General features: G+C 71.8%; 103 protein-coding genes, 2 tRNA genes and 1 riboswitch (1 of these 106 running past the window's edge). Of the genes, 50 read left to right on the top strand and 55 right to left on the bottom strand.

What is annotated here, in order from left to right; genetic code table 11:
• Positions 1-103 precede the first annotated feature (103 nt).
• Positions 104-232: a hypothetical protein gene (locus ACZ53N_RS03925; protein ID WP_469139354.1), complete on the top strand. Its 129-nt coding sequence runs from the start codon at positions 104-106 to the stop codon at positions 230-232.
• Between the two features lie 91 nt (positions 233-323).
• On the opposite strand, the gene ACZ53N_RS03920 is transcribed toward ACZ53N_RS03925, so the two are convergent.
• On the bottom strand, positions 324-1,454 hold the full coding sequence (locus ACZ53N_RS03920; RefSeq protein ID WP_466899453.1) for a helix-turn-helix domain-containing protein: 1,131 nt from the start codon (positions 1,452-1,454) through the stop codon (positions 324-326).
• 892 nt (positions 1,455-2,346) lie between these two features.
• Positions 2,347-2,622, bottom strand: coding sequence for a GntR family transcriptional regulator (locus ACZ53N_RS03915; protein WP_365370699.1), 276 nt, complete (start codon positions 2,620-2,622; stop codon positions 2,347-2,349).
• A 565-nt stretch (positions 2,623-3,187) separates the two neighbouring features.
• Here ACZ53N_RS03915 and ACZ53N_RS03910 point away from each other — a divergent pair.
• On the top strand, positions 3,188-3,391 hold the full coding sequence (locus ACZ53N_RS03910) for a hypothetical protein (protein ID WP_469139353.1): 204 nt from the start codon (positions 3,188-3,190) through the stop codon (positions 3,389-3,391).
• Between the two features lie 135 nt (positions 3,392-3,526).
• Here the strand turns inward: ACZ53N_RS03910 and ACZ53N_RS03905 are convergent, their stop codons facing one another.
• Positions 3,527-5,122 (bottom strand): Na+/H+ antiporter, encoded by a 1,596-nt coding sequence (locus ACZ53N_RS03905; RefSeq protein WP_469139352.1) that lies wholly within the window; start codon positions 5,120-5,122, stop codon positions 3,527-3,529.
• A gap of 134 nt (positions 5,123-5,256) precedes the next feature.
• Here ACZ53N_RS03905 and ACZ53N_RS03900 point away from each other — a divergent pair, with 134 nt between their 5' ends.
• The 4 genes from ACZ53N_RS03900 to ACZ53N_RS03885 all read left to right on the top strand — a co-directional run bounded on the left by ACZ53N_RS03900 (position 5,257) and on the right by ACZ53N_RS03885 (position 7,733).
• A complete protein-coding gene (locus ACZ53N_RS03900; RefSeq protein WP_469139351.1) occupies positions 5,257-5,517 on the top strand; it encodes a UBP-type zinc finger domain-containing protein in 261 nt (86 codons plus the stop codon).
• A gap of 129 nt (positions 5,518-5,646) precedes the next feature.
• Positions 5,647-6,192 carry a GNAT family N-acetyltransferase gene (locus ACZ53N_RS03895; RefSeq protein WP_469139350.1) on the top strand — a complete coding sequence of 182 codons (546 nt, stop codon included), beginning with the start codon at positions 5,647-5,649 and terminating at the stop codon, positions 6,190-6,192.
• A gap of 199 nt (positions 6,193-6,391) precedes the next feature.
• The gene (locus ACZ53N_RS03890) at positions 6,392-6,805 is read left to right on the top strand and encodes an ATP-binding protein (protein WP_030366270.1); all 414 of its coding nucleotides are present in this window, start codon (positions 6,392-6,394) and stop codon (positions 6,803-6,805) included.
• Positions 6,806-6,821: 16 nt separating this feature from the next.
• On the top strand, positions 6,822-7,733 hold the full coding sequence (locus ACZ53N_RS03885; RefSeq protein WP_469139349.1) for an RNA polymerase sigma factor SigF: 912 nt from the start codon (positions 6,822-6,824) through the stop codon (positions 7,731-7,733).
• 96 nt (positions 7,734-7,829) lie between these two features.
• On the opposite strand, the gene ACZ53N_RS03880 is transcribed toward ACZ53N_RS03885, so the two are convergent.
• A complete protein-coding gene (locus tag ACZ53N_RS03880) occupies positions 7,830-8,339 on the bottom strand; it encodes a hypothetical protein (RefSeq protein ID WP_469139348.1) in 510 nt (169 codons plus the stop codon).
• 104 nt (positions 8,340-8,443) lie between these two features.
• Here ACZ53N_RS03880 and ACZ53N_RS03875 point away from each other — a divergent pair, with 104 nt between their 5' ends.
• Both ACZ53N_RS03875 and ACZ53N_RS03870 read left to right on the top strand, forming a co-directional pair.
• Complete coding sequence (locus ACZ53N_RS03875; RefSeq protein ID WP_130879855.1) at positions 8,444-9,412, top strand: diacylglycerol/lipid kinase family protein; 969 nt, start codon at positions 8,444-8,446, stop codon at positions 9,410-9,412.
• A gap of 322 nt (positions 9,413-9,734) precedes the next feature.
• Positions 9,735-9,992, top strand: a complete 258-nt coding sequence (locus ACZ53N_RS03870) for a WhiB family transcriptional regulator (protein ID WP_469139347.1) — start codon at positions 9,735-9,737, stop codon at positions 9,990-9,992.
• Positions 9,993-10,293: 301 nt separating this feature from the next.
• On the opposite strand, the gene ACZ53N_RS03865 is transcribed toward ACZ53N_RS03870, so the two are convergent.
• The gene (locus ACZ53N_RS03865) at positions 10,294-11,760 is read right to left on the bottom strand and encodes a sensor histidine kinase (RefSeq protein WP_469139346.1); all 1,467 of its coding nucleotides are present in this window, start codon (positions 11,758-11,760) and stop codon (positions 10,294-10,296) included.
• A 306-nt stretch (positions 11,761-12,066) separates the two neighbouring features.
• Entirely contained in the window at positions 12,067-12,870 is an 804-nt protein-coding gene (locus ACZ53N_RS03860) for an ArsR/SmtB family transcription factor (RefSeq protein WP_469139345.1), read from the bottom strand.
• Between the two features lie 64 nt (positions 12,871-12,934).
• On the opposite strand from ACZ53N_RS03860, the gene ACZ53N_RS03855 reads away from it, so the two are divergent.
• On the top strand, positions 12,935-14,575 hold the full coding sequence (locus ACZ53N_RS03855) for an MFS transporter (protein WP_469139344.1): 1,641 nt from the start codon (positions 12,935-12,937) through the stop codon (positions 14,573-14,575).
• Positions 14,576-14,841: 266 nt separating this feature from the next.
• Positions 14,842-15,627 carry a glucosamine-6-phosphate deaminase gene (gene nagB / locus ACZ53N_RS03850; protein ID WP_130879853.1) on the top strand — a complete coding sequence of 262 codons (786 nt, stop codon included), beginning with the start codon at positions 14,842-14,844 and terminating at the stop codon, positions 15,625-15,627.
• 84 nt (positions 15,628-15,711) lie between these two features.
• Here nagB and ACZ53N_RS03845 read toward each other — a convergent pair whose 3' ends face one another.
• From ACZ53N_RS03845 to ACZ53N_RS03825, 5 genes are all read right to left on the bottom strand, one after another.
• Positions 15,712-17,223, bottom strand: a complete 1,512-nt coding sequence (locus ACZ53N_RS03845) for a glycoside hydrolase family 3 protein (protein ID WP_469139343.1) — start codon at positions 17,221-17,223, stop codon at positions 15,712-15,714.
• A gap of 10 nt (positions 17,224-17,233) precedes the next feature.
• Positions 17,234-18,064: a carbohydrate ABC transporter permease gene (locus ACZ53N_RS03840; protein WP_469139342.1), complete on the bottom strand. Its 831-nt coding sequence runs from the start codon at positions 18,062-18,064 to the stop codon at positions 17,234-17,236.
• Positions 18,061-19,038, bottom strand: coding sequence for a carbohydrate ABC transporter permease (locus ACZ53N_RS03835; RefSeq protein ID WP_469139341.1), 978 nt, complete (start codon positions 19,036-19,038; stop codon positions 18,061-18,063). The genes ACZ53N_RS03840 and ACZ53N_RS03835 overlap by 4 nt, the downstream gene beginning before the upstream one ends.
• A 117-nt stretch (positions 19,039-19,155) precedes the next feature.
• Positions 19,156-20,427 carry an extracellular solute-binding protein gene (locus ACZ53N_RS03830; protein ID WP_469139340.1) on the bottom strand — a complete coding sequence of 424 codons (1,272 nt, stop codon included), beginning with the start codon at positions 20,425-20,427 and terminating at the stop codon, positions 19,156-19,158.
• 111 nt (positions 20,428-20,538) lie between these two features.
• Complete coding sequence (locus tag ACZ53N_RS03825; protein WP_209519050.1) at positions 20,539-20,739, bottom strand: hypothetical protein; 201 nt, start codon at positions 20,737-20,739, stop codon at positions 20,539-20,541.
• Between ACZ53N_RS03825 and ACZ53N_RS03820 the strand changes: the two genes are divergently transcribed.
• The 10 genes from ACZ53N_RS03820 to ACZ53N_RS03775 all read left to right on the top strand — a co-directional run bounded on the left by ACZ53N_RS03820 (position 20,669) and on the right by ACZ53N_RS03775 (position 32,243).
• Complete coding sequence (locus ACZ53N_RS03820) at positions 20,669-21,436, top strand: GntR family transcriptional regulator (RefSeq protein ID WP_469139385.1); 768 nt, start codon at positions 20,669-20,671, stop codon at positions 21,434-21,436. The genes ACZ53N_RS03825 and ACZ53N_RS03820 overlap by 71 nt on opposite strands.
• A gap of 501 nt (positions 21,437-21,937) precedes the next feature.
• A complete protein-coding gene (locus ACZ53N_RS03815) occupies positions 21,938-23,278 on the top strand; it encodes a nuclease/transposase family protein (protein WP_469139339.1) in 1,341 nt (446 codons plus the stop codon).
• Positions 23,279-23,593: 315 nt separating this feature from the next.
• Positions 23,594-24,802 carry a radical SAM protein gene (locus ACZ53N_RS03810; protein WP_469139338.1) on the top strand — a complete coding sequence of 403 codons (1,209 nt, stop codon included), beginning with the start codon at positions 23,594-23,596 and terminating at the stop codon, positions 24,800-24,802.
• Between the two features lie 96 nt (positions 24,803-24,898).
• The gene (locus tag ACZ53N_RS03805; protein WP_469139337.1) at positions 24,899-27,043 is read left to right on the top strand and encodes a DegT/DnrJ/EryC1/StrS family aminotransferase; all 2,145 of its coding nucleotides are present in this window, start codon (positions 24,899-24,901) and stop codon (positions 27,041-27,043) included.
• The gene (locus tag ACZ53N_RS03800; protein WP_469139336.1) at positions 27,040-28,239 is read left to right on the top strand and encodes a hypothetical protein; all 1,200 of its coding nucleotides are present in this window, start codon (positions 27,040-27,042) and stop codon (positions 28,237-28,239) included. The genes ACZ53N_RS03805 and ACZ53N_RS03800 overlap by 4 nt, the downstream gene beginning before the upstream one ends.
• A complete protein-coding gene (locus ACZ53N_RS03795; protein ID WP_469139335.1) occupies positions 28,236-29,330 on the top strand; it encodes an acyl-CoA synthetase family protein in 1,095 nt (364 codons plus the stop codon). The genes ACZ53N_RS03800 and ACZ53N_RS03795 overlap by 4 nt, the downstream gene beginning before the upstream one ends.
• Positions 29,331-29,347: 17 nt before the next feature.
• Entirely contained in the window at positions 29,348-30,205 is an 858-nt protein-coding gene (locus ACZ53N_RS03790; RefSeq protein WP_469139334.1) for a phytanoyl-CoA dioxygenase family protein, read from the top strand.
• Positions 30,206-30,282: 77 nt separating this feature from the next.
• Positions 30,283-30,738, top strand: a complete 456-nt coding sequence (locus ACZ53N_RS03785; RefSeq protein WP_469139333.1) for a hypothetical protein — start codon at positions 30,283-30,285, stop codon at positions 30,736-30,738.
• Positions 30,680-31,465, top strand: coding sequence for a glycosyltransferase family 2 protein (locus ACZ53N_RS03780; protein ID WP_469139332.1), 786 nt, complete (start codon positions 30,680-30,682; stop codon positions 31,463-31,465). Before ACZ53N_RS03785 ends, ACZ53N_RS03780 begins: the two co-directional genes overlap by 59 nt.
• A gap of 10 nt (positions 31,466-31,475) precedes the next feature.
• Positions 31,476-32,243 (top strand): nucleotidyltransferase family protein, encoded by a 768-nt coding sequence (locus tag ACZ53N_RS03775; RefSeq protein ID WP_469139331.1) that lies wholly within the window; start codon positions 31,476-31,478, stop codon positions 32,241-32,243.
• Here the strand turns inward: ACZ53N_RS03775 and ACZ53N_RS03770 are convergent.
• Positions 32,230-32,760 (bottom strand): GNAT family N-acetyltransferase, encoded by a 531-nt coding sequence (locus ACZ53N_RS03770; RefSeq protein WP_469139330.1) that lies wholly within the window; start codon positions 32,758-32,760, stop codon positions 32,230-32,232. The two genes, ACZ53N_RS03775 and ACZ53N_RS03770, sit on opposite strands and share 14 nt — an antisense overlap.
• A gap of 629 nt (positions 32,761-33,389) precedes the next feature.
• Here ACZ53N_RS03770 and ACZ53N_RS03765 point away from each other — a divergent pair.
• Positions 33,390-33,719, top strand: a complete 330-nt coding sequence (locus ACZ53N_RS03765) for a hypothetical protein (protein WP_469139329.1) — start codon at positions 33,390-33,392, stop codon at positions 33,717-33,719.
• Between the two features lie 60 nt (positions 33,720-33,779).
• On the opposite strand, the gene ACZ53N_RS03760 is transcribed toward ACZ53N_RS03765, so the two are convergent.
• On the bottom strand, positions 33,780-34,322 hold the full coding sequence (locus tag ACZ53N_RS03760) for a hypothetical protein (RefSeq protein ID WP_469139328.1): 543 nt from the start codon (positions 34,320-34,322) through the stop codon (positions 33,780-33,782).
• Positions 34,323-34,679: 357 nt separating this feature from the next.
• Here ACZ53N_RS03760 and ACZ53N_RS03755 point away from each other — a divergent pair, with 357 nt between their 5' ends.
• Positions 34,680-35,228 (top strand): GNAT family N-acetyltransferase, encoded by a 549-nt coding sequence (locus ACZ53N_RS03755; protein ID WP_469139327.1) that lies wholly within the window; start codon positions 34,680-34,682, stop codon positions 35,226-35,228.
• Positions 35,229-35,353: 125 nt separating this feature from the next.
• On the opposite strand, the gene ACZ53N_RS03750 is transcribed toward ACZ53N_RS03755, so the two are convergent.
• The 5 genes from ACZ53N_RS03750 to ACZ53N_RS03730 form a co-directional block, all read right to left on the bottom strand.
• Positions 35,354-35,761: a VOC family protein gene (locus ACZ53N_RS03750; RefSeq protein WP_469139326.1), complete on the bottom strand. Its 408-nt coding sequence runs from the start codon at positions 35,759-35,761 to the stop codon at positions 35,354-35,356.
• Positions 35,762-36,015: 254 nt separating this feature from the next.
• The gene (locus ACZ53N_RS03745; protein ID WP_469139325.1) at positions 36,016-36,750 is read right to left on the bottom strand and encodes a dienelactone hydrolase family protein; all 735 of its coding nucleotides are present in this window, start codon (positions 36,748-36,750) and stop codon (positions 36,016-36,018) included.
• Between the two features lie 165 nt (positions 36,751-36,915).
• The gene (locus tag ACZ53N_RS03740; protein WP_469139324.1) at positions 36,916-37,335 is read right to left on the bottom strand and encodes a hypothetical protein; all 420 of its coding nucleotides are present in this window, start codon (positions 37,333-37,335) and stop codon (positions 36,916-36,918) included.
• On the bottom strand, positions 37,332-37,583 hold the full coding sequence (locus tag ACZ53N_RS03735) for a hypothetical protein (RefSeq protein WP_469139323.1): 252 nt from the start codon (positions 37,581-37,583) through the stop codon (positions 37,332-37,334). The genes ACZ53N_RS03740 and ACZ53N_RS03735 overlap by 4 nt, the downstream gene beginning before the upstream one ends.
• A gap of 321 nt (positions 37,584-37,904) precedes the next feature.
• Positions 37,905-38,633, bottom strand: coding sequence for a GntR family transcriptional regulator (locus tag ACZ53N_RS03730; RefSeq protein WP_469139322.1), 729 nt, complete (start codon positions 38,631-38,633; stop codon positions 37,905-37,907).
• A 56-nt stretch (positions 38,634-38,689) separates the two neighbouring features.
• On the opposite strand from ACZ53N_RS03730, the gene ACZ53N_RS03725 reads away from it, so the two are divergent.
• The 4 genes from ACZ53N_RS03725 to ACZ53N_RS03710 all read left to right on the top strand — a co-directional run bounded on the left by ACZ53N_RS03725 (position 38,690) and on the right by ACZ53N_RS03710 (position 41,939).
• A complete protein-coding gene (locus tag ACZ53N_RS03725; RefSeq protein ID WP_469139321.1) occupies positions 38,690-39,505 on the top strand; it encodes a class I SAM-dependent methyltransferase in 816 nt (271 codons plus the stop codon).
• A 199-nt stretch (positions 39,506-39,704) separates the two neighbouring features.
• Complete coding sequence (locus ACZ53N_RS03720) at positions 39,705-40,037, top strand: hypothetical protein (RefSeq protein WP_469139320.1); 333 nt, start codon at positions 39,705-39,707, stop codon at positions 40,035-40,037.
• A 100-nt stretch (positions 40,038-40,137) separates the two neighbouring features.
• Positions 40,138-41,133 (top strand): ATP-binding cassette domain-containing protein, encoded by a 996-nt coding sequence (locus ACZ53N_RS03715; RefSeq protein WP_469139319.1) that lies wholly within the window; start codon positions 40,138-40,140, stop codon positions 41,131-41,133.
• Positions 41,130-41,939 (top strand): ABC transporter permease, encoded by an 810-nt coding sequence (locus tag ACZ53N_RS03710; protein WP_469139318.1) that lies wholly within the window; start codon positions 41,130-41,132, stop codon positions 41,937-41,939. Before ACZ53N_RS03715 ends, ACZ53N_RS03710 begins: the two co-directional genes overlap by 4 nt.
• Positions 41,940-42,020: 81 nt before the next feature.
• On the opposite strand, the gene ACZ53N_RS03705 is transcribed toward ACZ53N_RS03710, so the two are convergent.
• The 5 genes from ACZ53N_RS03705 to ACZ53N_RS03685 form a co-directional block, all read right to left on the bottom strand.
• Positions 42,021-42,659 (bottom strand): hypothetical protein, encoded by a 639-nt coding sequence (locus ACZ53N_RS03705; protein WP_469139317.1) that lies wholly within the window; start codon positions 42,657-42,659, stop codon positions 42,021-42,023.
• 859 nt (positions 42,660-43,518) lie between these two features.
• On the bottom strand, positions 43,519-44,079 hold the full coding sequence (locus ACZ53N_RS03700; protein ID WP_469139316.1) for a hypothetical protein: 561 nt from the start codon (positions 44,077-44,079) through the stop codon (positions 43,519-43,521).
• 152 nt (positions 44,080-44,231) lie between these two features.
• Positions 44,232-45,113 carry a Gfo/Idh/MocA family protein gene (locus tag ACZ53N_RS03695; protein ID WP_469139315.1) on the bottom strand — a complete coding sequence of 294 codons (882 nt, stop codon included), beginning with the start codon at positions 45,111-45,113 and terminating at the stop codon, positions 44,232-44,234.
• Positions 45,110-46,111 (bottom strand): zinc-dependent alcohol dehydrogenase, encoded by a 1,002-nt coding sequence (locus ACZ53N_RS03690; RefSeq protein WP_469139314.1) that lies wholly within the window; start codon positions 46,109-46,111, stop codon positions 45,110-45,112. The genes ACZ53N_RS03695 and ACZ53N_RS03690 overlap by 4 nt, the downstream gene beginning before the upstream one ends.
• On the bottom strand, positions 46,098-47,480 hold the full coding sequence (locus tag ACZ53N_RS03685; protein WP_469139313.1) for an MFS transporter: 1,383 nt from the start codon (positions 47,478-47,480) through the stop codon (positions 46,098-46,100). The genes ACZ53N_RS03690 and ACZ53N_RS03685 overlap by 14 nt, the downstream gene beginning before the upstream one ends.
• Before the next feature lie 238 nt (positions 47,481-47,718).
• Here ACZ53N_RS03685 and ACZ53N_RS03680 point away from each other — a divergent pair, with 238 nt between their 5' ends.
• From ACZ53N_RS03680 to ACZ53N_RS03660, 5 genes are all read left to right on the top strand, one after another.
• Positions 47,719-49,257 carry a glycoside hydrolase family 3 protein gene (locus ACZ53N_RS03680; protein ID WP_469139312.1) on the top strand — a complete coding sequence of 513 codons (1,539 nt, stop codon included), beginning with the start codon at positions 47,719-47,721 and terminating at the stop codon, positions 49,255-49,257.
• 378 nt (positions 49,258-49,635) lie between these two features.
• Positions 49,636-49,845, top strand: a complete 210-nt coding sequence (locus ACZ53N_RS03675; protein WP_469139384.1) for a DUF3311 domain-containing protein — start codon at positions 49,636-49,638, stop codon at positions 49,843-49,845.
• Positions 49,842-51,467 carry a monocarboxylate uptake permease MctP gene (mctP, locus tag ACZ53N_RS03670; RefSeq protein ID WP_469139311.1) on the top strand — a complete coding sequence of 542 codons (1,626 nt, stop codon included), beginning with the start codon at positions 49,842-49,844 and terminating at the stop codon, positions 51,465-51,467. Before ACZ53N_RS03675 ends, mctP begins: the two co-directional genes overlap by 4 nt.
• Positions 51,468-51,741: 274 nt before the next feature.
• A riboswitch (adenosylcobalamin-variant (AdoCbl-variant) riboswitch) is annotated at positions 51,742-51,839 on the top strand.
• A 171-nt stretch (positions 51,840-52,010) separates the two neighbouring features.
• The gene (locus ACZ53N_RS03665) at positions 52,011-54,392 is read left to right on the top strand and encodes a ribonucleoside-diphosphate reductase subunit alpha (protein ID WP_469139310.1); all 2,382 of its coding nucleotides are present in this window, start codon (positions 52,011-52,013) and stop codon (positions 54,390-54,392) included.
• Positions 54,383-55,405, top strand: a complete 1,023-nt coding sequence (locus ACZ53N_RS03660) for a ribonucleotide-diphosphate reductase subunit beta (protein ID WP_469139309.1) — start codon at positions 54,383-54,385, stop codon at positions 55,403-55,405. Before ACZ53N_RS03665 ends, ACZ53N_RS03660 begins: the two co-directional genes overlap by 10 nt.
• 90 nt (positions 55,406-55,495) lie before the next feature.
• Here ACZ53N_RS03660 and def read toward each other — a convergent pair whose 3' ends face one another.
• The 8 genes from def to ACZ53N_RS03620 all read right to left on the bottom strand — a co-directional run bounded on the left by def (position 55,496) and on the right by ACZ53N_RS03620 (position 63,788).
• Positions 55,496-56,125 (bottom strand): peptide deformylase, encoded by a 630-nt coding sequence (def, locus tag ACZ53N_RS03655; RefSeq protein WP_469139308.1) that lies wholly within the window; start codon positions 56,123-56,125, stop codon positions 55,496-55,498.
• A 105-nt stretch (positions 56,126-56,230) separates the two neighbouring features.
• The gene (locus tag ACZ53N_RS03650) at positions 56,231-57,217 is read right to left on the bottom strand and encodes a tetratricopeptide repeat protein (protein ID WP_184732785.1); all 987 of its coding nucleotides are present in this window, start codon (positions 57,215-57,217) and stop codon (positions 56,231-56,233) included.
• 249 nt (positions 57,218-57,466) lie between these two features.
• Positions 57,467-58,702 carry an HD-GYP domain-containing protein gene (locus ACZ53N_RS03645; protein WP_469139307.1) on the bottom strand — a complete coding sequence of 412 codons (1,236 nt, stop codon included), beginning with the start codon at positions 58,700-58,702 and terminating at the stop codon, positions 57,467-57,469.
• 521 nt (positions 58,703-59,223) lie between these two features.
• A complete protein-coding gene (locus ACZ53N_RS03640; RefSeq protein WP_469139306.1) occupies positions 59,224-60,546 on the bottom strand; it encodes an HD-GYP domain-containing protein in 1,323 nt (440 codons plus the stop codon).
• 274 nt (positions 60,547-60,820) lie between these two features.
• Entirely contained in the window at positions 60,821-61,153 is a 333-nt protein-coding gene (gene rsrA, locus ACZ53N_RS03635) for a mycothiol system anti-sigma-R factor (protein ID WP_469139305.1), read from the bottom strand.
• Positions 61,150-61,836, bottom strand: coding sequence for a sigma-70 family RNA polymerase sigma factor (locus ACZ53N_RS03630; protein ID WP_207303976.1), 687 nt, complete (start codon positions 61,834-61,836; stop codon positions 61,150-61,152). The genes rsrA and ACZ53N_RS03630 overlap by 4 nt, the downstream gene beginning before the upstream one ends.
• Positions 61,837-62,185: 349 nt before the next feature.
• The gene (locus tag ACZ53N_RS03625; RefSeq protein WP_469139304.1) at positions 62,186-62,824 is read right to left on the bottom strand and encodes an alpha/beta hydrolase family protein; all 639 of its coding nucleotides are present in this window, start codon (positions 62,822-62,824) and stop codon (positions 62,186-62,188) included.
• 139 nt (positions 62,825-62,963) lie between these two features.
• A complete protein-coding gene (locus ACZ53N_RS03620) occupies positions 62,964-63,788 on the bottom strand; it encodes an SOS response-associated peptidase (RefSeq protein ID WP_469139303.1) in 825 nt (274 codons plus the stop codon).
• A 41-nt stretch (positions 63,789-63,829) separates the two neighbouring features.
• On the opposite strand from ACZ53N_RS03620, the gene ACZ53N_RS03615 reads away from it, so the two are divergent.
• From ACZ53N_RS03615 to ACZ53N_RS03600, 4 genes are all read left to right on the top strand, one after another.
• Complete coding sequence (locus tag ACZ53N_RS03615; RefSeq protein WP_469139302.1) at positions 63,830-64,543, top strand: M50 family metallopeptidase; 714 nt, start codon at positions 63,830-63,832, stop codon at positions 64,541-64,543.
• A 26-nt stretch (positions 64,544-64,569) separates the two neighbouring features.
• Positions 64,570-65,925: a 3-phosphoshikimate 1-carboxyvinyltransferase gene (gene aroA / locus ACZ53N_RS03610; RefSeq protein ID WP_469139301.1), complete on the top strand. Its 1,356-nt coding sequence runs from the start codon at positions 64,570-64,572 to the stop codon at positions 65,923-65,925.
• Between the two features lie 17 nt (positions 65,926-65,942).
• Positions 65,943-66,947 carry a ribosome small subunit-dependent GTPase A gene (gene rsgA, locus ACZ53N_RS03605; RefSeq protein WP_130879805.1) on the top strand — a complete coding sequence of 335 codons (1,005 nt, stop codon included), beginning with the start codon at positions 65,943-65,945 and terminating at the stop codon, positions 66,945-66,947.
• 88 nt (positions 66,948-67,035) lie between these two features.
• The gene (locus ACZ53N_RS03600) at positions 67,036-67,359 is read left to right on the top strand and encodes a DMT family transporter (protein ID WP_184732802.1); all 324 of its coding nucleotides are present in this window, start codon (positions 67,036-67,038) and stop codon (positions 67,357-67,359) included.
• Between the two features lie 10 nt (positions 67,360-67,369).
• Here the strand turns inward: ACZ53N_RS03600 and ACZ53N_RS03595 are convergent, their stop codons facing one another.
• A complete protein-coding gene (locus tag ACZ53N_RS03595) occupies positions 67,370-67,984 on the bottom strand; it encodes a TetR/AcrR family transcriptional regulator (protein ID WP_469139300.1) in 615 nt (204 codons plus the stop codon).
• A 123-nt stretch (positions 67,985-68,107) separates the two neighbouring features.
• Between ACZ53N_RS03595 and hisN the strand changes: the two genes are divergently transcribed.
• Together hisN and ACZ53N_RS03585 are read left to right on the top strand one after the other, a co-directional pair.
• Positions 68,108-68,902 (top strand): histidinol-phosphatase, encoded by a 795-nt coding sequence (gene hisN, locus ACZ53N_RS03590; RefSeq protein ID WP_469139299.1) that lies wholly within the window; start codon positions 68,108-68,110, stop codon positions 68,900-68,902.
• 196 nt (positions 68,903-69,098) lie between these two features.
• The gene (locus tag ACZ53N_RS03585) at positions 69,099-69,509 is read left to right on the top strand and encodes a CBS domain-containing protein (RefSeq protein ID WP_469139383.1); all 411 of its coding nucleotides are present in this window, start codon (positions 69,099-69,101) and stop codon (positions 69,507-69,509) included.
• 105 nt (positions 69,510-69,614) lie between these two features.
• Here ACZ53N_RS03585 and ACZ53N_RS03580 read toward each other — a convergent pair whose 3' ends face one another.
• Positions 69,615-71,090, bottom strand: coding sequence for a catalase (locus ACZ53N_RS03580; protein WP_469139298.1), 1,476 nt, complete (start codon positions 71,088-71,090; stop codon positions 69,615-69,617).
• Positions 71,091-71,271: 181 nt separating this feature from the next.
• On the opposite strand from ACZ53N_RS03580, the gene ACZ53N_RS03575 reads away from it, so the two are divergent.
• Positions 71,272-71,688 (top strand): Fur family transcriptional regulator, encoded by a 417-nt coding sequence (locus tag ACZ53N_RS03575; RefSeq protein WP_469139297.1) that lies wholly within the window; start codon positions 71,272-71,274, stop codon positions 71,686-71,688.
• A 144-nt stretch (positions 71,689-71,832) separates the two neighbouring features.
• Here the strand turns inward: ACZ53N_RS03575 and ACZ53N_RS03570 are convergent.
• The 4 genes from ACZ53N_RS03570 to ACZ53N_RS03555 all read right to left on the bottom strand — a co-directional run bounded on the left by ACZ53N_RS03570 (position 71,833) and on the right by ACZ53N_RS03555 (position 77,258).
• Positions 71,833-71,906, bottom strand: a tRNA-Met gene (locus tag ACZ53N_RS03570).
• A 137-nt stretch (positions 71,907-72,043) separates the two neighbouring features.
• Positions 72,044-74,011, bottom strand: coding sequence for a tetratricopeptide repeat protein (locus tag ACZ53N_RS03565; protein WP_469139296.1), 1,968 nt, complete (start codon positions 74,009-74,011; stop codon positions 72,044-72,046).
• Between the two features lie 239 nt (positions 74,012-74,250).
• A tRNA-Met gene (locus ACZ53N_RS03560) sits at positions 74,251-74,324 on the bottom strand.
• Between the two features lie 51 nt (positions 74,325-74,375).
• A complete protein-coding gene (locus ACZ53N_RS03555; protein WP_469139382.1) occupies positions 74,376-77,258 on the bottom strand; it encodes a UPF0182 family membrane protein in 2,883 nt (960 codons plus the stop codon).
• 143 nt (positions 77,259-77,401) lie between these two features.
• Between ACZ53N_RS03555 and ACZ53N_RS03550 the strand changes: the two genes are divergently transcribed.
• A complete protein-coding gene (locus ACZ53N_RS03550; protein WP_130879797.1) occupies positions 77,402-77,980 on the top strand; it encodes a PPA1309 family protein in 579 nt (192 codons plus the stop codon).
• 103 nt (positions 77,981-78,083) lie between these two features.
• On the opposite strand, the gene ACZ53N_RS03545 is transcribed toward ACZ53N_RS03550, so the two are convergent.
• The 4 genes from ACZ53N_RS03545 to ACZ53N_RS03530 form a co-directional block, all read right to left on the bottom strand.
• The gene (locus tag ACZ53N_RS03545; RefSeq protein ID WP_469139295.1) at positions 78,084-79,190 is read right to left on the bottom strand and encodes a YlbL family protein; all 1,107 of its coding nucleotides are present in this window, start codon (positions 79,188-79,190) and stop codon (positions 78,084-78,086) included.
• 65 nt (positions 79,191-79,255) lie between these two features.
• On the bottom strand, positions 79,256-79,438 hold the full coding sequence (locus ACZ53N_RS03540) for a hypothetical protein (protein ID WP_469139294.1): 183 nt from the start codon (positions 79,436-79,438) through the stop codon (positions 79,256-79,258).
• 186 nt (positions 79,439-79,624) lie between these two features.
• Positions 79,625-80,095 carry a molybdenum cofactor biosynthesis protein MoaE gene (locus ACZ53N_RS03535; protein ID WP_469139293.1) on the bottom strand — a complete coding sequence of 157 codons (471 nt, stop codon included), beginning with the start codon at positions 80,093-80,095 and terminating at the stop codon, positions 79,625-79,627.
• 101 nt (positions 80,096-80,196) lie between these two features.
• On the bottom strand, positions 80,197-81,321 hold the full coding sequence (locus ACZ53N_RS03530; protein WP_469139292.1) for an SDR family oxidoreductase: 1,125 nt from the start codon (positions 81,319-81,321) through the stop codon (positions 80,197-80,199).
• 191 nt (positions 81,322-81,512) lie between these two features.
• Between ACZ53N_RS03530 and ACZ53N_RS03525 the strand changes: the two genes are divergently transcribed.
• The gene (locus ACZ53N_RS03525) at positions 81,513-82,982 is read left to right on the top strand and encodes a zinc-dependent metalloprotease (protein WP_469139291.1); all 1,470 of its coding nucleotides are present in this window, start codon (positions 81,513-81,515) and stop codon (positions 82,980-82,982) included.
• Positions 82,979-83,500 carry an NUDIX hydrolase gene (locus tag ACZ53N_RS03520; protein WP_469139290.1) on the top strand — a complete coding sequence of 174 codons (522 nt, stop codon included), beginning with the start codon at positions 82,979-82,981 and terminating at the stop codon, positions 83,498-83,500. Before ACZ53N_RS03525 ends, ACZ53N_RS03520 begins: the two co-directional genes overlap by 4 nt.
• Positions 83,501-83,571: 71 nt before the next feature.
• Here the strand turns inward: ACZ53N_RS03520 and ACZ53N_RS03515 are convergent, their stop codons facing one another.
• From ACZ53N_RS03515 to ACZ53N_RS03500, 4 genes are all read right to left on the bottom strand, one after another.
• Positions 83,572-84,333 (bottom strand): AIM24 family protein, encoded by a 762-nt coding sequence (locus ACZ53N_RS03515; RefSeq protein WP_469139289.1) that lies wholly within the window; start codon positions 84,331-84,333, stop codon positions 83,572-83,574.
• A 16-nt stretch (positions 84,334-84,349) separates the two neighbouring features.
• The gene (locus tag ACZ53N_RS03510) at positions 84,350-85,033 is read right to left on the bottom strand and encodes an AIM24 family protein (protein WP_469139381.1); all 684 of its coding nucleotides are present in this window, start codon (positions 85,031-85,033) and stop codon (positions 84,350-84,352) included.
• 17 nt (positions 85,034-85,050) lie between these two features.
• Positions 85,051-86,781 carry a TerD family protein gene (locus ACZ53N_RS03505; RefSeq protein ID WP_469139288.1) on the bottom strand — a complete coding sequence of 577 codons (1,731 nt, stop codon included), beginning with the start codon at positions 86,779-86,781 and terminating at the stop codon, positions 85,051-85,053.
• Between the two features lie 182 nt (positions 86,782-86,963).
• Positions 86,964-87,560, bottom strand: coding sequence for a M48 metallopeptidase family protein (locus ACZ53N_RS03500; protein WP_469139287.1), 597 nt, complete (start codon positions 87,558-87,560; stop codon positions 86,964-86,966).
• 301 nt (positions 87,561-87,861) lie between these two features.
• Here ACZ53N_RS03500 and ACZ53N_RS03495 point away from each other — a divergent pair, with 301 nt between their 5' ends.
• Together ACZ53N_RS03495 and ACZ53N_RS03490 are read left to right on the top strand one after the other, a co-directional pair.
• A complete protein-coding gene (locus ACZ53N_RS03495) occupies positions 87,862-89,034 on the top strand; it encodes a ThiF family adenylyltransferase (RefSeq protein ID WP_469139380.1) in 1,173 nt (390 codons plus the stop codon).
• A gap of 42 nt (positions 89,035-89,076) precedes the next feature.
• Positions 89,077-90,441: an ABC1 kinase family protein gene (locus ACZ53N_RS03490; protein ID WP_469139286.1), complete on the top strand. Its 1,365-nt coding sequence runs from the start codon at positions 89,077-89,079 to the stop codon at positions 90,439-90,441.
• Between the two features lie 22 nt (positions 90,442-90,463).
• Here ACZ53N_RS03490 and ACZ53N_RS03485 read toward each other — a convergent pair whose 3' ends face one another.
• From ACZ53N_RS03485 to ACZ53N_RS03465, 5 genes are all read right to left on the bottom strand, one after another.
• Positions 90,464-90,673, bottom strand: coding sequence for a hypothetical protein (locus tag ACZ53N_RS03485; protein WP_469139285.1), 210 nt, complete (start codon positions 90,671-90,673; stop codon positions 90,464-90,466).
• Between the two features lie 144 nt (positions 90,674-90,817).
• Positions 90,818-91,147 carry a hypothetical protein gene (locus ACZ53N_RS03480; protein WP_469139284.1) on the bottom strand — a complete coding sequence of 110 codons (330 nt, stop codon included), beginning with the start codon at positions 91,145-91,147 and terminating at the stop codon, positions 90,818-90,820.
• Entirely contained in the window at positions 91,144-91,506 is a 363-nt protein-coding gene (locus tag ACZ53N_RS03475) for a WhiB family transcriptional regulator (RefSeq protein ID WP_130879785.1), read from the bottom strand. The genes ACZ53N_RS03480 and ACZ53N_RS03475 overlap by 4 nt, the downstream gene beginning before the upstream one ends.
• A 128-nt stretch (positions 91,507-91,634) precedes the next feature.
• Positions 91,635-91,925 (bottom strand): hypothetical protein, encoded by a 291-nt coding sequence (locus ACZ53N_RS03470; protein WP_469139283.1) that lies wholly within the window; start codon positions 91,923-91,925, stop codon positions 91,635-91,637.
• Between the two features lie 144 nt (positions 91,926-92,069).
• The gene (locus tag ACZ53N_RS03465) at positions 92,070-94,286 is read right to left on the bottom strand and encodes an ATP-dependent DNA helicase UvrD2 (RefSeq protein WP_469139282.1); all 2,217 of its coding nucleotides are present in this window, start codon (positions 94,284-94,286) and stop codon (positions 92,070-92,072) included.
• Between the two features lie 147 nt (positions 94,287-94,433).
• On the opposite strand from ACZ53N_RS03465, the gene ACZ53N_RS03460 reads away from it, so the two are divergent.
• Positions 94,434-94,691 carry a glutaredoxin domain-containing protein gene (locus ACZ53N_RS03460; RefSeq protein ID WP_469139281.1) on the top strand — a complete coding sequence of 86 codons (258 nt, stop codon included), beginning with the start codon at positions 94,434-94,436 and terminating at the stop codon, positions 94,689-94,691.
• 9 nt (positions 94,692-94,700) lie between these two features.
• On the opposite strand, the gene nudC is transcribed toward ACZ53N_RS03460, so the two are convergent.
• The 5 genes from nudC to ACZ53N_RS03435 all read right to left on the bottom strand — a co-directional run bounded on the left by nudC (position 94,701) and on the right by ACZ53N_RS03435 (position 104,755).
• Positions 94,701-95,642: an NAD(+) diphosphatase gene (gene nudC / locus ACZ53N_RS03455; protein WP_469139280.1), complete on the bottom strand. Its 942-nt coding sequence runs from the start codon at positions 95,640-95,642 to the stop codon at positions 94,701-94,703.
• A 62-nt stretch (positions 95,643-95,704) separates the two neighbouring features.
• Positions 95,705-97,105 carry a dipeptidase gene (locus ACZ53N_RS03450; protein ID WP_469139279.1) on the bottom strand — a complete coding sequence of 467 codons (1,401 nt, stop codon included), beginning with the start codon at positions 97,103-97,105 and terminating at the stop codon, positions 95,705-95,707.
• Positions 97,106-97,151: 46 nt separating this feature from the next.
• A complete protein-coding gene (locus ACZ53N_RS03445) occupies positions 97,152-100,742 on the bottom strand; it encodes an ATP-dependent helicase (RefSeq protein ID WP_469139278.1) in 3,591 nt (1,196 codons plus the stop codon).
• 84 nt (positions 100,743-100,826) lie between these two features.
• A complete protein-coding gene (locus tag ACZ53N_RS03440; protein WP_469139277.1) occupies positions 100,827-104,120 on the bottom strand; it encodes an ATP-dependent helicase in 3,294 nt (1,097 codons plus the stop codon).
• Between the two features lie 239 nt (positions 104,121-104,359).
• Positions 104,360-104,755: an MGMT family protein gene (locus ACZ53N_RS03435; protein WP_469139276.1), complete on the bottom strand. Its 396-nt coding sequence runs from the start codon at positions 104,753-104,755 to the stop codon at positions 104,360-104,362.
• A 187-nt stretch (positions 104,756-104,942) separates the two neighbouring features.
• Here ACZ53N_RS03435 and ACZ53N_RS03430 point away from each other — a divergent pair, with 187 nt between their 5' ends.
• The 6 genes from ACZ53N_RS03430 to ACZ53N_RS03405 all read left to right on the top strand — a co-directional run.
• On the top strand, positions 104,943-107,729 hold the full coding sequence (locus ACZ53N_RS03430; protein WP_469139275.1) for a lysylphosphatidylglycerol synthase transmembrane domain-containing protein: 2,787 nt from the start codon (positions 104,943-104,945) through the stop codon (positions 107,727-107,729).
• Between the two features lie 627 nt (positions 107,730-108,356).
• Positions 108,357-108,758, top strand: a complete 402-nt coding sequence (locus tag ACZ53N_RS03425; protein ID WP_469139274.1) for a TOBE domain-containing protein — start codon at positions 108,357-108,359, stop codon at positions 108,756-108,758.
• A 43-nt stretch (positions 108,759-108,801) separates the two neighbouring features.
• Entirely contained in the window at positions 108,802-109,566 is a 765-nt protein-coding gene (gene modA / locus ACZ53N_RS03420; protein ID WP_469139273.1) for a molybdate ABC transporter substrate-binding protein, read from the top strand.
• Entirely contained in the window at positions 109,563-111,494 is a 1,932-nt protein-coding gene (locus ACZ53N_RS03415; RefSeq protein WP_469139272.1) for an ABC transporter permease, read from the top strand. Before modA ends, ACZ53N_RS03415 begins: the two co-directional genes overlap by 4 nt.
• Before the next feature lie 234 nt (positions 111,495-111,728).
• The gene (locus ACZ53N_RS03410) at positions 111,729-113,243 is read left to right on the top strand and encodes an alpha/beta hydrolase (protein WP_469139271.1); all 1,515 of its coding nucleotides are present in this window, start codon (positions 111,729-111,731) and stop codon (positions 113,241-113,243) included.
• A 121-nt stretch (positions 113,244-113,364) separates the two neighbouring features.
• Positions 113,365-113,636, top strand: the 5' end (the start) of a protein-coding gene (locus ACZ53N_RS03405; RefSeq protein WP_469139270.1) for a hypothetical protein. Its footprint extends 826 nt past the window's final position; 272 of the gene's 1,098 nt are visible here — the first part of the coding sequence; the start codon lies at positions 113,365-113,367; its stop codon lies off the right edge, out of view.

The raw sequence follows: 113,636 nt of genomic DNA, 5'->3' as shown, positions 1-113,636 counted from the left end.
TGAATCCACCACCCTGTGCGTACCGCATACCTGTCGACGTACCGCAAGGATCAAGACCTGTCAGCACCTATGACAACACGAGTTCAGCCTCAGTAATGGCGGTGTGCAGGCGACTGATCTCGGCGAGGCACACGACAAGCCGGTCCATCGAACGCGTATCGACTTCTATTGCGGCCTCGCGCTGTTCGGCGGTAAGGCCGCTGCCAGGCTGACGAATGTGCTGAACGGCTGATCAGCCCACAGAGCCCCGTGCTCGTCTCCCTTTGCTGGGTGGCGGGTGCGGGGGATTTCGCGTTTCACCACGCGGAGCTGAACGCATCCGGTTACACGGAGTCTCCGCGTTTCCGCGATGGCTCTTCCACTTCTGCCATCAAGAGCCGCAGGGTGAGCGAGTGCTTCTCTGGGGGCAAGGCTTCCAGAGCCGCGCGTGCGTAGTCCGTGCCGCCTTGCTTGTCGCCGGATCGGGCAAGCATGAGTCCCCGGTGCATTTCGAGGTGCGTTGCGAACCTGGGCAACGAGTCCGGGAGTTCCCGTCGTGCAGCCTCTTGCGCATCCACTGCCGTCGTCTCGTCGCCGAGCCGTGCCGCCAACAGCGAGATGAACACGTTCATGCGCCACCACGGCACCGCGTAGTCCGAAGTCTGCTCATAGGATCCGGCCTTGTCGAACACCCGGCGCCCTTCGTTCATAAGTCGTCGCGCTGTATCGAAGTCACCTCGAATCGCTGCCGCGTGAGCTTTGCCCATGATGGCGTTCAACAGCCCCAGTGACGGCCTTCCGCTGATGGCCATTGCCTGATCGGCGAACACGTCGGCAACGCCGAGTGAGGCACCCTCATAGCCGAGCGCGATGGCTGCGCGCCCCCGAACCCATACACGGGCCTGATCATCCCCGGACTGGTCGGCAGCCTCAGCGGCGAGTCGGTACCAGTTCACCGCCTTGGAGCCGTCGGAGCCGGGAAACGTCTTCGCGTACAAGGTCATGAGGCGGGAAGCGACGGACCACAGCCGGGGGTTCTCTAACTGTTGCTGCACCACGATCAGTTCACCGGACACCCGGCGCTGAATGTCGGCAGCCCCCAGGCTCATGTACTCCGTGCCGTAGGTGGCCAGCTTCCCCTCCCAATCGTCCGCAGACGGCCCGCCCCGTAGCCGGGCGGCGAACCCGACACTGAGCAGGTCTGAGGCCACGACCGGCGCTATGGCGGTGGCTGCTACATCGGACAGGAACGTACGACGCTTCACTTCACCCTCAAGAACCGCTAGGGGCACGTCCAGGACGGCCGACAGACACCGTAGGTAGAAGGCCCCCGGTTCCACCTTGGAACGTTCCCAGCGGCTGACGTACTCCCGGTTGAGCCCCGTACCGAAAGCCTCGTTGATCTCGTCCGCCAGGCGCCCTTGCGACCACCCTCGCGCATGTCGCAGGTCCCTGATCAATACCCCGATGGCCATGGGCCCATCTTGCCCCTAGCTCTGCCCAGGGACGGGGCTAGTTCCGGTGTTCGAGCGCTACTTGCCCCTAGGCATGCCACTACGCCGCTGCCATTCCCGGCGGGACTATCACCGGGTCCCGGAGTCGGCGGAGAGAGCGGGCCATGGCGAGTGAGCGCACAACGACAGCCCCCGAAACAGCCGACGACGTTGCAGACCTGGCGGCGGCATTAGAGGAAGCCGGAGGCTTCTGGCGACTCGCTCCGGACTGGGTACCGCGCTCGGGTTACGTGAAGGCGACCCCGCAGCTTCTGCGGGCTGTCGAAGCCGGGCTGAGGCGGCTGATCGCGTGACCCGCAGCGAAGCCCGCCGCTTCCTCGCCCGTCTTTCCGAAGCGCGTGCGGTCGGCGGCGTACTCCTGGGACAAAGCGCGAACGTCGCTCCGGGCGATGCCCTGAAGTGGCCAAAGTGCCAGTGTGGCGCCCCGTGCTGCCCTGACTATGAGCCGCCCGTCGAAGGACTGAGCACCAAGGTTGCGGAAGCCAACAAGCAGAGCCGTAGAGGCGGGCTGTGATCCCTCGAACGGCGACGAATCCCACCCAGAAGCGTGAGCCCTCGCAAACCCCGGAGGCGCCCGCAGCATTGCCGCCCGTGAAGGTCCTGGAGTACTGCGGCGAGTGCACCGGACACCGCAAAGTCTGGTGCGACGACTGCTTGGGCTACGACGGTTGCCAGACGTGCTGCTTCACACGACGGGTCCCGTGCCCCCAATGCGCGGGTGGGTAGGCGGCGCTCACCCGCCTCTACTGCCCTGCCTAGTAGGCCGATCGGCTTCGGCGGAGCAGACGAGCGCTACCAAGCTGGTTCCGTGACGGCGAAGGGCAGCGGCCCCAGCGAATGGGCGAAGTCGTTGCTACTCCTTGCTCTGCCCATCGCCGGCAGACTCGTTCCGGTCGCATACGTACGTCCCGCGGTTCGGCACGGTGTAGACGAGCCCGTTCTCACGCAGCACAGCAAGCGCTGATCGCACTGTGTTGCGCGCGACCCCGTACCGCTCCACCAGCTCTTTCTCGGACGGGACCGGGCGACCAGGAGAGAGTTCGCCCCGCTCGATCTCTCCCGTCAGGTCGGCAGCGATCTGCCGAAAGGGCGGCTCGGGTGCCCGGTGATCAATTTCGCGCGCTGCCATGGGGTGCAGCGTAGACAACAGGCCACCCATCGGTCATACCTAGACAGGGTTGAGCATGCATAGACGGACCTATACCGGTTGCCCTACCGTCGGGCATGAAAACGCCCCGGCAACCGCTTAGGACCGGTTGTCGGGGCTCCGCCGCACAGCTATCTAGGAGCTGCACGAACATGCGCGACCCTATCGCCCGGTTCTTAACCTGGGTGCTCGCCCTCCTCTTCCCCGCACCCGTTGACGGACGGCACAGTGCAAACAGGACGCCCACTCGGGCAGGCCGGTGCATCCCCGCACCCACCTGCCCCACCCGACCCGCGCAGAAGATCTGCGGGGCAGCCTTCCCTGTCCCGGTGCACGTGCTCGCCAGGACGCTCCCCATCCCCGAAAGCACCCGCCCACTCGTCCCCCTCTACATGCAGCAATGGGTAGAGCAGCAGGAGAAAGAGCGGCAAGAGTTCGAGCGGCTGCAACAGCGCGAGCGGGGGCATGCAGCGGCAGCGGCGAGCGCGGGTTGCGACTATCCGTACACGTACCCCGGAGCACACGAGTGCCGCGCGGCGGTGTCCGCATGAGCATCGACGGCCTCACCAGTCCCGTCCCGGCCGCCCTGGCCGTCACCTGCTGCGAGTGCGGCAACGTCACCAGTGCCCCTGTGGAAGTCCGCTACATAGAGCGCCTGAGCGGCCCCGGGTTCCCCCTCTATGCCTGCCCCGGATGTGCGCCGAGTCTCGTCCCCGGCCCGCATCACAACGACGCTATCTGCGAGCGCTGACGCGTCAGCACCCTGCCCCGTCCGGTCAGGTGCCGGGCGGGGCATCTTCGTTAGAACTCCCCGTTACGAGCATCGGGAAGGGGCGGGTAGGGGAAAGGTCCCGCCCACCGCACCGCACCGCACCGCAGCCGCACGTCACCCCTCCCGATAAGCCGCGGCCTCCTCCAGGTCCAGCCGACGCAAAAGCGTGCGCAGCATCTCGTCATCAATACGCCGCGCATCCCGCAACGCCACGAACACCTCCCGCTCCGCGTCGATCATCTCCCGCGCCAGCCGCCGATACGTGTCGTCCGCCGACTCCCCCGTCACCTCGTCGACCGCGCCGAGCCGTTCCCACACCGCGTTCCGGCGCCGCTCCAGGACCGCGCGAAGGCGGTCGACGAGCGGAGACGGCAGCGCGTTGCCGCCCTCGGCGAGGAGTTCGTCGAGGCGGCGCTCGGCGGCCTGGGACGCCTCGCTCTGGGCCTGGGCCTCCGCGAGCGTCTCGGCGCTCGTGTCGCGGGCGGGCAGCCGCAGACGGCGGATGAGCGGGGGCAGGGTGAGGCCCTGGACGACGAGGGTGCCGATGACGGTGGTGAAGGTGAGAAAAAGGACGAGGTTGCGCGCCGGGAAGGGTTCTCCGCTGTGCGTGGTCACCGGGACGGAGAAGGCGATGGCGAGGGAGACGACGCCGCGCATCCCGGCCCAGCCGACGACGAGCGCGCCCTGCCACGTCGTGTCGGTCTCCCGCGCGCGGATCCGGGTGGACAGCGCGCGCGGGAGGAAGGTGGCGGGGTAGACCCATACGAAGCGGGCGGCCACGACGGTGGCGAAGACGACGGAGGCGTACCAGACGGCGGCCTCCCGGAAGCTGTACTCCCCGAGCCCGCGCAGCACGACGGGCAGTTGCAGCCCGATCAGCGCGAACACCGCGGACTCCAGCACGAAGGCCACCATCCGCCATACCGCGGCCTCCTGGAGCCGGGTGGCGAAGTCGACCTGCCAGGAGTGGTGCCCTAGATAGAGGGCGACGACCACGACGGCGAGGACCCCGGACGCCTCGACCTCCTCGGCGGCGGCGTAGGCGGCGAAGGGGATGAGCAGCGACAGGGTGTTCTGCAGCAGCGGCTCGCGCAGCCGTTTGCGCAGCCAGTGCAGCGGCACCATGAGGACCAGGCCGACGCCGATCCCGCCGACCGAGGCGACGGCGAACTCGCGGATGCCCTCGCCCCAGGTCGTGCCCACGCCGACGGCGGCGGCGAGCGCCACCTTGTAGGCGGTGATCGCGGTGGCGTCGTTCACCAGGGACTCGCCCTGGAGGATCGTGGTGATCCGCGAGGGCAGTCCGAGACGGCGGGCGATGGCGGTGGCGGCGACCGCGTCGGGCGGGGCGACGATCGCGCCGAGTACGAGGGCCGCGGGCAGCGGCAGGCCGGGGACCACCAGATACGCCACATAGCCGACGACGAGGGTCGCGAAGAGGACATAGCCGACGGAGAGCAGGGCGACGGGCCGCAGATTGGCGCGGAGGTCGAGGTAGGAGCTCTCGAGTGCGGCGGTGTGCAGCAGGGGCGGCAGCAGCAACGGCAGCACGATCTCCGGGTCGAGGGTGTAGTCCGGCACGCCCGGGACGTACGAGGCGACGAGCCCGGCGGCGACCAGCAGCAGGGGGGCGGGCACCGGCGTGCGGCGGGCCGCGCCGGCGATGGCGGCCCCACCCGCGACCAGCATCAGCAGTGGCATTACGTCCATCGGTCCCCGCCCGTCTCCATACGTGCCTCCCGCGCCGTCCGTCGCGTCGCCACCATCTGTCACCGTCCGTCAACGGCAGCCGAGGGCCGACGGCCGTTCGATGATCGTCGGTAGGGCGATCTAACCTGGCAATCATGAGCGAGTGCCCGCACGTTCCCGAGCTGCCGCGCCCCGAGCCGGCGCCGCTGCACGCCACCTGCCCGGAGTGCGAGGCCGCGGGCAGCCACCCCGTGCAGCTGCGACTGTGCCTGGAGTGCGGGCACGTGGGCTGCTGCGACTCCTCGCCGTACCAACACGCCACCGGGCACTTCACGGAGACCGGGCACGCGGTGATGCGCAGCTTCGAGCCCGGGCAGAGCTGGCGCTGGTGCTACGTGGACCTGCGGATCGTCTGACGGCGGCCGTCAGTTGCCCCCGCCGCCCCGCCCGCCGCACTTGCTCCCGTCATGACGCGCGCGGTCCCCGCACCGGCTCCGCGCCCCCGTTCCGGGGAGGCTGTCGGTCCGGCCCGCTAGCATGCATCCATGATCCGACCCGCGACGCCCGCCGACGTTCCCCTCATCCATGCGATGATCCGCGAACTCGCCGAGTACGAACGGGCGCTGGAGGACGCGAAGGCGACCGAGCAGCAATTGCGCGAAGCCCTGTTCGGGGCGGACGCCGCCGTCTTCGCCCTGATAGCGGAGAGTGACGAATCCTCGGCCGACGGCACGATCGCCGCCGGGGAGCCGGTCGGCTTCGCCCTCTGGTTCCGTAACTTCTCCACCTGGACGGGTACGCACGGTATCTATCTGGAAGACCTCTACGTCCGCCCGCAGGCGCGCGGCGGCGGGCACGGCAAGGCGCTCCTCGCGGCCCTCGCCCGGATCTGCGTGGACCGCGGCTACCAGCGTTTTGAATGGTCAGTGCTGGACTGGAACGAACCCTCGATCGCCTTCTACAAGTCGCTCGGCGCGGAGCCGATGAACGAGTGGACGGTGCAACGCATGTCCGGAGAACCGCTCCGCACCCTTGCGGGGTTCGCGCAGAGTGACGAAAATCCCAACAAGGCGACTTCTCTTTCGATTTGAGACCGCACGCCCCTACCCACTGTCCGTACTCATGGGTTTACCATGAGTGACAGTCGTGGGGCTGCGGCACGGAACCTCGGATCGCGATAGCGTCGCATCCGAACCATGTGCCGCGCCGGCCCGCCCCGCCCCTCGCCCGAGAGGCGCGCGACCGGCGCTCGTAACAGCTCAAGAAGCTTGTGCCACCTTGGAGGTGAGGGTGTCCCCAATCGCAGGCGAGCCCGGGACCCAGGACTTCGTGGAAGTCCGGCTGCCCGCTGCGGGTGCCTACCTGTCGGTGCTGCGGACGGCGACAGCCGGCCTCGCAGCCCGCTTGGACTTCACCCTCGACGAGATCGAGGATTTGCGCATCGCGGTCGATGAGGCGTGCGCGATCCTTCTGCAACAGGCCGTTCCCGGTTCTGTTCTCAGCTGCGTCTTCCGCCTGGTGGGCGACGCGCTCCGGGTGACCGTCTCGGCACCCACCACCGACGGCCGCGCGCCCGAGCGCGACACCTTCGCCTGGACGGTGCTCTCCGCGCTGGCCGGCGAGGTCGACTCGACCGTCGCCGACGACCGTACGGTCAGCATCAGCCTGCACAAGAAGCGCGGCGCCGGCCCCGGACAGCCGTGACGGAAGAGGGGGCTCCGTGAGTACTGCATCGTCGCGGGGAGTGCGCACCCCGGCCATCCCGCAGCAACCCGCCCGGCCGCATCCCTCGGATGTGGAGCCGGAGCGGGCGAGTGACCCACCAGAGCGGGCGGACCACATGGACCAGCATCAGCAGTGGCACCAGCACCCCCATGCGCAGGATCGCAGCGGTGCCCGTGCCCTGTTCATCGAGCTGCGGGCGCTCCCGGACGGCTCGCCCGAGCGGGCCGAGCTACGCAATCACCTCGTGCGGATGCATCTGCCGCTGGTGGAGCACCTGGCGCGGCGGTTCCGCAATCGCGGTGAGCCGCTCGACGACCTGACCCAGGTCGCCACGATCGGTCTGATCAAGTCGGTGGACCGGTTCGACCCGGACCGTGGGGTGGAGTTCTCGACCTACGCGACCCCCACGGTCGTCGGTGAGATCAAGCGGCACTTCCGGGACAAGGGCTGGGCGGTGCGGGTGCCGCGCCGGCTCCAGGAGCTGCGGCTGGCCCTGACCACCGCCACGGCCGAGCTGTCCCAGCGGCACGGTCGCGCGCCCACGGTCCATGAGCTGGCCGAGCACCTCGGGATCTCCGAGGAGGAGGTGCTGGAGGGGCTGGAGTCGGCGAACGCCTACAGCACGCTCTCCCTGGACGTGCCCGACACGGACGACGAGTCGCCGGCCGTCGCGGACACCCTGGGCGCCGAGGACGAGGCGCTGGAGGGCGTCGAGTACCGCGAGTCGCTCAAGCCGCTGCTGGAGGACCTGCCGCCGCGCGAGAAGAAGATCCTGCTGCTGCGCTTCTTCGGCAATATGACCCAGTCGCAGATCGCCCAGGAGGTCGGCATCTCCCAGATGCACGTCTCCCGGCTGCTGGCCCGCACGCTCGCCCAGCTCCGCGACCGGCTGCTCATCGAGGAGTAGCCACTCATCGGGGAGTAACCGCTCATCGAGGAGTAAGCGGACCCCGGGGAGCGGATCCAGGACTGCCAGGCCGAAAAACGGCCTGGCGTCATCAGCTCACGTCTCGCGCGGGCCGATGCCGAGCGCCTCGGTCGCCGTCGGGTTCACCACGAGCCCCAGGGCGGCCACGGCGACGAGCGCGAGCAGCACGGCGCCCGCGATCAGCAGGCCGCCGCCGTTGAACAACGTCCACGCGACGGGCATCGCCATGATCTGCGTGATCATCGCGGGCCCGCGACTCCAGCGCCGCCGCAGCCACAGCCCGCGCGCGGCCGCCAGCGGCAGTGCGGCCAGCGCGAGCACGGTCAGTCCGCCCGTCACCGCCTGCCGCATGCTGTCCGGCTTGTCCGTCAGCACCAGGACCAGCAGCGTCACCCCGCAGACGACGAGCGCCACCCCTTCCAGGCCCGTGAGCACCGCCGCGGCCGTCAGCCGACGCGGCCGGGGGCCGGTGGGCTCGGGGGCCGTGCGGGACGGGCGGGAAGGCCGCGCCGCCGCCTCCACCGTCGGCCGGCTCGCACGGGTGGTCTTGCGGGCGCCCTTGGGCGCTGACTGCTTGCTGCTCACCCATGCAGGGTAGCCCCGCCGCCCGGGAACGGGCGGCGGACCGGGAGGGGATCGGACCGGGGCTGGGACCGGGGCTGTACCGACAGGTAGGTAGGCTGGCGGTCATGCGTGCGCTTCTCGTGGTCAATCCGTCGGCCACCACCACCAGTGCCCGTACCCGTGATGTCCTGGCACACGCGCTCGCCAGCGACCTCAAGCTGGAGGTCGCCACCACCGAGTACCGGGGGCACGCCCGCGATCTGGCGCGCCGGGCGGCCGAGGACGGCAATACCGGGCTGGTGGTCGCCCTCGGCGGCGACGGCACGGTCAACGAGGTGGTCAACGGTCTGCTGCACGCCGGGCCCGACCCGGAGCATCTGCCCCGGCTGGCCGTGGTCCCCGGCGGCTCCACCAATGTCTTCGCCCGCGCCCTGGGGCTGCCCAATGACGTCGTCGAGGCGACCGGGGCGCTGCTGGACGCGTTGCGGGAGGGGACCGAGCGGACGGTCGGTCTGGGCCTCGCGGCGGGTACGCCGGGCACCGACGACGAAGCCGTGCCGCCCCGCTGGTTCACCTTCTGCGCGGGCTTCGGTTTCGACGCGGGCGTCGTCGGCCGGGTGGAGCAGCAGCGGGAGCGCGGCAAGCGTTCGACGCACGCGCTGTATGTACGCCAAGTGATGCGGCAATTTCTCGGCGAAGCGCACCGCAGACGGGGCACGATCACGCTCGAACGGCCGGGCGAGGAGCCACTCGCGAATCTCGTCATGTCGATAATCTGCAACACCGCGCCGTGGACCTATCTGGGCAACCGGCCGGTCTACGCATCGCCGCGCGCGTCCTTCGACACCGCCCTTGACGTGCTGGGATTCACCAAGCTGTCGACCGCGACGGCCGGCCGCCACGTCACTCAGCTGCTGACGTCGACTCCGGAGCGTGGCCCCCAGGGCAAACACGCTGTGTCATTGCATGACCAGACCGCGTTCACCTTGCATTCGCAGGCCCCACTGCCCTTCCAGATGGACGGTGACCACCTCGGACTGCGTACGAGCGTGACGTTCACAGGCGTACGCCGTGCACTGCGTGTGATTGTGTGAGTGGTAGGGCCTAAAGTCCTTCCACTCGAACGTTTAGGCTGGGTTCCACCCCCTGGAAGTACGGCTGTGACCTAGCCGACACCGAGGAATCAAAAAAAACTTTCCAGAAGGGGTTGTATCCGCAGCCGAGGTTTGCGAGTCTCTTCATGGCGATCGGGACGGCCGCTCATTCGGCCTCCTTCGAAAGCCCGAACCCCCTCCTCATTTACCTGGACCGCACCAGTCTTCCGACTGGGCGTCGGCCCTTCCCTTGCGGGGGGATTCGTGAAAGCGTTCACATTCACAAGCAACGTAGCCGCAATTACGAGGAGATGGAGCAGCCATGGACTGGCGTCACAACGCCGTTTGCCGCGAGGAAGACCCGGAGCTCTTCTTCCCCATCGGCAACACCGGTCCTGCGCTGCTGCAGATCGAGGAAGCCAAGGCCGTCTGCCGCCGCTGCCCCGTCATGGAGCAGTGCCTGCAGTGGGCGCTCGAGTCCGGCCAGGACTCCGGCGTCTGGGGTGGCCTCAGCGAGGATGAGCGCCGGGCGATGAAGCGCCGCGCCGCTCGCAGCCGGGCGCGTAACGCTACCGCCTGACGATGCCCCTCGGCTCCCGAGCCGCAGCGCGCAGTACCCCCCATATGCGCTAAGCAATAAAGCTTTGAGCCCCGGACCTGATTGAGGTCCGGGGCTCAGTGCGTTTTCGGCTCCGCCGGGGGTTGGTGGGCGCACCACCGCTGCGCGGCGGTGTCCTCAAGCGCCGGACGGGCTGCTATTGGCTGAGCTCAGCCGAAACCAGCCCGTCCGGCGCTTGAGGACGCGCCCGCAGGGCGCCCGCCGCCGCAGGCGGCACAGACCGGCCCGCAGTCAAAGGTCCGCCCGCCGCGAGGCACCCGCGCTACTTCTCCGCCTGTACGGGGATGTCGAGCACCACCCGCGTGCCCTGCCCGGAAGCGGGCACCATGTCGAACGTACCGCCCAACTCCCCCTCGACCAGGGTCCGTACGATCTGCAGGCCCAGATTGCCCGCGCGCTGCGGGTCGAAGCCCTCGGGCAGCCCCCGGCCGTCGTCCTGCACGGAGATCAACAGGCGGGCGTCGGTCCGGCCGCCGCCGCGCACGGCGGTGATCTCCACCGTGCCCCGCTCCCCCGGGCCGAAGCCATGCTCCATGGCGTTCTGCAGCAACTCGGTCAGGACCATCGACAGCGGCGTCGCGACCTCGGCGTCGAGTATCCCGAAGCGGCCCGTGCGGCGAGCGGCGACCCGGCCCGGGGAGATCTCGGCGACCATCGACAGCACCCGGTCGGCGATCTCGTCGAATTCGACCCGCTCGTCCAGATTCTGCGAGAGCGTCTCGTGCACGATCGCGATCGAGCCGACCCGCCGGACCGCCTCCTCCAGCGCCTCGCGCCCCTCGGCCGAGCCGATCCGGCGGGCCTGGAGGCGCAGCAGGGCGGCAACGGTCTGGAGATTGTTCTTGACCCGGTGGTGGATCTCCCGGATGGTCGCGTCCTTCGTGATCAACTCGCGTTCGCGGCGACGCAGTTCCGTGACATCGCGCAGCAACACGAGCGAACCGATGTGGTTTCCCTTGGGTTTGAGGGGAATGGCCCGCAGATGGATCACCCCGTCGTCGCCCTCGACCTCGAACTCGCGCGGCGCCCAGCCGCTGGCGAGCTTGGCCAGGCCCTCGTCGACCGGACCGCGTGAGGGCGCCAACTGAGCGGTGGTGTCGCCCAGATGATGCCCCACGAGGTCGGCGGCGAGGCCGAGGCGGTGGTAGGCGGAGAGGGCGTTGGGGCTGGCGTACTGGACGACACCGTCGGCATCGAGCCTGATCAGACCGTCGCCGGCGCGCGGGGAGGCGTCCATGTCGACTTGTTGCCCCGGGAAGGGGAAGGCCCCGTTGGCGATCATCTGGGCGAGGTCGGAGGCGCTCTGGAGGTAGGTGAGCTCCAGCCGGCTCGGCGTCCGCACGGTCAGCAGGTTCGTATTGCGGGCGATGACGCCGAGCACCCGGCCCTCCCGGCGGACCGGGATGGACTCGACCCGGACCGGGACCTCCTCCCGCCACTCCGGGTCGCCCTCGCGCACGATCCGGCCCTCGTCGAGCGCGGCGTCGAGCATGGGACGACGGCCGCGCGGCACAAGGTGGCCGACCATGTCGTCCTGGTAGGAGGTGGGGCCGGTGTTCGGCCTCATCTGGGCGACGGACACATAGCGGGTGCCGTCGAGGGTGGGGACCCACAGGACGAGGTCGGCGAAGGAGAGGTCGGAGAGCAGCTGCCACTCCGAGACCAGCAGATGCAGCCACTCGAGGTCGGAATCGTCGAGGGCGGTGTGCTGGCGTACGAGGTCGTTCATGGAGGGCACGGTGTGAGCCTACCGGCGGCAACGTTCGGCCTCGCCGGCCCTGCGGATCCGTGCAGGTGTTTCGCCTGTGCCCTGCGGGCCGTGTCGATGTGCACCACCGCTGCGCGGCGGTGTCCTCAAGCGCCGGACGGGCTACCGTGCCGTGCCCTCAAGCGCCGGACGGGCTGCCGTGCTGTGTCCTCAAGCGCCGGACGGGCTGCCGTGCTGTGTCCTCAAGCGCCGGACGGGCTGATTTCAGCCCGTCCGGCGCTTGAGGACGCGCCCGCAGGGCGCCCACCGCCGCAGGCGGGACAGACCCTAGCCCTCCACGACCACGCCGAACGTCCGCCGCAACCCATCCGCACCCGCGTCCGTCAGATGCACCACGCGCGGGCTCACGCCATACCGCAGCCAGCCCAGGCCGAACAGGCGAGCGGTGATGGCCGCGCCGAGCGCGCCCGCGAGGTGGTGCTGGTGCTCGCTCCAGTCGACGCAGTAGCAGATGGCCGGCCGTCGCTTGGGCAACCGGTCCGGGTCGACGCCGAAGGCGACGAGATCGCCACGGCCGGTGTCGGTCAGCCGGTAGTCGGTGTCCTGCCCGTATGCCGAGGGCCGGTCGCGCACGGCACGCTCGGGGCGGTGGACGCCGTCGTGCCCGGTGAGCACGTCGCTGTCGAGCAGGGCCCGCATGAGGGCGACGCCGAGCTGCCCGGCGAGATGGTCGTAGCAGGTCCGGGAGCGGTAGAGCGCGTTGGTGACGCTGCTCTCGCGCAGCGAGGTGACCGGCAGCGGCGGGGCGATGAGGGCGAGCGCCTCCAGCGCGGTGCTGATCTCGGGGCCCCGCAGCCGGTAGTAGCGGTGCCGACCGTCGCGGACGGCGGTGATCAGCCCGCCCTCGACGAGTTTGGCCAGATGGGCGCTGACCGTCGGGGCGCTGACGCCGGCCTCGGCGGCCAGGGCACCGGCGGGCAGGGCGCGCCCGTCGCAGAGGGCTTTGAGGATCCGGGCGCGGGAGGGGTCCGCGATCAGCGCGGCGGTACGGGCGATGTCGGTCTGACGGTTCAGCCGGTCGGCGGTCCGGTCGGCGCGCCGCCCGGCCGGCGGGGTGGTCTCGTCGCTCATGGCCTCACCGTATGCCGACAACACTTCGCTGCCCGACGAAGTATCCGGACCCGAGACTGAGTCCATGACCGTCAACTCCACAGCCGATCGGCGGCGCCCAGGGCCTGTCCGGCGGATCTTCGCGGGCTCCCGACGCCCGGCACGCCCGCTCGCCGCGTCGCCGGAGTCGCCCGAGTACGCCCGGTACGAGGGCGATCCCCCGCCTTCCGATCCCCCGCCTTCCGATCACACGCCTTCCGCCCACACGCTCCCCCGGCTACCGCCGGGAGGTGCCCCCAAGCCGCTCGCTGATCCACAAGGATCCGCCGCGCGCCCACCCCTCGCCCTCACCCCCCTGATCGCGCTGAGCCTCGGCTACTTCCTGGTGATGCTGGACGTCACCGTCGTGACCGTGGCGGTGCCGGACATCCGCGATTCCCTGCACACCGGCCCGTCCGCCCTGCAGTGGATCGTCGACGGTTACAGCACCCTCTTCGCCGGACTGCTGCTGCTCGGCGGCGGCCTCGGCGACCGGCTCGGCCACCGCCGGATGTTCCTCACCGGCCTCGCCGTCTTCACCGCCGCCTCGGTCGCCTGCGGCCTCGCCGACACCATGGCCGTCCTGGTGGGCGGTCGGCTGGCGCAGGGGGCGGGAGCCGCCTTCCTCGTCCCGGCCTCACTCGCCCTGCTGCAGGCCACCTACCCCGACCGGGCCGTCCGTGCCCGGGCGATCGCCATCTGGGGCGCCGTCGCCTCGATCGCGTTCGGCGCCGGACCCGTGGTCGGCGGTCTCCTGATCGCCGGTCTGGACTGGCGCGCCGTGTTCTGGCTGAACCTGCCCGTGGGCGCCCTCGCCGTCGCACTGACCCTGCGTCACCTGCCCGCCGCCACCCGCAAGCCCGCCACCCACCGGATGGACCCGGCCGGCCAGGTCCTCGGCGTGGTGGGGCTGGTCGCCCTGGCCGGCGGCATCAACGAGGCCGGCTCGCAGGGCTGGACCTCTCCCCTCGTCCTCGGCTTCTTCGCCGTGGGCGTGGTGGCCCTGGCCCTGTTCATCGCGGTCGAGCGCCGTCTGGAGGCCTCGGTGCGGACCCGGCCGGACGGCCGGGCCCCGCTGCTGCGCCTGTCGCTGTTCCGCACCGGCGCCTTCTCCGCGACCGCCGCGATCGGCCTGCTGATCAGCCTCGGCTACTACGGCATGCTGTTCCTCTCCACCCTCTACTTCCAGCAGGAGCGCGGCTACGACGCGCTGACCACCGGCCTGGCGCTGCTGCCCTCGGTCTGCATGGGCCTGATCGCGGCTCCCGTCTTCAGCCGGGTGGCCGCCCGCACCGGCCCGTACGTCCCCATGGCCGTCGGGCTCTTCCTCGGCGCCGTCGGCTTTCTCGGCTGGCTGCTCGCCGGGGCCGGCACCGCCTACCCCGTGCTGCTGTTCGCCCTGATCACCACCGGTCTCGGCCAGACCATGACGGCCCTGGCCTCCATGGCGGCGATCATCGAGTCGGCCCCGGCGGACGGCGCGGGCGTGGCATCGGCGGTCTTCAACGTCTCCCGCCAGGTGGGCAGCGCCGTCGGCGTCGCCCTCTTCGGCACGCTGGCCTCCGGCGGTCTCACGGGTGGCCTTCATCTCTCGGCGTGCCTGGCCGCGGCGGCCTTCCTGGCCGGCGGGTTCCTGGCCGTCGGCGCCGGGTCGCTGCCGCGGCCCAGGGTGTCCGGCGGATCTTAGGCCGCGGGCCCGGTCATGCCGCCTGCGGCGGCGGGCGCCCTGCGGGCGCGTCCTCAATCGCCGGACGGGCTTGATGGGGCTGGGCCAAGCCGCCATCCCGGGCAGCCGGTGCGGCCGACATCAGCCAAAACCAGCCCGTCCGGCGCTTGAGGACACCGCCGCGCAGCGGTGGTGCGCCCCCACGAACCGCCGGACTGGCCGCCGCACGGCGAACCCGCTAGATTGGTCTATACCACCAGCCCATTCTCCAGATCGGCAGGCCCAGCGTGGAAGTTGTCATCGTCCAGGACGCCAAGGCAGGCGGCGAACTCATCGCGGAGGCCATGGCCTCCCTGCTGAGCCGCAAGCCCGACGCTCTGCTCGGCGTGGCCACCGGCTCGACCCCGCTGCCCATCTACGAGGCGCTGGCCGCCAAGGTCCGTTCCGGGGCCGTGGACGCCTCGCGTGCCCGCGTCTGCCAGCTCGACGAGTACGTCGGGCTGCCCGCCGACCACCCCGAGTCCTACCGGTCGGTCGTGCTGCGCCAGGTCGTCGAGCCGCTCGGGCTGACCGAGGCGTCGTTCATGGGTCCCGACGGCACCGCCGAGGATGTCCAGGCCGCCTGCGAGGCGTACGACCGCGCGCTGCCGGAGGCCGGCGGCGTGGACCTCCAGTTGCTCGGCATCGGCACCGACGGGCACATCGGCTTCAACGAGCCGTGCTCCTCGCTCGCCTCCCGCACCCGGATCAAGACGCTGACGGAGCAGACCCGCGTCGACAACGCGCGGTTCTTCGACGGTGACATCGACCAGGTGCCGCACCACGTCATCACCCAGGGCATCGGCACCATCCTGGAGGCCCGCCACCTGGTGCTGCTCGCCACGGGCGAGGGCAAGGCCGACGCCGTGGCGCAGACGGTCGAGGGCCCGGTCTCCGCGCTGGTACCCGCCTCGGCGCTCCAGCTGCACCCGCACGCGACCGTCGTCGTCGACGAGGCCGCGGCGTCCAAGCTGAAGCTGGCGGACTACTTCCGCCACACCTACGCGAACAAGCCGGCCTGGCAGGGGCTGTAAACGGGGCTCCGCCCCGGACCCCGGTCCTCACACGCCGGACGGGCTGGACAGCCGGCCCGTCCGGCGTTTTGCGCGAGCAGGGCCCTAACCCCCCGCGATCACCTCGGCAGCAGCCAAGCCACAGACCCGCGCCGCACCATGCGTCGCGATGTGCGGCGAACCCACCGGCGGCGCCTGGTTCAGCCCCATCTCCACGACAACCGTGTCCGGCCGGGCCGCCACGAGGGCGCCCAGCGCCTCCGCCATCCACGGGTGCCGGTGCGCGTCACGCACCACGGCGACAATCCTCCGGCCCCCCGCGGCCCGCAGCACTTCCTCGGTTCCGGCCGCGTCACGCCCGTACGTTCCCGTCTCCGTGCCCGGCAGCAGCCTGGCCAGCTCGGCGGCCACGCCCCACGGCGTCTCGTCGCCGACGGCGATGTTCGCGACGGGGGTGAACGCGGCGACGTACGCGGGCCCGGCAATCGGCTCGTACGGGCCCGTCGCGGTCACGCGCAGAGCCCGCCGCGCCGCCGTCAGCCCCACCTCGGGGGCGGATCCGGCCCCTCCCCCTCGCTTCGCCGGGGGGACCCCCACCTGCTCCGCACCCGCCCCCGAGGTCCAGCGCGCCAGGGCGCGCACCCGCGCGGCGGCGTCGGCGAGCCGCTCCTCCGGCAGCTCACCGGCCCGTACGGCCAGCACGAGCGCGTCGCGCAGCCGCAGCACGGTGTCCTCGTCGGCCAGCCCGCCCCCGACGCAGATCGCGTCGGCGCCCGCGGCGATGGCCATGACGCTGCCGCGTTCGATGCCGTACGTACCGGAGATGGCCCGCATCTCCATGCCGTCGGTGACGATGAGTCCGTCGAAGCCGAGGCCGCCCTCGGTGGCCGGCCCGCGCAGCAGGCCGTGCAGGGCGGCCGGGCTGAGCGTGGCGGGCAGTGCGGCGTCCAGCGCGGGCAGCAGGATGTGCGCGCTCATCACGGCCTTGGTCCCGGCGGCGACGGCCGCCCGGAAGGGCACCAGCTCGCGGGCGTACAGCGTGGTCAGGTCCGCGTCGATGCGGGGCAGGTCGTGGTGCGAGTCGACGGCGGTGTCGCCGTGGCCGGGGAAGTGCTTGGCGCAGGCGGCGACCCCGGCCGCCTGCATGCCCTCGATGTAGGCGGCGGTGTGCCGGGCGACCAGGGCGGGATCGGCGCCGAAGGACCGTACGCCGATGACCGGGTTGTCCGGGTCGGAGTTGACGTCCGCGGAGGGCGCCCAGTTGAGGTTGACCCCGCAGGCGGCGAGGCGGCGGCCGAGTTCGTGGGCGACGGCCCGGGTCAGCCGGGTGTCGTCGACGGCGCCGAGCGCGAGGTTGCCGGGGAAGGAGGAACCCGTGCGGACCTCCAGGCGGGTGACGTCGCCGCCCTCCTCGTCGATGGCGACGAGCACGTCCGCCCGCTCGGCACGCAGTTGCGCGGTGAGCGCGGCGAGCTGCTCGGGCGAGGCGATGTTGCGGCCGAAGAGGCCGACGGAGGTGAGCCCTTCGCCGAGCCGGCGCAGCAGCCAGTCGGGGGCCGTCGTGCCGGTGAAGCCGGGCTGGAGGACCGTGAGGGCGTCTCGGGTGAGCGTGTCCATGGAAGTAGTGCTAGCCCTTCACTGCGCCGGACGTGAGACCGCCGACCGCCTTGCGCTGGAGGATGACGAAGAGGATCAGGATCGGGACGGCGAAGAGCGAGGCGGCGGCCATCGTGGCGCCCCAGTCGTCGCCGAAGGTGGTGCGGAAGCCGGTGAGCCAGACGGGCAGTGTCTGGGCCGCGGCGTCCTTGTTGAGGATCAGGACCATCGGGAACTCGTTCCAGACGGTGATGAAGCCGAACAGCGAGGTGGCCATCAGGCCCGGTGCCAGCAGCGGGAAGATGATCCGCACGAAGGCCTGGGTGCGGGTGCACCCGTCGACCATCGCGGACTCCTCCAGCTCCTTGGGCACGGCGGCGACGTAGCCGCGCAGTGTCAGGACGGTGAAGGGCAGCACCATGACCGTGTAGATGGCGGTGAGCGGCACGAGGCTGTTCAGCATCTCCGCGTCGCGCACGATCATGTAGTACGCGATGACCATGACCTCCCAGGGGGCCATCTGGGCCATCATCATCACCAGGACGAAGCTCTTGCGGCCCTTGAAGCGCATACGGGCGACGGCGAACGACGCGAGCAGCGCGATCACCAGCGACAGCCCGACCGCGATCAGGGTGACGGCGAAGGAATTGCCGACGAAGGTCCAGAAGCCGTCGGCGTTCACCGCCGTCTCGAAGTGGTCGAAGGTGGGACTGGTCGGGAACCAGACCGGGTCGTCGGCGACGATGTCCTTGTTGGCCTTGAAGGCCGTCGCGAACATCCAGTAGACGGGGAACGCGAAGCCGAGGAAGAGGACGACCGCCGTCGCCCCCGGCCAGACGCGACCGAGCAGCGAACGCCTCACAGCTCGTCCTCCTCTTGCTTCAGAACCAGGCGCAGGTAGTACGCCGTGAGGGCCAGCAGGATCACGATGGTGAGGATGGAGATCGCGGCACCCGTCCCGAAGTGCTGGTTGCCCATGCCCTCGACGAAGGCGTAGACGGGCAGCGTCTCGGTGAGCCGGTCGGGGCCGCCCTCGCTGATCGCGAAGACCTGGGGGAACGCCTTGAAGACCCAGATGACCTCGAGGAAGGTCGTCGCGAGGAAGAACGGCTTGAGGAAGGGGAAGGTCACCGAGGTGAACTGCTTCCAGGGGCCGGCGCCGTCGAGCGAGGCCGCCTCGTACAGCTCCTTGGGGATCGTGGTCGTCGCCGCGTAGAGGTTGATCGCCACGAAGGGTATGGACTGCCAGACGATCAGCACGGTGATGACGAAGAAGGTCGAGAACTGGCCGCTGGTCCAGTTGAAGTCGGCCATCGCGTGCCAGCCCAGCGCGTCCAGGACGTGGTTGACGACGCCGAAGCGCTGGTCGAAGAGCCACTGGAAGACGGTGGTGGCGGCGACGACGGGCATCGCCCAGGCGAGAACGAGGCCGAGCGAGAGCAGCAGCCGCATCTTGGTGCCCAGCCGGGCGAGCAGCAGACCGATCAGACAGCCGAGCGTCATGGTCAGGACGACGTTGGCGCCGGTGAAGACGACCGAGCGGCCGGTGACCCGCCAGAAGTCGGCGCTGCCGAGCGCCTTCTGGTAGTTCTCGACGCCGTTCCACTCGGTGATGTGCTGGATGAGCTGGCGCGGGTTGAGGTTCTGGAACGACAGCATGCCGTTCTTCACCAGCGTCCACCCGAGCAGCAGCACCGTCACGGCGGCGGCGGGGAGGATCAGGAGGTACGGCACGCTCTTCGCGGCCCGCTCCCGGCTGCGGCGGGGCGGCGGGGCACCGCCCTTGCTGATACGGGGCGCGGGCTCGGCCGCCGCCTCTTTGAGCTGCGCTGACATCGTCGTCCGCCTTCTCCCCTGTCAAACGGTGTTGCGTGTTGTGCGTAGGTGCGTCTTGTGCAGGCGCGGTGGAACGGGGGCCCGGCGTCGGCCGGCCCCCGTCATCAACCGATCAGGTCAGTTCTTCTGGCTGAGGCGCTTGTTCATGTCGGCCTCGACCTGCTTGGCGGCGTCCTCGGGCGACTTCCCGTTCAGGACGGCCGTCATATAGGCCTTGATCGGGTTCGGCGCGTTCTCCACCTGGGCCCACTCGGGGATCAGCGGGGTGGTGCCGCCACCCTTGGCGGCGGGGGCGGCTGCCTCGGCGGCCGCGTTGCCCTTCACGTTCGGGAGCAGGGAATCCTTGTTGGGGATCGAGCCGACCTCCTTGGCCAGCGCGCCCTCGTTCTTGTCGGACAGCGCGATCTTGAGGAATTCCTTGGCGAGTTCCTGCTTCTTGCTGCCCGTGGAGATGGCGAGGTTGGAGCCGCCGAGGAAGACGCCCTCGGGCTTGTCGGCCTTCTCACCGGGGATGGTGAAGTAGCCGATCTCCTTCTCGATGGCCGGGTTCGCCTTGATGGCGGTCTGGGCTTCCCAGCCCATTCCGATGAACGCGCCGGTCTTGCCCTTGGCGAAGATGTCGGCCTGCTGCGGGGTGGCCTCGTCCTTGTCCTTGGGGGCCTTGCTGAAGGCCTGGTACTGCTTGTAGATGTCCATGGCCTTGGCGACCTTGGGGTCACCGAGGTTGGAGACGTACTTCTTGCCGTCCTTCTTCACCAGGTCCGCGCCGGTGCCGATGGTGAGGCCGTCGAAGAAGTACCAGTTCTGGCCGGGCAGGTAGAGCGGCTCGGCGTCACCCTTCTTCTCGATGGCCTCCAGGGCCTTGAAGAAGTCGGCGCGCGTCTTCGGGACGTCCTTGATGCCCGCGTCGGCCCAGATCTTCTTGTTGTAGATCACGACACGGTTGGCGGCGTACCAGGGCGCCGCGTACTGCTTGCCCTCGAAGACGGACGGCTTGTTGAGGGACTCGGTCCAGTCCGCGCCGATCTCCTTCCTGAGATCGGCGAGGTCCTGCAGACCACCGGTCTGGGCGTAGGAGGGCGTCTGGGTGTTGCCGATCTCGACGACGTCGGGCGGGCTGGACTCGGAGAGGGCCGTGGTCAGCTTCTGCTGGATGCCGTCCCACTTCTGGATCTTGACGTTGAGCTTGGCCCCGGTCTTCTGTTCGAACTCGGCCTGTACCGACTTCGTCCACGCAGGCGGATTCGAGCCATCCATGAACCAGACGGTCAGGCTCTTGCCCTGGGAACCGCCGGCATCCGACTCCTTGTCCCCGTCGCTGGACCCACAGGCCGCAACACTCACCAACATGGCCGCGACACCCGTCGCCGCTATGAGCCCACGCTTCACAGCACTCTCCTCAAGGACCGAATGTGGTCTTTAATGGTTTAGACCAGTGCCCGCAGCTTGGCCTAGACCTTTTGGGGTGTCAAGGGTGTATAAGAGTCGCTGTCGGCTCCGTTACCGGACCGACACCTCGAGGTCGACCTGGGCGTCTCCGGGCTCCTCGGGCTCTGCCCGTGCCACGATGTGACCGCGATTTACGGAGGAGCCGGTGACGGCAGCAGGATCGGAGTCGGGAAGGCGCACCATGGTGACCGAGGGCGGTACGGCGGAGAGCGGCAGCGCCGCGGGGAGCGGGCGGACGGCGCGCGTTCCCAAGTACTACCGCCTTAAACGGCATTTGCTGGACATGACCGAAACCATGCCTCCCGGCACCCCGGTGCCACCGGAGCGGACGCTGGCGGCGGAGTTCGACACGTCCCGGACCACGGTGCGCCAGGCGCTCCAGGAGCTGGTCGTCGAGGGCCGCCTGGAGCGCATCCAGGGCAAGGGCACGTTCGTCGCGAAGCCCAAGGTCTCGCAGGCGCTGCAACTGACCTCCTACACGGAGGACATGCGGGCCCAGGGCCTGGAGCCCACCTCGCAGCTCCTCGACGTCGGCTACGTCACCGCCGACGACCGGCTCGCCGCCCTGCTCGACATCGCGGCGGGCGGTCGCGTCCTGCGCATCGAGCGGCTGCGGCTGGCCAGCGGTGAGCCGATGGCGATCGAGACGACCCATTTGTCGGCGAAGCGGTTTCCGGCGCTGCGCCGGAGCCTGGTCAAGTACACCTCCCTCTACACGGCCCTGGCCGAGGTCTACGACGTCCGCCTCGCCGAGGCCGAGGAGACCATCGAGACCTCCCTGGCCACCCCGCGCGAGGCGGGCCTGCTCGGTACGGACGTGGGCCTGCCGATGCTGATGCTCTCCCGGCACTCCCTGGACGCCCAGGGCGCGCCGGTGGAATGGGTCAGGTCGGTGTACCGGGGTGACCGGTACAAGTTCGTCGCAAGGTTGCAGCGGCCGGCGGAGTAGGAGGCCGGGGCCGGGCGCGGCGGCCGGCGGAGCAGGGGGCCCGGAGCCCGCGCGCGGCTGGGGGCTCCGGGGGTTGTCCCCCGGGAAAACACAGCGTGGCGAGGCTGCGGCGGCCGGTGGCGCAAGAAGTCCCGGGACCGCGCGGCTGAGGGTCTTTCCCCGGCCGAACGAGCGAGACAGCGGAGCGCCGCATCCGGATGACCTCGACGGGGACGCACGGTCAGCGGACCGCACAACCATCGGCGCAAGGCCACGGAACCCTCGGCACGCGGAGCCCCAGGCAGTCAAGTCCACCGTGGGCGAAGCTGATCAGTCGGCTACCGTTGAGCTCAGCATGACCATCGAGCCTTACCGACGGCGTCGCTGGAGGGCTGGATCGGAGTGACCAGGCTCAAGACGAGGACGAGGGCGCTGCGTACACTCGCGGCGCCCTTCACGGTCGCGGCACCAACGGGTGCCCGCATCCGTACCCGTTTACGCCTGTCACCCCAGGATGCCGACGTGTTGTGGCAGGTCGGTCGGCACCTGGGCTCGCACTATCGGGCGGATCTCGCCGCGCGTGTTCGGATCGGGACCGTTTCAGCAAAGGAAACCCGGCGCGCAGAGCGCAAGAAGGCGCTGACTGCGGTGTCGTCCTCACGATGGGCCGGGGCCATGACCCGGAGATCCGAAGACCAGTACCAGCTCGCCATGCGCACGCTGCGTGCCGAGGTGGTCTCCCTGGCCCGCACAGTCAAGGTCATCCGCAGCCGTCTCGCAGTCCCCTGCGGACAACGGGCGGGACGGATCAGCGGCTATCCGACTCGGTCCGAACGTGCCGCGAAGCAACGCCGCTTACACGTACTCACCGCTCGCCTCGACGCCGCTCGCAACCGGCTTGAGTCCGGCCACCCGACGATCGTTCTCGGCGGACGGCGTCTGCTGGGCACCCGCCACCACCTCGACCACACCGGCCTCACCGAACATGAGTGGCGCCGACGGTGGGATGCGGCGCGCGTGTTCCTCACCGCCGACGGGGAATCCGGTGTGCCGTACGGGAATTACACGATCGCCGTGGATCCGACGGATGGCAGCGTGTCGCTCGTACTGCCTGCGCCACTGCGCCACCTGGCCAACAGCCCACGCGGACGCTATCGGCTCGCCTGCACCGTAGCCTTCAGTCACCGGCGGGAGCAGTGGCTGGACCGGGTCACTGCCAACCGCGCGGTCCGTTACGACATCACGTTCGACGCGAGGCGCGGGCGTCAATACCTCGACGCCTCCTGGTCCACCCCGGCCGTCCCTCAGCCCGCACCGGAGGACCTGGCCGGGGAACGTCTGCTGGGCGTGGATCTCAACGCGGACCATCTCGCCGCTTGTGTCATCGACGGGCACGGCAACCCGATCGGCAACCCCCACACCATTCCACTGGACCTCAGCGGTTCCACCACCACCCGTGACGGACGTCTCCGCGCAGCCATCACCGAGCTGATCCGGCACGCCCGGCAACACGGCTGCGCGGGCATCGCGATCGAGAACCTGGCATTCACCGACGCGCGAACCACCGGCCGCGAAACCATGGGCCGAGGACGCCGGGGCAAGGCCTTCCGGCGCACCGTCGCGGGTATCCCCACCGGACGCTTCCGCGATCGCATCGCAGGAATGTCCCACCATGCCGGTCTCGTAGTGATCGCGGTCGATCCCGCCTACACCAGCCGCTGGGGCGGCCGGCACTGGCTTGCCGCCCTCAGCCGTCAGACCACCCACAGTCGGGCGACGCGGCACCACGCCGCCTCGCTCGTCATCGCACGACGCGCCCACGGACATGGGGCCCGGCGTCGGCCAGGTGTGACCCGCGCATGAACAGAGGATCGTGCCGGGAGAGCTACGGCCAGACCGGCTCCCGGACCATGGGCGCCCGGATAGCAAAGGGCCCGCCCAGGACACCGCGCACCACACCCATGGGCAAGACGCGGCAGCGCCACGGCGGAACCCCGGCTACCCAAGCCTCGAGGACCGTTCGCGAGGCGGCCGGACAGCATACGTCCGGAATAGGTGAGTTAGGCCGACGACGGCCGATAAACCAGGAACGGTCTAGACCTATTGACCTGCCCGACGCGGACTCATAGTGTCGCCACGCCGAACCTCTGGCCTTGCGAGAGCTGCGAGAGGAACACCATGAACGACACCGCAGGCGTGCGGAGTTATGACGCGGCCGCCCCCACCAACAACCGTCCCGGACTGCCCGTGGTCAATCTCGACCGGGCGCACTCCCCGCAAAAGGTCCTCGCCCACGGCGATCTGCTGCGCCGATTCGTGGCGGGCGAGGAGATCCGGCCCGTCCATATGCGCATCGGCATCATGGGCGCGTGCAATATGCGCTGCAACTTCTGCAACTTCCACTCCCCCAATGAAGAGCAGTTCTACGACCTTTTCTCCTTCAAGGACTCCATCCCGACGGAGAAGGCCGTCTCCCTCATGCGCCAGTTCGCCGCCAACGACGGCCGCGCGGTGACGTTCTGCGGCAGCGGTGAGTGCACCATCCACCCGGGTTACTCCGCTATCTGCGACGCCGGGCACGAGGCGGGGCTGCGCATCGGTCTGATCACCAATGGTTCCCGGCTCGGCAGGCCGGCGCTGGCGGAGTGCGTGGCCTCCACCCACACCTGGGTGCGGATCGGCCTCAACGCGGGCACCGAGGCCACGTTCGACGAGATCACCCGCGACCGTGAGCACACCTTCACGTCCTTCCTGCGGAATGTGAGCCGACTGCGGGAGTCGGCCATCGATCCCGACTTCCGGATCGGCTTCAACTACGTGATCACCGAGCGGAACCACCGGGAGATCCTGGCCGCCGCGCGCGTGGCCCGGGAGGCCGGGGCGCACTACGTACGGTTCGAGCCGGAGTTCTACAGCGCGCTCGGGCACGAGACGATCGAGGCGGTCATGGCCGAGGTGGCCGGGGCGCTGACCGAGGCGGCGGCGTTGGCCGACGACGGCTTCGAGGTGTCGGTCCCGAAGCTCGACCGGGGGCCGATGGACCAGGTCGAGGCCGTCGAGGGGGACTTCGACCGCTGCCACTACAGCCGCTTCGTTACCGCCGTCGGCGCCGACGGGCATCTCTACCCGTGCCCCCAGGTCCACCTCAACAGCCGCTACCGCATCGGCGATGTGATCGAGACGGGCTATGCGGAGGTGCTGGAGGGTGGCCCACGGGCCGAGTGGGAGGCCTCCAACCCGCTCCGGACGGACCTGTGCAAGTCCTGCTTCTACCGCCCGCAGAACGAGCTGCTCGAACTGCTGCGGCGCGGCCGGATCCGGCTGGACGACGCACTGGCCTCGTACGCGGTCGAGGTGCCCAGCACCCTGCACGCCGACTTCGTCTGACGCCGGACGGGGCCTGCCCGGCGTCATCGGTCCCGCGCATCCGGGCAGAGCACGCCCTACCGCCGACGACGTACCTCCTCCACCGCGAAGGGCTCCATGCAGATCCATCGTTTGCGTCAACTTCTCTCCGTGGAGCGGGCACTGGGGCCCGCCCCCGGCAAGGCGGCCGGGGTCGACGGGTTCACCGCGTGGTCCCGGCGCGTACGGGACGTCGTGGACCGGCTGGCGCGCGCCGAGCGCGGACCGGTCGCCGCGACGAGCGAGCGGCCGCCCGAGACGGCGGGCGGGCTGGTCCGGGAGAGGCTGCTGTTCGACAGCCCGGCCCGGGGCCGGTTCCGGGCCACCGCGCTGGCCCCCGCCGGGAGCGGGCCGCTGCCCGCCGTCCTCGTCGTCGGGGGCAAGAACGCCCGGCTCGGCCAGCTGACCGGCGAGGAGCCGCCCGACCACCCGGACCGCAACGTCGCCGAGCACCTGGCGCGCTCGGGTTTCCTCACCCTCGCCGTCGACCACGGCATCGACGGCGGTCTCGACCCGGACCGGCTCGCCGGGCGGGACGAGGGGACGGTCCTCGCGCACGCCTTCGCGCTGCGCGGCCATTCGCTGCTGGGCGCCCTGATCGGCGACGCGACCGCCGCCCTCGACTGGCTGCGCGCCCACCCCCGGGCCGCGCCCGGGCGGACCGGGATCTTCGGCCACAGCCTCGGTGGGGCCGTCGCCCTGCACACGGCCCTCCTGACGGACGGGCCTGACAGGCCGGACGGTCCGACGCCCGTCTGCGTGGCCGGTCACCTCGGCAGCTACCCCGCGCTCTTCGCCCGGCTGCTGACCGGTTTCGAGGGGGCGGTGCTGCCGGGCATCCTCGAATACGCCGACCTGCCCGAACTGCTGGGCGCCCTGGCCCCCGCCCCGCTCCAGCTCCAGTACGGGCTGCGCGACCCCTACCTCGACCCCGCCGACGCCCGCGAGGCCGCCCGTACGGTCCGTCGCGCGTACACGGCCGCCGGCGCGGCGGACCTGCTGGACGTGCTGGAGCTCGACATGGGCCACGGCACCGACCGGGAGCGGGCGGCCGCGTTCTTCACCCGCGCCCTCGCCGCGCCCGCCGCGCCCGCCACCGCCCCGGTGCCCGCGCAGCGCGTCCGCTTCACGGCGGAGGAGCGGCGGACGATCGGCGACCGGGTGGACGACGCCCTGGCCTGCGGGGTACTCACGCAGGGGCCGCAGGTGGCCCGGTTCGAGTCGCTGGCCCGCACCTGGACCGACGGGCGGGAGGCGGTCGCCCTCTCCTCGGGCACCGCCGCCCTGGAGATCGCGCTGCGCATCCTGGACGTCGCGGGCCGTACCGTGCTCGTCCCCGTCAACACGTTCTTCGCCACCGCCGCTGCTGCCGTCCGGGCGGGGGCGCGGGTGGGCTTCGTGGACCTGGAACTCGACGGGCTCGGCATGGACCCGGACGCCCTGCGGGCGGCGCTCGCGGCGGCCGGTCCGGTCGCCGCCGTCGTGCCGGTCCACATCGGCGGTGTCGTCTCGCCCGCCCTCGAACCGCTCCTGGAGGAGTGCCGGGCGCGCGGCATCCCCGTGCTGGAGGACGCCGCGCACGCCTTCGGCAGCACGCTGCACGGGCGGGCGGCCGGGGCCTTCGGGCGCTTCGGCGCGTTCTCCTTCTTCCCGACGAAGGTGGCCACCAGTGCCGAGGGCGGGCTGCTGACCGGCGCCGGGCCCGAGGACCTGGAGAGCGCGCGGCGCTGGCGCGACCACGGCAAGAGCGCCCCGGGCTCCACCCTGCACGACCGGCCCGGCGGCAACTGGCGGCTGAGCGAACTGCACGCGGCCGTCGGCACGGTCGACCTGGAGCGTTTCGCCCCGGCCCTCGCCGCCCGCCGGGCACTGGCCGCCCGGTACGACGAACTCCTCGCCGGTGTCCCGGGGTTACGCCCGTACGTCCCGCCCAAGGCGTCGGAGAGCAACTTCTACAAATATCTCGCCTATCTGGACGATCCCGTGGACCGGGGGCGGCTCAAGGCGAGGCTGCGGGAGCGGCACGGCGTCGCGCTCGCGGGCGAGGTCTACGACACGCTGCTCTGCGACCAGCCGTTCTTCCGCGAGCGGGGAGACGGAGGGGCGGCCTTCCCACGAGCCCGCTGGTTCGCCGAACGGCACGTGGCGCTGCCGCTCTACCCCACGCTGACGGAGGCCGAGCAGATCCGGGTGGCGGCCGCGCTGCGGAGCGAGCTGTCGTGACCGCGCGCACGGCCACGCTGCCCGCCTTCCGCCGGGCGGCCTGGCACCGCTCGGCGGACACGCTCCGGCTGCCCGGGCCGCCCGCCGAACTGGCCCTGGTGCCCGAGGTCGTGGCGGCGGCGGACCGGCGCTGGTGGGAGGCGGAAGTCCTCGCGCGGGAAGCGGAGTTCCGTCCCGCCGCCCGGCGGAAACTACTGGCCGAGGCGCTGGAGCTGTTCGCGGACGGCACCGTGACCATCGGCGGTTCGCTGGTCCAGGGCCCGGCGGAGTTCCGTGCGGCGATGTGGGCCACGGCGGGCGTTCCGGCCGCGCTCGTGGACCGCTGGTGCGGGCTGCTGCGCGAGGCGCTGCCCGACGCCGGAGTACCGGGCGCCGGAGGGCCGGACGAGGCCCTGTCCCTGGTGTCGCTGCCGGGCAACACCTTCTCCTGCCTGGAGTCCGTGCTGTCCGAGGCGTACCGCAGCGCGGCGGTCTGGGTGCGCCCCAGCCGCCGCGAACCCTGCTCCGCCGCCCGTCTCGTGGCGGCTCTGCTCGCGGTCGGCTGGCCCGCCTGGCGGCTCGGCCTCTACCCGTCGGAGCGGCGGACGCTGCGCGGCCTGGTGCGGCTCACGGATCGTCAGATCGTCTACGGGGGCGCGGGGCTGGCGGCCTCCGTGCGCGGCGCGCCGCGGCTGTCCGTGCACGGACCGGGGCGCGGCTGCGCGCTCGTGCCGCCGGGGACGGGCACGTCCGAAGCCGTGGCGTGGCTGCTGCCGCTGATCGCGGGTGACGGGGGCCGGTTCTGTACCAATGTCCGCACGGTCGTGTGTCCGGGTCCGGGGGCGGACGCGCTGGCCGCCGCCCTGGCCGAGGCCCTCGATGCCCTCCCCACCGATCCCGCCGCCCCCTGGCCACTGACCGCCTGCCGCGCACCCGGCGAGGCGGAGCGGGCGGCCCGGGGCGTGCGGGAGCGGCTGCGCCCCGGCGACCGGCTGCTGACCCGGCGCCCGCCGACGGCCCGTACCGGGACCACCGGCTCGGACGTGTACGCCCTGCCCACCCTCGCGCTGCTGGCCTCCGACGATCCCGGCCACCCGCTCGTCGGTCACGAGGTGCCCTTCCCGTTCGCGGCCGTGGTGACCACCTCACCCGCCGGGGCCGAGGCGATTGCCGCCGGCTCGCTGTTCGTCCACAGGCCCCCGGAGGGACCGGCATGACCACCGACCTCTACGCGACGATGCGCGAGCGCGTGCCCGAGCTGCGGATCGGGCTCGACGCGTGGACGCGGCGGATGATGCGCTGGCACTTCTCCCCCGCGACCGGCTCGCCCTTCTGGCTCTCCCGCCGCTCCGGCCTGGGGTTCGATCCGCTCACCGACATCGACGGGTTCGCCGCTCTCGCGCTCTTCGGCCTGTTCGACAAGGCGGAGCTGAGGGCCGCGAGCGCCCGGGAGCTGCTGCCGCGCGGGTACGAAGGCCGCCCGTTCCGCGTCTTCGAGACCGGTGGCACCACCGGGCCGCCCTGCCGGATCGTCAACGTCTCCCGGCTCGCGTACGACGTGGTGGTCTACCGCGCGATGCTGGAGGCCCGGGGCGTGGCGGGCGGTGACGTCCTCGCGATGACGCCCGCCGGGCCGCACGCGTACGGGCACTTCGTGGAGGGGCTCGCCGACAGTTGGCGCGGGGCCGTCTTCGCCGTCGACTTCGACCCCCGGTGGGTGAAGTCGGAGATCAGGGCGCATGGCGAGGCCGACGCGTACACCGACCACCTCGTGGCACAGACGGAGGTGCTGCTGACCGCCGAGCGGCCCACCCTGCTCTTCACCACCGCCCGGTTGCTGCTGGCCCTCGCCATGCGGCTGCCGAAGCCGATCGACGCGTACGGGCTGCGAGCGGTGTGCACGGGCGGCACGTCCTGCACTGCGGCGGAGGCGCGGTACCTGCGCCAGGAGCAGCTGCGGGACGTGCAGTGGATCGACACCTACGGCAACACGCTGGCCGGGCACGCCCTCCAGGCCGACGGGCCGGAGCCGGGAAGCCACTCGTACCACCTGCCGCCGCCGTTCGCCGTGATGACGGTCGTCGACCCCGACGACCCGTGGCGGGAGGTGGCCGTCGGCGAGCGGGGCCGGGTGCGGGTGACGACACTGCTGGAGGACCTGTTCCTGCCGAACCTGCTGGAGCGGGACAGCGCGGTCAGGACCGGCCCCCACCCGTGGTTCCCGTGGGACGGCGTCGCGGCCGTACGCCCCTGGACGCCGGGGGCGGGCGGGGAAGACGTGGAGGGCGCCGTCGAAGGCGTCTACTGAACCGGGGGAGAACCATCATGACGACGCTGTCCTCGAACGGCCTTCCGCTGTCCTTCGACGAGGAGCTGTTCACACCGCTGCGGGACAGTACGGAGCTGCGCTCCCGGCCGTCCTCGTTACGGGCCCGGCTGCGCGCGGACGGCTGTCTGTATCTGCGGGGGGTGTTGGCGCGGGAGGACGTACTGCGGTTGCGCGAGGCGTACTTCGCGTCCTGCGATCCGGTGCTGCTCGCCCCGGGGACGACCCACCGCGAGGGGATCTTTTCCGGCCGGGTGCCGCCGGGGCTGCCCGCGCACGGTGTCCCCGGTCATCCGGCGCACGCGTTCGTCCGCTCCGAAGCGTTTCACCGCTTCCTGTCCGCCCCGGCGCCGGCCGCGCTCGCGGAGTCCCTGCTGGGCGGCCCGGTGCAGATGCTGCCCCGCCGCATCCTGCGCCACTTCCACCGGGGCTCGCGCCTCGCCTCCCGCGCCCACGTGGACCGCGACTACATGGACCGGGGCTCGGACCGGGTGCTGACCCTGTGGATACCGGTGGGCGACTGCCCGCCCGCCACCGGCGGCCTGGTCTACCTGGAGGGCTCCCACACGCTGCCGCCCGCCGCCTACGCACCGCTGCGGGCGGCGGGCGACCGCCCCGGCGACCGCCGGCCGATCAGCCACGACCTGGCCACGACGGCCCGTGCACTGGGCCGCCGTTGGATGTGGGCGGACTACGCGGCGGGGGACGTCATGGTCCACCTGCCGCACATCATCCACGCCTCTCTGGACACGACGACGGACGCGATGCGGTTGTCGGTGGACGCCCGGTTCATGCGGCGCGGCGACACGCCGGATCCGCGCTGGCTGCGGACGTGGTCGGGGGACGACGGGGCGTGAACCCTGAAGGGGAATGCCGCCGTTGCCCTTCTGAACACACGGGAAAAGCAAACCCCCTTCATCGAAGGAGTTCGTACGTGCCGAGCAGGACCCTTGCCGAGCGACTGACGGCCTACGCCGTGCTGGCCCACGACCCGGCGGTCCCGGGGATCGCAGCCGACTACTGGGAGCTGAGCGAGCCGCACTACCGGGCGGTGGACGCGCTGCTCTCCGGTTTCCTGGCAGCCCGGCCGGAGGTGGCGCAACCGTACAAGGACCTGGTCGCCGACCCGACCGCGCTCGCGCCGCAGCTGGAGCTGCGGCGGCGCCTCGCCCGGTCGCTGGAGGCGGGCGGGGAGGAACGGGCCCGGCTCGCGGCGGACGGTCGAGGAGGCGGACCGGCACATCTGGATCGACTACCAGGTGGGGGAGGGTGGCGAGGCGCTCCCGGCCGGGACACCGGCGGCGGGCCCGGGTACGGCCTCCGGCCCCGCCGTGGTCCACATCGTCATCCCCTTCCGGGACCGCGACGCGGGCGGCCTGCGCACCCGTAATCTCCTGGCCTGTCTGCGCGCCCTCGCCGACCAGGGCCCGGGCCCCGCGCACCACGTCACGGTGGTCGAGACCGACGACCGCCCGCGCTCGCGCGCCCGGCTGGAACCGCTCGTGGACCGTTACGTCTTCGCGGAGAACCCGGGGCTGTTCAACAAGTCCTGGGCGGTGAACGTCGGCGCCCGCACCGCCTGGGGCTCCGTCCCGTATCTGTGTGTCCTGGACGCCGACATCCTGGTGGACCGCTCCTTCGTCCGCCGCAACGTCGACCGGATCGCCACCGGCGCCCACGGCACCCACCTGCCGTTCCGCTGGTCGCTGTCCCTGGACGAACCGTCCAGCCTGCGGGCCATCCATGCCCGCACGGCTGTCGGCCTGCCGGACGTCCCGGAGAGCACGCTGCGCGGCCTGCTCCTGCGGGAACCGCCGGGCGGCTGTGTCTGGGTCCGCACCGAGGTCTTCCACCGGATCGGCGGCTTCGACGAGCGCTACGAGGGCTGGGGCGGCGAGGACGACGACGTCATCGCCCGGCTCACGGCCGCCGCCGGGGTCGTCCGCTTCGAGGACCCGCTGCTGCATCTGAACCATCCGCGCCCCCGGATGACGCGGGACGGCGTGCCGTTCAACGCCCATATCGAGCCGCTGAGCTGGACCGCGGAGGCGGGTTACGGGGATCCGTCGGCGTTCGCCCGCCGAAAAGATCTGCACTCCGACGGCCGCCCCGCCTAGGCTCCGGTCCATGCACGCACATGACGACGAAGCCTTCCTCGCCCATGTCACGCAGCGGCTCGCGGCCCTGCCGTGTGTGCACGCGGTCGCGCTGGGCGGCTCGCGGGCCACGGGAACGCACGGGCCCGACAGCGACTGGGACTTCGCCGTCTACTACCGGGGCGCGTTCGATCCCCAGGACGTGCGCGCACTCGGATGGCCGGGCGAGGTCTCCGGTATCGGCGGGTGGGGCGGCGGGGTCTTCAACGGCGGTGCCTGGCTGAACGTCGAGGGCCGACGCATCGACGTGCACTACCGGGACCTGGACGACGTCGAGCATCACCTCGCCGAGGCCCTGGAAGGCCGCTTCCGCGTCGAGCGGCTGCTGTGCCACCTGGCAGGCATCCCGACGTACATCGTCCTCGCGGAGCTGTCCGTCAACCAGGTGCTCCACGGGGTGCTGCCGCGCCCCGCATACCCCGAGGCCCTGCGGCGGCAGGCCCCGGAACGCTGGTGGGGCGACGCCCGGCTCACCCTCGCCTACGCTCGGTCCGCCCACGCCGAACGCGGCCACCTCGCCGACACCGCCGGGGCCATCGCCACCGCCGCCTGCCAGGCGGCACACGCGGTGCTGGCGGCGAAGGGCGAGTGGGTCACCAATGAGAAGAGGCTGTTGGAGCGGGCGGGGCTGCGCGGCATCGACGGGGTGCTCAGCGGCCTGTCGCCTCGGCCCGAGGCTCTGACCGGGGCGGTCGACAAGGCGGAGGCGTTGCTGGAGGCGGCCGTCAGGGCTTCCTGAGCCGGTACACGACGTTCGGGCGCAGCGGCCCTTCGGGGAAGTCGAGGTCGTCGAAGTCGTCGGCGGGGTCGCGTGTCATGCCGATCCGGGCCATCACCGCCTGGGAGCGGACATTGGTGGCGGTCGTCACCGCGAGGATCTCGGTGAGCCCGACCGTCTCGAAGCCGAACGCCAGGACGGCCCGGGCGGCCTCGGTGGCGTATCCGTGCCCCCAGGCCGGGCGGGCGAGCCGCCAGCCGATCTCCACTCCGGTGAACGGCAGGTCGTCGTCCACGTCGTCCAGACCCGCGAAGCCGATGAACTCACCGGTGGCGGTCACCTCGACGGCCCACCACCCGTAGCCGCGCTCGGCGAAGTCGGCCTGGAACGCCGCCACCGAGGCATCGCTCTGCTCCCGCGTGAGCGGCTCGCCCAGGAACCGCCGGACCTCGGGATCGGCGTTCATGGCCGCCCACGGGGCGAGGTCGGCGTCCCGCCAGGGGCGGAGCGTGAGGCGCTCGGTGCGTAGTTCGCTCATGCGGCCAAGGAGACGCGAGCGGTGGCCGGAACGTCCACCGGATTTCGGGGCCCTGGCCAGTCTTCTGGGTGAGGAATGGCCGATTCTTCCGTAGTGGGACGGTTCGGACTCCGGTGGGATGTGACCCGTACGGGGGTTCGACATGGGCCCCTGTCATGTGCGCTGCCGTTTTGGTGACCGTCTTCAGTGACCGTCGAAGCGACTATCGAGGAGTCCCGTGGGCCACTCGTCCGCGTTACGTCTGCGCTCCGCCGCCGTAGCCCTTGCCGTCGCTTCGGCGTGCCTCTTCGGAGGTGTCACATCCGCCCAGGCGGCCCCGGCCGGACCGGGAGGTGGCCTGAACGGACTGAACCAGGAGCTCCTCGCGCCTCTCGTCGCGCCTGAGGTGAGGACGTTCACCGGCAGCGGGACGGGCACTTCGCCGTCCCAGGCGGTGGACGGCGCGGCCCGGATGGCTTACACGTTCGCCCAGTCGGCCGGCTGGCAGGCGAACCAGTGCCACGTGCGCGCGACCGACGTCAGGTCGGTCGGCGGTGGGGTGTACGCGGCGGTCGCCAGCTTGTTCTGCCAGCGCTGACTCGCATGGTTTCCAGTATTTCCAGGATTTCCACCAAGAGGGGGATACCGACATGACCTCGATGCTCATCCGGGGTGGGGCTGCCGTCGTTCTCGCGGGCCTCGCCGTGCTCGCGCCGACCGCCGCGTACGCCGACGCCGGCGTGCGCTCCGACGCGAGCGTGCGCGCCGACGCCGCCGCTGTGCAGGAGACGCGGGCGTTCACGGGCTTCGCGTACGAGAACAGCCCCAAGGAAGCGAAGCGGGAAGCCGAGAAGAGGGCCCGCCAGAACGCGCTGATCAGCGGGTTCCTCAATGAGCAGTGTGTGCTGCTCTACGCCAACTCCACTCGGCTGGCACCCGGTTACTACGCGGGCGACGCCGCGATCAGCTGCACCCGCTGAGTCGCTGAACCTCCCGCTGAGGCGAACCCGTGCCCGCCTCAGCGGGATGCCACGCCCTGACTAAAGCCAGCTGACGCGGGCGTCGGTGACCGGCTCCTCGCCGGCCGGCCGCCTGCCGAGCTCACCGGCCCGTACCCCGGCCAGCAACCGGCTGACGGCGTCCACGATCTCCGGGGCGGCACGCCGAAGATCGGCCGCGTCCGTCGCCCCGACCTCCTCGCGGGCCGCACCCGCGGTCTCCAGCACGCCGTCGAGATCGCAGAGCCGCTCGGCCAACCACCCCAGGGGATCGGCGGACAGCTTCTCGTCGAAGACCCGCGCGCCGGGCTCCCAGCCCTGGAACCGGGGATGGTGATGGGTCCGGTCGAAGCTCCCAACGGGCCCGGCCACCGACTCCAGCAGGTCCACTCGCCACAGCGGGCGGTCGATCCCGATGGGCCGCGCGGAGTACATCGACCCCTTGAGGCTGCCGCTTTCGAAGTGCCGCAGCTCCAGACGCACGCCGCGTTCGGCGCCTTCCTGCCCGGGCTCCGGGTGGGGATCGACGAAGTACAGGTCGCTCACCACTACCCCGACCCGCTCAAAACCGTATGCGTAGAACACGAGACCGTCCTCACGTCCGGTAGGGAAGTCGCATGGCCCGGCCCGGGCCGGTGCCGTGCACGCGGGGCGTGTTGGCTGAAGTGGCGCTGCGCCGGGCCGTGTTCACGGATTTCGCACTCCAACGGTAGCGTCGGCAGGCGCACGCCTGGGCCTTCCGGCGCGAGCCGCGACACCGCCCGCTCAAGGGGAGCCGGGCGGCCGGGCCCCTCACGCCACCGCGACCAGTACCCGACGCTATCCCTGGCAGGCCGCAATCGACGCCCTGCCATAAGCCGACGGACGACCTCAATGAGGGCCTGGGCCCGCCCTCCGTCAATGGGCTGAATTCATCCGCAGCGCAGGAAAGGACACCCCCTCTTGTCCGTCCGCCTTCACCGCCACGGTCATGCCGACGCCCCCGCCCTGCGTGAACTCCTTCTCGACATACACGACGACTGTTACGCGGAGTCCGAGAACCGCGAAGGGTTCGACTCCCGAGAGCGGTTCGCCCAGTTCGTCGACGCCTGGTCGGGTCGGCCTGGATGGGACTGCGTCATCGGCTACGACGACACCGAGCCAGTCGGATTCGCCTACGGAGCACCCCTCCCCACAGGCACCCCCTGGTGGTCGAAGATCAGCGGCCTCGACCCCGAGTTCACCCACGAGACCGGCAGTCGTACCTTCGCCGTCAGTGAGGTCATGGTCCGCCCCCGCTGGCGCAAGACCGGCACAGCCGAACGCCTTCACCACGAGCTGCTCGCCGGCCGCACCGAAGCCCGCGCCACGCTCTTCGTCGACAGCTCCCACCCCAAGGTCACGGCGCTCTACGAGAGCTGGGGCTATACCGGCGTCGGCGAGTCACAGCCCTTCGCCGACGCACCGCTCATGATCGCCATGGTCCGCCCACTCCGTCACCGCCCGGCATGACAGCCGCCGGCCTGCCGTAGCCGACGGACGCCCGTCTTCCGAGGCAGACGGGCCCGAGCCCCATCGGTTCGAGCCGGGCGTGAGCCGGCGCCGGAGGGCGCCGGCCACGCCGGGCCTACGAACGGTCAGTCATCGCCATGGCTCTGCCAGGCCGCGCGCTGGCGCAGCGAGATCCGGTTGCCGTCCGGATCCACTGCCTCGATGCGGATCCCGAACCCGTAGTCCTCCGGTTCGGGCTGGTCAAAGGTCACACCACGGTCGCGAAGCACCTCGAAGTCCGCCCGCAGGTCGTCGGATTCGAGGAAGATCGGACCGGGCGTGCCCGGCTGCATCTCGACCGGCTGCCCCGAGGGCGCAGCGTGCGGCAAAAGAATGATCTCCAGCGGACTGCCTGGGACGCCTACGGTGAGGAAGCGTCCCTCAGAACCGGGGTAGTCGACGCGCTTCTCCAGGCCGAGCTGCTCCGTGTAGAACCTCAGCGCGCGTTCCTGATCAGTGACATAGAGCGTTACGTACATGATGTTCGTCAGCATCGTGTCGTCCTTCCATCAGTCGCCAGGCGGTCTGCCTCACTGCACTGACGGACGCCGATGGAGGAATGTGACCGGTCGGCGGAGAAAACTGAGGGGACGCCGCGCGTGCTTCTGCCGAAGGCGCCTGACCTGCGTAGCCCTGAGTCGGCTGGCACCCGGGCACCGCAGCTTCGGTCGACTCCACACCTGCCGAGAGCTCGGCAGGTGCCCACGGTGTAGAGAGCTACCGTCTGCTGCCGTCTAACGGCCCGGCCTCACCTCAGATGCCGGGCGAAGAACCGCGTCGCGGCGTCCCCCGCGAACTGCGGGACGCCGGTGTGCCCGCCCATATTGGCCTCCAGGGTCTTCTCCTGGGAGCCGAAGGCGTCAAACAGATCCAGGGCCGACTGCCGGTCGTTCCCCTCGTCGTCCCACTGCAACAGGACGTGCAGTGGAATGGTGACCCGGCGAGCCTCCTCGAACATGGCGCGAGGCACGAAACTCCCGGCGAAGAGAACGGCGGCCACAATGCGCGGCTCGACCACCGCCAGCCGGGTCCCGATGGAGATCACTCCCCCCGAGTACCCGACGGGGCCGCCGATCTCGGGCAGCGACAGGAGGGCGTCCAGGGCGGCCTGCCATTCCGGGACCGCCTTGTCGACCAGCGGGAGGACGAGGGCGTCGACGATCTCGTCGCTGACCGGCTCGCCTGCCTCCATCGCCCGGCGCAGGTCGGCGCGGGCCTGATCGACGACGGCCCATCGGGGCCGGTCGCCGCTGCCGGGGAGCTCGATGGTGGCCGTGGCGAAGCCCTCCGCCGCGGAGTGCCTGGCCCGGGCCACCAGGCGGGGGTACATCTTGCGCAGCCCGAGGGGAGGGTGGCCGAGCAGGATCAGCGGCGACGGTGCGGATGTGGCTGCGGGCGTCCACAGGATGCCCGGGATCTCACCGAGGGTGAACTCGCGTTCGAGGACGCCATCGTCGAGGCGCTGCTCAGAAGTGAATTGCATGGTCGTGCCTTTCGGGAGGGCTCGGAAACGGCGCTCCCGGACGACGACCTATCGCCCGACCGTGACCCCGGAGGAGAGCACCCACGTCGATACTGCGTTCACGGGTACCACCTCCTCGATCTCTCGCACGGCTCCCAAAAACGTAGCAGTGGTCGCCCGCGTCCCTCAAACGGGTTTCGCGGAGTCGGCCTCCCTGGCCTGGCTGTTGTCGCTCACCAGCCCCAGGAGCATCTGACAGCTACGCGCCATCTCCTGGCACCACACGTGCGCGGCATCCACATCGACCCCGGCATCGGGACACTCGGCGTGGGTGAGCCGGTAGCGCACGTACATCAGCCCGTGTCCGACGAGCCCCGGCCCCCGCGACGAGCGACGCGTGCCGTGGACAGCGACAGCACGCGGCAACAGGACATGCGCGCACTCGACCAGTCGCTGCGCCGTGGCGGTGACCACGACCGGGTCGAGGCGGTCACCCACGGGCAGCGGCGCAAGCGCAGCTTCGATGGCCCGCCGAACACCGCCGACGTCGAGTTCACCCCTCGCAACCACGGCCGGGCGACTCGACGAGTTATCCGCCGCGCTCACCCGGCCTCCTCGCTCGTGGCATCGGCTGCCGCGTCAAGGACCCGGGCAAGTCGGGCAGCGACATCCGCCCGACAACCACCGAGATCGACGAACCCCCGGTGATCCACCGGCTCGGAACTGCGCACCGACGGGAAGACCAGACCGTGTCGCGCAAGTGCCGCTCGCAGGTCCGCAACCGCCGCGTCACTGACATCGAGCGCGGCATGCCGCCGCATCCAGTACTTCTTGGCCGCCTCGGTACTGATCACGGTCGCCCCTTCGTGCGGTCGTGAACGGACAGCGGCCTGTCGGCTGCCGCTTCGCCTACCCACGGCTCCCAGGGAGCCGGGTTCTCCTCCGTCATCGATCTGCCCCTCCGCGCGCACGCCCTGGGCGGCCCAGCAGGGCAGTGCAAGCTGGTCGGTCGTCCGCGCGACCGCCGCCCCGGCGAACAGGTCAGCGTGCGACGGGGCACGGCGCCCTTGCGAGGGAGAGGCGGAACGCGGCAGACGATCGCGGAACACGGCCGACGATCAGGGAAGTCCCGAGTCACGACGAACAGACTGGACCGGTTTACCGGTCCAGTCAAGTCAAATGCCCGAGCTCATCGGGTAGTTGTTCACCCGTTCCCATAGATCGGACGGCGTCAATCCCTCCTCGCACACCAGTGCGCGACCTGTTTCGTCACGCGCAACATGCAGGTCGACCGCCACCGCCAGGGGCTGTTCGCGCTCGAAGCGCCCAGCTTCCTCCGCCGTGGCGAGTCGAACCGTCGTGGTGTCGGTCCCCTCGAACGGCCGTCGACCGGTTTCGCGCGTCACGTAGTTGGTGGTGCCCTCGATGATCGGCCCAGTCTGTGCGAGTCGAGGACAGCGGTCGGCTACATCCGGCGGGAACCAGGCGCTCACCAGCGAAAGCGGGGCTCCATCATCAAGCAGAACGAGCCGGTCCCTCCTCAGGGCCGACTCTTCAGGCCGGAGGCCGAGAGCGTCTCGAATCCGGTCGGGCGGTACTTCCCTGGCAGGGGTTCCCAGCCTGCGGAAGGGACGGCCACCGGTCACCCGCGTGTCATTCGCACGCCTTCCGCCCGCCGGCCTGGCCAGGGGCACATCAGTGACCCGGAACCCGAGGCCCTGCCGCGAGACGACCACGCCATCGGCTCGCAGTATGTCCAGCGCCTTGTTGACCGTGGCCCTCGACACGCTCCACTGCTCACAGAGGTCCCGGCCGGACGGCAGGAGGTCACCCGGCCTGAACTCGCCCTCGGTGATGCGCCTGCGCAGCGAATCGGCGATCTGTTCGTACTTCAACGTGGGCATTGCCTTACCACTCCGTCTCTGGACAGGTTGACCGGTCAAGGGACAGCATGCTCCCCATGACCATTCCGCCCGCTGTCGCCCCCGAGATCATCGCCTTCTACACCGAAGGGTCCGACGAGGCAACACGGCTGACGTCTTCTGCTGACGGCAAGTTGGAACTGATCCGCACTCAAGAACTCCTGCGCCGCCACCTCCCGTCGGCACCCGCGAACATCCTGGACGTAGGAGGCGGGCCCGGCGTCCACGCGCAGTGGCTGTCCGCCGACGGTTACACCGTCCATCTCGTCGACCCAGTTCCTCGTCACATCGAAACGGCACAACACGCAGGGTGCACCGCAGAACTCGGCGACGCACGGCAGCTCAGCGCACCGGCCGACTCCTACGACGTCGTGCTTCTCCTCGGGCCCCTCTATCACCTGCTCGACCAGGAAGACAGGCTCCGAGCCCTGGCGGAAGCCCGGCGGGTCCTCAAGCCAGGGGGGATACTCGCGGCTGCGGCGATCAGCCGTTACGCCTCCCTGTTCGAACACACGGCGACAACTTGGCTGGATCGCGAACGAGTCCACGACGCGGTGAAGGACATCCTGTCCACCGGGCGGCACGATCCGGGGCGCAAGGGCTTTACGGCTGCGTACTTCCACACGCCGGACGGCCTCGCGAGTGAACTGAACCTTGCCGGCTTTCAAGAGGTGGACGTCTACGGCATCGAGGGACCGACCTGGTCTCTGCTGAAGGCCACTGAACAGCACACTGGCGATCATCTCGCCGACACACCGATGTTTCGTGCCGCATTGGAGGCGGCCCGCCTGGCGGAGCCGTACCCGGCTCTGTTGGCCGCCAGCTCCCACATGCTTGCTGTCGGGCACATTTGAGAACGATCTGGACCACAGCGATACCGCACCCTGCGTCGCCCACTCGACGAGTGACCATTACCGGAAAGTGGTCAACTGACACGTATCCACACGGGCGTTCACGATCTGTGCGCTACCTTGGCGAAAACAAAGCGGCCCCCGGCGGTGCTACCAACACCGGTCGAGGGCCTACACCACGAGGTCTACGGAGGACCCCGGGATGCTTCGGCATGTTATCGCCCCTGAGCGTTTCTTCACCCAGGTACCGAACGAGATCATCCGCCACCCACGCCTGTCGGCGCCCGCCGTGCGGCTGCTGATGTGGCAGCTGTCGCTTCCGGACAGCGTGGACCCCGAGCCCCCGGCCTTCACCGCCCCCATCGCCGCCCCACAGCCACTGCGCTCCTGCGCAGGCACCTGCGACCGCGTCTTCCGACCGGTGGCCGACGAGACCAAATGCCGCGACTGCCGACAGGACGACGCACAGGCCGCGTACGCACAGAACCTGAGCCGGGGCAACGGCCAAGGTCCCCGCCAGGCCCGCTGGGCCTAAAGCTCAGGCCCAAGCTCGCCGCGCGGAATGTCAGTGGTGTGGGTCACAGTAGGGGGAGACGTGGACGCACGCGGCGGCCGCGGCATCAAGGGGACGTCCGATGGAATTCGCGATCCAGGCGGAAGGCCTGGCGAAGAGCTTCAAGGAGACCCACGCCCTGGCCGGCGTGGATCTCGCCGCTCGTACCGGTACCGTGCTCGGCCTGCTGGGGCCCAACGGCGCGGGGAAGACCACCGCGGTGCGCATCTTCGCGACGCTGCTCACGCCCGACAGCGGGTGGGCGCGCGTCGGCGGCCACGACGTCGTACGGGAAGCGGGCCTGGTCAGGGCCATGATCGGGCTGACCGGGCAGTACGCCGCGGTCGATGAGAAGCTGACCGGCACCGAGAATCTGCTGATGATCGGCCGACTGCTCGGCATGGGCCGGACCGAGGCCCGGGCCCGGGCCGGCGAGCTGCTGGAGCGGTTTCATCTGGAGGACGCGGCGGGCCGCGCCGCCAAGACGTACTCGGGCGGCATGCGGCGGCGCCTCGACCTCGCGGCGAGCCTCGTGGGCCGGCCACGGATCCTCTTCCTCGACGAGCCGACCACCGGCCTCGACCCGCACAGCAGGGGCGAGCTGTGGGACATGCTGCGCGGCCTGGTCGCGGAGGGTGTGACGGCCCTGCTCACCACGCAGTATCTGAACGAGGCCGATCAGCTCGCCGACGAGATCGTCGTGATCGACAAGGGCAGGGTGATTGCCGAGGGCACGCCCGACCAGCTGAAGTCGCAGGTCGGCGGGCAGGTGCTGCAGCTACGGCCGGTGCACTCGGCGGATCTGGCCAAGGCCCATGCGCTGGTCAGGGAGGCGGCGGGGCGCGCCAGGATCGAGGGCGAGGAGATCACCGCCCCGGTCAACGACCTGGAGCTGCTGCCGTCCGTGGTGCGGCGCCTGGACCAGGCGGCGATCGCGGTCGGCGAGCTGACCTTGCGCCGCTCCTCCCTCGACGAGGTCTTCCTCGTCCTCACCGGCCACCGCGCCGAGCCGCAGCAGCCGGACGAGGACGCCCCGGACGTGGGCGACGAGCAGGAGAAGGTGGGGACCCCGTCATGACCGCCGCGACCGCCACCGCCCCCGTGGGCGGGAAGGGCAGCGTGCGGCCGTTGGCCGCGCTCCGGCAGACCGGCACGATGGCGTGGCGCAGCCTGGTCTCCGTCAAGCACAATCCGCTGGAGCTCGTCGACTACAGCGTGACGCCGATCATGTTCGTGTTCCTGTTCACGTATGTCTTCGGCGGGCAGATGGCCGGGACGCCGAAGGCGTATCTCCAGTACGCCCTGTCGGGGATCATCGTCCAGAACACGCTGTTCATGAGCATGTACACCGCGATGTCGCTGAACACGGACCTCACCAAGGGCGTCTTCGACCGGCTGCGCAGCCTTCCGATAGCCCGCTCGGCGCCGCTGTTCGGCCGGATCGCGGCGGACCTCGCCAAGCAACTGTGGGCGATGCTGCTGATGCTCGGGCTGGGCGCCGCGCTGGGGTTCCGGATCACCGGTGGGCTGGGTGGCTTCCTGGGCGCCACGCTGATGTTGATGATCTTCGCGGCGGCGGTGGCGTGGACCGCGGTGCTGATCGGGATGCTGGCGGGCGACGTCGAGAAGGTGCAGGTCTTCGCGTTCGTGCTGATCTTCCCGCTCACGTTCACCAGCAGCGCGTTCGTCCGTGTCGACACCATGCCGGGCTGGCTGCAGGCGTGGGTGAACGTGAACCCGGTGACCCATCTGTCCGACGCCTTCCGCGGGCTGCTGCTCGGCGGCGAGGCGGCCCGGCCGGTGCTGTGGTCCCTGCTGTGGGCGGCGGGCATCTCGGCGGTCTTCATACCGCTGGCCATGCGCGCATACCGATCACGCGCCTAGAGCCCGTCCGAGGGAGCGACTGAGCCGCCCGCATCGGCGGCCGGCGGCTCAGTCCGTTCGGCTCTCATTGCCGGGTTGGTGTTACCCGATACAGCCGGGGACGGGAGAGGGACTGCCGGTGCAGTTGGTGGGGGTGTTGGCGGTCACCGAGGAGGTGTTGAGCGTTGCGGAGCCGGCGACGTAGTAGATGCCGCCGGGGTTGATGGCGGCGGCGTTGCCGTTGACCACGCTGCTGGTGAGGGTGAGTGTCGCCCGGTCGCTGGCGATGCCGGCGGCCTGGTGGGCGGTGTTGTTCTTGACGTTGCTGCTGGTGAACGTCGCCGATGCCGCACCACCGGTGCTGTAGATGCCACCGCCGGTGCCGTCGGCGGCGTTGTTGGACAGCTCGCTGCCCGTGAGGGTGACCGCGCCGAAGTTGAGGATGCCGCCGCCGTTCGTGGCCGCGTGACCGCCGCTGAGGGTGACCGCCTTGAGGGTGAGCCCGCCGGTGGTGCTGACCTGGGCGATACGGAACGTGGACGCCCCGGAGTGAGTGATGGTGTTGGCGTTGCCCTCGAGGTGATGGGCGTGGTGATGATCGGCAGCCCGCTGGGGCCGTTGACGCCGTCGTTGCCGTGGGCGGCGGTGAGGGTGTAGGTGCAGCCCGGGGTGAGGGTCACGGTTCCGCCGCCGGCGGCGTTGGCCGCGTTCACGGCGGTGATCAGCGATGTCTCGTCGCACGCGACGGCCATGATCCGGGCCTGGGCGGTCGCGGGCAGAAGGGCGGTCGTGCCGGTGGCCAGAACAGCGGCCCCGGCGAGGGCGAGAAGGGCACGACGGAATCTCATGGAACCCCCTGGAAATGACTCGGCTGACCCGCTGGTGCGGGCATTGCGTCGATGCGCAGTGAGCCCAGACGTACCCTCTCGGCTTCCCGTGGATGCGCGGGGATGCTTTTCCCTTCATACCGAAATGCGTAGGAGTGGTCATCCGTTGGAAGGATCGCCGGCCCCTCAATCTCGAATTTCCCACCGATCGCTCAACGTGAGTGCGGGCGCCCCCTCGGCGCCGGCGCCGGCTTCGGGCACAGCAGCGTGTCCCCCGTGCGGGTGAGCCCCAGCCGTTGCCGCCATGGCAGTGAAGTGCCTTGGGAACTATGGGAGTTACCGACCTCAAGGAGCGTTCATGGGTGTACCCATCGTTGGCGGCCTGATCGATAGTGTGATCGGCATCGTAACTGGCGCAGCGGCCGGCATCGCGCCTCAGGCTCTGGCCCTCGTGCGTGGTCTGGGCGTGCCGGTGTGAGCGACTTGGGCGTGCCGTGACGCGATAATCGTCCCCGTTTTACCGCGACCCCCTTGCGGGGACTCCTTGCGGATTACGTACGGACAGTTTCCTGCGTATGCCCGTTCGTCCACGGTTGAGCAAAGGAAAGACAACGCCGGGCGCGGGCCTGAAAGCACCCGTCGGCCCGCGACTTGGCGCACTCCGGAACGACGAAAAGGACGGTGCCCCGCCGAGGGTCTGCGTGGACCTCGACGGGGCACCGTCCGTGGAGAACAGCGGGCCGTGTACGGAAGCGGGCGGTGGAAACCGCGGGTCATGAACCGTTGGGGCGGCAGCGGCGTACGTAGTAGGCGTAGGTCAGCACCAGGACCAGCGGGCCCCACAGCATCCCCGGGGTGATGCACACCTTCGCCAGCAGGTCCCACCAGTCGTTGGCGTACCCGGCGGGCTCCAGGCCGAACGCGCCGAACCAGGAGAGCAGCGTCGGCGCCCAGAAGGCCGTCGCGCACAGGCCGCCGATGGTGGCGATGGTGATCACGACGCGGGGTGCGAGGTGCTTGCCGCCGATGACCGGTAGCCACGAGGGGGCGACCTCGCCCCAGCCCCGCACCAGCCCGAAGCAGAGCAGCGCCAGCCCTTCCGTGAGCACGCTGAGCCCGAAGACGTAGGGGATGGACACCCACGGCGACGACGGCATCTCCCCTTCGACGTTCAGCCCCATCTCGAAGTGGAAGGCGAACGGCAGCCGCCACAGGCACTGGGGAAGCAGGAGGAGAGGGATCGCGTGGGCGGTGAGGTTCGCCCATCTCGGGACGGGCCGCTCGGTGCGGAGGGGGGTCCCGGCCGGCTTGAGTTCGCTGATCGTGGTGGTCACGGGAACCAGCTTCTTCGATCTCCACCGGCCGGGCATCGGCTCCGCGGGCGATCCGCCTCCCCCCTATGGCGGAGGGCCCGATCACTCCCCGGGAGCAGAGGTTCCACCGAAAGCCCTGTTTCCGGACCGCGAGTTGGGGCCTCGCCTGTCGATCATGCCAGCGCGAGCGCGATGACCTCGTCCACCAGGGCCGCCTCCGCCACCGGGCAGGCCGGGGCCCGCCCCTCCCCCGCCGCCGCGACGAAGTCGGCGATCAGCGGTGCGTGCGGGTTGGGCACCGCCCCGGTGTCCAACGGGTCGAGCACGTACGACCGCCCGGCGGCCCGGGCCTCCAACCGGTCCCGCGCCGGCCCCTCCGCCCAGTCGAAGAGGCACTCGGCCGTCACTCCCGACGCCCACGCGAGCGTCAGCCGGGCCCGCCGCTCGCCCCCGGCCGGGAACCGGCGGCCCACCCGGCTCGCGACGTGCGACGGGCGACCCAGCACCCCGAACAGCAGGTCCAGCCGGTGGCTGCCCGCGTCCGCGAGGACTCCGCCCCCGGCGACGGCCGGGTCGGTGCGCCAGCGCATGGGGTGCTCCGGTCCCGGGTCGAAGGGGGCGCGGAAGTCGATCCGCACGTGCGAGGCGCCGTCCCGCAGGGCCGACGCCAACCACCGGGCCGCCGGGCCCAGCCGACGGTAGTACGCCACCCCCGCGCACCGCCGTGCCGTGCGCGCCCGCGCCGCCAGCTCCGCGCCACCGCCCAGCGCACCGGCGAGGGGCTTCTCGACCAGGACGTGGCAGCCGGCTCCGAGCGCCCGCGTCGCCAGCGGCACATGCGCGACGACGGGCGTCGCCACGTACACGGCGTCGACGCCCGCGAAGAGCCGGTCGGTGTCGTCACCACCCTTCGCGGCGCCGTGGGCGGCGGCCGTACGGGCCGCCCGCCCGGCGTCGCGCCCCCATACGTACGTCACCTCCTCGCCCGACTCGGCCAGCGCGGGCAGGACGCGGCGCGTCACCACGTCCCCGTACCCGGCGACGGCCCACCTCACGGGCGGATCGCCACCTTGAGGACCTTCGGCGGTGGGCCGGCGTACGGCGCGGGCTCGCCGTCCGGGTACAGGGCGCGGCTGGCGGAGAGGAGTCCGACGGCCCGGGGCAGTTCGGTCAGCGGCAGGACGTGGGTGAGGAGTTCGTCCAGGCGCAGCCCGTCGGCGCGCTCGGCGGCCAGCCGCTCGGCGACGGCCATCGCACCGGCCCGCGCGGTGTCCGTGGGCTCGGCGGAGCTGTGCACCCGCAGGCCCTTGCGCTCCCACGTCACCAGGTCCACGGTGACCTTCGTGTCGACGTGGTGCGTGCCGAGCATGACGACCAGCCCGTTCTGCCGGACCAGTGCGACGCAGGCGTTCAGCGTCGTGGGCGTGCCGACGGCATCGACGGCGACGTCGAAATCCTCACCGACCCCGGCCAGTTCCCCCATCGTGCCGTCCACCCGTCGGCAGACGTCCGCGCCCAGCCGCCGGGATCGCTCCAGCCGCCAGTCGTCGAGATCGACGGCGGTCAGGGCGGCCGCCCCGCGCGCGGCGGCCATGCGGAGCGCCATGAGGCCCACCGGTCCCTGGCCGATGACGGCGACCCGGTCGCCGAGGGTGATGCCCCGGGTGGCGTGGACGGCCAGCGGCAGCAATTGCAGGATGGCCCCCTGTTCGAAGGGGATCGCGTCCGGCAGCGCGCCGACGCTCACCTCGCGGGCAACGGCGTAATCGGCGTATCCGGTGGTCAGGGGCGTACGGACGAAGACGCGCTGCCCGGGGCGCACCCGGGTGACGCCGGGGCCGACGCGCTCCACGACCCCGGCGATCTCGTGTCCGAAGCAGCCTTGTGCGCAGTGGTCGCGCAGCCCGTAGTAGTGGAAGTAGGCGAGGTCGCTGCGGTTGCAGACCGTGCAGGCGCGCACCTGGACGAGCACTTCCAGTGGCCCGGGGACGGGTACGGGGACGTCGTCGGCCAGCCGGATCTCCCGGCGGCCGACCAGGTCATAGCGGCGCATGCGCCTTCTCCTCCGCACGGGGATCCGAGGTGGTCACGGCGGTGACCCGGCCGGCGAGCAGGCACGCGCCCCCGGCCACGGTCGCGGCGACCGCGAAGACGAGGGCGAAGGCGCCCGCGTCGTGTCCGGCCCGGGTGTGCGCGGCGTTGAACGCGGCCCCGCAGGCGCCGACGAGCAGGACGCTGCACAGGTTGTCGGCCAGTTGCAGGGCTGCCGAGTCGGCGCCCTGCCGGTCGGGCGCGGAGCGGTCCAGGGTGAGGACGCCCACGCCGGGCAGCAGCAGCCCCATCCCGAACCCGGCGACCACCAGCCCCACGGCGGCGGTCGCGGCGGGCAGGGCGCGCAGCACCCCGGCGATGGTGAGGGCGGCCGCGCAGAAGTGGACGAGAGCGCCGATGAGGACGACGCGCTCGCGCGTCACGGGCAGGCGGGGGCGGCCCTGGAGCCAGGCGGCACCGGCCCAGCTGAGGGCGGCCCCGGTGAGGGACATCCCGGCGGCGGTGGGCGAGATGTCACGCTCGTTGACGAGCATCAGCGGGATGAACGACTCGACGGTGAAGTACGCGGCCGCCGCCACTCCGCGCAGCAGCACCAGGGACGGGAGCCCGCGCCGGGCACGCAGGGTGCCGGGTGGCAGGAGGGTCCGTACGCTCACGGCCAGGAGCGTGAGGCCGAGCGCGGCAAGCGGCAGGGCCTGCCATCCCTTGGCCGAACCGGCGTAGCCGATCAGCCCCGCACCGACGGCGACCGTCACGGCGGCGGGGACCCGCCGGGTCATGACATCGCCCGTTGTTCCGGGTGGCCCGATCTTCCGCAGGGGCCGCACCAGCACCACCATGGCCACCACGGAGAGCACGGCGATCGCGTGGAACACCCAGCGCCAGGAGAGCCGTTCGGTGACGGCGCCCGCGACGGGCGGGCCGAGCATGGACGGCAGGATCCAGCAGGCGGTGATCAGCGAGAACATCCTCGGCCGCAGCGGCGCCGGGTAGGCCCGGCCGACCACCACGTACAGCGCGACGGTCACGGCGCCGCCGCCGAGGCCCTGGACGCAGCGGCCCAGCAGGAAGGGCGGCATCGAACCGGCGGTTCCGGCGAGCAACGCGCCGGCGGCGAAGCTGAGCAGCCCGGCGAAGAGGGCGGGTCCCGGGCCGTGCCGGTCGGCATGGCCGCCGCCGACGACCGTGCCGACGATGGACGCGGCGAGGAAACCGCCGAACGCGAGGGCGTAGAGGGAGAGCCCGCCCAGTTCCTGCACGGCGACGGGCATGGCGGTGCTGAGGGCGAGCCCGGCGAAGGCCACGAGCACGAAGGTGCCGGCGACGGCGGTCGTACGGGCCCGGTGCGGCCGGGAGAAGAGGCCGTCCACGCACCCCACCCCCGTTGGATCAGACCAATCGGAGACTCGCACAGCCCTTCGGGGGCCGTCAACCGCCTTTGCCCGACCCGGGAATGACCTCTAGCGATCTCCAACTGAGGCTCCAGAACGGCCTATTCAAACAGCTCAGGCACGCAGTACGGCCTTGACACCCCCATTGGTACAGTCCAACATCCCGATTGTCCCGTCCCGTTCTCGCGGGCACCGGCACCATCGGAGGTACCCACCCATGCAGTCCCACGGTCGCGGCGAGCCACTGACCCGGCTGACGCACGCGGTGCTCCAGCCCGGCTTCGAGGGCACCGAGGCCCCGGACTGGGTCCGCCGCCGGATCGCCGAGGAGGGCCTGGCCGCCGTCGTGCTGTTCGGCCGCAACATCCGCAGCCCCGAGCAGGTCGCCCGGCTGACCTCGGCGCTGCGCGCGGAGAACCCCGACCTGATCATCGCGATCGACGAGGAGGCGGGGGACGTCACCCGCATGGAGGCGTGGACGGGCGCCTCGCGCCCCGGCAATCTGGCCCTCGGCGCGGTGGACGACCCGGCGCTGACCGAGTCCGTCGCCCACGACATCGGCCGCGAACTGCACGCGGCGGGCATCTCCCTCAACTACGCGCCGAGCGCCGACGTCAACTCCAACCCGCGCAACCCCGTCATCGGCGTACGGTCCTTCGGGCCCGCCACCGACCTGGTCGCCCGGCACACCGCCGCCTGGGTCCGGGGCCTGCAGTCCGCCGGGGTCGCCGCCTGCGCCAAGCACTTCCCCGGCCACGGCGACACCGCCGTCGACTCCCACCACGACCTGCCCCGCGTCACGGCCTCCGCCGAGGAGATCGCCGCGACCGCCCTGCCGCCCTTCACCGCCGCGATGGAGGCGGGCGTCCGGGTCGTGATGACCGGCCACCTGCTCGTCCCCGCCCTCGACCCGAAGCTCCCGGCGACCCTCAGCCGCCGGATCCTGGTCGACCTGCTCCGGGGCACGCTCGGTTTCGACGGCCTGGTGGTCACCGACGGCATTGAGATGAGCGCGGTGACCGGCCGCTACGGCATCGACGGCGCGACCGTACGGGCCGTGGCGGGCGGCGCCGACGCCGTGTGCGTCGGCGGCGAGAGCGCGGACGAGGCGACCACCGAACTCCTGACGACCGCAGTGGCCAAGGCCGTGCACGACGGCACCCTGCCGGAGGAACGACTGGCTCAGGCGGCGGCCCGGGTCGCGGAGTTCGCCGCCTGGTCCGGTCGGCGCGCCCGGTCCCGCACATCGGCCGACGGGGTGCGCTCCGACATCGGCCTGGTGGCGGCCCGACGCGCCCTGCGCGTCGCCGGGCGCCCGGACGGCACCCTTCCACTGCCGGCCGACCCGCACGTGGTCGAGCTCGTCCCCACCTCGACCCTGGCCATAGACCGGCAGACCCCGTGGGGCGTGGCGGGCCCCCTGCGCGCACTGCGCCCCGGCGCCACGTCCGTCCGGCTGGCCCAGCCCGACCTCGCCGCCGACGCGGACCTCCTGGACCGCACCGCCCTGACCCCCGCCACCGGCCGCCCGCTCGTCGTCGTGGTCCGCGACGCCGCCCGGCACGCGTGGATGTCGGAGGCGCTGACCCACCTGCTGACCGGCCGCCCGGACGCCGTCGTGATCGAAATGGGCGTCCCCGGCAGCACGACCCCCGGCGCCGTCCACCTCGCCACCCACGGCGCGACCCGCGTCTCGGGCCAGGCGGCGGCGGAACTCCTCGCCGGAGTAGCCGATTCCGCACCCGCCAAGAGCTGACACGGTCCAGCCGCCGGGGCCGCCGCCCTGCCGCCTCAGCTACCGGCAGGCCGCGCCTCGACAGCGAATTCGATGTCCAAGGCTTCCGGGCGGGCGAGCACGCCGCGCCCCGCACTTCTCCGCCACCTGACGTTGCCATACCGATATGCGGACAGGGGGTGACGCCCAGTAGCACCCTCCCCTAGATTTCCTGCGCATCACGCAGTGATCACACAGGGGGGAGTCACCACCATGACGGAACCACCGACCGAACCACCCGCCGAGCCGTCGGCCGGGTCGGCAGCGCAGCTGCCCCAGCAGTCGACGACGTCACCGTCCACGGCGTCGTCGGAGGGCAGGCCCAAGGGTGGGCGTACGGCGTCCGCCGTCACCGTGCCCATGGTCGTCGCGGGGGTGTGCCTGGCGATCCCCTTCGGCGCGATGCTGTGGGTCGACTCCTACTCCCGGCTCACCCCCACGTTCATCGGTATGCCGTTCTTCTACTGGTACCAGATGCTGTGGGTGGTCCTCTCGACCGCGCTCACCGTCATCGCGTACGTGATCGTCAGGCGCCAGGAGCGCGCCCGGAAGGGTGGTGAGCGGCGGTGAAGGACGGCGTGAACGGCGTGGCGCTCGCCGTCTTCATCTTCTTCTTCCTGGCCGTCACGGTCATGGGGTTCCTGGCCTCGAAGTGGCGGCGCGCGGAGAACGCGAACAATCTCGACGAGTGGGGGCTGGGCGGGCGCTCGTTCGGCACCTGGGTGACCTGGTTCCTGCTGGGCGGCGACCTCTATACCGCGTACACCTTCGTGGCCGTCCCGGCGGCGATCTACGCGGGCGGCGCGGCGGGGTTCTTCGCGGTGCCGTACACGATCCTCTGTTATCCGCTGGTGTTCACCTTCCTGCCCCGGCTGTGGTCGGTCGCGCACAAGCACGGCTATGTCACCTCGTCGGACTTCGTCCGCGGCCGGTTCGGGTCCAAGGGGCTGTCGCTGGCCCTCGCGCTCACCGGCATCCTCGCGACGATGCCGTACATCGCGCTCCAGCTCGTCGGCATCCAGGCCGTGCTGGACGTGATGGGCGTCGGCGGCGGATCGAACTGGTTCATGAAGGACCTGCCGCTGCTGATCGCCTTCGGTGTGCTCGCCGCCTACACCTATTCCTCCGGGCTGCGGGCGCCGGCGCTGATCGCCTTCGTCAAGGACGCGCTGATCTACATCGTGATCATCGTGGCGATCATCTACATCCCGATCAAGCTCGGCGGCTTCGACGACATCTTTGCGAAGGCGGGCGAGGCGTTCGCGGTCGAGAACCCGGCGACCGGCAAGCCGCGCGGCTCCCTGGTGACCGGGCCGCAGGCGCAGTGGGCGTACGCGACGCTCGCCCTCGGGTCGGCGATGGCGCTCTTCCTCTATCCCCACTCGGTGACGGCGGTGCTCTCCAGCCGCAGCCGCAACGTCATCCGCCGCAACACCACGATCCTGCCGCTGTACTCGCTGATGCTCGGGCTGCTGGCGATCCTCGGCTTCATGGCGCTCGCCGCCGGGGTCAAGGTCAAGAACGGCCAGCTGGCCATCCCGCAACTCTTCGAGAACATGTTCCCCGACTGGTTCACGGGCGTCGCCTTCGCCGCGATCGGGATCGGCGCGCTCGTCCCGGCGGCCATCATGTCGATTGCCGCCGCGAATCTGTTCACCCGCAACATCTACAAGGACTTCATCAGGCCGGACGCCACGCCGGAGCACGAGGCGAAGGTCTCCAAGCTCGCCTCGCTGCTGGTGAAGGTCGGCGCGCTGGTCTTCGTGCTCACCATGGACAAGACGGTGGCGATCAACTTCCAGCTGCTCGGCGGCATCTGGATCCTGCAGACCGTCCCGGCCCTGGTGGGCGGGCTCTTCACGCGCTGGTGCCACCGCTGGGCGCTGCTCGGCGGCTGGGCGGCCGGAATGATCTACGGCACCTGGCGGGCGTACGACACGCCGAGCGCCACGCAGGACCACTTCGGCAACACGAATCTCGTCCCCCTCATCGGTGAGAAGGGTTACATCGGCCTCACGGCCTTCGTCCTCAACGTCATCGTGGTGATCGTCCTCACCTTCGTCCTCAGAAAGCTCGGCGCGCCGGACGGCGTGGACGAGACGAAGGCGTCGGACTACACCGCCGACGCGGGCGACCCGGGCGTGGTGGAGAAGCTTCCGGCGGCCACCGCGGGTGCCCCCGGCGGCCACTGACCCCCACACCCCCGACCGCGCCTCTGAGGCCGCCGCTCCCCGACGAACAGGGGGGCGGCGGCCTTCGCCTTGCGGGCGCCGCCGGGACGCTCGCAGAGGCCCTTCGGGGGCCTTCGCGGGAGGCCTCGGAGGGCCGTGACGGGGGCTCAGGCGATAAGCGATTCGAGGTCCAACACCCGGGCGCTCTAGCACATTCCGCACCCAGCTCATTACCGCGCGACACAACATGTGGGGGCGCGTACGAGTGGCAGCACTAGATGTATGCTCGTCCTCGCTGTCGCCGCAGGGGAATCCGGTGGAAATCCGGAACTGTCCCGCAACGGTGTATGTGTGCGGTTTTACGTACCCAAGAGTCCGAGGACCTGCCGACAGCGCGCCCGCCTTTCGAGCCTCCGCTCGGAACAGGGCGTCGAAATCGTCCGGGTCTCGCGGGTTGGGCCGATGGACGCTGCGTGGCATGCCCTGGTGCAGGGGTGTTCCCGTACGCGCCCGTCGCGCCCGCCCGCCCGGCCCACACCACTGCCGAGCGAGGGAGAGCCCCACGTGACCATCGCGCCCGCCGATCCGGTCTCAGCGACAGCGGAAGCGACCGGCGGCCCCGGGACCGCGCTGCTGCGCACCCTGACCGACCTCACCGCCGATCTGCCCGCCACCGACCCCGGCAAGGTCGCCGCCGCCGCGCTGCGCGGCCGCCACCCGGGCTCGGACGAGGCCGAGTTGCGGTCCCTGGCCACCGAGGCCGCCGCGGGGCTCATCGCCGAGGAGCCGGAGTACTCCCGGCTCGCCGCGCGACTCCTCACGCGTGCGATCGCCGACGAGGCGGCCGGACAGGGCGCCCTCTCCTTCTCCGCCTCCGTCGCGGTCGGCCACCGCGAGGGTCTGATCGCCGACGAGACGGCCGCGTTCGTCGTGACCCACGCCGAGCGCCTGGACGCCCTCGTGGACGCCGCCCTCGCCGACGGCGCCGACGACCGCTTCGGCTACTTCGGCCTGCGCACCCTGCACAGCCGCTACCTGCTGCGCCACCCCATCACCCGCCAGGTCGTCGAGACCCCGCAGCACTTCCTGCTGCGCGTGGCCTGCGGCCTCGCCGAGGACCACTCGACGCGGGCCCTGGACGACGTGGCCGAGCTGTACCGGCTGACCAGCACGCTCTCCTACCTGCCGTCCTCCCCCACGCTCTTCAACTCCGGCACCCGCCACCCGCAGATGTCCTCGTGCTACCTGCTGGACTCGCCGCTGGACGAGCTGGACTCGATCTACGACCGCTACCACCAGGTGGCGCGGCTGTCGAAGCACGCCGGCGGCATCGGCCTGTCGTACTCGCGCATCCGCTCGCGCGGCTCGCTGATCCGCGGCACCAACGGCCACTCCAACGGCATCGTGCCGTTCCTGCGCACGCTGGACGCCTCCGTCGCCGCCGTCAACCAGGGCGGCCGGCGCAAGGGCGCGGCCTGTGTCTACCTGGAGACCTGGCACGCGGACATCGAGGAGTTCCTGGAGCTCCGCGACAACACCGGTGAGGAGGCCCGCCGCACGCACAACCTCAACACCGCGCACTGGATCCCGGACGAGTTCATGCGCCGCGTCGAGGCGGACTCCGACTGGTCGCTGTTCTCCCCCGCCGACACCCCCGAGCTGGTCGACCTGTGGGGCGACGAGTTCGACGCGGCGTACCGCAAGGCCGAGGCCGACGGCAAGGCGATCAAGACGATCCCGGCGCGCGTGCTGTACTCCCGGATGATGCGCACCCTCGCGCAGACCGGCAACGGCTGGATGACCTTCAAGGACGCGTCCAACCGCACCGCGAACCAGACCGCCGAGCCCGGCAAGGTCGTCCACTCCTCGAACCTCTGCACCGAGATCCTCGAGGTCACCGACGACGGCGAGACGGCCGTCTGCAACCTCGGTTCCGTCAACCTGGCGCAGCACCTGGGCACCGACGGCGAGATGGACTGGGAGAAGCTCGACCGCACGGTCCGCACGGCCGTGACGTTCCTCGACCGCGTCGTGGACATCAACTTCTACCCGACCGAGCAGGCCGGGAACTCCAACAGCCGCTGGCGCCCGGTGGGCCTCGGCCTGATGGGTCTCCAGGACGTCTTCTTCCGGCTGCGGCTGCCCTTCGACTCCGCCGAGGCGAAGGAGCTGTCCACCCGGATCTCCGAGCGCATCATGCTCGCGGCGTACGAGGCGTCCGCCGAGCTCGCCGAGCGGCACGGCCCGCACCCGGCGTGGGCCGCGACCCGCACCGCGCGCGGCGTGCTGCACCCCGACCACTACCCGAACGCCGAGCAGCGCTGGGCCGACCGCTGGGACGCGCTGCGCGCCCGGATCGCGAAGACGGGCATGCGCAACTCGCTGCTGCTCGCCATCGCGCCGACGGCCACCATCGCCTCCATCGCGGGTGTGTACGAGTGCATCGAGCCGCAGGTCTCCAACCTCTTCAAGCGCGAGACGCTCTCCGGTGAGTTCCTCCAGGTCAACACCTACCTGGTGGAGGACCTGAAGCAGCTCGGCGTGTGGGACCGCACCACGCGTGACGCGATGACGGACGCCAACGGCTCGATCCAGGACATGAACTGGATCCCCAAGGAGGTGCGCGACCTCTACCGCACCGCCTGGGAGATCCCGCAGCGCGCCCTGATCGACATGGCCGCGGCCCGTACGCCGTACCTGGACCAGAGCCAGTCGCTGAACCTCTTCATGGCCTCGCCCACCATCGGCAAGCTCAGCTCGATGTACGCGTACGCCTGGAAGCAGGGCATCAAGACGACGTACTACCTGCGCTCGCGTCCGGCGACCCGGATCGCCCGCTCGGCCGGCGCCGCCGCCACCATCCCCGTCCAGCAGGCCCCCGTCCCCGACGCGGACGCCGTCGCCTGCTCCCTTGAGAACCCCGAGTCCTGCGAGGCATGCCAGTGACCGCCCCCGTACAGAAGAACCTGCTCGACCCGGGCTTCGAGCTGACGCTGCGCCCGATGCGGTACCCGGACTTCTACGACCGCTACCGCGACGCAATCAAGAACACCTGGACCGTCGAGGAGGTCGACCTCCACTCGGACGTCGCCGACCTCGCCAAGCTGTCCCCGGGCGAGCAGCACATGATCGGCCGCCTCGTCGCGTTCTTCGCGACCGGCGACTCGATCGTGGCGAACAACCTCGTCCTCACGCTGTACAAGCACATCAACTCCCCCGAGGCGCGGCTGTACCTGTCGCGGCAGCTCTTCGAGGAGGCCGTGCACGTCCAGTTCTATCTGACGCTGCTGGACACCTACCTCCCCGACCCGGAGGACCGTGCCGCCGCCTTCGACGCGGTCGAGAACATCCCCTCGATCCGTGAAAAGGCCCAGTTCTGCTTCAAGTGGATCAATGAGGTCGAGAAGCTGGACCGGCTGGAGACGAAGGCCGACCGCCGTCGCTTCCTGCTGAACCTGATCTGCTTCGCGGCCTGCATCGAGGGCCTGTTCTTCTACGGCGCCTTCGCCTACGTGTACTGGTTCCGCTCGCGGGGTCTGCTGCACGGCCTGGCGACCGGCACCAACTGGGTCTTCCGCGACGAGACCATGCACATGAACTTCGCGTTCGAGGTCGTGGACACCGTCCGCCAGGAGGAGCCCGACCTCTTCGACGACGAGCTCCAGCAGCAGGTCACCGACATGCTGCGGGAAGCCGTCGAGGCGGAGCTGCAGTTCGGCCGCGACCTGTGCGGCGAAGGCCTGCCGGGCATGAACACCGAGTCCATGCGCGAGTACCTCCAGTGCGTCGCCGACCAGCGCCTCCAGCGTCTGGGCTTCGCTCCGGTCTACGGCTCGGAGAACCCTTTCTCCTTCATGGAGCTGCAGAACGTCCAGGAGCTGACCAACTTCTTCGAGCGCCGCGCGTCCGCGTACCAGGTGGCGGTCGAGGGTTCGGTCGCCTTCGACGACGAGTTCTGATCGACGCGACGCGTCAGCCGTAGCCGAAGGGCCCCGCTCGATACGAGCGGGGCCCTTCGTCGTGCGTAAAACCACGCATACCGGTACGGATCAGTCGTTCGGGACGATCTCGTAGCGCGGGGTGCCCTCGGCCATCTGCTGGAGGGCGTCCTTGCGCTCGCGCTTGGAGAGGCGGTCGATGTAGAGCCGGCCGTAGAGGTGGTCGGTCTCGTGCTGGAGGCAGCGGGCGAAGTAGCCGGTGCCCTCGATCGCGATCGGGTTGCCCTTCGCGTCCTGGCCGCGCACGACCGCGTAGTCGGGGCGGGCCAGCGAGGCGTAGGCGGTGGGGACCGACAGGCAACCCTCGTTGGAGTCGTCGAGGACGCGGCGGTCGGCCGGCAGCTCGTCGAGAACCGGGTTGCAGATGACACCGGTGTGCCGGACGCCCTCGTCGTCGGGGCAGTCGTAGACGAAGACCTTGAGGTCCACGCCGATCTGGTTCGCGGCGAGGCCCACGCCCTCGGCGGTCCGCTGGCTGGCGAACATGTCGTCGATCAGCTGGGCGAGCTTGTCGTCGAACTCCGTGACGTCCTTGCACTCCCGGTGCAGAACGGGGTTGCCGACGACGGTGATCGGACGGGAGGTGCCGCGCTCACGGTACGCGAGCTCGCGCGCCTCGCAGTCCTCGGTGTCCACGATGAACTCGCCGTTCACCGGCTGCTCGCTCTCATGCTGCGCCATGTCCGCCGTATGCCTCTCTCAGAACCCGGAAAACTCATATCCCACAGGATCTATACAGAGTACGGGGGACGCGGCGGCCCCAGAGGCCCCCTGCGGGCCTCCGGGTCAGCAGACCTCTTCGAGATCCCGCCATTCACGGGAGTCGGGGCTGTCGGCGACCCAGCCGTCCAGCAGGCCCCGCACCAGGCCGGCGGGTGCGGCGATCCCGGCCTCGCGCTCGGGCACCCACAGTGAGCCGGAGCCCGCCGTGCGGTGGCCCAGCGGGCCCGGGTGGCCCGGCTCGCTGTGGTCGTGCGGGTCCAGGTGCTCCCCGTCGCCCTCGTCGCTGGGCATCCGGCTCTCCGAACACGTACGGCACAGCAGCCGCACCGAGGAGGACCAGTCCTCCGCGGCGAAGCCCGCGTCGGCCGCCAGCCGCTCCAGAGCGTCCCGGTCGGCCTCGGTCGCGGCCTCCAGGAGCACCACCCAGGTCGGGACGGGCGAGGGGGCCCACAGCTCGATCTCGTCGAAGACCGGGTACGAGGGGCCCGCCGCGGTGACGCGCTCACCGTGCGGGACGCCGTCGTGCAGCACGACCTCGCCCCAGCGGCGGCCGGACGACGGCAGCGGGATCGACAGGACCTCCATCCGGGCCGGGTCCAGCCGACGGCCCCAGACGACCTCGGCCTCGCCCTCGGGCGAGAGCCGCACGGCCGCGCTGCCCAGCTCCATGCCGACCGGCTCACCGGCCGGGCTGCCCTCGCCGGGCACCCGCAGCCCGTACGCCTGCCAGGCGCGCCGGGCCAGCGGCCAGTCCTGGAGCGCCGTCGCGGCGATGCCCACGTTCCACCAGTCGGGAGCGCCCGTCTCGCGGTCGAGCAGCGCCACGGCCCGCAGCCCGGCGGCGCGGGCCTGCTCCCAGTCGTGCCGGAACTTATGGAGCAGCGCGAGATTGAACCAGGACTCGGACAGCCACGGCTCCATGTCGGCGGCCCGCGTCAGCAGCGCGCCCGCGTCCTCGTACCGGCCGTCGCCGATGAGTGTGAACGCGCGGTCGGTGGCCTGCCGCCACGAGGCGGAAGGCCGGTGCCGTACCTTGCCGAAGATCCTCACGATTCCCGCCTGCCGGTTTCTGCGTGCAACCACGCCGGATCGCCCTGGTGGCGGCCGCCGTCCTCCCTGACGACAAACCTGCCACACCTCATGTGCTGCGGGGAGCGGCGCCCACCACACCTCCTTGCCGACGCGGCGCGCACGACACCCCCGGTTCCCGCATTTTCTTCGTCTCTCGCATCCAACCATGCCCCTTTGGACGCCCGCTCATTACCCGTGGGTTCAGCGGGCTAGTCAAGGTTTCCCGGACTATCGGAGGTCGGCGGGTGCAGGGGCGCACCGGGAGAGCACCCGGGCGAGCGCCTCCACCACCCGGGGCTCGTGGTCGTGCGCGGTGGCCAGCCGGAGCCGCTCCAGCGCGCGCAGGGGCCCGCACGCCTGGTCACCGGTCGGATCGTCGTAGTCGGGGTGGCCGGCGCAGGTGGTGTAGGTGTCGTAGGCACGGACGGTGGCGACGATCCTGGCAGCGAACGGTTGGGCCCGGTACGGCTCCCCCTGCCGCTCCACCGCCTCGGCGACCGCGGCGGGCACCCCGGCCCGCCGGGCCACGGCCGCGGCGAGCAGTGCGGCGCGCCGCCGCTCGGCGGGCGGAGCCGCGTCGGGGAGGGCGAGCCGGCCGACGTCACGGAGCAGGGCCGCGTGCTCCACCGCGTCGAGCTCGGCCGCGCTCAGGCCGAGTTCCCGCCCGACGGCGCGGCCGAGCGCCGCGACGCGATGGGACCGCCCGGTGGGGGCGTGGCCCGCGATCTCCGCGGCGCGGGCGAGGGCGGCGACGGTCTGGTGCCGGACGGCCCGTGCGGCCTCCGGGCGACGGGCGCCGAGCTGGACGAACAGCAGCGGCAGGCCGAGGACCGGCAGCGCCCACAGCCCGGCGGCACCGACGGCCGGTGCGATCACCGCACCGGTCGCGTGGATCGCGGTGCCCGGGCCTTCCACGGCCCGCAGCTCGGTGCGGAGCGCCCGACCGTACCGGCCGCCGGTGCGGGCCCGGGCGAGCGCGGCGGCGAGCAGCGCGTCCCCCAGGGTGCTGAGCACGAGGAGGGACAGGAGGTAGATCACGTAGTACGGGCCGTGGCCGGGCCACCGGTCCAGGGCGCCGGCGTGGTGCGGTGGCTGAAAACAGCCGGCGACGAAGGCGGTGGTCAGCACGCGGCGGGCCAGTTCGTCGAGCGCGGGCGGCCGCCCGACCGCCCCGACGAGGGTGGCGGCGAACACGACGGCGACCACCTGCGGCACGCCGTGCGTGGCCTCCCGGCCCCCGATCTCGCCGAGCAGCGCGTACGCGAGCGCCCCGGCGGCCCCGACGGGCGCGGGCGGCGGGGGCGTCTCCGCCTGCCCGCCCGGGTGCGGCCGCCACGTCGCCTCACCGAGCGCGATCAGCGCTCCCCAGGCGAGCGCCACCTGCGGCTGCGCCACCCCGTGCCACGCGGTCCACCCCACCGCCAGCACGGCGACGGCCCCCGCGACGGCGTGCACTCCGCGCACGAACCGCCGACCGGCAGGGGTGTCGCCCTCGGCGCCGGCGGCGGGCCACACCCGCTGCCGGGCCCAGAGCCCATCGGCCGACCTGGCCGGATCACGCCCGTCGGCCCCGGGCGCCCGAACGTCCGGCGGGTTTCCCCGACCCGGCCGGACTCCAACCCTCCGCGCACCCGCCGGCCCGGCCTCGACCCCGGCCGACAGGCCGCCCGCTTCCGGCCGTGCGCCGCGCCGCGGCTGCCCCGGCCGTGCGTCGCGTGCTCCCGGGCGCACCGAGCCGCCCGTCGCTTCCGGCCACCCGCCAGGGGCGCCCGTGGGTGCCCCTGACTCCGCCCCCGCGCCCGGGGCGCCCCCGTCGGAACCCCACCGGTACGGGGCCGGCCACGGTGACGGCCACGGCTCGCCGCCGGGCCACTCCTCGGCGTCGAAGCCGGGGCCCGGGGCCACCGGGTGGCCGGGCGGGGCCGCCGTCCCCTCGGCGTCGGCCGGGTGGACGTCGGCGCTCGGGCCACGGGCCCCGCGACGGGTCATCGCTCGCCCCCGCGGCCCACGGCCGCATCCGCACTCCAGGCCGAAGGGACGTTTCGGCTGGCGGAAAGGGCCAGGTCGGAGGCGTCCGCAGGGACCATGAGGCCCCAGCCCCGGCGGTCCAGGGCGCGGGTCAGGGCGGCGACCACGCGGGGGTCGAAGTGGGAGCCCGCGCACCGGTGGAGTTCGGCGAGGGCGACGGGGACCGGGCGGGCCCGGCTGTAGCTGCGACTGGAGGTCATGGCGTCGAAGGCGTCCGCGACGGCGACGACGCGGGCGAACTCCGGGATCTGATACCCCGTCAGTCCGTGCGGGTAGCCCGTGCCGTCCAACCGCTCGTGGTGGTGCAGGATCGCCGCCCGCGCCTCGTCCAGGAAGGCGATGCCGCGCACGATCTCGTGGCCGTATTCCGGGTGGAGTTCGATGACGCGGCGCTCCTCGGGGGTGAGCGGCCCGTCCTTGCGCAGCAGCCGGGTGGGGACGCCGATCTTGCCGATGTCGTGCAGCACGCCCGCGAGGCGCATCGCCTCCAGCCGCTCACCGGTCATGCCCAGCTCGCGGGCGATCAGCACCGAGGCCCGCCCGACGCGCTCGCAGTGGGCCCGGGTGTAGCGGTCCTTGAGGTCGACGGCCTGCACCAGCGCCCGTACCGCGGCCTGCTGGGCGGCGCGCTCGCGCCGGCCGCTGTCCAGGAGCCAGCCGGACAGGGCCATGGGCAGCAGCACGAGCAGTGCCGCCGCCGGCCCGTAGGCGCCGCGCCACAGGATCGCGGCCAGCAGCGCGGCCGGCCCGTGGACGAGCGCGGGCCCGAGCAAGCCGGTCGGCAGACCGATCCAGATCTCGTGAAGCGTGCGGCGCTCGGCGGCGACCTGGATCGCCCCGTCCAGGGCGGCGAGGACAAGAGCGCAGACCAGGGCGGCGGCGAGGGCGGGAGGCAGCGCGGAGAGGCCCGTGCGGGGGCCGGGGAGCGACGCGAACACGGCGAAGACATACGAGGCGGCCCACACGGCCAGCGACTGCTGTGCCGCGTGCCACAGGCGGCGCGTGGCCACCGGGGGCCGCTCGACCCTGCCGATGAGCGCGCCCGGCACGGCGACGAGCGCGGCGGCGGCCGGAGGCAGCAGAAACGCGGCGGTGAGCAGCACGGGGAGGACGAGGGGTCGACGGGGCAGCCGCTCGGCGGCCACGGCGACCGTTGCGAGCAGGGCGACCGCCGTCCAGGGAACGCCGGCACCGGCCCGCAGCGCGGGGGCGGCGCACAGTGCCGCGGCGAGTACGGCGCCCATGACCAGGGCGCGCGCCGTCGCCGGAAGTTCCCACATGGCGCGTCCTCCCCGTCCACTCAGGCTTGCCCGTGGATGGGGAGAATAGGCTCATATACGGCCGGGGAACGGCGCATCGAGGGATTGCCCCGCCCGTACCTGCCGGATGCACACCTTCGGGTGATGATCCCGGGCGCGGTGGTTTGCTTCGGCTCGATCCGGGCGCGAAGCGGAATGGAGCTGGACGGGAGGCGAGGCGCCGCCGCCCGGGGCGGATCGGTGCCGGCCGGCGCCGGCGCAGTCCGCCGGGACCGGTCCCGGGAGACCGGATGGATCAGTCCCGGGAGACCGCGTCCGCCGCCGCCTCCGCCGCCCTGGCCTCGGCCACGACGTCCTGCTCGGGCAGGGTCTCGCCGGCGCGGATCATCTCGATCCGGCCCATGACCTTCGACCGGAGGTCGGCCGGGACGTCGTCGTGGCCGCAGCAGCGCTTGACGAGCTTCTTCACGGCCTGCTCCAGGCCGTACTTCTCCAGGCACGGGGAGCACTCGTCGATGTGCACCTCGAACTTGGCGCAGTCACCGTCGGGCATCTCGTGGTCGAGGAACTCGTAAAGATGGTCGAGGACTTCAGAGCAGTCCGTCTCGTGCGGGTCTCCGCAGCTCATGAGTCCGAGCCTTTCCGATTGTGCGACTCGTCGGAGCCCTTCGCTCCGGGGGTGGCCCCGGCCGGAACCAGTCCCCGCTCGCGGGCGTAGTCCTCGAGCATTCCGCGCAGCTGACGACGGCCCCGGTGCAGTCGGGACATGACCGTACCGATGGGCGTACCCATGATGTCCGCGATCTCCTTGTACGCAAAGCCCTCCACGTCCGCCAGGTAGACCGCTATGCGGAATTCCTCGGGGATGGCCTGGAGGGCCTCCTTGACATCGGAGTCGGGGAGGTGGTCGAGCGCCTGGGACTCGGCGGAGCGCAGTCCTGTCGACATATGCGACTCGGCGCGCGCCAGCTGCCAGTCCTCGATCTCCTCGGAGGCGCTGCGCAGCGGCTCACGCTGCTTCTTGCGGTACGAATTGATGAACGTGTTGGTCAGAATGCGGTACAGCCACGCCTTGAGGTTCGTACCGTCGCGGAACTGGTGGAAGGACGCATAGGCCTTCGCGTACGTCTCCTGGACCAAGTCCTCCGCGTCAGCGGGATTGCGCGTCATGCGCAGGGCGGCCGAGTACATCTGGTCGAGGAAGGTGAGGGCATCCCGTTCGAATCGGGCATTGCGCTCGGCAGCGCTCTCGGTGGGCTGCCGCTCCTGGCTGTCATCCGTCCCCGCGTCGGTCCCAGTGACCGGACCCACCTCCTCCAGCACAGTGGCGGAACCGGATACGGACCCGCTCGAATCGGAGAATAGACGACGATCCGGTGCGCCCGCCGCTCCAGCCAGGGCCGGACGGGCCACGCGCAGCACCGACCATTCGAGGTCGGCCGACTGCGGGCGGGACGGGCAAGCGATCGAACCCATGCGGGGAACTCCCAATCCTCTGCTCTACCGGTACGTGACTACGAATGGCACAACAGCGACCACGGATGTCGCATTCCCCACGGGTCCCGCCCGTTGTCGATCTTTGAACGATCTTTGCCGATCGGCCATGGATGCGTAGCCGACGACCAGTCATGGACCGGCCGGCCCTCGACCAACCCCTGCGTCAGCGCGGCAGCCCGTCCAGCCAGCCGCCGACGGCGTCGGTGATCACCGCGAGCGCGTCCTCCTGTGTGACGTCCGCCTTCTTCGGCACGGCGAAGCCGTGGTCGCCGAAAGGCACGGCGACCGGCTCGATGCCCGGCGGGAATTCCTCCGGCCGCCCGAAGGGGTCGCGGGCGCCCTGGACGACGAGCGTCGGCAGCCCGGCGCCCGTCAGCTCCTCGGCGCGCGACTTCTCCGGCTTGCCCGGCGGGTGCAGGGGGAAGCTCAGCGCGAGGACGGCGACGGCGCCCAGCTCCGCGCCCGTCCGGCAGGCGACACGGGCCCCGGCGCTCCGGCCGCCCGCGACGACCGGCGCACCCGGCGCGGCGAGCGCGGGCCACAGCGCGACCCAGGCGGCGTCGAGCGCCTTCGGGGCGGGGGCCACCTTCTTGCCCGCAACGCGCCACGGCTGCTCGACGAGCGCGACGCCCACCCCCCGGCCGGGCAGCGCGGCGGCGAGCGCCCGCAGATCACGGGCCTCGACGCCCCCGCCCGCGCCGTGCCCGAGGGCGAGCGTGAACCGCGCGTCGGGCGCGGAGTACCAATGGATACGGGCGTCCCCGGCCGGGGTCGGCACCGTCTCGACAGTCGCTTCGGCCACTGGGCCCTCCGTGGTCTCTTCCGTCACCGAATCCGTCACCGAATCCGTCGCCGATTCGATCACCGCATCGATCGCCGAATCGGTCACCGGCCATCCTGCCGCCCCACGGCACGATCCCCCGCTCACCCCGGCCGCCCCCTCAGAACAGCGTCGTCTCCTCCGGCGCCTCCAGCTCGGTGAGCAGCTCCGGCCCGTTGTTGCGGACGTCGCTGACCGCCGTCGCCACCGGGTAGGCCCGTACGAGACCGGCGGGCGGCGGCGCCAGTAGCGAGCGCAGCTCGGCGGGGTCGGTGCGGGCCGGGTCCAGCCACGCGTCCCACCGGTCCGGCGGCAGCACCAGCGGCATCCTCGGGTGGATCTCCGCCAGCGAGCGCGGCCCGGCCTCCTCCTGGACACCACCGGTGGCGAACGGTTCCGGATCGGCCTCGGTCGTTATCACCGAGCAGGTCACCCACCACGCCTGCGGGTGGTCGCCGGGCAGCGTCGGGTCGCGCCAGAACTCGTACAACCCCGCCAGCGCCATGACCGAGCCGTCCGCCGGGGTCACGAAGTAGGGCTGCTTGCGGGACCGCTTTCTGCGGCCCTTCTCCTCCAGCTCGCGCTCACCGGCCCCGGTGACCCACTCGTAATAGCCGTCGGCCGGGAGCAGACAGCGCCGCGACTCGAAGGCCCGGCGGAAGGACGGCTTCTCGTGGACCGTCTCCGCCCGTGCGTTGATCATCTTCGCGGCGCCCTCGGGCGATTTCGCCCACGACGGCACCAGGCCCCAGCGCATCGCCCGCAGCTGACGAACCGGACGCCGGTCAGCGGCGTCTTTCACGGGACGCTCGAGCACCGCGTGGACGCTCTTGGTCGGCGCCACGTTCCAGTCCGGAGCCAGCGTCTCCGTCGGTTCCCACTTCTCCACCCCGAAGAGCCCGACCAGATCCTCCGGTCGCCGGCTCGCCGCATATCGCCCGCACATGAGTGCCACACTGCCACGAAGACCCAAGGAGCCGCTCACACATGGACAGCACGCACGCCACCGACCTGTGGGACCGCGTCGTCGGCACCCAGCCCGACCCGTCGACGTGGCTGGTGGTGCTCACCGCTGTCGTGGCGCTGGCGGCGGTCGCCCCCTACGGCCTGTGGCGGGTGACCCGTAACGCGATCACCATCGCCCACGAGGGCGGCCACGGGCTCGTGGCCCTCCTCAGCGGCCGTCGGCTGGACGGCATCCGGCTGCACTCGGACACCTCGGGCCTGACCGTCTCGCGCGGCAAGCCGACCGGCGTCGGCATGATCCTGACCGCCGCCGCCGGCTACACCGCCCCCTCGCTCCTCGGTCTCCTCGGTGCCTGGCTGCTGGCCGCCGGGCACATCACCGCGCTGCTGTGGGGCGCGACCGCGCTGCTCGCCGCGATGCTGGTGATGATCCGCAACGCCTACGGCGTCCTGACGGTCGTCCTCGCCGGGGCGGCGTTCGTCCTCGTCTCCTGGCAGACCGGCCCGGCGGTGCAGGCGGCGTTCGCGTACGGGGTGGTGTGGTTCCTGCTGCTGGGCGGTGTCCGGCCGGCCTTCGAGCTCCAGCGGAAGCGGCGGCACGGCGGAGCGCCGGATTCCGACGCGGACCAGTTGGCGCGGCTCACGAACGTGCCGCCGGTGGTCTGGCTGGGCTTCTTCCACGTGGTGTCGCTGTGCTCGCTGACCGGCGGCGGGCGTTGGCTGCTCGGACTGTGACCCGGACGAGCCACTAAGGTAAAGGCATGACCGAGAGCCCCGCGCACACCGACCTCTGGCCCGCCCCGACCGCGACCGGAGCAGTCGACGCGACCGTCACCGTGCCCGGCTCGAAGTCGGTCACCAACCGCGCCCTCGTCCTGGCCGCCCTCGCCTCCGAGCCCGGCTGGGTGCGCCGGCCGCTGCGCTCCCGGGACACCCTGCTGATGGCCGAGGCGCTGCGCGCCATGGGCGTCGGCATCGAGGAGACGGTGTCCTCCGCCTCCGCGGACTCCGAGGGCGAGGCCTGGCGGGTGATCCCCGCCCGGCTGCACGGCCCGGCCACCGTCGACGTCGGCAACGCCGGCACGGTCATGCGCTTCCTGCCGCCCGTCGCCGCCCTCGCCGACGGCCCGATCCGCTTCGACGGCGACCCGCGCAGCTACGAGCGCCCGCTGCACGGCGTGATCGACGCGCTGCGCGCCCTCGGCGCCCGCATCGACGACAACGAACGCGGCGCGCTGCCGCTGACCGTGCACGGCGGCGGTGCCCTGGACGGCGGGCCGGTGGAGATCGACGCGTCGTCGTCCTCGCAGTTCGTGAGCGCCCTGCTGCTGTCCGGGCCGCGCTTCAACCAGGGGGTCGAGGTGCGCCACATCGGTGGCGTGCTGCCCTCGATGCCGCACATCCGGATGACCGTGGACATGCTGCGGATGGCCGGTGCCCAGGTGGACACCCCGGAGTCCGGCGGCGAGCCGGACGTCTGGCGGGTCTCCCCCAGCGCCCTCCTCGGCCGGGACATCGTGGTGGAGCCCGACCTGTCCAACGCGGCGCCGTTCCTGGCGGCCGCCCTGGTCACCGGCGGCAAGGTCACCATCCCCGACTGGCCCGAGCACACCACCCAGCCGGGCGACGCGCTGCGGGAGATCTTCACCGCCATGGGCGGCAGCTGTGAGCTGACCGAGGCCGGTCTGACCTTCACCGGTACGGGCCGGATCACCGGCATCGACGCCGATCTGCACGAGGTGGGCGAGCTGTCCCCGGTGATCGCGGCGGTCGCCGCCCTCGCCGACTCCGAGTCCGTCCTGCGCGGCATCGCCCATCTGCGGCTGCACGAGACCGACCGGCTCGCGGCCCTCGCCAAGGAGATCAACGAGCTCGGTGGCGACGTCACCGAGACCGAGGACGGGCTGCACATCCGCCCGCGCGCCCTGCACGGCGGCGTCTTCCACACCTACGAGGACCACCGGCTCGCCACCGCGGCCGCCGTCATCGGCCTGGCCGTCGAGGGCGTCCAGGTGGAGAACGTGGCGACCACCGCCAAGACCCTCCCCGACTTCCCGGCCCTGTGGACCGGCATGCTCGGGCCGGTCGCCGGGGCGGCCCCGGCAGGCAGAGTCTGAGAGAGCGGAAGAGCACCATGCGCCGCTACGGCAAGAACCCCGACGAGGACGACATCCGCGTCCGCCCCAACCGCAAGGGCAACCGTCCCCGCACCAACATCCGTCCCAAGCACGAGGACGCCTCCGAGGGCTTCGTCCTCACCGTCGACCGCGGCCGGCTGCACGTCCTCGTCGAGGACCGCACCATCATCGCGATGAAGGCGCGCGAACTGGGGCGCAAGGGGGCCGTGGTGGGCGACCGGGTCGCCGTGGTGGGCGACCTGAGCGGCGCCAAGGACACCCTCGCGCGGATCGTCCGGGTCGAGGAGCGCTCCTCCGTGCTGCGCCGTACGGCCGATGACGACGACCCCTTCGAGCGGGTCGTCGTCGCCAACGCCGACCAGCTCGCGATCGTCACCGCCCTCGCGGACCCCGAGCCCCGGCCCCGGCTCATCGACCGCTGCCTGGTCGCGGCGTACGACGCGGGGCTGGAGCCGCTGCTCGTGCTGACGAAGTCGGACCTGGCCTCGCCCGACAAGCTCCTGGAGTCCTACGGGGCGCTCGGCGTGCCCTATGTGGTGACCAGCCGTGAGGAGCTGGCCGCCGGGGCCGCCGCCGAGCGGGTCCGGGAGCGGCTGACGGACCGGGTCACCGCGTTCGTCGGGCACTCGGGCGTCGGCAAGACCACCCTCGTCAACGCGCTGGTGGAGCGGCAGCGGGCCACCGGCCATGTCAACGCGGTCACCGGCCGCGGCCGCCACACGACGACCTCGGCGCTGGCCCTGCCGCTCCCGGGCGATACGGGCTGGGTGATCGACACCCCGGGCGTCCGGTCCTTCGGGTTGCACCACGTGGACCCCTCGCGGGTCATCCTCGCCTTCCCCGACCTGGTGCCCGGCACGGAGGACTGCCCGCGCGCGTGCAGCCACGACGAGCCGGACTGCGCGCTGGACCAGTGGGTGACGGACGGTCACGCCGACCCGCAGCGGCTCTACTCCCTGCGGCGGTTGCTCGCGACCCGGGAGCGGCGCGAAGGCGACTGATCGCCTACGTTTGCGAGTGACCGCCAGTGGCAAGGGCATGCAAGAGCACCGGAGCGCCGGCGCGGTCGCGAACACGGGAGGCAATCTGATGGCGTGGCTGCTGGTCGTGGTCGCCGGACTGCTGGAGACCGGCTTCGCCGTCTGCCTCAAGCTCTCCCACGGCTTCACCCGGCTGTGGCCCACGATCGCCTTCGCCTGCTTCGCGCTCGGCAGCTTCGGCCTGCTGACGCTCGCGCTCAGACGGCTCGACGTGGGCCCGGCCTACGCCGTCTGGACGGGCATCGGCGCGGCCGGCACGGCCATCTACGGCATGGTCTTCCTGGACGACCTGGTCTCCACCCTCAAGCTCGTCTCGATCGCCTTCGTGATCGTGGGCGTGATCGGTCTCCAGCTCTCCGGCTCCTCCCACTGAGCCGCCGCCGTTACCCGTCGGCGAGGAGGGCGCGGACGAGGTGCGCGACGTCGATCGCCACCGCCTCGTCGGAGTCGCCGGGGGCGAGCACATAGGACAGCGTGAGGCGGACCGCGGTGGCGCAGGCCCGCCGGGCGCCCTCCGGGGCGGCCGGGGCGGTGATCACACCGGCCACCCGGTCCGTGATCCGGTCGGCCATCGCCGTCGGTGAGGGAGCGCCCCGCAGCACCGGGGTCTCGGGGCGGGCGCGCTGCGCGGGGACGGCGGCGGGCACGATGGCCGGGAGCCGCTCGCTGCGGCAGCCGGTGAGCACGGCCCGGACCAGCGGGTTCGTCCGGGCCGTCCGCAGGGTCCACAGGGCCACGGCGGCGCAGTGGTCGCCGGGATCGCCGATGCCACGGGCGGTGGCGTCGGCGAGAGTGCGCTCCACGCCGGCGAGGAACGCGTCCGCCTCGCGGCGCACCAGGGCGCGCCCGAGGCCGTCCTTGCCACCGAATTCGTTGTACAGCGTCTGCCGGGACACCCCGGCGGCGGCCGCGACGTCGACCATCCGGACCCCGCTCCAGGGCCGGGCGGCGAGCGCCACGAAGGCCGCGTCCAGCAACAGTTCTCGTGCCGCGGGCATCGTCGCCTCCCCGGCCGTGCGGCCGCACGACGGTCAGGGCTCAGAATTGACGCACCGCCAGACGGTGTCAAGACCCGGGCGGGCCGCACGGGGCAGCGGGGCACCCGCGGGTACTGTGCAGTCATGTCCGACTACCACGATGATCTGCGCCTGGCCCACGTCCTGGCGGATGCCGCCGACGCGGCGACCATGGACCGGTTCAAGGCCCTCGACCTCAAGGTCGAGACCAAACCGGACATGACTCCGGTGAGCGAGGCGGACAAGGCCGCCGAGGAGCTGATCCGCGGCCATCTCCAGCGTGCCCGGCCGCGGGACGCCGTGCTGGGCGAGGAGTTCGGGGCCGAGGGCACGGGTCCGCGGCGCTGGGTGATCGACCCGATCGACGGGACCAAGAACTATGTCCGCGGGGTGCCGGTCTGGGCCACGCTGATCTCACTGATGGTGCAGGTCGAGGGCGGTTTCGAGCCGGTCGTCGGCGTGGTGTCGGCGCCGGCGCTGGGCCGCCGCTGGTGGGCGGCGAAGGGCGCCGGGGCCTTCACCGGCCGCAGCCTGCTGTCGGCGACCCGGCTGCAGGCCTCGCGGGTGGGCCGGGTCGAGGACGCGTCGTTCGCGTACTCCTCGCTGTCCGGCTGGGAGGAGCGCGGCATGCTGCCGGGCTTCCTGGACCTGTCGCGCGACTGCTGGCGGACCCGCGGCTACGGCGACTTCTGGCCTTACATGATGGTCGCCGAGGGCTCGGTGGACATGTGCGCGGAGCCGGAGCTGTCGCTGTGGGACATGGCGGCGAACGTCGTCATCGTCGAGGAGGCGGGCGGGCGCTTCACCGGCCTGGACGGCCGCCCCGGCCCGCACAGCGGGAACGCCGCCGCGTCCAACGGGCTGCTCCACGACGAACTGCTGGGCTACTTCAGCAAGTAGGCGCGCCGCCGGGAGCCGTTCACCGTCAGGACGCGCTTCCGGTTCAAACATTGACGTCGAAGCGCGCGGGACGGCGACTCCGCCCCGCACGCCCCCTTGTTGTGCCCGCGCGGCCGTGTGACGATGACAGCCCCACGCTTGTGAACTTGTGAATCCTTTCCCGGACTCACGGTCCACCAAGGAGGTGGCTCCGACCATGCTCGTCCGCGACGCCATGAGCACGGTGGTCCTCACCACCGGTCCCACCCACACCCTCAGGCAGGCCGCGCGGATGATGTCCGCGCGCCGAGTAGGAGCGGCCATCGTCCTCGATCCGGACACCAGCGGGCTCGGCATCCTCACCGAGCGCGACCTCCTCAACTCCGTCGGCGCCGGCCAGGACCCGGACCGGGAGACCGTACAGGGCCACACGACGACGGACGTCGTCTTCGCGGCCCCGGACTGGACACTGGAGGAGGCCGCGTCCGCCATGGCGCACGGCGGCTTCCGCCATCTGATCGTCCTCGACGGCCAGGAGCCCGTGGGCATCGTGTCGGTCCGCGACATCATCCGCAGGTGGGCCCCCGTGCGCGCCGGACGGCGGCAGCCGGGCGTGCTCGCGGGCTGAGCGGAAAAGCCGGAGGGACCGGAGCCCATTGGCGTCCGGTCCCTCCGGTTGGTACGGCAAGCGGCTGTTGGGACAAGCCCCGCGGCGGCCGGGCCGCCGCGGGACTCAGCCGCGCAGGGCCTGGACCGCGGCTTCGAGCCGCTTGCCGTAGTCGGGGTCCGCCTGGCGGAAGTTGCTGATCGCGCGCTCGGCGATGTCGTCGCGCGAGACCTTGGCGATGAAGCCGGCGAGGTTGTCGATCAGACGGCCCTTCTCCTCCTCCGACATCAGCCGGTAGAGGTTGCCCGCCTGGACGAAGTCGTTGTCCTCGGCGTGCGAGGGGGTTGCGGTGCTGCCGGTGTAGCCGGTGACCTCCACGGGCTGCCACAGCGGCCGGCCGGTCTCCTGCGGTCCGCCGAAGCTGTTGGGCTCGTAGTTCTTGGCGCGCCCGTGCCGGCCGTCGTAGGCGTAGCCGTCACGGCTGTTCGTCCGCGCCTCGGTGGCGTGCGGACGGTTCACCGGCAGGTGGTCGGCGTTGATGCCGACGCGGTAGCGGTGGGCGTCGCCGTAGGCGAAGAGCCGGCCCTGGAGCATCTTGTCCGGGGACGGGCCGATGCCCGGCACGAAGTGCGCCGGAGAGAAGATCGACTGCTCGACCTCGGCGAAGATGTTCTCCGGGTTGCGGTTGAGCTCCAGCTTGCCGATCTCGATCGGCGGGTAGTCCTCGTGCGGCCACACCTTGGTGAGGTCGAACGGGTTGAAGCGGTAGGTCGCCGCGTCGGCCGCAGGCATGATCTGCACCTGCACGGTCCAGCTCGGGAAGTCCCCGCGCTCGATGGACTCGCGCAGATCGCGCTGGTGGCTGTCGGGGTCCATGCCGGAGAGCTGGTTGGCCTCCGCGGTGGTGAGGTTCTTGATCCCCTGGTCGGTCTTGAAGTGGTACTTGACCCAGAAGACCTCGCCGGCCTCGTTGTTCCACTGGTAGGTGTGGGAACCGTAGCCGTTCATGTGGCGCAGCGTGGCCGGGATGCCGCGGTCACCGAAGAGCCAGGTCACCTGGTGCGTGGACTCCGGCGACAGACCCCAGAAGTCCCAGACGTTGTCCGCCTCCTGCGAGCCCGTGTACGGGTCGCGCTTCTGGGTGTGGATGAAGTCGGGGAACTTGATGGCGTCCCTGATGAAGAACACCGGGGTGTTGTTGCCGACGAGGTCGTAGTTGCCCTCTTCGGTGTAGAACTTCAGCGCGAAACCGCGGGGGTCGCGCACCGCGTCGGCCGAACCGAGGTTGCCCGCGACGGTGGAGAAGCGCAGGAACGTCTCGGTCTGCTTGCCCACCTCGGACAGGAACTTGGCCCGGGTCCAGCGGGTGACGTCCGCCGTCACGGTGAAGGTGCCGTACGCCCCGGCGCCACGGGCGTGCACCACGCGCTCCGGGATCCGCTCGCGGTTGAAGTGCGCGAGCTTCTCCATCAGCGACTGGTCCTGCACCAGGACGGGGCCGCCGAGGCCTGCGGACTCGCTGTTCTGGTTGTCCGCGACCGGAGCTCCGGACTCCGTGGTCAGCGGTCCCGTTCCCGAAATGGCCTCGCCCTGAACCGACACGTGCGCCTCCGTCTTTTTCGTCCCTGTCACCGGGCCCGCGCCGCCGCTTGCGGAGGACCGAGCCGAACTCGATCCTACATTGGACTTTGTCTAAGTCAAGATGGATCAGACATGAATACGTGATCCAGTGATGGACAAGCCTCGCTGCTACGCTGGTCCTATCTGACTGATAGGTGATGGCATGAGTGACCTGCTGGAACGGCTCCGGGGACGCGGCTGGCGGCTGACCGCGCAGCGACGCGTCGTCGCCGAGGTCCTCGACGGGGACCACGTGCACTACACCGCGGACGAGGTGCACGCCAAGGCGGCCGACCTCCTGCCCGAGATCTCGCGCGCGACGGTGTACAACACCCTCGGCGAGCTGGTCTCCCTGGGCGAGATCCTCGAGGTGAGCACGGACGGGCGCGCCAAGCGCTACGACCCGAACGCCCACCACGCGCACCAGCACCTGGTGTGCTCGCGGTGCGGCACGATCCGCGACGTCCACCCCTCCGGGGACCTGCTCGCCGACCTCCCGGCGCACGAGCGCTTCGGCTTCCAGGTCTCGGCGGTCGAGGTGACCTACCGCGGCGTCTGCCCGAACTGCTCGACGGCGTGACGCGACGCCCGTGACACCGGCGGCGGCTCATGGCCGCCGCCGCTTCGCGTGCCCGTGTCCCACTCGTGCCCGTGTCCTGCTCCGCCCGTCCCGGGCATACGACAAAGGCCCGGATCCTTGAAGGATCCGGGCCTTGTCCTGGAGTAGCGGGGACAGGATTTGAACCTGCGACCTCTGGGTTATGAGCCCAGCGAGCTACCGAGCTGCTCCACCCCGCGTCGTTGACCCAACTGTAACCCGGCGGTAGCCCTTGAGGCAAACGGGTGTGCAAACACCTGTGCGAACGGCCTCCGGGCGGCCACGCCCGGGACGCCGCAGCCCCGGCCGGGAGGCCCGGCGGGGGCGCGGGCCGCCCTTACGCCGACAGTTCCTGCTGCAACGCGTCCCGCAGCCGCGCCGCACGCTCGGCGACCTCCGCCGGACCCAGCTCGACCGCGCGGGCGCACCAGTGCTGCCCCTCGGCCAGATTGCCGCGCCGGGCCGCCAGCAGGGCGAGCCGGAGCGCGGCCCGCCCGTGGCCGGCCTGCGCGGCCCTGGCCCACCACAGCGCCGCCTCCGGCTCACTGCCCTCGCGCGCGAGCAGCAGCCCGAGGTTGAAGGCGCCGTTACGGCTGCCGGCCTCGGCGGCCTGGCGGTACCAGTGCGCCGCCTCGACCACGTCGCCCCGCGCGGCGACGAGCATGCCGAGCCGGACCTGGGCCCGCCGGTGGCCCTGCCGGGCGGCGTGCTCGTACCACTTCTCGCACTCCTCCCACGCCTCGTCGTCGCGGTCGAGCAGCGCGCCCAGCCGGAAGGCGGCCTCGGCGCTGCCACCGCGCACGGCGACCCGCAGATGGCGCTCCGCCTCCTCGTCCTCACCGTCCCGCAGCAGGACCATGGCGACCTGGAGGGCCGCGTCGGTGTGCCCGGCGGCCGCGGCCCGCTCGTACCACTCGAAGGCCGACCGCTCCTCGTCCCGCCCGGCGTAGAGGATGCCCAGGTTGAACGCGGCGTCGACGCTGCCCGCCTCGGCGGCCTTGGAGAACCACGGCTCGGCCCCGGCGGAGTCGCCGCCCTGCAGCAGCAGCACGGCCAGCGCGTTGGCGGCCTCCTGGTGACCGGCGTAGGCGGCGCGGCGGTACCACTGCTCGGCCTGCGCGGTGCGCCCCTGTTCGGCGCAGAGCAGGCCGAGGTTGTACGCGCCGTTGACGTCGCCGGCGTCGAGCGCGGCGCGGTACCAGCGCTCGGCCTGCTGCGACTCGCCCCGGTCGGCGTGCAGGGCGCCCAGCGCGTTGGCGGCGTTGCCGTCGCCGTCCTGGGCCGCGCGGCGCCACCAGATCGCGGCGCTCTCGGTGTCGCCGGCGTCGCGCAGCAGGAAGCCGAGGGCGCACGCGGCGCGCGACTCCCCGTCCTTGGCGGAGGTCAGATACCAGCGCCCGGCCTCCTGGATCTCGCCGCGGGCCTCCAGCAGGGTGCCCAGGTGCAGGGCGGCGCGCCGGTGGCCGCGGGCGGCGGCCTGCCGGTACCACTGCTCGGCCTCGCCGGCCGCGCTCTCGTCGCGGCGGCCGGCCGCCGCGGCCCGCAGATCACGGACCGAGGTGTCGACGCCGCCGGCCGAGGCGTAGCGGGTGCCGGTGGAGGGGCCGAGGCCGCAGGGGCCGTCGCCGAGGCCGTCCAGCCCGGCGAGGCCGCCGGGGCCCGTGCCGCGGCGCGGCGCCCGGCCGTCGAGGATGCGCGCGAGGCGGTAGGCGGCCTCGCGGTGCCCGCGCTCGGCGGCGGAGCGGAACCAGCGCTCGGCGCCCACGTCGCTGCGGTGCTCCAGCAGATCCGCGAGGGCGTACGCGCCGAGGGCGTGCCCGGACTCGGCGGACTGCCGCAGCCAGTACTCGGCGGCGGGCTCGTCGCCGCGCTCGCGGTGGTAGCGGCCGAGGGCGTGGGCCGCGGCGGCGGAACCGGCGACGGCGGCGACGCGCCACCAGGAGGCGGCCTCGTCCGCGTAGCCGCGCTGGTGCAGCAGGACGCCCAGGTTGTTGGCGGCGGAGCGGTCGCCGTCGGCGGTCGCGGCCCTCAAGTGGCGTTCGGCGCCGTCCAGATCGCCGCGGCGCAGCAGCAGCGCGCCGAGCATGCTGAGGGCGGCGGGGTCACCGGTCTCCTCGGCCCGGCGCCGGGCGGTTTCGAGTTCGAGGTCGGCCGCGTCGGTGGCGAGGTCGCCCGCGTCGGCGCTCTCGCCGGGGTCGGCCGCCTCCGAGCCGAACGCCTGCGGTTCCTGATCGCTCCCGTCACCGGGAGCCTCCACAAGCCGACGTGTCCCCAACAACCTCGTCCTGTCCCCCATAAGACCCATCGTCGCACCACCCGCAACCCGCGTACACCTGGTATACCGCAGCCGATGAGGTCACTTCACCGTTTTGTCGACTTCCCGACTTCCCGACACGGCCGTGGTGCAAACTCTATTCAGAAGCCCCGCACACAACCCCCACAGGCCACGGCGCGCCGGGGTACGGGTCACCGAATTTTCGGGACGCCCTGCCCCGGACACACGACAAGGCCCGGAGTCCGAGGACTCCGGGCCTTGTCTTTGAGTAGCGGGGACAGGATTTGAACCTGCGACCTCTGGGTTATGAGCCCAGCGAGCTACCGAGCTGCTCCACCCCGCGCCGTTGTGAAACAACCGTACCACGGCGCGGGGTGGGGACTGACCGGACTGCTCAGCTTCCCGGTTTGGCCGCCTTCTCAGCGGCCTTGGCCTCGGCCTTGGCGGCCCGGTCCAGGGCCTCCTTCAGGCTCTGCTGGGCCTTGCCGTAGGCCGTCCAGTCCTTGTCGTCGAGCGCCTTCTGGCTCGCGTCGAAGGCGTCCTGGGCGTCCTTCAGGGCCTGCTTGACCGTGGGGTCCTGGGACGGCGGCTTGGTGGGGGTGTCCGCCGGCGGCTTGGTGCCGGTGTCGGGGCTCTTGACCCCGAAGACCACGTCCAGCGCCTGGGTGAGGTCGTCCTCGAAGGCGGTCTTCTCCCCATAGGTCACGAGGACCTTCTTCAACCGGGGGAAGTTCGTCCCCGCGCCGCGCACATAGACCGGCTCGACGTACAACAACCCGCCGTCGAGCGGCACGGTCAGCAGATTGCCGTACTCGATCTCGGAGTCCCCGCGCTTCAAGATATTGATCTTGTTGGCGATCTCGGGGTCACCGTTGAACTTGCTCTGCACCTGCTGGGGACCCGACACGGTCGTCTCGGACGGCAGCTTCAGGATTCTGATCTTGCCGTAGCCGGGGCTCTTCGCGTCGGCGTCGACGGCCATGAAGGCACCGAGGTTCTCCCGGCTCTTCGGCGTCAGCGTCGTCGTCAGCGAGAACGACTGCTCCTGCTGGTCCGGCATCTTCATGCTGAGGTAGTACGGGGGCACCGCGTTCTTCGACTTGGTGGTCGGGTCGTTCGGCACCTCCCAGCGCTCACTGCCGGTGTAGAAGGTGCCCGGGTTGGTGACGTGGTAACGGGTGAGCAGCTCGCGCTGGACCTTGAAGAGGTCCTGCGGGTAGCGCATGTGGTCCATCAGGTCCGAGGAGATCTGGCTCTTGGCCTTCACCGTTCCCGGGAAGGCCTTCATCCAGGTCTTGAGCACCGGGTCCTTGGTGTCCCACTGGTACAGCTTCACCGTGCCGTCATAGGCGTCCACGGTCGCCTTCACCGAGTTGCGGATGTAGTTGACCTGGTTCTGCTGGGCCACCACCGCCCGCTGGCCGGTCGTCAGCGAGTCCGCCGTCGTGTCACCGAGCGTCGTACGGGACGCGTACGGATAGCCGTTGGTCGTGGTGTAGGCGTCCACGATCCACTGGATGCGGCCGCCGACAACCGCCGGGTAGGCGTCGCCGTCGATGGTCAGCCACGGGGCGACCGCCTCGACGCGCTCCTTGGGCGTGCGGTTGTACAGGATCCGCGAACCCTCGCCGATCGCACCCGAGTAGAGGATCTGCGGCTCGCCGAAGGCCACCGCGTAGGCGGCCCGGTTGACCGGGTTCGAGAGGTTCACACCGCTCTTGCCCTGGTAGCTGTAGCTCTTCTCGCCCTTGTCGCCGGAGTAGTCCAGCTCCTTCTGCGGCCCGCCGACGATCGAGTACTGCGTCGTCTTCTCGCCGTAGTACACCCGCTGCTCGTACGAACCGAGCTTGCCGGTGGTCGGCAGGTTCTTCTCGGTGAAGTCCGGGTCGCCCTCACCGACGGTGGCGGTGCCCTTCGCGGTGATGGCGCCGTAGCCGTGGGTGTACTTGAAGTGGTCGTTGATCCAATTGCGCTCGGGGATGCCGTTGATGTTCAGCTCGCGCAGACCGACGACCGTGTCCGTCTCCTTGCCGTCGACCTTGTAGCGGTCGACGTCCAGGGTGGACGGGAACTGGTAGTACCCACGGACCTGCTGGAGCTGCTGGAACGTGGGGGAGACGATGTTCGGGTCGAGCATCCGCAGGCTGGCGGTCGAGTTGGCGGCGTCGCGCAGCTTCTGCTTGTCCTTGCCCTGGAGATCGCTGGTGCCCGCGTAGTCCGTCACCTTCGAGCCGTCGATGCCGTAGGCCTCGCGCGTCGCGGTGATGTTCTTCTTGATGTACGGGGCTTCCTTGGCCTGCTCGTTCGGCTGGACCTGGAACTTCTGCACGATCGCCGGGTAGAGCCCGCCGATCAGGACCGCCGAGAGCACCATCAGACCGAAGCCGATCACCGGCAGCTGCCAGGTGCGCCGCCAGAGCGTCGCGAAGAACAGCACGGCGCAGATCAGCGCGATGATGAAGAGGATGGTCTTGGCCGGCAGATAGGCATTGGCGTCGACGTACCGCAGACCGGTCCAGCCCTCGGTGGACTTCAGCCCGCTGGACTTCACCGCCAGGCCGTACCGGTCGAGCCAGTACGCGACGGCCTTGAGCGTGACGAAGATGCCGAGCAGTACCGACAGGTGCCCCGTGGCCGCCGCGGTGGCCCGCGCGCCCGGGCTGGTGGGCCGCAGACCGTTGTAGAGGTAGTGCACCAGGGTCGCGGCGATCAGCGACAGGACCGCGGCCGCGAAGCCGAAGCTCAGCAGGAAGCGGTACCAGGGCAGATCGAACGTGTAGAACGCGATGTCCTTGTGGAACTGCGGGTCCGTCTGACCGAAGGACACGCCGTTGACCCACATGAGCCAGGTGCGCCACTGGCCGGCCGCGGACGCTCCGGCGACCAGCCCGACGAGCGAGGCGACGGCCAGCAGCACCCACTTCTTGTAGGGCGCGATGCTCATCCGGTAGCGGTCGAGGCTCTCCTGCTCCCCCGACATCGCGCTCAGCGGCGGCCGCAGCCGGTGCGCCAGCCAGATGTTGAATCCCACCGCGAGAGCCATCAGCAGTCCGAAGACCGCGAACAGGCCGATCTTGGTGCCCAGGGTGGTGGTGAAGACGGAGGAGTAGTGCACGGAGCGGTACCAGAGCCATTGCGTCCAGTACCCGGCGAACATGACGAAGAGCATGGCCAGCACGGCCAGCACACCCAATGTCATGAGCAGGGTCCGGACACGCCGGGACGGGCGGCCGACTCTCATCCGTGGCCTCGTCGGGCCTCCGCCGCGGTCCGGCATCTGGAAAGCCAAGGTGCGCACCTCGAAGTTCGCTGTCGATGAAGCTGTCGATCAGGCCCAGCGATAGTAGGACCCAGTGTGGCAACTTACCGAGGCTTTACTCAGTTCCCGTTTTTGGTCACTCTCAGGGCACGATTGTGCCCATGTCCAGCTTTCCCAGCTTCCCCAGCCCTTCCGAACCCGGCACCCCGATGGCCGCCAGCCCGCTGACCCGAGCCGTGCTCGAAATCGACGAGTACGCCTCCGGCCTCGGCTGGGACCAGCCCGCCCGACTCTTCGCCCTGGTCGACACCGCGAAACTGCGCGCCCAGGAGCCCGGCCTGGCCGCCCAGCTCGGCCTCGACGAAACCCCCGGCAACGCCACCTCGCTCACCCCGATCGAGCAGGACGAGCTGCCGCGCGGCACCGCCCTCGACAAGTTCCTCGGCACCATCGCCTGGCCCGACGCGGTGGTCGGCTGCGCCCTGACCGTGGAGCGGCTGATGCTGCCGCCGTCCGCCGAGGGGACCGTGCCGAACGGGATGAACGAGAAGCAGCTCGCCAAGTGGGTCGCGGCGCACCCGGACCGGCAGGAGGTCCGCATGACCGTCGCGGTGCTGCGTGACGGCGCGCGCGAGTCGGCGCTGCGACTGCGCGAGAAGGACTCGCCGAACGAGGTGCTGACCGGGGCCGACCTCGTACCGGGCCTGGCCGAGGCACTCGCGGCCACCTTCGAGGGCTGACGCGGGCCTGTGTCCGGACGGGCTGATGTCGGCTGAGCCCAGCCAATCAGCCCGTCCGGCGCTTGAGGACACCGCCGCGCAGCGGTGGTGCGGGTCAATACACCTAGCGGAGCGTCGAGCAGCTCGGCAGGCTCGCCGCGTCACCCTTGCGGATCTTCTCGAGGGCCTTCGTCGCGTCACCTATGGTGTCGACCTTGACGAGCGTGAGGCCCTTGGGGGTGTCCTTGGCGGCCGCCGCGCAATTGTCCTTGGGCGTGAGGAAGAACCGGGCGCCCTTGGATCGCGCGGCGACCGTCTTCATCTCGATCCCGCCGATCGGCCCGACCTTTCCGGTGTCGTCGATCGTGCCCGTACCGGCGATGAACTTGCCGCCGGTGAGGTCCTCCGGGGTCAGCTTGTCGACTATCCCGAGAGCGAACATCAGCCCGGCGCTCGGCCCGCCGACGTCCGTCAGCTTGATGTTGATGGAGAACGGGAACGTGTGGTCGATCCCGGCCTGGATGCCGACTATGGCCCGCTTGTCGGAGGCCTTGCCCGTATCGGGGGCCTTGCCCGTGATGAGGCTGACCGTCCGCTCCTGCCTCGGCGCCCGCTTCTCCTTCTCCGCCGCGGCCGCCTCCTTGGCCGGGACGACCCGGAAGGAGACCTCCTGGCCTGGCTGGTGCCTGGTGACGAGCTTGGCCACGTCACCGGGCTGCTTGATCTCCGTACCGTCGACGGCCTTGATCACATCGCCCGCGTGCAACGCGCCCTCGGCCGGGCTGCCCTTGACGACCGACGCCACGACGACGCGCGTGCCGACGGGGATCTTCAGCTCCTTGAGTGCCGCCACCTTGGCGCTCTCCTGGGACTGGCTGAACTCCTCGGCCGTCTCCTGGTTCAGCTGGTCCGGGGTCTTGTCGTCCGGATAGAGCGTGCTGTGCGGGACCACGAGATTGTCGTGCGCGAGCCAGCCGTAGACCGCTTCGACCAGATTCATCCGGTACTGCGAGCCGGTGACGCGGACCGTCGTCATATTGAGATTGCCGCTGGTCGGGTACGTCTTGTGGCCGGAGATCTGGAGCACCGGCTCGCCGTCGTGCTCACCGAGGGTGTTGTACGTCGGCCCCGGCGACATCTCCGCGTACGGCACGGGGATCAGCACGCCTGCGCAGAGCAGCGCGATCAGCATCAGGAGGGAGGCGAGCATCGTCGCGGTGCGGCGGGGCATGGAACGACAGTACGGGACGGGTCCGACAGTCCACCCCCGGGGCGGTCCGTACGGGGCAGCGCCCGCTAGGCCGCGTCGGAGTCCGGAGAGACGCCGGATTCCCGGCGTTCCATGGCGGCGCGGAACCGCTCGTAGCCCGCCAGTTCCGCGACATCGCCGACCTTGCGGTTGCGGGCCGCCCAACTCCCCCACAGGGCGGCGGCGAAGGCCGCGGCCACGGGGATCAGCAACCATGCAAGTGCCGCCATGCCGGCCTCCCGACCCCTTCCGAAGCGCAACTGACTGATGAGCAGATTAAACGTCCGCCGTCTCAACGCTTACGTCAGGGGCCCGGTTACGCAACCCGGGTCAGCCAATGGTGGTCTGGCCTGCGCGGATGAGGGCCTATGCCGACGGAATTCCGTCGGCAGGCCACCACCCCCGCCCCGACGGTGCTACGCGCCGACCCATTCTTCTGTCCCGTCCGTGAACTTCTGGTGCTTCCAGATCGGGACCTCCGACTTGAGGTCGTCGATCAGGCGGCGGCACGCCGCGAAGGCCTCGGCCCGGTGCGGGCAGGAGACCGCCACCACGACCGCCAGGTCGCCCACGGCGAGCTCCCCCACCCGGTGCACCGCGGCGAGCGCCCGTACCGGGAAGTCCGCCGCGATCTTCTCGGCGACGCGGCGCAGCTCGGCCTCGGCCGTGGGGTGCGCGGAGTAGCCGAGCCCGTCCACGTCCGCGCCGCCGTCGTGGTCGCGCACCGTGCCGACGAAGAGCGCGGTGCCCCCCGCGGCGTCGTCGCCGACCGCGGCGAAGACCTCGTCCAGCGACAGCGGGGTGTCCCGGACGGCGAGGAGGCGGATCGGGTCCAGGGCGGCGTGCTCACCGGGGTGGTCGCCGGGGCGGTCATACGTACGGGCCATACGGTCCATCGTGCCGCACGCGGGGCGGCGGTGGTGAATGGTGTTTCACCAGGCCGCCCGGATCGCCGTACGGAGGGTCCTGCAGCGGCCCCGGCGGGGGGCTACAGGCGGCGGCGCGCCTTGCGGGCCCGGCGGACCAGCGCGGCGGTGCCCACCAGGGCGACGGTCGCCCCCGCGGCGCCCAGCGTGGTGGCGTCCTTGCGGCCGAGCCGGCGGCCCGCGACCGTGTGCCGGCCGGCGACCTCCTCCAGCAGCTCCGCGAGGACCTCCTCGTTGGTCCAGCGCGGCCGCCAGCCGGCGTCGTGCAGCCTGCTGCCGCTGACCACCCACGGGTGCATCGTGTACTCGAGGTCGCCCGCGGGCGAGGGGGTCAGGCCCAGGCGGTGCAGCCGGGAGGCCGCGCCCAGCGCGACCGCCGAGGGCAGCTCCATGCGCCGGATGCCGGTCAGCTCCTCGACCTCCTCCTGCTCCAGCCAGCCGTCGCAGCCCACCGCGAGGTCGCCCTCGGCCTTTTCCAGGGCGGCGAACTCCAGGGCGCTCACCAGGTCCTCCACGTGGCAGAACTGCCAGGTCGGCCGGGATCCGGCGACCACCAGGAGGCGGGGCGACTCGAAGTAGCGGGTGAGGGCGGTGTCGGTGCCGCCCACGAGGACGGCGGGGCGCAGCACGGTGACGTTCAGGCCGGGGTGAGCCCGGGGCGCGCGCTTGGCGAGCCGCTCGATCTCCAGCAGGTCTCCGACGCCGGTGGCCTCGGCGGTCGCGCGCAGCTCGGCGTCCTCGGCGAGCGGTACGGCGTTGTCGGGCCGGGCCCCGTAGACCATCGCGGAGGTGCACAGCACGACGCGGTGCACCCCGGCGGCCGCGGCGGCGGTCAGCACGGTCTGGGTGCCGCGCACGTTGTAGGCGGTGCGGGCGGCGGGGTCGGTCTCCAGGTCGAGGTCGAGAGCGAGGTGGACGACGACGTCGGCACCGCGCAGCTTCTCCGCGATCGCCGGGTCGCGGACGTCCAGCACATGCCACTGTGCCTCGGTCACGTCGCCGCGGCGCTCGTCTATCGCCACGACCTGCTTGATCTCTTCTGATGCGGCCAGCCGCTGCGTGAGCAGCGCGCCGACGCCGCCCGCGGCACCGGTGACGGCGACGACGGGTCGGCGGCCGGGCAGGGCCGTACTGTCTCGCGCGGAACCGTTTCGCGCTGCGCGAACTTCTCGGTCGGGGGAACTCACCGGGCGTCTCCAGCGGTTGTCTTCAGTACGTAAGTGTGATGACGCGTACGTACCAGGTGACGTCCATCCTGCCGCAGGCCCCGGGTCGGCGAAGCACCAAGCCCGGATACCGCGGAGGTGTCTACGCTGGGTAGTGATGTCGCGCATTCGCCGCCGGTTCCAGCCGGCGGCCCTACGAGCCGAGGAAACCCGTGAGTGACAACCCATTCGGATTCGGCCTTCCGCCGGAGGAGCCGGAGAACGGCGACGACGGCAAGAAGAAGGACGGCAGCCAGGGCGGCGGCCAGGGACCGGCGAATCCGTTCGGGTTCGGCGGGGCCGCCGGCGGCGGGGACAACCCCTTCGCCGCGATGTTCGGCTCCATGAACCCGGGCGATCTGGGCGCCGCGTTCCAGCAGCTGGGCCAGATGCTCTCGTACGAGGGCGGCCCGGTGAACTGGGACATGGCCAAGGACATCGCGCGGCAGACCGTCGCGCAGGGCACCGCCGACGGCGGCAAGGACGCCAGCGTCACGCCGGGCGAGCGGGCCGCCGTCGAGGAGGCCGTGCGCCTGGCCGACCTGTGGCTGGACGGTGTGACCTCGCTGCCGTCGGGCGCGGGCACGGCGGTCGCCTGGAGCCGCGCGGAGTGGGTCGAGGCGACCCTCCCGGTGTGGAAGGACCTGGTCGACCCGGTCGCCGAGCGCGTCGGCGCCGCCATGGGCGATGTGCTGCCCGAGGAGATGCAGGCCATGGCGGGCCCGCTGCTCGGGATGATGCGGCAGATGGGCGGGGCCATGTTCGGCCAGCAGATCGGCCAGGCCGTGGGCGTGCTGGCCGGCGAGGTGGTCGGTTCGACCGACATCGGTCTGCCGCTCGGCCCCGCGGGCAAGGCCGCCCTGCTGCCGGTGAACATCGCGTCGCTCGGCTCCGGGCTCGGAGTGCCGCAGGACGAGGTCCGGCTGTACCTGGCCCTGCGGGAAGCTGCCCACCAGCGGCTCTTCGCCCACGTGCCGTGGCTGCGCTCGCACCTGTTCGGTGCGGTCGAGGGCTACGCCCGGGGCATCAAGGTCGACACCTCCAAGCTGGAGGACGTCGTCGGCCAGCTCGACCCCTCGCACCCGGAGCAGCTGCAGGACGCCCTCCAGCAGGGCATGTTCCAGCCGGAGGACACCCCGGAGCAGAAGGCGGCGCTCGCCCGTCTGGAGACCGCGCTCGCGCTGGTCGAGGGCTGGGTCGACGCGGTCGTGCACGCGGCCGCCTCGCCGCACCTGCCGTCGGCCGACGCGTTGCGCGAGACGCTGCGCCGCCGCCGCGCGTCCGGTGGTCCGGCGGAGCAGACCTTCGCCACCCTGATCGGTCTGGAGCTGCGGCCGCGCCGCCTGCGGGACGCCTCGCGGCTGTGGGCGTCGCTGACCGACGCACGGGGGCTGGAGGGCCGCGACGCCCTGTGGGAGCACCCGGACATGCTGCCGACGGCCGCCGACCTGGACGACCCGGACGGCTTCGTGCACCGCGAGCACCTGGACTTCTCCGAGCTCGACAAGATGCTGGGCGAGGCGGCCGGGAGCGGGTCCGCGAAGCCGGACCTGAAGAAGGACTCCGCCGGGGATTCCCCCAAGGCCGAGGGCTCTCCCAAGGATGGGGAAAAGGGCGAGGACAAGGGCGAAGGCGACAAGTGAGCCTCCATGAGAACGCGATCCTCGTCCTGAAGGAGTACGGGGACCAGGAAGAGCTGCGCGATCTCTATCTGGATCACCTGACCGAGCACCCGGACGGCACGTGGAAGCCCTGCCGGGCCGGGCACATCACGGCGAGCGCGCTGGTGATCGATCCGGCGCGCGGCAGGGTGCTGCTGACGCTGCACCGCAAGCTGCGGATGTGGCTCCAGATGGGCGGCCACTGCGAGCCCGGCGACGCCACGCTCGCGGCGGCGGCGCTGCGGGAGGCCACCGAGGAGTCCGGCATCGAGGGCCTGACCCTGCTGCCGGTCGGCCCGGTCCGGCTGGACCGGCATCCGATCCCCTCGCCCTGCAACTGGCATCTCGACGTGCAGTACGCGGCGCTGGTGCCGGAGGGCGCGGTGGAGGCCATCAGCGACGAGTCGCTGGATCTGCGCTGGTTCGCGTACCACGAGGTGGCCGCGGTGGCCGATGAGTCGGTCGTCCGGCTGATGGAGCGGACGCTCGCCCACCTGTAAGAGACTCGCCCAACTGTGAGAGCTCACGAGTAAGGGGCGTCACCCATGGGGTGACGCCCCTTACCCATCGCTCAGCGGTTGGACCAGATGTTGCCCTGGTTCTGACCGTGCGCGCCGTGCTGGCCGAGGCCGTACTGCGCCATCGCCCCCTGGCCGATCTCCGCGCCCTGGGGCGGAAGCAGCTCACTGGGCTGCACAAGGGCGTAGCCGTGGCCCTGGAAGTTCAGCTCCCAGCCCTCTCCCGTGCTGCCGCGTCGCCGCCAGACGCTCGACGAGGACGTCGGCGCCTGCATCTGGACGACGAGCGACGTCGACCACGCCACGACGGCGTCCGCGTCGGCGTTGACGTACTTGTCCGGGGTGACCTGGAGCATCAGGGGCTGGCCGGAGGTCATGAGCGCGACCTTGCCCTGCCCGGAGATGACGAGGTTGTACGCGCCCGAACCGGAGATCCCGAACTGGCTGTCCACCGCGATGGTGTCCCAGTGCAGGGTGGAGTCCATCGCGAGGACGTAGGCGGCGTCCACGGTCAGACCGTTGTGGTCCACGTCGACGACGTGGACGTACTGCGCGAGGTTGGCGAAATAGACCGTGCCCTGCCCGGAGCAGCGCATCAGGTCCAGGACCTCACCGGTGTGGGCGCGGGCGTTCTGCTGGCCGCGCGTCAGGTACTCGCCGTCGAACTCCATCATGCCCTGGTAGGCGACCATGGAGCCCTTGCGGGCGAGGACGTCGTCGTGGCCGGTGAGCTTGACCCGCAGCAACTGCGGGTTCTGGAGCGCGTAGCGATCCTGGGACTGGGCCTCGGTGTGGCCGAAAAGCGGGCTCTGCATGTGTCTTCGCTCCCCCTCAGCCCCGGGCCCGGAGCCGGTCAGTGCTGTCCTCGCTGGGCTGTACGACCACGAAGCCCTGGCCCGAGAAGCCCAGCTGGTACGCCTCGCCGCTGCCCCGGCCGATCATCGAGGAAGCCTTGAAGCTGCGCTTCCCCTTCATCTTGAGGCCCGTGGACCATGCCACGAGGGCGTCCGGGTCCACATAGGTCTCGTCCTCGCCGCTGCCGCAGTCGACGACGATCGGGGTGCCGCGCGAGGTGAGCGCGACCCAACCGGTGCCGGAGATGGCCACGTTGAACAGGCCCTGGCCCGCGAACTTCGCCATCCCCTTCACCCGCTGCACGCCCCACTGCAGATGCGCGTCGAAGGCGAGGATGTTGGTGCCGTTGACGGAGAGCGAGTCCCCGTTGAGCTGGAGGCAGACGACGTCCGCCCCGTAGTCGGCGAGGTAGAGCAGCCCGTCGCCGTGGCACTTCATGAGCGGCATGCCCTCGCCGGTGACCCACTGGGAGGCCATCTGACGGATGGCGGGCGGGTTCGCCTCGTACTGGACGAAGCCCTCGTAGGCGATCATCGAGCCCGTGCGGGCGAACAGGTCGTGGCCGGACTGCATGGCCACCTTGAGCATGCTGCTGCCGTGGTTCTCCATCCGGGCCACCACGGGCGTCGGGGCGTAGCCCGAGATCGGAGTCTGGTTCATGGTCATTTCGGGCTCCCTCAGACCTCGTAGGGCTGGACGACGATGAAATTGCCGGGCGCGCCACGGAATTGGAGGTTCACGGTCTCCCCGCTGTGGCCCGGGTAGGCGTTGCGGCGCAGCCGCACCTGGCTGGAGACGACCACCTGGGCGGCGGCGGACCAGGCGACGATGGCGTTGCTGTCGGCGTAGGTGGTCGGGGTGACCGGCAGGACCACGGGAACGCCGTTGGTCTTGACGACCACCGTGCCGTGCCCCTGGAACTGCATGGTGAACAGCGCACCGCCGGGGATGCCGTGGCCCTCGATCCGGCGGACCTCGTGCTGGAGCGACTCGTCGAAGGCGAGCACCGACTCCGCGGAGACGCAGATGCCGTCACCCTGGAGCTCGATGGGGTGCACATGGGCGGAGTTCTCCGCCAGGAACACCTGTCCCCGGCCGGTGCAGCGCATCAGCTGCATCTCCTGGCCGGTGGCATTGCCCATGATCCGGCCGGCGAACCCGGCGCCCTTGTAGCCGAAGTCGACCTTGCCCTGGTAGAGCACCATGCTGCCCTGGCGGGCGAGCACGGGCTGCGGGTCGGTGCCGAGGTCGACGCGGATGAGCCGGGGGTTCTGCAGGGTCCACCGCTGCCCGGTGGGCGCTTCGCGGTACTTCTCGAGCGCGGCCTGGACGCCCGCGGGGGGGCCGCCCTGCGGGGGGACGCCCTGGGGCATGCCGTGCGGGGGCGTGCCGTGCGGCGCCGCGGGCGGGGGCCCGCCGTACGGCCCCGGCTGACCGGGCTGACCGGGGTACTGCGCCGGCTGGCCGGGGAACGGCTGGCCGGGCTGGCCCGGGTGTCCATAGGGCTGCTGCTGGCCGGGGTGCCCGTAGGGGGCCGGCTGCTGCTGGCCGTACGGGCCGGGCTGACCGGGCACGCCGGGCTGGCCGGGCGGCGGCGGGATCGTGCCGCCGGGCGGGGTCTGCTGGCCCGTGCCGGGCTGGCCGGAGAAGAAGCCGGGCGGGGCGATCGGCGCGGCGATCGTGGCAGCCGCGTGCACCGCGGGAGCGGCCGGCGGCGGGGTGCTGCCGGGCGGGGGCGGGAAGCCCTGGGCGGGCGGCGGGGTCGGCGCGGGCTGCGGAGTGTGCGGCGGTGCCGGGGACGCGGCCTGCGGCGCGGCGAAGGCCGGGGGCGCGAACGCGGGGGCGGCCGCGGCGGGGGCCGGAGCCGGTTCCGGCTCCTCCTCCAGGACCTCACCGCCGAAGTTGGTGAGCAGCGCTTCCAGACCGCCGTCGAAGCCCTGACCGACGGCGGCGAACCGCCATACGTCCTTCATATAGATGTCGCCGAGCATTACCGCCCGCTCGGTGCTGAATTCCGCACCGGTGAAGGAGTACCGCGCGACTTCCGCACCGCCCGCGACGATACGGACATAGCCGGGGCCGATCTGCGACATCTGGCCCGCGCCGTCGACCGTCGCCGTGAAGGAGAGCTTCCGGACATGTGGCGGAATGCGGTCGAGAGTGACGCGGAAGGACTCCGTGTCACCGGCCTGCGCGCCGAGTTGCTGAATGGACTCCTCGGGGGACTTCGGCTGATTGAAGAAGATGAAGTACCGGTCGTCGGACAGCCGCTCCTGGGCGTCGAGCCCGAAGCAGCTGATGTCGAAGGACAGGCCGGGTCCGGAGATCTGCACACCGATGTACAGATCGGTCCCCGCTGTCAGGTCACTGATCTTGGCCTTGTGGCCGCGCTGGAATTCCCTGGCCATGCGTTACGACCGTCCCCCATCCGAACCTGCGATGAATGCGTTGCGTCAGGCTAACGGCTGACCCTCACAGCCAGCGATTCCGGGGCGTGCAGGGGCCCGGGGCGGCGCGGAAGCAAACGGGCCCGCGCCGCCCCGGGCGCGGGCGGACCGGGCGGCCGGGAGGTGTCACACGGCCGACGGCGTCATTCGCTGCGGGCGGCGGGCAGGTGCGGCAGCCGGTCGGCGGCGACCACACCTTCGAGGTACCCGCGGGCCCGCTCGGTGCGCGGGTACGCCTTGAGGAGCTCCCAGAAGCGCGGGCCGTGCCCGGGGACCAGGAGATGCGCCAGCTCGTGGAGCAGGACGTAGTCCACGACGTACTCGGGCATGCCCTGGAGCCGGTGGGAGAGACGGATGCTGCCCTCGGCGGGGGTGCACGATCCCCATCGGGTGTTCTGATTGGTGACCCAGCGGACCGTGGCGGGGCGGGCGCGCCCGTCGAGGTACTGGCCGGAGAGCCGCTGGGCCCGCTCGGCCAGCTCGGCGTCGCCGAGCATCCGCTTGCTCTCCTGCGCCGCGAGTCTGTCGAGCATCACGCCCACCCACCGCTTCTCCTCCGCCTCCGACATCCGGGCGGGGATGAGGACGACGGTGCGCTCACCCTCCCGGTAGGCGGAGACCGTTCTGCGGCGGCGCGAACTCCGGCGGACCTCGACCGCGTACGCCTCCGAGCCACTGGAGAGCGGGCTCGGGGCGCTGCGCGGTGGTCTTGCGGCACTGTGCAGTGGGTCGACGGGCACGGCCCCGACGTTACCTGCTGGCGGCGCGTGAAGTCCCGCCCCTCGCTCGGTTGCTGGGGAAACACCCGCAGAGCGCACGGCTTGTATGACAATCACCCCGTGCTTGTGGACAACTTCGCACGGTGATGCGGCGGGGCGCGCATGCTGAAGGCCGACCGAGGGGGAAGCCATGCAGAAGAACTCCGCGCACCGAGCCGATGTCCGTGCCGACGAGCAATTCCCGGCCCCGGGACGGGCCCGGCCCTTCGCCGTACGGTCCCGCACCCGTCCGGTCGGCGAGCCGCCCGGCTCTCCCCATCCGATGCTCAAGCCCGCGCTGCGCCGGAGCTGGCGCGACCGCGAGACGGTGCAGTTCGGGGTGGCCCCGGCACACGCGGTGGTGGTCGGTCCGGTGGACACCGCGACCGGCAGCTTCCTGGGCCTGCTCGACGGGACCCGTGGCCTGCCGCTGCTCCGTGAGGCGGCGCGCGATCTCGGGCTGCCGGACGGGCGGACGGACGCCCTGGTGGAGCGGCTGAGCCAGGCCGGGCTGCTCGACGACCCCCGGGGTGGCGGGGAGGGCGCCGCCGCCCTGCGCGGCCGGGGCGCGGGCCTGGAGCGGCTGCGCCCGGATCTCGCCTCGCTGTCGGTGCTGCACCCCGAACCGGGGGCGGCGGCGCGGCTGATGAGCGCGCGGCAGGCGACGCGGGTTCAGGTGCGGGGCGCGGGCCGGGTGGGGGCGGCCGTCGCGGCGTTGCTGTCGGCGTCGGGGGTGGGGCGGGTCGATGTGCTGGACGGCGGCTGTGTCGAGCCGTGGGACGTGGCGCCCGGCGGGGTGGGCCCCGAGCGGGCCGGGGAGCGGCGGGACATCGCCGCGCGCCGGGTGGTACGGCAGGCCGCGCCGCTCCCCCGCCCCCGGGCCCGCGGCGGCGAGGGGCGCGACCGGGGCGCCGGTGCGGCCGAGGACAGCGGGCCGCCGGACACCGGCCCGCCACCGCTGGCGCTGGTGGTGTTCGCCCCGCGCGACGGTCTCGCGGCCTACGCACCGGATGCCGCCGCGGCGGAGGAGCTCATCTCGTCGGGGACCCCGCATCTGTACGCGGGGGTCCTGGAGGCCACCGGGCTGGTGGGGCCGCTGGTGCTGCCGGGCGGGTCGGCGTGCGCCGGCTGCATCGAGCTGGGGCGAGCCGAGCGGGACGCCGCGTGGCCGCGGATGCTCGCCCAGTGGAGGTCGGGCCGGGGCGCGGGGGTACCGTCTTGCGACATGGCACTGGCCACGGTGGTGGCGGGGCTGACCGTGGCGAGGGCTCTGGCCTTTCTCGACGGTGGGTCCCCGGCGAGCGCGGGGGTCCGTCTGGAGCTGGCTCTGCCGGGTCCGGCCTGGTCCCCGCGGCCCGTCGAGCCGCATCCGCGGTGCCCGTGCGGCGCGGCGGGATCTTCGTATCCCGGATATGCCTCGGCCGCGGGGGCACCGCACGGGACAATGAACGGGTAACCGCCGTCCACGGCGGGGCTGTTCAGCGAGTTGGAGGGGCGCATGTCTGATCTACCCCGCAAGGCGGTCACCCGTACCGCCAAGTTGGCCGCGCTGCCACTGGGGTTCGCGGGGCGCACGGCGCTCGGGCTCGGAAAGCGCATCGGCGGACGACCCGCGGAGCTGATCGCGGCGGAGTTGCAACAGCGCACGGCCGAACAGCTCTTCGCGACCCTCGGTCAGCTCAAGGGGGGTGCGATGAAGCTGGGGCAGGCCCTGTCCGTCTTCGAGTCGGCACTTCCCGAGCAGATCGCCGGCCCCTATCGGGCGGCGCTCACCAAGCTCCAGGAGGCCGCGCCGCCGCTGCCGACGAAGTCGGTGCACGCGGCCCTGGCGGAGCGGCTCGGCGCGGACTGGCGGGATCTGTTCGAGAAGTTCGACGACCGGCCCGCGGCGGCGGCGTCGATCGGGCAGGTGCACCGGGCGGTCTGGCACGACGGGCGCGAGGTCGCCGTCAAGGTGCAGTACCCGGGGGCCGGCGAGGCGCTGCTCTCCGATCTGACGCAACTGGGGCGCTTCGCCCGGCTGCTGGGGCCGTTGATCCCCGGTATGGACATCAAGCCCCTCATCGCCGAGTTGCGCGACCGGGTGTCCGAGGAGCTGGATTACGAACTGGAGGCCCGGGCCCAGGAGGCGCACGCGACGGAGTTCGCGGGCGACCCGGATGTGACGGTGCCGGCCGTGGTGCACCAGAGCGACCAAGTGCTGGTGACGGAGTGGCTCGAGGGGGTGCCGCTGTCCGAGGTGATAGCGGACGGCACTCCGGAGCAGCGGGACCGGGCGGGCCAGTTGCTGGCGCGGTTCCTCTTCTCGGGCGCCGCCCGGACGGGGCTGCTGCACGCCGATCCGCACCCGGGCAACTTCCGGCTGATCACCGGGGACCATCCGGACGGACCGCCGGAGAAATGGCGGCTGGGCGTGCTGGACTTCGGCACCGTGGACCGGCTGCCGCAGGGGCTGCCGCCGGAGATCGGCACCGCGCTGCGGCTGACGCTGGACGGCGAGGCGGAAGCGGTCCACGAGCTGCTGCGGGAGCAGGGGTTCGTCAAGCCCGAGATCGAGCTGGAGCCCGGTGCGGTGCTGGACTATCTGCTGCCGATCATCGAGCCCGCGCAGGCGGAGGAGTTCACCTTCACCCGCGGCTGGTTGCGCGCCCAGGCGGCCCGGATAGCCGACCACCGTTCCCCCGCGTACCAACTGGCCCGGCAGCTCAATCTGCCCCCGGCGTATCTGTTGATACACCGGGTGACGATGAGCACGATCGGCGTGCTGTGTCAGCTCGGTGCGACCGTGCGGTTGCGGGAGGAGATGGAGGCGTGGGTGCCCGGGTTCGCCACGGCCGACGAGAGCCGGGAAGCACCCGCCTGACGGCCCCGGGCCGGGGTGGGGGTCACCACCAGGAGGAGTCCAGGCGGCCCTCGATCGATCTGATGTTGGCGCGAGCGCAGTCGTCGCAGAGGTAGCTGCGACGGCCGTTCTCGACGGAGCAGGTCCAGGTCGGCGGCGTACCGTCGGCGGTGGTGCCACAGCGAGCGCACACGGCTTTCTCGGTGGCCTCAGGGTCCGACTGCATTGATTCATGCGTGTTCTGCTGGTCCACCTCCCAGACGATATCCCCGCGAACAGGCCGCGAGGGCACAACGCACCCAACGCAGCGCGGGGCCGGTCCGAATGGACCGGCCCCGCGGGTGTCTCGTGGTATAGCGGCCCCTACCGCCGCCACTACCGCCAATCGGGCTTCCGCTCAGTGCATGACGGCCATGGCGAGGGCCCGGCGGGCACGCAGCGAGGCGCGCTCGGCGCGCCGCTGCATCCGCCGGGCGGCGGCCAGCCGGACCGCGCTGCGGTCGGCGTCGGCCTCCCGGAGACGTTCATGCATATGAGCACGGGCCAGGGCTTCTGGGATGAGTTGCATTTCGAGGTTCCTGTTCTGGCGCGACGCGGTCGCGCTGGAGGTGTCACGGGTGGGGGTCTTCGAGCCGGCCGGCTCGTGGGACGGGCGCTGCATCGTCGGATCCTGCTTCTTGGGGTCGTGCGTGGTGGGGCGGTCGATGGTGCCGAGGAGGGTGTTCATGCGGCGACCGGGTTCTTGCGCGGACGGCCACGCGGACGCTTGCGGGCCACGACCACGCCCTGGACGAACAGCTCGCCGCCCCAGACGCCCCACGGCTCACGGCGGTCCTTGGCGCCGGCCAGGCAGGCCTCACGCAGCGGACAGGTCTGGCAGAGCGACTTGGCGTACTCGACATCGGCCGGGGTCTCGGCGAAGAAGACCTCGGGGTCATAGCTGCGGCACGGGACCGGGACGCCGAGGTTCTCGATGGCGTCGTCGAGCTCGGTGAGGGCGGTGAGGGGAGTCAAGGTGTCCTCCGTGGGGACAGGCGGGGGGATCAGGTCGGTCGCTACTGACGGGGTGTGTGCCTTGAGTTGCACGGTGTTGTTTCCTCGTCTGTTGTTCCGGCTGGTGGCCGGGCTGGCGCCCCGGTTCGGGGCAAACAAAAGGGCCGCGGATCCCGGTGTGGGTTCCGCGGCCCTGGAAGGTGCCGACCTGATCATGCCGATCAGGCTGGATCTCTCCAGGGTTCGAGCCCACGGAAGGCCCACATCGTGTGGTGCAGGTGCTGCTGCGCGTTCAGGGATCCGGCGCCATTGATCGTCGCTACGGGGGCATAGGCCTGGGCCTGTGCCGTCCCCGCTGCCTTAATCGCAGACGCCTTGCTCGGTCGCTCCTCGATGACGATGAGTTCCGCGCCGCCGAAGGGCAGACCGGTGCCCCGGAGGGAACCGCCGAGCGGGCAGGTGGCGACGACCGAGCGATCGGTCATTTTGTTGAAGCTCATGAAGCTGATCATTGGTCTCCGCCTCCTCTCGGCGTCTCGGGGGACCGGTGAAAATCCGGTCCGGGACAGTTCAGTACAGCACGGAACCAGCGACTCTTGGAAGAACCGCGGTTTCCCTGCTCGGAAGGCTATGGGTATGCCGTCCGCGCGCGCAAACTATTTTTCGGGAGAGTCTTCGGTCGCGTCCGAAGGCGCGTCCGACGACGTCGGCTCACGGCCGGAGCAGAGAGCCAGGACGTCGGCACCGAACTTGTCGAGCTTCCGTCCTCCCACACCTGAGATGCAGGAAAGCTCCGATTCGGTTCCCGGAACGGCCTCGGCGATCGCGAGGAGTGTCTTGTCGGTGAAGACGCAGTAGGCGGGCTGGCCCAGCAGCTCGGCCTGTCCGGCCCGCCAGTCGCGCAGCCGCTCGTAGAGCGCCTCGTCCAGCTCCGAGGGACAGTCCTCGCAGCGCATCAGTTTGATCTCGCCCGCATCCGTCAACGTCCGCCCGCAGACCCGGCACAGGGCGGGCCCGCGCCGCTTTCTCCGGGTGGCGGCGCCGCGCTCCCCGACCCCCTGGCTTCCCTGGCCGGCCGCGCCGGCCGTTCCCGGCCGGGACGCGGCGGAGCCCGGCCGCAGGCCGTTCAGGAAGCGGCTGGGGCGCCGGGACGCACGGCCGCCGGGAGAGCGGGAGAGCGCCCAGGAGAGGGAGAGATGCCGACGGGCCCGGGTGACGCCGACATAGAGGAGCCGGCGCTCCTCCTCGACCTGCTCATCGGTCTTGGCGTAAGTGATCGGCATCATGCCTTCGGTGAGCCCGACCAGGAAGACGGCGTCCCACTCCAGGCCCTTGGCCGCGTGAAGTGAGGCGAGAGTCACACCCTCCACGGTCGGCGCGTGCTGGGCGGCGGCCCGCTCGTCCAGCTCGGCGACGAGATCGCCGAGGGTGGCGGCCGGCTTGGCCCGGACGAAGTCCTCGGCGAGCCGCACCAGCGCCGCGAGGGACTCCCAGCGGTCGCGGACCGCGCCCGACCCGGCGGGTGGCTCGGCCGTCCAGCCACGGGTGCCGAGCACGGCGCGCACCTGGGAGGGCACGTCGTCGGCGTCGGCGAGCTGTGCGTCCGCACCACCGGCGCGGGCCGCGCCCCGCAGCAGCAGCCCGGCCTCGCGCACCTCGGGCCGCTCGAAGAACCGCTCGGCGCCGCGCAGCTGATAGGGCACCCCGGCGTCGGCGAGGGCCTGCTCGTAGACCTCGGACTGGGCGTTGATGCGGTAGAGGATCGCGATCTCGCTCGCGGGCACCCCGGAGTCCATCAGATCCCGGACCCGGCGGGCGGTCCCCTCGGCCTCGGCGGGCTCGTCCCCATAGGCGCAGTAGTGGGGCTCGGGGCCGGACTCGCGCTGGGAGACCAGCTCCAGGCGGTGCTCGGCGGCCCGGCCGCGGGCCTGGGCCAGCAGGCCGTTGGCAAGGCGCACCACCTGGGGGGTGGAGCGGTAGTCGCGGATCAGCTTCACGACCGTGGCGCGCGGGTGGCGGACGCGGAAGTCGAGCAGGTAGTCGGGGGTGGCGCCGGTGAAGGAGTAGATGGTCTGGCTGGCGTCGCCGACGACGCACAGATTGTCCCGGTCCCCGAGCCACAGCTCCAGCAGCCGCTGCTGGAGCGGGCTGACGTCCTGGTACTCGTCGACGACGAAGTGCTGATACTGACGGCGGACCGTATCGGCGATGTCGTGCCGGTCCTGGAGGACGCCGACGGTCAGCAGCAGCACGTCCTCGAAGTCGATCACTCCGCGGTCGCGCTTGAGCTGCTCGTACATGCCGTAGATCCGGGCGATCTCGGCGGGATCGCGGGGGGCCTCGCGGCCGGTCTTGGCGGCGGCGGCCGGATAGTCCTCGGGGACGGTCTGGGTGACCTTCGACCACTCGATCTCGCCCGTCACATCGCGCAGCTCGTTGCGATCGAGGCGGACCCGGCAGCGGGCGGCGGACTCCGCCACGAGCTGGATCTTGCGCTCGACAAGGCGGGGCACCTCCCCGCCCACGGCCTTCGGCCAGAAGTACTGCAGCTGCCGCAGGGCGGCCGAGTGGAACGTGCGGGCCTGGACGCCGCCCGCGCCGAGCTGGCGCAGCCGGCCGCGCATCTCGCCCGCCGCGCGGTTGGTGAAGGTGACCGCGAGCACACTCGACGGCTGGAGCAGCCCGGAGCGGACGCCGTACGCGATGCGATGGGTGATCGCCCGGGTCTTGCCCGTACCGGCTCCGGCCAGCACGCACACCGGTCCGCTCAGGGCCGTGGCCACCTCGCGCTGCTCGGGGTCGAGCCCGTCGAGCACCGCGTCGGCAGAGTCAGGGACCTGCGGGAAGAGGGAGGAGTGCGTTGCTGCTGTCACCCCGCCATGCTGCCAGGTCGGCGGAGGCGACCGGGAATGTTGTCCACAGGCGTGCCCTGGCAGTCGTACTAATGCCGGGAATGGTCGCGGGTAGGTGCGCGTTCTACCACCGGAAAAGCACCCATGAACGAAGGAGCGCGAGGTCGCATGTCGGGCACCGTGACGATGTACAGCACCACCTGGTGCGGCTACTGCCGCCGACTGAAGAGCCAGATGGACCGCGAGGGGATCACCTACAACGAGGTCAACATCGAGCACGACGCCGACTCGGCGGCCTTCGTGGAGAAGGCGAACGGCGGCAACCAGACGGTCCCCACCGTTCTGGTCGTTCCCCCGAACGGTGGCGATCACATCGTCATGACGAACCCGAGCCTCGCCCAGGTGAAGCAGGCCCTCGCGGTCTGACGCCCGGCGTCAGCTCTGGCTCTGCGGCAGCGGTTCGCCGTACCAGAGCTCGATCAGGCGGGCCGCGATCGAGATGCCCGTCGGAGGCAGCACCTCCCCGGACTCGAACGCGGCCCGCAGGTCCGTCCGTGAGAACCAGCGGGCCTCGTGGATCTCCTCGCCGTCCACCTGGATGTCGGAGGACGTGGCCCGGGCCATGAAGCCCAGCATGAGGCTGGACGGGAACGGCCACGGCTGGCTGGCGACGTACTCCACGTCACCGACCACCACACCCGCCTCCTCGGCGACCTCGCGGCGCACGGCCTCCTCGATGGACTCGCCCGGCTCGACGAAGCCCGCGAGCGTCGAGAAGCGGCCTTCGGGCCAGTGCATCTGCCGGCCCAGCAGCGCCCTGTCCTCCTTGTCCGTGACCAGCATGATCACGGCCGGGTCGGTGCGCGGGTAGTGCTCGGCGCCACAGGCCGGGCAGCGGCGGATGTGGCCCGCGGCCGCGACGACCGTGCGCTCGCCGCAGCGCGAGCAGAAGCGGTGCAGCCGCTGCCAGTTCTCCAGGGCCACCGCGTGCACCAGCAGCCCGGCATCGCGCTGCGACAGCAGCAGGCCGGCCTCGCGCAGCCCCGCGGCGCGCGCCGACTGGTCCATCCGGCCCGGCAGGGTGTCCTTCTGCAGGGCGAAGTAGGCGACGCCCTTCTCGTCCTGGCCGAGGAAGTAGCGGTGCGTCTCGGTGACCGGCGCCTCGAAGGCCGGGGTCATCACCAGCTCGGTGCGGCCGTCCGGGGTGTCGTCGATCAGGACCTGGCCGCCGGAGACCACGAAGACCCGCGTGGACGGGTGGCTCCACGCGGCGGACAGCCACGCCTCGTCCAGACGGTGGTGCGCGGCACGGTCGATGCCGCTCGCACCACTGAGCGTGATGGGCCGGACGGCTGAGATATCGGTCCAGGTGGTCACTGCTGCTTCCAACTCCCCCTACGAATGGTGGTGTGCATCACGGACGCGAGCGAAAGCCGGGGCTAACGGGCGCGTCCGTGCTCGGCGAGGTCGCCCCACAGGTAGGCGGCGGTCTCGACGCCCTTCATGAGCAGGTCCAGCTCGACCTTCTCGTTCGGCGCGTGCCAGCCGTCCGAGGGCACCGAGATGCCGAGGAACAGCACCGGGACGCCGAGCACGTCCTGGAGGTCGGCGGCCGGTCCGGAGCCGCCCTCGCGCGTGAAACGGACCTGCCGGCCGAAGGCACGCCCCATGGCGCGGGCGACCGACTGCAGGGCCGGGTGGTCGAGCGGTGTCAGGCAGGGGCGGGTCGCGCCCCAGAAGGTGATCTCGTGCCGGATCCCCTCCGGCAGCAGGCGTGCGACCCAGTCCCGCACGGACTGCTGGACGCGGTCGGCGTCCTGGCCGGCGACCAGCCGGAAGGACAGCTTGAGCTGTGCGGCGGACGGCACGATCGTCTTGCCGCCGGGGCCCTGGTAGCCACCGCCGATGCCGTTGACCTCGGCGGTGGGCCGGGCCCAGATCCGCTCCAGCGTGGTGTAGCCGCTCTCGCCGACGGCCCCGTGCGAGTGGGCGGTGCGCAGCCACTGCTTCTCGTCGAAGGGCAGCTCGGCGAAGAGTTCGCGCTCGCGGTCGGTGAGTTCCACGACGCCGTTGTAGAAGCCGGGGATCGCCACCCGGCGGTCCTCGTCGTGCAGGGCGGCGACCAGCCGGGCGGCCTCGGTGGCCGGGTTGGGCACGGCGCCGCCGAAGGAACCGGAGTGGATGTCCTGGTCCGGTCCGAAGAGGTCGATCTGGCAGTCCGTGAGGCCGCGCATGCCGGTGCAGACGGTCGGGGTGTCCTCGGACCACATGCCGGTGTCGGAGACGATCACGGCGTCGCAGGCGAGACGGTCCGCGTGGGCGCGGACGAGGTCGGGGAAGTGCGCCGAACCCGACTCCTCCTCACCCTCGATCAGAAGCTTGAGGTTGACGGCCGGGGCGGTGCGGCCGGTCGCCGCCAGGTGGGCGCGGACGCCCAGGGTGTGGAAGAAGACCTGACCCTTGTCGTCGGCGGCGCCGCGCGCGTACAACCTGCCGTCCTTGACGACGGGCTCGAAGGGCTCGGTGTGCCAGCCGTCCTCGAGGGCGGCCGGCTGGACGTCGTGGTGGCCGTAGACCAGGACCGTCGGGGCGCCCTCGTCGCCGGAGGGCCACTCGGCGTAGACCGCCGGGGCGCCGTCGGTCTCCCACACCTCGGCGGTGGGGAAGCCGGTCTCGGTGAGCTTAGCGGCCAGCCAGTCCGCGCTGCGGCGGACGTCGGCGGCACGGCCGGGGTCGGCCGACACCGAGGGGATGCGGAGCCATTCGACGAGGTCGTCGAGGAAGGCGGCGCGGTGACCTTCGATGTACGCGCGGACGGCGCTGTCCGGGGTGTGGCTCATGGCATCGAGCCTAACCGGCCACACGGTGTGACCATGACCGGGTTTCTCACCCGTCCTCCCCGAGGAGGAGCCGCTCCAGACCCGCGCGGTCCGGGAGGTCCGCGGGGTGGACGGTCTCGCCGTCGCGGACGTACACGAAGGCGGCGGCGACGGCGGACAGCGGCAGGCCGTGCTGCTCGGCCCAGGCGAGGCGGTAGATCGCGAGCTGGAGGGGGTCGGCGTCGTGGTCGCGGTTCGTCTTCCAGTCGACGATCTCGTAGGTGTCGCCCTGCGGGCCGCGCTCGCGGTACACCGCGTCAATCCGGCCGCGGATCACTCGGCCCGCGAGAGTGAGCTGGACGGGCACCTCCACCCGGTACGGGGTGCGCCGGGCGTAGGGGGTGCGCTCGAACGCCTCCTTGAGCTCGGCGAGGTCCCGCTCGTCGGCGATCTCCGGGGCGAGACCGTCGGCGTCCTCGTCGTCGGCGCCGCCCGGCAGTTCCTCGGGGCCGAGCAGCGGCAGCGGCAGCTCCTCGAAGCGGGACTCCACCCAGGCGTGGAACCGGGTGCCGCGGCGCGCGGCGGGCTGCGGCGGGCGCGGCATGGGGCGGGCCAGTTCCCGCGCGAACCCGTCCGGGTCGGCGGCCAGCCTGACCAGCTGCGAGGCGCTCAGCGACGACGGCACGACCACGTCCCGCACGCTCGCGCGGGCCCGCCGCAGCTCGCCCGCGAGCGCGTCCAGGTCCCGGTCCCAGGAGCCGACGAGCCGGGCTTCCTCGGGCAGCAGCCGCGGCCGTCCGTCGTGCGGGGCCGTGTCGGACGGGGTATCGCCGTCCGGTTCCGGGTGTGGGCGGCCTCCGGCCGGGTCCGGGTGGGAGGCGGCGTGGTCGGGGCCGCCCGGCTCCCGCCGGGGTCCGGGCAGCGCGCCGTGCGGGGCGGCGCCGGGGGCGACCGGGTCCTCGGTGCCGTCGGCACCGGACGGCTCGTCGGCCGACGCCGGGCGCGTGGTGGGCAGCGTGTCCCACGCCGCGAGGTCGTCGTCGAAAACCTCATCGAGGGCGGCCTCGTCGAACGGCTCGTCCTCCGGCGGTGGCGGCCAGTCGGGGTCGTGGGCGGTGGTGGCCGGGTGCGGAGCGTCGTGGACGGCCGCGGCGGGGTGGTCCTCCGGGTGGTCCGCCAGGCGGGCGAGGTGGGCGAGGACCGCGTCCGCGGCGGTGCGGCGGCGGGCGAGCGACGCGGGATCCAGGGGCAGCGGCCAGGACCGCTCCGCGGCCGACTCCTCCAGGGCCGGGTTCTCCTCGCCCTCCTCCGGTGCCTGCGCCCAGGCCTCGATCTCGCCGTGGCCCGCCTCGCAGTGCTCCCGCAGGGCTTCGAGGAAGGCGGACGGGCCGCGCGGCTTCTTCTGGCTCGGTCCCCACCAGTGGCCTGAGGCGAGCAGCAGCGACCGGGGCCGGGTGAAGGTGACGTAGCCGAGGCGGAGCTCCTCGATGCGCTGGTGCTCCTTCATGGCCGCCTTGAAGGCGGCGAGCCCCTTGGCGTCCCAGGCGCCGACGTCGGGGAGGGTGTCCGCGTCGCCGCGCAGCGCGTGCGGCAGCACCTTGGCCTGGGCCGTCCAGGACTCGCGGGACTGCTCGCTGGGGAAGGTCTTCGTGACGAGGCCGGGGACCGCGACCACGTCCCACTCCAGGCCCTTGGACTTGTGGGCGGTGAGGACCTTGACGGTGTTCTCGCCGCCGGGCAGGGAGCTGTCGAGGCCCTTCTCGTACTGGGCGGCGGTGCGCAGGAAGCCGAGGAAGGCGAGCAGGGTGGCCTCGCCGTCGACGGCGGCGAACCCCGCGGCGATGTCCAGGAACGAGGAGAGCGTCTCGCGGCGGCGGGCGGCCAGCGCGTGCGGCGACGCGGAGAGCTCGACCTCCAGGCCGGTGGTGGCCAGCACCCGGTGGAGCACGTCCATGAGCGGGTCGGCCAGGGAGCGTCGCAGCTCGCGCAGCTCCCTGGCGAGCCGGGCGAAGCGGACGCGGGCAGCGGCGGAGAACGGCAGCCCGTCGTCCGGGCCGGCGGTCAGGAATGTGTCGAGGGCGTCGGCGAGCGAGACGGCCTCGGCCGGGTCGACGCCTTCGACCGCCTCGGCGAGGCGCCGGTCGGGGTCCGAGCCGGCGCTGCCGTAGGGCACGAGCGTCCGCGCGCGGCGACCGAGCAGCGCCAGGTCACGGGGGCCGATGCGCCAGCGGGGGCCGACCAGGAGCCGGACGAGCGCGGCGTTGGCCGTGGGGTCCTGGAGCACCTCGCAGACGGCGACGAGGTCGGCGATCTCCGGCAGGTGCAGCAGCCCGGACAGGCCGACGACCTCCACCGGGACGTCCCGCTCGACGAGGGCGCCCTGGATCTGCGCGAAGTCGACGGCGGTGCGGCACAGCACCGCGATGTCACCGGGCCGGGTGCCCGTGCGCACCAGGTGGGCGAGGGAGTCCGCGAGCCAGTCCAGCTCCTCGGCGTGGGTGGGCAGCAGGGCGCAGCGCACCACGCCGTCGCGCTCGGCGCCGGGGGCGGGCCGCAGGGCTTCGACTCCTTCGTGGCGCTCCCGCAGCGGGGCGGCCAGGCCGTTGGCCAGCTCCAGGAGCCGACCGCCGCTGCGGCGGTTCTCGCTGAGCGCGAAGCGCTGGGCGGGGCGCCCGTCGGCGTAGGGGAAGTGGTGCGGGAAGTCGTCGAGGTTGGCCACGGAGGCACCACGCCAGCCGTAGATGGCCTGGCAGGGGTCGCCGACGGCGGTGACGGCGTGCCCGGTGCCCCCGCCGAACAGGCCCGCGAGCAGCAGTCGCTGGGCCACGGAGGTGTCCTGGTACTCGTCGAGCAGGACGACCGCGAACTGCTCGCGCAGGATCCGCCCGACCTCCGGCCGGGTGCCGGCCAGCTCGGCGGACAGGGCGATCTGGTCGCCGAAGTCGAGGAGGTCGCGCGCCCGCTTCTCCTTGCGGTAGGCGGCCACCAGACCGAGGAGTTCGAGGCGGGCGCGGGCGGTTTCGGGCACCTGGCGCAGCTCGGCGTTGGAGAGCTTGGTGCTCTCGAGGGCGGTCAGCAGCTCGGTGTCGTACGCCCGGAGGTCCTCGGGGCGTACGAGGTGCTCGGCGAGTTCGCCGTCGAGGGCGAGGAGGTCGGAGACGAGATCGCCGAAAGAGCGGGTGAGCGCGGGGTACGGGCCGGGCGAGGTGCGCAGCACGCGGGCGGCGAGCTGGAAGCGGGTGGCGTCGGCGAGCAGCCGGGAGGTGGGCTCCAGGCCGATGCGCAGGCCGTGCTCCTTCAGGAGCCGGCCGGCGAAGGCGTGGTAGGTGGAGATCTGCGGGTCGCCGGGCGCCCGGTCGGGGTCGCTGGGCTCGGGGTCGGTGACGCCCGCCTCGACGAGGGCCTTGCGTACCCGCTCGGACAGCTCGCCCGCCGCCTTGTTGGTGAAGGTGAGGCCGAGGACCTGCTCGGGCGCGACCTGCCCGGTGCCGACGAGCCAGACCACGCGGGCGGCCATGACGGTGGTCTTGCCCGAACCGGCTCCGGCCACGATGACCTGCGGGGCGGGCGGCGCGGTGATGCAGGCCGTCTGCTCCGGGGTGAACGGAATGCCGAGCAGCTCCTTGAGCTGCTCGGGGTCGGTCAGGCGCGGGGTCACACGAAAACGCTAACGGCCCGCACTGACATCGTTGAACTCCGCAGGTCAGAGGCCTCGCCCGGGCAGGGGACCGCACTCCCCGGCTCACTCCACGATCTGGCGGCCCTCCGGCCGGGCCGTGCAGGAGGCGCGGAAGGAGCAGTGGGTGCAGTGCCGGCCAGGGCGGGGGGCGAAGCGCTCTTCCAGGACCCGGCCGGCCGCCTCGGCGAGGAGACCGCTGATCCACTCGCCCTCCCCCAGCGGGTCCTGCGCCTGCACCTTGGGGAGGGCGTCACCGCCCTCCTTCTTCGCGGCGCCCTGCCGCAGCTGTACGAGTTCCGCGCCGCCCGCCGTCGGGCGTACCCCGTCGAAGAGGTCGTCGACGGCGCCCTGCTCGACCGCGAGCTGGTAGACGGCGAGCTGGGGGTGGCGGGCCACGTCGTTCGCGGAGACCGCGCCCTTGCCGGTCTTGAAGTCGACGACGTAGGCGCGGCCGTGGGCGTCCGTCTCCACCCGGTCCATGGAGCCCCTCACGCGCACCCGGTAGTCCCCGGTGGCGTTCAGGGTGACGTCGAAGGAGTGCTCGGTGGCGACGGGGGTGCGGCCGCCGCGCTCCATCACGTGCCAGCGCAGGAAGCGTTCCAGGGCGGCGCGGGCGTTCTCCTTCTCCTGCGTCGACTTCCAGGGCGCGTCGAAGGCCAGGGCGTCCCACACGGAGTCGAGGCGTTCCATGAGGACGGCGAGGTCGGCGGGGGTCCGCCCGGAGGCGACCTCGTCGGCCAGGACGTGGACGACGTTGCCGAAGCCCTGGGCGGCGGTGGCGGGGGCGTCCGCCTTCACCTCGCGGCCGAGGAACCACTGCAGCGAGCAGGTGTTGGCCAGTTGGTCGAGGGCGGAGCCGGACAGCGCGACGGGGTGTTCCCGGTCGCGCAGCGGTGCCTCGGTGTGCGTCGGCTCGTCCAGGCCCCACCAGCGGTAGGGGTGGGCGGCGGGCACGAGCGGCTGGCCCTCGTCGTCGCTCAGCGCCGCGAGCCGGGCGAGCCGTTCGGCCGCCGCTGCCCGCAGGGCGTCCGAGGCGTCGGGGTCGACGGTGGTGGCGCGCAGTTCGGCGACGAGCGCCGCGACGGCCAGGGGGCGGCGCGGCCGCTGGGTGACGTCGACGGGCTCGGTGCCCAGCTCGGCCAGGAACCGGGAGGGCTGGTCACCGTCCTCGGCGGCCGCCTTGACGGCGGTGACGATCACGCGCTCGCGCGCACGCGTGGCGGCCACGTAGAACAGGCGGCGCTCCTCGGCGAGCAGCGCGCCGGGGCTGAGCGGCTCGGCGAGGCCGTCGCGTCCGATGCGGTCGGCCTCCAGGAGCGAGCCCCGGCGCCGCAGGTCCGGCCAGAGGCCTTCCTGGACGCCCGCGACGACGACCACCCGCCACTCCAGGCCCTTGGAGCGGTGCGCGGTCATCAGGCGTACGGCGTCGGGTCGCAGGGCCCGGCGGGTGAGGGTGTCGGCGGCGATGTCCTGGGCGTCGAGCTCGTCCAGGAAGTTCAGGGCGCCCCGGCCGCCGGTGCGCTCCTCCGCGCGGGCGGCGGTCTCGAACAGCGCGCACACCGCGTCCAGGTCCCGGTCCGCGTTCCGCCCGCCGGCTCCGCCGCGCCGGGCGGCCCGCTCCAGCCGCTCCGGCCAGGTGGTGCCGTTCCACAGCGCCCAGAGCGCCTCTTCGGCGGTGCCGCCGCCTTCGAGGAGCTCGCGGGCGGTGCGCAGGAGGGCGCCCAGGCGCTGCGCGCCCCGCGCGTAGGACGGGTCGTGCGCCACGAGACGCTCCGGTTCCGCGAGCGCCTCCGCGATCAGTACGTCCGAGGGGCGTGGCACGGCGTGGCCCGCGGCGCGTTCCTCGTCCCGCAGGGCGCGGCCCAGCTTGCGCAGGTCCGCGGCGTCCATGCCGCCGAGCGGCGAGGTGAGCAGGGTGAGCGCGGTCTCGGGGGCGAGCCGGGCCGTCCGGGGGGTGCCGGAGGGCCCCGATGGTTCGGCGACCGCCCGCAGGGCCGTCAGCAGCGGGGCGACCGCGGGTTCGTGGCGCAGCGGCAGGTCGTCGCCGTCGACCTCCACGGGGACGCCCGCCGAGGTCAGGGCGCGGCGCAGGCCCGGTATGGAGCGGGCGCCCGCACGGACGAGGACGGCCATGTCGTGCCAGGGGACGCCGTCCTCCAGGTGGGCGCGGCGCAGGATGTCGGCGATATTGTCGACCTCCGCGCCCGGTGTCGGGTAGGTGTACGCCTCCACCCGGCCGCCCTCGCGGACGGCCGTCAGCTCCCGGTGGGCGCGCACAGCCCGCGCCGGCAGGCGGGTGAGCGGCATCCGGCGGGTGAGCAGCCGGGTCGCGGCGAGGAGGCCGGCGCCGGAGCGGCGGGAGACGGTGAGGACCTCGACCGGGGCGGCGGAGCCGTCCCGGCGGGGGAAGGCGTCGGGGAAGTCGAGGATGCCGTTCACGTCGGCGCCCCGGAAGGCGTAGATCGACTGGTCGGGGTCGCCGAAGGCGACCAGGGTCCGCCCGCCGCCCGCGAGCGCGCGCAGCAGGCGCACCTGGGCGGCGTCGGTGTCCTGGTACTCGTCCACGAAGACCGCGTCGTAGCGCAGGGCCAGCTCGGCGGCGACGTCGGGCCGCTCCGCGAGCAGCACGGCCCGGTGGACGAGTTCGGCGTAGTCGAGCACTCCGCGCATGTCGAGCACGTCGAGGTACTCGGCGAGGAAGGACGCGGCGGCCCGCCAGTCGGGGCGGCCGGTGCGGGCGGCGAAGGCGCCGAGGGCCCCGGGGCCGAGCCCCAGCTCGCGGCTGCGCGCGAGGACCGCGCGGACCTCGTCGGCGAAGCCGCGCGTGGTCAGACACGCGCGCAGCTCGTCCGGCCAGCCCACCGCCTCACGTCCGGCGCGCTCCAGCTCGGCCTGGCCGGCGAGCAGCTCGCGCACGACGACGTCCTGCTCGGGTCCGGACAACAGCCGCAGGGGATCGATGAAGAGGTCCACGTCCTGGTGGGCGCGGACCAGGGCGTAGCAGTACGAGTGGAAGGTCGTGGCCCGCAGGCCGTGGGCGGCGCCCAGCCGGGCGGCCATCCGGTCCCGGAGTTCGACCGCGGCCTTGCGGCTGAAGGTGAGGACGAGGATCCGCTCGGGATCGGTGCCCCGCCGTACCCGCTCGGCGACCGCCTCGACGAGCGTCGTCGTCTTGCCCGTGCCCGGCCCGGCGAGCACCAGCAGCGGCCCGTCCCGGTGGTCAACCACGGCGCGCTGTCGTGCGTCCAGCTCAGGAGGGCCCACCGGGCCCGGCCGGGTGCGCACGAGGCGGTACGCGCCCGAAGAGGGCCGTCTCAGCTGCTGCTGCGGCGAGCGGGACGATACGGAGGAGCTCACGTGGGTTGCCGGTCCTGGTGGAGGTGCGGGGTGACGTACGGCCGTACGGGCCGGGAAGCGGCCCGGGGGTGAGGCGGGGCAGACGACGGAGGGCGGCCCCCGACGCTACGCCAGGAGGCACCCCGGGCGCAGGGCGTCCCGGGTGCCGCCGAACCGTCGCAGCCGCCTCATCCGTTCGGATTACGCCCAGGCCCCACGGGCTCCGGCGGGGTCGGGCGGCACCCGGGCGGCGGAAGTCGTCAGGTGTGCGGATTCACACCCGGCGCGGCGTCGTCGGCGCCGGTGCCGTCCCAGCGGGCCCGTCGCATGTCGAGCCGGGGCAGATGGCCGTCGGCGGAGCGGCCGGCGGCCCTCAGCGGGGTGCCCTCGTCGCGGTAGTGGTCCAGGGCGCGCAGCTCGTGGCCGGGCAGCAGCGCGCCGTCCGCGCGGACCACCCGCCACCAGGGCACCGGCCCGCCGTAGAGCGCCATGACCCGCCCCACCTGCCGCGGACCGCCGTCCCCGAGCCACTCGGCGACGTCCCCGTAGGTCATCACCCGGCCGGGCGGGATCAGCTCGGCGACGGCCAGCACCCGCTCCGCGTACTCGGGAAGCCCGGCGGCCGGCCCGTGGTCCGGCGTCACGTCCTCGCTCATCCGGTCCATACTGCCGCACCGCACCGACAACGCCCGGGGCACGGCCCTCTTGCGCGGACCCCACAAGATCACCGAGAGTGCGTCTTTGCACTACAGGGCGTACGATCCGGAGTCCGCGCCCCCGAAATGCACCCTGATGCCCCCTTGCCCGGCGGGGTCATGCCACCATCTTCCGGGCGGTGAACTGGTGATACGAGACCAAGAAGAGACGGACGAGCAGCAGGGCGCGCAGCCTCCCGAGGGGGCCCGCGCCCCCAGAGAGCTGCCCCGACACGGCGGCGACCCCGATCAGCCCCCCGGCGTGGGCCCTGGCGTGGACCTCGGCAAAAAGCCCTCCTCCGGCCCCTACGGCTGCGAGAGCGGTGAGGCCGGCGACGGCTGCGAGGCGCACATCGACCAGGTCTCCGGCGACGAACCGCTGCTGCCCGCCCGTGTGCACCGGCCCGCCGACCTGGTGCGGCTCTTCCTCGGCATCCTCGGCATCGCCCTCGTGCTCGCCCTCGCCGCCTTCGCCCACGGCACCACCGCCGGCCTGTCGAAGGACATCGGCGAGAGCACGGGCCGCGCGCCGCAGCTGCTGGCGAACTTCGCGGGGCTCGCCGCCAACATCGCCATCTTCATCGTCCCGGTGGTCTTCGCCATCGAACGGCTCATCAAACGGGACGGGCTGCGCATCGCCGACGGCGTCCTCGCGGCGGTCCTCGCGCACGGCGTCTCCCTCGCGACCGACCTGTGGGTCGCCGAGACCGCCCCGGAGAGCATCCGCGACGCCCTCACCCGGGCCGCCCCCACCGGTGGTCTCACCGACCCCGTGCACGGCTACCTGGCCCCCGTGATCGCCTATATGACGGCCGTCGGGATGTCCCGCCGGCCGCGCTGGCGGGTCGCGATGTGGGCCGTGCTGCTGCTGGACGCCTTCGCGGTGCTGGTCAACGGCTACACCACGCCGTTCTCGATCGTCACCACCGTGCTGATCGGCTGGACCGTCGCCTACGGCACGCTCTACGCCGTCGGCTCGCCGAACGTCCGCCCCACCGGCCAGAACCTCCTAGCCGGGCTGCGCCGCGTCGGCTTCAAGCCGGTCACCGCGCTGCGCTCCGAGGACCCGGCGGACGCCGAGCCGGACCGCCACCACGACCGGGGGCGCCGCTACATCGTCACCCTGGAGGACGGTCCGCCCCTCGACGTCACGGTCGTCGACCGCGAGCAGCAGGCGCAGGGCTTCTTCTACCGCCTGTGGCGGCGGCTCGCGGTCCGCGGCATCAACCAGCGCCGCAGCCTCCAGTCCCTGCGCCAGGCCCTCGAACAGGAGGCGCTGCTCGCCTACGCGGCCATCGCCGCCGGCGCCAACGCCCCCAAGCTCATCGCCACCTCCGAACTCGGCCCCGACGCCGTGATGCTCGTCTACGAGCACATCGGCGGCCGCACCCTCGACGCCCTCCCGACCGAGGAGATCACCGACGAGCTGATGGCCGGGGCCTGGCGCCAGGTCCGCGCGCTGCAGTCGAGGCGGATCGCGCACCGGCGCCTGGACGGTGACGCCCTGCTGGTGGATCGTTCCGGCAATGTCGTCCTGACCGACCTGCGGGGCGGCGAGATCGCGGCCGGTGACGTGGTGCTGCGGATGGACGTGGCTCAGCTGCTCGTCACGCTCGGCCTGCGGGTCGGCGCCGAGCGGGCGGTGGCCGCGGGCGTGGCCGTCCTCGGACCGGACGCCGTCGCGAACAGCCTGCCGCTGCTCCAGCCGCTCGCCCTCACCCGCGTCAGCCGCGGCACCCTGCGGCAACTGGCGCGCGAGCGCGCCCAGCGGGAGCGCGAGAAGGTGCTGGAGGCGGCGCGCGCGGCCAAGGAGAACGCCGCGAACGGGGCCGAGGCCGAGCCCGCCGAGTCCGAGAGCGCAGGCCGCAAGGCGCTCAAGGCCGAGCGGCAGGCGGAGAAGAAGGCGATCGACGAGGCGCTGGAGGAGGCCCGTGAGGAGGACCTGCTCTCGCAGATCCGCCGGCAGGTGCTGCTGATCCGGCCGCAGGCGCCGATAGAGCCCGTGCGCCTGGAGCGGATCAAACCGCGCACCCTGGTCACCTTCGTGGCGGGCGCGTTCGCCGCGTACTTCCTGCTCTCCCAGCTCACGCACATCAAGTTCGGCGATCTCGTCGACAAGGCCAACTGGGCGTGGGTGGCGGTCGCGGTGGGCTTCCAGGTCCTCACCTACGTCGCCGCCGCGCTGAGCCTGCTGGGCTTCGTACCGGAGAAGGTGAAGTTCGGGCGGACGGTCCTCGCGCAGGTCGCGGGCTCCTTCGTGAAGCTCGTCGCCCCGGCGGCGGTCGGCGGCGTGGCCCTGAACACCCGCTTCCTGCAGCGCGCGGGCGTCCGGCCGGGCCTGGCCGTGGCGAGCGTCGGCGCGTCCCAGCTCTTCGGCCTGGCCTGCCACATCATGCTGCTGCTGTCCTTCGGCTATGTGACCGGCACCGAGCGGAGCTCGTCGATCGGCCCCTCCCGGACGGTCATCGGCGGGCTGCTGACGGCGGCGGTGCTGGTGCTCGTCGTGGCCGCGATCCCGGTGCTGCGGAAATTCGTGGCGACGCGGGTGCGGTCGCTGTTCGCGGGTGTCGTACCGCGCATGCTGGACGTGCTCCAGCGCCCGCAGAAGCTCGCCTCCGGCATCGGCGGCATGCTGCTGCTGACGGCGGCGAACGTGATGTGCCTGGACGCCTCGATCCGCGCCTTCGGCGGCGAGCTGAGCTACGCGAGCATCGCGGTGGTCTTCCTGACGGCCAACGCCCTGGGCTCGGCGGCCCCGACCCCCGGCGGCGTCGGCGCGGTGGAGTTCGCCCTCACCGGCGCCCTGACCTTCGCCGGCCTCCCGGCAGAACAGGCGGCGCCTGCGGTGCTGCTGTTCCGACTGATGACACTGTGGCTGCCGGTGCTGCCGGGGTGGGTGTCGTTCTCGCATCTGACGCGCAAGGGAGCGATTTAGCAGGCTGCTGCCCCTGCCACTCGGGGTGACGGCCTGCGGGCGGGCGCGGGCCCGCCACCCCGGCATTCGCCCTGCGGGCGGTCGCCCGAGGACGCTCGCCCTCCCGGGCGGGGCCCCTTGCGCCCTGCGGACGGAGCGCGGGCCGTCACGACGACGGGCTTGTGACCTGCGCACAGGTGCGGGCGGTCACCCGAGGACGCTCGCGCCCCGCGGGCGGGCGGGGACGGTGCCCCGTGCCCGCACGCGCGGAGTGGCAAGCTTTCTGCCCCCCTGGAACCTGGGCCGGCATTGACTGCCGAACCTTGGCCTCGGCCCCCGACCCGGGGCAGGGCCCGGCCCCCGCGACGCCTGGCCTTGCCCGCAGCGCTGCGCCCGATCCCGCCGCGACCGGCATCCGGGCGGCTGCCCCATCAAGCCCGCGCGGCGCCCGAGGACACAGGCACCCAGGCCACCGCATCAAGCCCGCCCGGCGATTGAGGGCACAGGCACCGCAGCCCCCGCCGCGCCTGAGGGCACAGGCGCCACACACGTCACCGCAAGCCCGCCCAGGCCTGGGCCCCGCATCTACCAGGCAAACCACAAACTCCACCTTGCACCTGCGGGCCGCATGGCCATACCGTGCCGCGTATGCGGTCATACACCATCGGGCGGGCAGCCCGCCTGCTCGGAGTCAGTTCCGACACCGTCCGCCGCTGGGCGGATGCCGGGCGGATTCCCACCCGGAGGGACGACGCGGGGAAGCGGATCATCGACGGGCCCGACCTCGCCGCGTTCTCCGTCGCGCTCGCCGCCGAGGCGCACGGCACCGAGGGCGACGAGGGGGCGTACACCACCGCCCGCAACGCCTTTCCCGGCATCATCACCGCCGTCAAGCTCGGGGACGTCGCCGCCCAGGTCGAGGTCCAGGCCGGACCGCACCGCCTCGTCTCTCTCCTGACGCGCGAGGCCGTGGAGGAGCTGGGGCTCGCCGTCGGCATGGAGGCCGTGGCCCGGGTGAAGGCCACCAATGTGCACATCGACCGCGTCTGACCGCCCGGCTCACCTACCGCCCGGCCCACCTGGAGACACCCCGATGCACCGCACCTTCGTACGCCGCGCCGCCCTGCCCGTCCTGGGCGCCGCGCTGCTCGTCCCTCTGGTCACCGCCTGCGGGAGCGATGGCGAGAAGAAGCCGACGACGCTGACCGTCCTCGCCGCGGCCTCCCTCACCGACGTCTTCCAGAAGGCCGGGGCCGCCTACGAGAAGGAACACCCGGGCACGAAGGTGCGGTTCTCCTTCGCCGGGTCCCAGGAGCTGGCGGCACAGGTGCGCCAGGGCGTCCCCGCCGACGCGCTCGTCACCGCCGACACCAAGACCATGGACGGCCTCGAGGCCGACACCGGTACCCCCACCGTCATCGCGAAGAACCGGCTCACGATCGCCACCGCCAAGGGCAACCCGAAGAACGTCAAGGGGCTCGCGGACCTCGCCAAGAGCGACCTCAAGGTCGTCCTGGCCGCCCCCGAGGTGCCCGTGGGCCGCTACAGCCGCAAGGTCCTCGACCAGCAGCACGTCACGGTGAAGCCGGTATCCCAGGAGCCGAACGTCCGGGCGGTGCTCAGCAAGGTCACGCTCGGCGAGGCCGACGCCGGGATCGTGTACCTCACGGACGCGGCCGCGGCGAAGGACAAGGTCACCACCGTCACCGTCCCCGACGCGCAGAACGCGGTCGCCTCCTATCCCGCCGCCACCCTCAAGGGGTCCAGGAACGCCGGGGAGGCCGGTGACTTCGTGAAGTGGCTGGCCTCGGCGGAGGCACAGAAGCTGCTGCGCACGGCCGGGTTCCAGCAGCCGTGACCGGAGCCCGTACGCGCCGGGGGCGCACACCCTTGGCGCTCGGGCTGCCCGCCGCGCTGGGGGTGGTCTTTCTGCTGCTGCCGCTGGCGGGCATTCTCGCCCGTACCCCCTGGGGCACCCTCCCGTCCCGCCTCGGATCGCCCGAGGTCACCGAGGCGCTCGGGCTCTCGCTGCTCGTCTCCGGCTGGGCGCTGCTGCTTTCCCTTGCACTCGGCGTGCCGCTCGCGTGGCTGCTGGCCCGGGTGGACTTCCCCGGCAAGGCGGCGGTGCGGTGTCTGGTGATGCTGCCGATGGTGCTGCCGCCGACGGTCGCCGGTGTCGCGCTGCTCCAGGGGTTCGGGCGGCGGGGGATCCTCGGGCCGTGGCTGGAGTCGTGGTGGGGCGTGACCCTGCCGTTCTCCACGGCGGGGGCCGTGCTGGCGTCGGCGTTCGTGTCGATGCCGTTCCTCGTGATCAGCCTGGAGGGGGCGCTCGCGGGGCTCCATCCCCGCTACGAGGAGACGGCGACGTCGCTCGGCGCGGCCCCCTTGCGGGTGTTCCGCACGATCACGCTGCCCATGGTCGGGCCCGGACTGATCGCGGGCGCCGCCCTGTGCTGGGCCCGCGCCCTCGGCGAGTTCGGCGCGACGATCACCTTCGCGGGCAATCTGCCGGGGACGACGCAGACCCTCCCGCTCCAGGTCTATCTGCTCCTGCAGGAGGACCCCGACGGGGCGACGGCGGTCTCGCTGCTCCTGCTGGCCATCGCCACGACGGTCCTGCTGGCGCTGCGCGGGCGCTGGCTGACGGCCGGACGGGACGAGGTGGGTCCGGCCACCGCTCCCCCCGAGCCCACGGCACCGGGCGAGCCGTACGTGGCCCCAGCCATGCCGACGGCCCCGGCGGCCGAGCCACACCCCTTGCGCGCCACCGTGACCGGCGCCACCGCCGCGGACCTCGACGCACCCGCCGGCACCACCATCGCCGTCGTCGGTCCCAACGGCGCGGGCAAGACCACGCTCCTGCGGGCCCTCCTCGGCCTCACCCCCCGCGCCACCGCGACCGCCTTGGCCCTCGGCGGGACGGACGTGTCCGATGTCCCCGCGCACCGGCGCCGCATCGCCTGGGTCCCCCAGGACGGCGCCCTCTTCCCCCATCTGACCGCTCTCGCCAACACCTCCTACGGTCTGCGCGCGCAGGGCGTGCCCAGGGACGAGGCGCGCCGCGAGGCGCGGCGCTGGCTCGACCGGCTGGGCGTCGGGCAGTTCGCCCACCGCAAACCCGGCCGGCTCAGCGGCGGCCAGGCCCAGCGCGTGGCGTTGGCGCGCGCCCTTGCCGCGCGCCCCCGGCTGCTGCTGCTCGACGAGCCGCTGGCCGCGCTCGACCCGTCGACGCGGGCCCATGTCCGGCACACCCTGCGCACGCACCTCGCGGACTTCCCCGGTGTCTGTCTGATCGTCACCCATGACCCGGTGGAGGCCGTGTCGCTCGCCGACCGGATCCTCGTGCTGGAGGACGGCCGGACGGTCCAGTACGCGTCACCGGCCGAGCTGACCCGGCATCCCCGCTCCCCCTGGGTGGCCCGCATGCTCGGGCGCAACGCCTGGCCGGGGAGGACCACGGGCGGGCGAACGCTGCTGCTCGACGGCGGCGCGCGCCTGGTCGTCGCGGACCCGGTGCCCGGGGAGGCCGACGCCGGGCTGGCCGTCGTGGGCCCCGAGGCGGTGTCCCTGCACACCACCCGGCCCACCGGCAGCCCCCGTAACGTCTGGCGGGGCACGGTCCGTGAGCTCACCGCGCAGGGCGGTCGGCTGCGCGTCCTGGTGGACGGCGAGCCGGACGTGGTCGCCGAGATCACCCCGTCCGCCGCCGCCGATCTGTCGTTGGCCGAGGGCGTGCCGGTGTGGGTGAGCGTCAAGGCGACCGAGGTCACGTTCGTCGCGCTGTGAGGGCGGCAGGTCCACCCCGTGAGTCCGGCCAGAAGAAGCCCGTCCGGCGCTTGAGTACGCGCCCGCAGGGCGCCCGCCGCCGCAGGCGGCAAGGCGGCCCGCAGCGGCAGGACGGACCGTAGTCGACGATCCCTCGGACCCGGCTAACCCGTACGCCCCGCACGCCGCGCGCCCCCCTCGCCCCCGGCCGGAGGATGGAAGCACCCTCTTCCCCCGAGCTCCGGGAGTGCCACCGTGTCCAGACCGCTGAGGGCCGGCGCCCTGCTCTGCGCGGTACTCCTGACGGGCGCGGTGGCCGGCTGCGACGGTGACGGCGCCGACCGCGCGGAAGCCGCTTCCTCCGCCTCGGCCGCGCAGCGGCTGGACTGGAAGACCTGCCCGGCGCCCAGCACCAGCCAGGGCACCGGCAAGCCGCCGGGCCGCGACTGGGAGTGCGCGACGCTGCGCGCTCCCCTGGACTACGGCCGCCCCGACGGGGGCAGCGTCGGCATCGCCATGATCCGCGCCAGGGCCACCGACCGGGCCCGCCGCATCGGCTCGCTCGTCTTCAACTTCGGCGGTCCCGGCGGCTCCGGCGTCGCCGCCCTCCCGGCCTTCGCCGACGACTACAAGACGCTGCGCACCCGCTACGACCTGGTCAGCTTCGACCCGCGCGGCGTCGGCCGCAGCGACGGGGTGACCTGCCTGGGCGACAAGGACCTCGACGTCTACTACGCGGCCGACGGCACCCCTGACGGCAAGGACGAGGAAAAGGCCCTGGTGGAGCGGGTCGGGAGATACGCCTCCGGCTGCGAGAAGAACTCCGGGAAGGTCCTGCCCCACGTGGGGACGCAGAACGCGGCCCGCGACATGGACCTGATGCGCCAGGTGCTCGGGGACGACAAGCTGCACTACTTCGGCATCTCGTACGGGACCGAACTGGGAGGCGTCTACGCCCACTTGTTCCCCCAGAAGGTCGGCCGGGCCGTTCTCGACGCCGTCGTGGACCCGTCCGACGACCCCGTGCAGGGCGCCCTCGGTCAGGCGAAGGGCTTCCAGATGGCGCTCGGCAACTACATGGACGCCTGCGCGGAGACCTCCGACAACTGCCCCACCGAGGATCAGGTCACCGATCTGCTCAAGCGCCTGGACAGCGATCCGGTGCCCGCCGGCGGTACCCGCGAACTGACCGAGTCCCTCGCCACCGGCGGCATCGCCCAGGCGCTGTACTCCAAGGACTTCTGGGACTACCTCACGGAAGGCATCGAGGACGCCGAGAACGGCGACGGCAAACTCCTGCTCGCCCTCGGCGACTCCATGAACGGCCGGGGCGAGAACGGCCGCTACAGCTCGCTCCAGGCCTCCTTGGCCGCCGTCAACTGCGCCGATTTCGCGCAGCGTTACACGGCCGCCGAGATCGAGGAGAAGGTGCCGGAGTTCCGCAAGGCGTCCCCCGTCTTCGGGGACTTCATGGCGTGGAGCCTCACCCAGTGCACCGGCTGGCCCGTCAAGGGGGCCTGGCAGAACCCCGACGTGAGCGCCAAGGGGGCCGCGCCCATTCTCGTCGTCGGCAACACCGGCGACCCGGCCACGCCCTACGAGGGAGCACACGAGATGGCGCGCGAACTGGGGCCGGGCGTCGGCGTGGAGATGACCTTCCGTGGCCAGGGGCACGGTGCCTACGACAGCGGCAACGCGTGCGTCACGCGCGTGGTCGACGCGTATCTGCTGGACGGTACGGTGCCCACATCGGGCACGGTCTGCTCATAGCACACATAGCACATCACACCGGCGGTTCGGACACACCGGATCGAATGTCAGTGGCCCGCACTACGATTCTCCGCACTGAAGTTCCGCACTGGGCAGGCGAGTCGACGAGCGGGGTGACGAGGTGCCGTACAGCACGTCACGGACCACCGGGCGCACGACACGGCTGCTCACCGGGGCCCTGGCCATCGCGGCCCTGGTGGCCGCCCTGGTGGCCCTGTGGCAGACGCAGTTCAGACCGATCGCACCACCCGGGTACTGCTGGGGCACCTGGCCCGGGGAGGCGCGGGACGGCGGCCTCTTCCAGCGCGGTGTCCGCCACCGTACCGCCGACGAGCGCGCCCCCACGCCCGGGCGGCCCAGCGGCCACTGCGCCTTGAGCTGGCGCGGCGGCCG

Source organism: Streptomyces sp. NPDC033229 (genome assembly GCF_055576875.1).
Note: the sequence above shows the minus strand (reverse complement) of the source record. Positions and strands in the feature narration are given on the sequence as shown.

What these genes read in the sequence shown, in the direction of transcription:
- ACZ53N_RS03920 (WP_466899453.1), bottom strand. Translation starts at nt 1,454, where the DNA reads ATGGCCATCGGGGTATTGATCAGGGACCTGCGACATGCGCGAGGGTGG.
- ACZ53N_RS03915 (WP_365370699.1), bottom strand. Translation starts at nt 2,622, where the DNA reads ATGGCAGCGCGCGAAATTGATCACCGGGCACCCGAGCCGCCCTTTCGG.
- ACZ53N_RS03910 (WP_469139353.1), top strand. Translation starts at nt 3,188, where the DNA reads ATGAGCATCGACGGCCTCACCAGTCCCGTCCCGGCCGCCCTGGCCGTC.
- ACZ53N_RS03905 (WP_469139352.1), bottom strand. Translation starts at nt 5,122, where the DNA reads ATGGACGTAATGCCACTGCTGATGCTGGTCGCGGGTGGGGCCGCCATC.
- ACZ53N_RS03900 (WP_469139351.1), top strand. Translation starts at nt 5,257, where the DNA reads ATGAGCGAGTGCCCGCACGTTCCCGAGCTGCCGCGCCCCGAGCCGGCG.
- ACZ53N_RS03895 (WP_469139350.1), top strand. Translation starts at nt 5,647, where the DNA reads ATGATCCGACCCGCGACGCCCGCCGACGTTCCCCTCATCCATGCGATG.
- ACZ53N_RS03875 (WP_130879855.1), top strand. Translation starts at nt 8,444, where the DNA reads ATGCGTGCGCTTCTCGTGGTCAATCCGTCGGCCACCACCACCAGTGCC.
- ACZ53N_RS03870 (WP_469139347.1), top strand. Translation starts at nt 9,735, where the DNA reads ATGGACTGGCGTCACAACGCCGTTTGCCGCGAGGAAGACCCGGAGCTC.
- ACZ53N_RS03865 (WP_469139346.1), bottom strand. Translation starts at nt 11,760, where the DNA reads ATGAACGACCTCGTACGCCAGCACACCGCCCTCGACGATTCCGACCTC.
- ACZ53N_RS03860 (WP_469139345.1), bottom strand. Translation starts at nt 12,870, where the DNA reads ATGAGCGACGAGACCACCCCGCCGGCCGGGCGGCGCGCCGACCGGACC.
- ACZ53N_RS03855 (WP_469139344.1), top strand. Translation starts at nt 12,935, where the DNA reads ATGACCGTCAACTCCACAGCCGATCGGCGGCGCCCAGGGCCTGTCCGG.
- ACZ53N_RS03845 (WP_469139343.1), bottom strand. Translation starts at nt 17,223, where the DNA reads ATGGACACGCTCACCCGAGACGCCCTCACGGTCCTCCAGCCCGGCTTC.
- ACZ53N_RS03835 (WP_469139341.1), bottom strand. Translation starts at nt 19,038, where the DNA reads ATGTCAGCGCAGCTCAAAGAGGCGGCGGCCGAGCCCGCGCCCCGTATC.
- ACZ53N_RS03820 (WP_469139385.1), top strand. Translation starts at nt 20,669, where the DNA reads ATGGTGACCGAGGGCGGTACGGCGGAGAGCGGCAGCGCCGCGGGGAGC.
- ACZ53N_RS03810 (WP_469139338.1), top strand. Translation starts at nt 23,594, where the DNA reads ATGAACGACACCGCAGGCGTGCGGAGTTATGACGCGGCCGCCCCCACC.
- ACZ53N_RS03805 (WP_469139337.1), top strand. Translation starts at nt 24,899, where the DNA reads ATGCAGATCCATCGTTTGCGTCAACTTCTCTCCGTGGAGCGGGCACTG.
- ACZ53N_RS03795 (WP_469139335.1), top strand. Translation starts at nt 28,236, where the DNA reads ATGACCACCGACCTCTACGCGACGATGCGCGAGCGCGTGCCCGAGCTG.
- ACZ53N_RS03790 (WP_469139334.1), top strand. Translation starts at nt 29,348, where the DNA reads ATGACGACGCTGTCCTCGAACGGCCTTCCGCTGTCCTTCGACGAGGAG.
- ACZ53N_RS03775 (WP_469139331.1), top strand. Translation starts at nt 31,476, where the DNA reads ATGCACGCACATGACGACGAAGCCTTCCTCGCCCATGTCACGCAGCGG.
- ACZ53N_RS03770 (WP_469139330.1), bottom strand. Translation starts at nt 32,760, where the DNA reads ATGAGCGAACTACGCACCGAGCGCCTCACGCTCCGCCCCTGGCGGGAC.
- ACZ53N_RS03765 (WP_469139329.1), top strand. Translation starts at nt 33,390, where the DNA reads ATGACCTCGATGCTCATCCGGGGTGGGGCTGCCGTCGTTCTCGCGGGC.
- ACZ53N_RS03750 (WP_469139326.1), bottom strand. Translation starts at nt 35,761, where the DNA reads ATGCTGACGAACATCATGTACGTAACGCTCTATGTCACTGATCAGGAA.
- ACZ53N_RS03745 (WP_469139325.1), bottom strand. Translation starts at nt 36,750, where the DNA reads ATGCAATTCACTTCTGAGCAGCGCCTCGACGATGGCGTCCTCGAACGC.
- ACZ53N_RS03730 (WP_469139322.1), bottom strand. Translation starts at nt 38,633, where the DNA reads ATGCCCACGTTGAAGTACGAACAGATCGCCGATTCGCTGCGCAGGCGC.
- ACZ53N_RS03725 (WP_469139321.1), top strand. Translation starts at nt 38,690, where the DNA reads ATGACCATTCCGCCCGCTGTCGCCCCCGAGATCATCGCCTTCTACACC.
- ACZ53N_RS03720 (WP_469139320.1), top strand. Translation starts at nt 39,705, where the DNA reads ATGCTTCGGCATGTTATCGCCCCTGAGCGTTTCTTCACCCAGGTACCG.
- ACZ53N_RS03715 (WP_469139319.1), top strand. Translation starts at nt 40,138, where the DNA reads ATGGAATTCGCGATCCAGGCGGAAGGCCTGGCGAAGAGCTTCAAGGAG.
- ACZ53N_RS03710 (WP_469139318.1), top strand. Translation starts at nt 41,130, where the DNA reads ATGACCGCCGCGACCGCCACCGCCCCCGTGGGCGGGAAGGGCAGCGTG.
- ACZ53N_RS03690 (WP_469139314.1), bottom strand. Translation starts at nt 46,111, where the DNA reads ATGCGCCGCTATGACCTGGTCGGCCGCCGGGAGATCCGGCTGGCCGAC.
- ACZ53N_RS03680 (WP_469139312.1), top strand. Translation starts at nt 47,719, where the DNA reads ATGCAGTCCCACGGTCGCGGCGAGCCACTGACCCGGCTGACGCACGCG.
- ACZ53N_RS03675 (WP_469139384.1), top strand. Translation starts at nt 49,636, where the DNA reads ATGGTCGTCGCGGGGGTGTGCCTGGCGATCCCCTTCGGCGCGATGCTG.
- ACZ53N_RS03660 (WP_469139309.1), top strand. Translation starts at nt 54,383, where the DNA reads ATGCCAGTGACCGCCCCCGTACAGAAGAACCTGCTCGACCCGGGCTTC.
- def (WP_469139308.1), bottom strand. Translation starts at nt 56,125, where the DNA reads ATGGCGCAGCATGAGAGCGAGCAGCCGGTGAACGGCGAGTTCATCGTG.
- ACZ53N_RS03640 (WP_469139306.1), bottom strand. Translation starts at nt 60,546, where the DNA reads ATGTGGGAACTTCCGGCGACGGCGCGCGCCCTGGTCATGGGCGCCGTA.
- rsrA (WP_469139305.1), bottom strand. Translation starts at nt 61,153, where the DNA reads ATGAGCTGCGGAGACCCGCACGAGACGGACTGCTCTGAAGTCCTCGAC.
- ACZ53N_RS03620 (WP_469139303.1), bottom strand. Translation starts at nt 63,788, where the DNA reads ATGTGCGGGCGATATGCGGCGAGCCGGCGACCGGAGGATCTGGTCGGG.
- ACZ53N_RS03615 (WP_469139302.1), top strand. Translation starts at nt 63,830, where the DNA reads ATGGACAGCACGCACGCCACCGACCTGTGGGACCGCGTCGTCGGCACC.
- aroA (WP_469139301.1), top strand. Translation starts at nt 64,570, where the DNA reads ATGACCGAGAGCCCCGCGCACACCGACCTCTGGCCCGCCCCGACCGCG.
- rsgA (WP_130879805.1), top strand. Translation starts at nt 65,943, where the DNA reads ATGCGCCGCTACGGCAAGAACCCCGACGAGGACGACATCCGCGTCCGC.
- ACZ53N_RS03600 (WP_184732802.1), top strand. Translation starts at nt 67,036, where the DNA reads ATGGCGTGGCTGCTGGTCGTGGTCGCCGGACTGCTGGAGACCGGCTTC.
- ACZ53N_RS03595 (WP_469139300.1), bottom strand. Translation starts at nt 67,984, where the DNA reads ATGCCCGCGGCACGAGAACTGTTGCTGGACGCGGCCTTCGTGGCGCTC.
- hisN (WP_469139299.1), top strand. Translation starts at nt 68,108, where the DNA reads ATGTCCGACTACCACGATGATCTGCGCCTGGCCCACGTCCTGGCGGAT.
- ACZ53N_RS03585 (WP_469139383.1), top strand. Translation starts at nt 69,099, where the DNA reads ATGCTCGTCCGCGACGCCATGAGCACGGTGGTCCTCACCACCGGTCCC.
- ACZ53N_RS03575 (WP_469139297.1), top strand. Translation starts at nt 71,272, where the DNA reads ATGAGTGACCTGCTGGAACGGCTCCGGGGACGCGGCTGGCGGCTGACC.
- ACZ53N_RS03565 (WP_469139296.1), bottom strand. Translation starts at nt 74,011, where the DNA reads ATGGGTCTTATGGGGGACAGGACGAGGTTGTTGGGGACACGTCGGCTT.
- ACZ53N_RS03555 (WP_469139382.1), bottom strand. Translation starts at nt 77,258, where the DNA reads ATGCCGGACCGCGGCGGAGGCCCGACGAGGCCACGGATGAGAGTCGGC.
- ACZ53N_RS03550 (WP_130879797.1), top strand. Translation starts at nt 77,402, where the DNA reads ATGTCCAGCTTTCCCAGCTTCCCCAGCCCTTCCGAACCCGGCACCCCG.
- ACZ53N_RS03545 (WP_469139295.1), bottom strand. Translation starts at nt 79,190, where the DNA reads ATGCCCCGCCGCACCGCGACGATGCTCGCCTCCCTCCTGATGCTGATC.
- ACZ53N_RS03540 (WP_469139294.1), bottom strand. Translation starts at nt 79,438, where the DNA reads ATGGCGGCACTTGCATGGTTGCTGATCCCCGTGGCCGCGGCCTTCGCC.
- ACZ53N_RS03535 (WP_469139293.1), bottom strand. Translation starts at nt 80,095, where the DNA reads ATGGCCCGTACGTATGACCGCCCCGGCGACCACCCCGGTGAGCACGCC.
- ACZ53N_RS03515 (WP_469139289.1), bottom strand. Translation starts at nt 84,333, where the DNA reads ATGCAGAGCCCGCTTTTCGGCCACACCGAGGCCCAGTCCCAGGATCGC.
- ACZ53N_RS03510 (WP_469139381.1), bottom strand. Translation starts at nt 85,033, where the DNA reads ATGAACCAGACTCCGATCTCGGGCTACGCCCCGACGCCCGTGGTGGCC.
- ACZ53N_RS03505 (WP_469139288.1), bottom strand. Translation starts at nt 86,781, where the DNA reads ATGGCCAGGGAATTCCAGCGCGGCCACAAGGCCAAGATCAGTGACCTG.
- ACZ53N_RS03495 (WP_469139380.1), top strand. Translation starts at nt 87,862, where the DNA reads ATGCTCAAGCCCGCGCTGCGCCGGAGCTGGCGCGACCGCGAGACGGTG.
- ACZ53N_RS03490 (WP_469139286.1), top strand. Translation starts at nt 89,077, where the DNA reads ATGTCTGATCTACCCCGCAAGGCGGTCACCCGTACCGCCAAGTTGGCC.
- ACZ53N_RS03480 (WP_469139284.1), bottom strand. Translation starts at nt 91,147, where the DNA reads ATGAACACCCTCCTCGGCACCATCGACCGCCCCACCACGCACGACCCC.
- ACZ53N_RS03470 (WP_469139283.1), bottom strand. Translation starts at nt 91,925, where the DNA reads ATGATCAGCTTCATGAGCTTCAACAAAATGACCGATCGCTCGGTCGTC.
- ACZ53N_RS03460 (WP_469139281.1), top strand. Translation starts at nt 94,434, where the DNA reads ATGTCGGGCACCGTGACGATGTACAGCACCACCTGGTGCGGCTACTGC.
- ACZ53N_RS03450 (WP_469139279.1), bottom strand. Translation starts at nt 97,105, where the DNA reads ATGAGCCACACCCCGGACAGCGCCGTCCGCGCGTACATCGAAGGTCAC.
- ACZ53N_RS03435 (WP_469139276.1), bottom strand. Translation starts at nt 104,755, where the DNA reads ATGAGCGAGGACGTGACGCCGGACCACGGGCCGGCCGCCGGGCTTCCC.
- ACZ53N_RS03425 (WP_469139274.1), top strand. Translation starts at nt 108,357, where the DNA reads ATGCGGTCATACACCATCGGGCGGGCAGCCCGCCTGCTCGGAGTCAGT.
- modA (WP_469139273.1), top strand. Translation starts at nt 108,802, where the DNA reads ATGCACCGCACCTTCGTACGCCGCGCCGCCCTGCCCGTCCTGGGCGCC.